Source organism: Candidatus Marivariicella sp. (genome assembly GCF_983056325.1).
Map to the genome: position 1 here is coordinate 1 of NZ_CEZOWA010000007.1, position 92,011 is coordinate 92,011.

Here is a 92,011-nt window from a genome sequence, read left to right on the forward strand (position 1 = left end):
CAGACTGTAAATCTGCTGTTTTTAACTTCGCAGGTTCGAATCCTGCTCTCCCCACAACCCTTATGTTAGTCAATGAAATAAGCGGGAGTAGCTCAGTTGGTAGAGCGTCAGCCTTCCAAGCTGAATGTCGCCGGTTCGAACCCGGTCTCCCGCTCAAACTTTTATTTAGCCGGTGTAGCTCAGGGGTAGAGCGTTTCCTTGGTAAGGAAAAGGTCACCAGTTCAATTCTGGTCATTGGCTCAACCATAACAAATTAACGCACATTTATATATATATCAAAAGTCAATGTAATTAATGAAAAAATTGCTTTTTATACTTTTTATAATTAATATTTCTTGCTCTAAAAACTCTAACGAAAGTTTAGATTTATTTAAGGAGAGGTACCAAGGAAAATATATAACTGAAGGTACAGTTTCATTTATTGTAGAATTTGATAAATCATTTTCAATTCAGGCTTATAGGCCCACAATAGAGTGTGACGGATGGAAAAGAAAAATAATTCTTGATCGAGAATTGGACCTCCTATTAAAACAGTGAAATAAATTTTCAATTGCCACAAAATATTTTACTTTAAATCTTGTTATTAATTAAATCCACTTAGATTATTTTATAAAAATGAATATTTATAAATTACCCAGACTTGTTATTATTATTTGCATAACAATAACATCAAATTTTTTAAAAGCTCAAAATTTAAGTTCAACATCAACAATAACTCTTAATGATGTTGTGGTTGAATCTTTAAAAATAGAGACATCAAAACAAAGGGTTCCTTACTCAGTTAGTTTTTTAGATTTTAAAAATACACAAAGAATTAATCAGCAGATTTCTTTACAGGAATACATCGAAAGTGTTCCGGGTCTATTTTCTTTAAATGCCAATAATTATGCTCAAGATTTAAGAATTTCAATTCGAGGCTTTGGGGCAAGGTCAGCTTTTGGAATAAGAGGTATAAAAATTATTGTAGATGGAATTCCTGAAACTACACCTGATGGTCAAGGGCAATTAGATAATCTTCCAATAGGATTGATTAATAAAATAGAAGTGCTAAAGGGTCCTTCGGCAAGTTTATATGGAAATGCAGCAGGGGGAGTAATATATATAAAAACCTTAGATAGTATTCCAGATAATTCATATTCATTTAGATCTTCATTTGGTAGTTACAACCTTAAATCATACCAATTAATCAGTTTTTTAAAGAACAATAAAACAAGTGCTGTAATTTATTTTAATAACACTGAGACTGACGGATATCGAGACCACAGTATGTTAAAACAAAAAGTTTTTAATGTCAAATTAAAACATAAATTTTCTTCAAAATCGACAATTAATTCACAAATTAATTTTACAAATAGTCCAGTCGCTCAAGATGCGGGAGGTTTAACTATAGAAGAGGTAAAGAGCAACAGGAGACAGGTTAGACAAAGAAATTTCGATTACAACACTTATGAAAAAATAGATCAGTTAAAAATTGGAGTTAATTGGATAAAAGAGTTTAATTCAAACTTAAATTTAAATTCATATGGTTTTATTTCAACTAGAGATTTTTACGGAAAGCTTCCTTTTGAAAATGGTGGTATTATTGATCTTGACCGAAAATACTATGGTCTAGGCACTAGATTGAATTATTCAAAAACAAATCAAAACTCATTACATCAAATTCAAATTGGAATGGAGTCGGTTTTTCAAAAAGATCAAAGAAATCGTTTTCTTAATTTAAAGGGAATTAAAGGGACGAATGTTTTTAGTCAGTTAGAGAAATTTGATAATTTTGCCTTGTATTTTTTAGATGAAATTAGAATGAAAGATTGGGTTTTCAGATCGAGTCTCCGTTTTGATAACTTATCTATCGGAACAGATAATTTGATTTTTGATAAGAAGTATAATGTTTTTAATCCCAGTTTAGGATTGAGTCGAGAAATTAAAAATGATCAATTCCTTTTTATAAACTTTTCTACTAGTTTTGAAACTCCTACTTTATCTGAGCTATCATCTGATCCTTCAGGTAATGAAGGACTTAATTTAAAATTAGAGCCGTCTAAAGCTTATAACTATGAAATGGGGTGGAAGATGTATACATCAAATTTTTTAATAGAATCCAATTTATTTTTCATTAAAAGTTCAAATGATATTTTGCCATATGAATTAGAGGATTTTCCAGGAAGATCATTTTATGATAATACTGGAGCTACGAAGCGTTTGGGTCTTGAATTATTTACTCAATTCAATTTGAAAGATATTCAAATTCAGGCTAGTTACACAAATGCTAAATATTCATTTGTCGAAGATGGAACAAAAAATCAAAATTTAAAATCTAACGATCTACCTGGAATCCCTAAAAATCAATTTTACTTTAATTTAATACATACATCCAAAAATGAATGGATCACAAAGTTTACTTTTGAAAATACAGGTAATTTTTTTGCCAACAATGCTAACACTGTATTGATAAATTCGTTTCAGAAAACTAAAATACAGACAGGGAAGTCATTCAATCATAAGTGGGGAAATATTGCTATTTTTGGCGGGATTAACAATCTTTTAAATCAGGAGTATTTTGATAACATCCGTTTAAATGCTTTTGGGTCAAGGTACTATGAGCCAGCCGCTCCAAGAAATATTTTTTATGGTTTCTCCATGAGTTTTTAAATAACTAATCTAGAGTTAAATAAAAAATCAATGAGTTTATTATAGTATAGAATAACGCTGGTAATGTCATTTTTATTGGGTCTTTTATTTTAAATCTAACAAAAACAGCCATTAACATTAGAAGCGTGAGACCTCCAGATGAAATCAATAATAATTCATCAATCATAATTCCTGCCAATAGACCTAAACCTCCAAGAAGTTGAAGTCCTCCAATTAGGTACCTATAATTTCCATAACCCCATCGGATAAATTCAGAAGACATTCTTCTAGAGTTAAAAGATCCGATTCCATATAAAATAAAAGAAATCCCACTAAAAATAACTAACAATAAATATATATCCATGAATTATACTATTCCATAATTAACTCCGGCCACAAATAGCGAGAGTGCAAGAAGAATAAATGATGGTATATATTTTATTAAGGGATTTTTTACTTTAATATGTGCTATTTGAGCACATATCATTAAAAAGGCCATAGATAAAGAAGACCCTAAAACTACTTCATTGTAAAAAATACCAACGATTAATAGTGTTGAAAGCGAAATTTTAGATGCTCCAACAATGTTTCTAATTAAATCAGAGAGTCCATATTGTTTAAATTCTTCAACAATATTATCAAAACGAAAAACCCAAACATTAATAACAGAAACGGCTATAATTATTTGAGAATAAATTGCAAAATTTTCCATAATTGCAATCTAAGAAAAATATACATTATCTTTAGTTTTAATTATATTTATTCATGAAAAATTTTTTTAATATTCCATTTTTTATTATTGGATTAACCTTAATAATTATGGGGTTTAGATGGATGATTTTTGATCAACCCTGGATGTTGGATCAGGTTGCGAATGAAGAGCGTTTGGGTATGACTTTTGACCAATTATTCAATAATGATATAAATAAAACATTACCGGATTATTTAAAACAGATATATAGATTTTTTGGTCTTTGGGTTATAATTATTGGACTTTTTATATGTGGTCTTTCTAGACCTATTATGACGTCTAGCTCTAAGATAAGGGTTTTACTTGTTATATGTATAGGTATAATGAGTTACTCCGGACTAGCCCTAGCAATTGTTTGGATTCCAAGTTCTCCATTTATTTATTTGGGATGTGTTATGCTAATTCTACATACTGTATCATTAATTGCTCATTTCAAGTATAATTAATCCTATTCTTAATGGATTTAATTATTTAAACTCTATTTTTAAATAAAATATAATTATGGAAACTTATAAGTGCAATTTTTGCGGAATGGCGGTTAATGCTAGCTGTGCTAATTGTAATGAACCTCTCGTGAATGATTCTATAACTTTAGATACTGGATCTTCAGTTCAGGTATCTAAATGTCCAAAATGTGAAGGTAAAATCAAATCACCAATGTGTTGTGGAAGCGACATGATATGTAGTGTTTAAATAATACTTGAGCAGATTTATTTTTATAATAAAAAAAATAATATCCCTATATAACTAGACTCAATATTTTGAATTGTGTATAATAATGCATTTTAGATTTGACTACTTATCTATTATTTAGTAAGATATTAAATGGTCTACTTTTGATGTCATTTTATTTAATGGAGGAGCAAATTGAGTAAGTTTAATTCCCTTGACAGAAACTTTATACTCTTCAAGCGTAGGAGTTCTTCCAAGAATTGCAGAAAGAACCACCACAGGGGTAGATCCCAAAAGTGATTCCCCTTTCTTCCGATCAGAATCTTTAACTACTCTGCCTTGGAATAGTCGAGTAGAGGTAGCCATTACAGTGTCACCTTTTTCGGCTTTCTCTTGATTACCCATACAAAGATTACAGCCAGGACGCTCGAGATATAAAATATTTTCATACTCAGTTCTAGCAGAACTTTTAGGCGATTTGTCGTCAAACTCAAAGCCGGAATATTTTTTTAAAATTCCCCAATCACCCTCATCTTTGAGTTCATCAATAATATTATATGTAGGAGCAGTAACTACTAAAGGAGCTTTAAACTCAACTTTTCCGTGAAATTCCTCTAGATTTTTTAACATTTTAGCTACAATTTTTATATCTCCTTTATGGACCATACAGGATCCTACAAAACCAAGATCAATATGTTTTTTACCACCATAAAAAGAAAGTTCACGAATGGTATCATGAGTGTAACGTTTTGAAACATCCTCATTGTGGACGTCTGGATCAGCTATCATTGGTTCATCAATTATTCCAAGATCTACTTCAAATTCAGCATAATACTTGGCATTTTCATCTGGGGTTAGCGGAGGTTTTTTTCCAGTTCTAATTTCTTTAATTCGCCTATTTGCCTTATCAATAAGACCTTGTAGAACTTCTTTTGCATTATCCATTCCTTTATCTATCATGATTTGGATTCTGCCTTTTGCAATTTCCAAGGACTCAATTAATGTATCGTCCTGAGAAATACAAATGGAGGCTTTTGCCTTCATTTCAGCGGTCCAATCGGTAAAAGTAAAGGCTTGATCTGAGGGTAAAGTTCCTATATGCACTTCAATAATTCTTCCTTGAAAAACATTTTCTCCTCCAAACTTTTTGAGCATTTGAGATTGAGTAGCGTGGACTACATCTCGGAAATCCATATGGTCTTGCATTTTTCCTTTAAAGGTAACCTTTACTGACTCTGGGATTGGCATTGATGCCTCACCCGTAGCTAAAGCAAGAGCAACAGTTCCTGAATCAGCCCCAAAAGCAACACCTTTAGACATCCTTGTATGAGAGTCTCCACCAATAATTATTGCCCAATCATCAATTGTGATATCATTTAGCACTTTATGGATTACATCAGTCATTGGATGATATTTATTTTCTGGGTGACGAGCAGTAATAAGACCAAATTCACTCATAAATTTCATTAATCTGGGGATATTTTGCTGGGATTTTAAATCCCATACAGAAGCTGTGTGACATCCCGACTGGTATCCGCCGTCAATAATAGGCGAAATTATTGTAGCTGCCATCATTTCTAACTCCTGAGAAGTCATTAATCCAGTTGTGTCTTGAGAACCAACGATATTAACCTCTACGCGAACGTAGGATCCGGCATGTAATGTTACACCTGAGGTTCCTACGGCATTTTTATTAAAAATTTTCTCAACAGCCGTAAGACCTTGCCCTTTATGAGATATTTCTTTATATGGAGCATATACTTTGGGTGTGTCAATACCGATTGTTTTTGCAGCAAATGTTTGAAGTTTTTTACCAAATACAATTGCGTAAGACCCTCCAGCTCTCATGAACTCTATTTTTTGTGGGGTGAAAGCAGAAGAAATGTCCATGAGCTCCACATTACCACTATATAACTTCTTAGTTTTTGTATTGATAGTTAAAATGGTACCTGAATTAACAGAGTATGTTTGTTTTAACTTGGGCTCTCCATCATTACCTAAAATAAGGTTTCCTTTTTTGTCATATGTTTTTACCCAATTTTTAAGATCTAAACCAATACCACCTGTTACATCAACAGTTGTTAAAAATATTGGAGAAATACCATTTGTTCCAGCTACCACTGGAGCAATATTTATAAACGGAACAAAAGGACTGGCTTTTTTACCTATCCAGAGTGCTACATTATTAACTCCAGACATTCGGGAAGAACCTACACCCATCGTACCTTTCTCGGCAATTAATATCACTCTTTTGTCAGGATGTTTTTTTTGTAAATCTAGCAAGGCTTTTTGTTGATCTTTGTTGTGTTCAAACATACATTGGCCGTGAAGTTCTCTGTCTGATCTGGAATGTGCATCACCTCCAGGGGAAAGTAAATCGGTTGAGATGTCACCTACGCCAGCTACAAATGTTACAAGTTCAATTGTTTCAGGAAGTTTAGGTAATTTGGTGAAAAATTCAGCATTAGCATAACTTTTAAGCAGATCTTTCGCGATTTCAGATCCATTTTTAAAGGCTTTTTTTAAAAGTTCCATGTCTGCCTCATAGAGAAAAACTTGTGTTTTTAAAATATTAGATGCTTTTTTGGCAATAGATATATCATTTCCAAGGGCTAGATCCAACAATACTTTAGAAGAAGGGCCACCTTTCATGTGAGATAATTGGTCAAGAGCGAAAGCTGGTGAAATTTCTTCGATTATATGTTTACCAAGAATAATCTCTTTTAGAAATATAGCTTTTACTTTTGCAGCTTTTGTGGTTCCGGGTAAAACATTATAAATAAAAAAATTAATAGATTTTAAACGATGTTTATTTTTCTTCTCTATTATTTGAGAGATAATTTCTGAAAGTAACTCAGCTTCATCAATAGGTTTTGGTTGAAGGTTTTGAGTTTTTCTTTTATCAATCTCATCAAGGTATTCAATATATCTACTCATAATAAATCTGCAATTAATATTTTTAGGGGAAAACCAAGATATCGATTGCATTTATTAAAATTTTTATCCAAATTTGTGTTACTCATAATAAAAATTTCAAATGTCATAAAATGAATTTATTTCTTGATTATTATAACGAAAATACATTATTTATTGAGCATCTTAATACCCGCTAATATAAAATTTGGTTATGGACTATTATTTTTATTTATTATAAATAATTGTTTATTGAAATTATTATTTTTAGGGGATTCATTATAATTATTTGATATCAGAAACTTTTTCATGTAAAAAAACAATAAAAATAAAGTCTAGTATAAATTTTTTTATAAATTTGCACCCTCTAAAAACACTAAAGAAAAAATCAATTATGGCTAAAGAAACTTTCGATAGGTCAAAACCTCACTTAAATATTGGTACTATCGGCCACGTAGATCATGGTAAAACAACACTTACAGCAGCTATCACAAAAGTTTTAGCAGATGCTGGATTATCTGAAGCTTCAAGCTTTGATCAGATAGACAACGCTCCTGAAGAAAAAGAGCGAGGTATTACTATTAACACATCACATGTAGAGTACCAAACAGTAAATAGGCATTATGCTCATGTAGATTGTCCCGGTCACGCTGATTATGTTAAAAACATGGTTACAGGTGCTGCTCAAATGGACGGTGCTATTCTTGTAGTTGCTGCTACTGATGGACCAATGCCTCAAACAAGAGAACATATACTCCTAGGTCGTCAGGTAGGAATTCCTCGAATCGTTGTATTTTTGAATAAGGCAGATATGGTTGATGATGAAGAATTACTTGAATTAGTTGAAATGGAAGTTCGCGAACTGCTCTCTTTTTACGATTATGATGGGGATAATTCTCCTGTAATCTTAGGTTCAGCACTAGGTGCTCTCAATGGAGAACAAAAATGGGTTGATACAGTTATGAAATTAATGGAAGAGGTTGATACTTGGATTGAATTACCCAAACGAGATGTAGAGAAAGATTTTTTAATGCCTGTTGAAGATGTATTTTCTATAACGGGACGTGGAACTGTTGCAACTGGTAGAATTGAGACAGGTGTAGCTAACACTGGTGATGAAATTGACATCATTGGAATGGGTGCCGAAAAATTAAAATCAACAATAACAGGAGTTGAAATGTTTAGAAAAATTCTAGACAGGGGAGAAGCCGGTGATAATACTGGTATTTTATTACGTGGTATTGAAAAAACTGATATCAAACGAGGAATGGTTCTATGTAAGGTTGGTTCGGTAACTCCACATGCAAAATTTAAAGCTGAAGTTTATATCCTCAAAAAAGAAGAGGGTGGACGTCACACTCCATTTCACAACAATTATCGACCCCAGTTTTATGTAAGAACAACAGACGTCACAGGTAATATCATTTTACCAAGTGGAGTTGAAATGGTAATGCCTGGAGATAATTTAACAATTGAAGTTGATTTAATTCAGCCTATTGCGCTAAGTCGAGGTCTTCGTTTTGCAATTCGTGAAGGAGGTCGAACCGTTGGTGCGGGTCAGGTAACAGAAATTTTAGACTAGAAAAAATGTTTTAAACCGACACGTAAGGTGTCACGTAATTGCGTGACGCCTTTTGTGTCAAATAAAAACGGGTTTAGCTCAGTTGGTAGAGCACTGGTCTCCAAAACCAGGTGTCGGGAGTTCGAGTCTCTCAACCCGTGCATTAAAAAAGTATAAATGATTACAATAGTTAATTACATTAAAGAATCATTTGAGGAACTTCAAAAGAATGTTTCCTGGACTCCTAGAGCCGAACTTCAACGTTTAGTTCTTGTTGTTTTAGTTTTTTCAGTGCTTTTTTCTCTTGCTATATGGGGAGCAGACACAGTGCTGTCGAGTATAGTTCAAACCTACTTTAATCTTATAAACGGATAACTTATGACTGAGGTAGCAGAGAAAAAATGGTATGTTGTAAGAGCAGTTAGTGGTCAAGAAGCTAAAATAAAGGATTATATACTTTCAGAGATTGAACGACTTGGTTACTCAAGCTTGGTAGAAGACATACTTGTTCCTACTCAGAAAATTGTTCAAATTAGAAATGGAAAAAAGATCAGCAAAGAAAAAACCTACTTTCCTGGATATATAATGATTAAAGCAGATCTTTCTGGAGAAGTACCTCACATAATTAAATCGGTAACTAATGTTATTGGTTTTTTAGGAGAAACTAAAGGTGGTGAACCTGTTCCCCTTAGATCAGCTGAAGTAAACAGAATGCTTGGAAAAGTTGATGAATTGACTCTTGCTTCAGAGCAAATAAATATTCCTTACACTAGCGGTGAAAATGTAAAAGTGATTGATGGTCCATTCAACGGTTTCACGGGTACAATTGAAAAAGTAAATGAGGATAAAAGAAAACTAGAGGTTATGGTTAAGATTTTTGGTCGTAAAACACCTTTGGAATTGAGTTACATGCAAGTTGAAAAGTTATAAATGTTACATAATAAAGATAAGGTTTAGCTTCCACTAAAATCTTACCTTAACATAATAAAAACAATGGCTAAAGAAATAGAAAAAGTTCTAAAATTACAGGTTAGAGGTGGTGCAGCTAATCCATCTCCTCCGGTTGGTCCAGCATTAGGTGCTGCAGGCGTTAACATAATGGAGTTTTGTAAACAATTTAACGCAAGAACTCAAGATAAACCTGGAAAAATTCTTCCAGTTGCAATTTCAGTTTACAAAGACAAATCTTTTGAATTTGTAATTAAAACTCCTCCAGCTGCAGTTCAATTAATGGAAGCTGCCAAGAAGAAAAAGGGATCTGGAGAACCAAATAGAGCCAAGGTTGGAAGTGTCACTTGGGATCAAGTTAGAACAATTGCCGAAGATAAAATGCCAGATTTAAATGCTTTTAACATCGACTCTGCCATGAAAATGATAGCTGGTACTGCTAGATCTATGGGTTTTACTGTGAAAGGAAATGCACCATTTAATTCATAATTTAAAATGGGAAAAATGACAAAAAATCAAAAAGAGTCTAGGTCTAAAGTAGATACTTCAACTCTGTATAATTTAGAAGATGCTTCTAAATTGGTAAAAGAAATTTCAACAACTAAATTCGATGCATCTGTTGATTTAGCCGTTCGCTTAGGGGTTGATCCAAAAAAATCTAACCAAATGGTTCGTGGCATTGTTACATTACCTCATGGTACTGGTAAAAAATTACGTGTTTTAGCTTTGGTTACCCCAGATAAAGAATCTGAAGCTAAGGAAGCTGGTGCAGATTTTATTGGCTTAGATGAGTATTTACAAAAGATAAAAGATGGATGGACAGATGTTGATGTAATAGTTACCATGCCAAGTGTTATGGGTAAACTCGGTCCCTTGGGTAGAGTTTTAGGTCCAAGAGGTTTAATGCCAAATCCAAAAACTGGTACTGTAACTATGGATATTAAAAAAGCAGTTACTGATGTTAAAGGTGGTAAGATTGATTTTAAAGTTGATAAATCAGGCATAATTCATTCCTCAATTGGTAAAGTATCTTTTAGTGCAGATAAGATTTTTGAAAATGCAGATGAACTTTTAAAAACAATAGTCAAATTAAAACCTTCAACTACAAAAGGAACTTATATAAAAAGTGTTTATATGTCAAGTACAATGAGTCCTAGTGTTCCTGTTGAAGCCAAATTTTCATAGATTTAAATATACACCAAATGAAAAAAGAAGAAAAGATAAAAGTTATTGATGATTTGACTTCAAAATTAAAAGAAACTAAAACTTTATATTTCACAGATATATCTGGATTAAATGCATCTCAAACCACAGCTTTACGCCGTGCTTGTCACAAAATAAATGTAAAGTTATCTGTAGTTAAAAACACAATGTTATCAAGAGCTATGGATGCCTCTGATAAGGATTTTGGAGAAATTAAAGACGTATTGAAAGGTAATACATCTTTGATGTTTTCAGAAACAGGTAACCTTCCAGCTAAAGTTATTAAAGATTTTAGAAAAAAATTAGATAGACCAATATTGAAAGCTGCTTTCATTGAAGAATCAATCTATATTGGGGACGATCAAATTGATTCTCTTGTGGCCATTAAATCAAAAGAGGAATTAATTGGTGAAATTATTGGATTATTACAGTCTCCAGCTAAGAATGTGATTTCTGCATTAAAGTCGGGTGGAAGTAATATATCTGGTATATTAAAAACGTTATCAGAGCGTTAAATCTGAAAATAATTGTATTTAAAATAAATAGAAACATAAATTATAAAAATTGGTAAAATGGCAGATTTAAAAGAATTCGCGGAACAATTAGTAAACTTAACTGTAAAAGAAGTAAATGAGCTTGCTAATATTTTAAAAGATGAGTATGGTATTGAACCTGCAGCAGCAGCTGTAGCAGTTGCCGGTCCGGCAGCTGGTGCTTCAGATGATGCTGAAGAGCAAACAGAATTTGATGTTATCTTGAAAGCAGCTGGTGGTTCAAAATTAGCAGTGGTAAAATTAGTTAAAGAATTAACCGGCCTAGGTCTTAAAGAGGCGAAAGGGTTAGTTGATGACGCTCCAAGTGCTATAAAAGAAGCTGTAAGTAAAGACGAAGCAGAAGGTCTTAAGAGCTCATTGGAAGAAGCAGGTGCAGAAGTAGAACTTAAGTAGTTCTTCTTTAAAGTTTAAGGTTTAGACTTTTGATGAAATCAATTGTCTAAACCACTTATAGTATATATTGATTTATAATTAACGAATAGAGTTCATCTAAAAAAACTTCAGATGCCAAGTACCTTAAAAAAAAGAGTAAATTTTGCTGCAGCTCAGCATACCCCAAACTATCCTGATTTTCTTGATATCCAAATCAAGTCCTTTCAAGATTTTTTTCAATTAGAAACTAAATCTGACGAAAGAAATGAAGAAGGTCTTTTTAACACATTTAAAGAAAATTTTCCAATAACGGATACTAGAAATCAATTTGTTCTTGAGTTTATTGATTATTTTGTTGACCCTCCAAGATATTCTATTCAGGAATGTATTGAAAGGGGTTTGACATATTCTGTTCCTTTAAAGGCAAGGTTAAAACTATATTGTACCGACATAGAACATGAAGATTTTGAAACTATTGTTCAGGATGTTTTTCTCGGAACCATTCCTTATATGACTCCAAGTGGAACGTTTTGTGTTAATGGTGCTGAGAGAATAGTAGTTTCTCAACTTCACAGATCCCCTGGTGTATTTTTTGGACAATCTTTTCATGCCAACGGTACGAAACTTTATTCAGCAAGAGTTATTCCTTTTAAAGGTTCTTGGATTGAGTTTGCAACTGATATCAATAGTGTGATGTACGCCTATATTGACAGAAAGAAAAAACTTCCTGTAACAACTCTTTTCAGAGCTATTGGATATGAAAGTGATAAGGATATACTCGAAATATTTGACTTAGCTGAAGAAATTAAAGTTTCTAAATCTGGATTAAAAAAGGTTTTAGATCGAAAATTAGCAGCTCGAGTTTTGAAAACATGGCATGAAGACTTTGTTGATGAAGATACGGGTGAAGTTATCTCGATTGAAAGAAATGAAATAATAATTGACAGAGACACTATTATAGAAAAAGACCATATTGATTCTATAATGGAATCGGGAGTTAAAACAATCTTATTACACAAGGTTGACGCTCATATGTCAGATTATGCTATTATTAATAATACTTTACAAAAAGATCCTACAAATTCAGAAAAGGAAGCTGTCGAGCATATATACCGCCAATTAAGAAATGCCGAGCCACCCGATGAAGATACAGCTAGGGGAATTATTGATAAATTATTTTTCTCAGACCAAAGGTATAATCTTGGTGAAGTTGGAAGATACAGGATGAATAAAAAACTTGGTCTTAATGTTGAAATGGATAAGTTGGTATTAACTAAATTAGATATAATTACGATTATAAAATATTTAATAGAGTTAATTAATTCAAAGGCTGAGATTGACGATATTGATCATCTTTCAAATAGGAGAGTTAGAACTGTAGGTGAACAATTATCTTCTCAATTTGGGGTTGGTTTAGCTAGAATGGCTCGAACAATTCGAGAAAGAATGAATGTTAGAGATAATGAGGTTTTTACCCCCATAGATCTTATAAATGCCAAAACACTTTCCTCAGTTATAAATACATTTTTTGGAACAAATCAGTTATCTCAGTTTATGGATCAAACAAATCCATTAGCAGAGTTAACTCACAAAAGGAGACTTTCGGCTTTAGGTCCTGGAGGTTTATCCAGAGAAAGAGCAGGTTTTGAAGTTAGAGATGTTCATTATACCCATTACGGACGACTATGTCCTATAGAAACTCCAGAAGGACCAAACATTGGGTTGATTTCTTCATTGGGTGTTTTTGCAAAAGTTAATAATCTCGGCTTTATTGAAACTCCATACAGAAAAGTAGAAAATGGTAAGATAGATTTATCTGAGACAAAATATCTAAGTGCTGAAGAAGAAGAAAACCAGTTAATCGCTCAAGCGACTGTCCCTTACGATAAAGATGGTAATATAACTTCTGAAAGAGTTATTGCAAGAGATCAAGCTGATTTTCCTGTAGTAACTCCTGATAAAATAAACTACGCCGATGTAGCCCCTAATCAGATTGCATCAATATCTGCCTCATTAATCCCTTTTTTAGAACATGATGATGCTAACCGTGCATTAATGGGATCTAATATGATGCGTCAAGCAGTTCCTCTACTCAGACCTGACTCTCCTATTGTCGGAACAGGTTTAGAACGTCAAGTAGCTTCAGATTCAAGAGTTTTAATAAACGCTGAAGGGGATGGTTTGGTTGAATATGTAGATGCTAATAAGATTACTATTAAATACGATATTTCTAAAGAAGAAGAGATGGTTCGTTTCGATAGTACTGTCAAAAACTACAATCTTATAAAATTTCGAAAGACTAATCAGGGTACATGTATAAACCTTAAGTCTATCGTTAAAAAAGGAGATCGCGTTAAAAAGGGTCAAGTTTTATCCGAAGGTTATGCTACTGAGAATGGTGAATTAGCACTTGGTCGTAATATGAAAGTCGCTTTTATGCCATGGAAAGGGTATAATTTTGAGGATGCTATCGTTATTTCTGAAAAGGTAGTTAGAGAAGATATATTTACTTCTATCCATATCGACGAATATTCACTTGATGTTAGAGATACTAAACTTGGCACAGAAGAATTAACAGATGATATTCCAAATGTAAGTGAAGAAGCGACAAAAGATTTAGATGAAAATGGAATGATTCGTATTGGTGCTGAAGTAAACCCAGGAGATATTCTAATTGGAAAAATTACTCCAAAAGGTGAGTCTGACCCAACTCCCGAAGAAAAGCTTTTAAGAGCAATTTTTGGAGATAAAGCAGGTGATGTAAAGGATGCTTCTTTAAAAGCTCCTCCATCTTTACATGGAGTAGTTGTTGATAAAAAATTATTTACAAGATCTTTAAAAGATAAAAGAAGAAGAAGCCAAGATAAACAAGAACTTGTAATTCTTGAGGAAAATTTTGAAGTCAAGTTTGAAAAATTAAAGACTATTTTAATTGAAAAACTTTTTGCAATATTAAATGGTAAAACTTGCCAAGGAGTTCAAAATGATTTAAGTGAAGAAATATTACCAAAAGGTAAAAAATATTCCCTTAAAATGTTGTCAAGTGTTGAAGATTACACACATTTAACAAAAGGTACATGGACTACTACAAAAGAAATAAACTCTATGATTGCGGATTTAATTCACAATTATAAAATCAAAGAAAATGATTTACAAGGATCTCTTCGTCGTGAAAAGTTTACAATTTCAGTTGGTGATGAATTACCTGCAGGGATATTGAAATTAGCTAAGGTTTATATAGCGAAGAAAAGAAAACTCAAGGTTGGAGATAAAATGGCTGGACGTCACGGTAACAAAGGAATTGTTGCAAGAATAGTTCGTGAGGAAGAGATGCCATTTTTAGAAGATGGAACACCGGTAGATATAGTACTTAATCCACTTGGAGTTCCCTCAAGGATGAATATTGGACAAATTTATGAAACAGTCCTTGGATGGGCAGGACAAAATCTAGGTCAAAAGTATTCTACCCCTATATTTGATGGCGCATCAATCGATCAAATTAACGACCTGACAGATGAAGCTGGTATTCCAAAATATGGCCACACATATCTGTATGACGGCGGTACGGGAGAGCAATTTGATCAACCTGCTACAGTTGGTGTAATTTACATGCTCAAACTTGGTCACATGGTTGATGATAAAATGCATTCAAGATCTATTGGACCATACTCATTAATAACTCAACAACCATTGGGTGGTAAAGCTCAATTTGGTGGGCAGCGTTTCGGTGAGATGGAAGTATGGGCTTTAGAAGCATATGGAGCATCCAGTACTTTACAAGAAATTCTTACTGTGAAATCTGATGATGTTATCGGAAGGGCTAAAACATATGAGTCAATTGTTAAAGGAGATTCACTTCCAGAACCCGGTCTTCCGGAATCTTTTAATGTCTTAATGCACGAATTGAAAGGATTAGGACTTGATATTAGATTGGAGGAGTAAAATAAATTAAGTAATATTTAGAAAGTAATTAAAAATGGCTAGAAATAACGAGGTAGTTACACAAAAAAAATTCAATAAAATTGTAATTGGTTTATCATCACCTGAAGTGATATTAAATAGCTCAAGAGGAGAGATTTTGAAGCCTGAAACAATAAACTACAGGACACATAAACCTGAAAGAGATGGTTTGTTCTGCGAGAGAATTTTTGGACCTGTTAAAGATTTTGAATGTGCATGTGGAAAATACAAAAGAATTAGATACAAAGGAATAGTTTGTGATAGGTGTGGTGTTGAAGTTACAGAAAAAAAAGTTAGAAGAGATCGAGTTGGTCACATCAATCTTGTCGTTCCTGTTGCTCACATATGGTATTTTAGATCATTACCAAATAAGATTGGGTATCTTCTTGGATTACCATCTAAGAAACTAGATATGATTATTTACTATGAAAGGTATGTTGTTATTCAGTCTGGTATTGCAATCAACTCTGAAGGTGAATCATTTCAAAAAATGGATTTTCTAACTGAGGAAGAGTATTTAAACGCATTAGAACAAATTCCAGCTGAAAATCAATATCTAGATGATTCGAATCCAGATAAATTTATTGCTAAAATGGGTGCTGAATGTTTGATTGAGTTGCTAGGACGGATTGATTTAGAGGCTCTATCATTCGAATTAAGACACAAAGCAAATAACGAAACATCTAAACAAAGAAAAACTGAAGCTTTAAAAAGACTTCAGGTTGTGGAAGCTTTCAAAGATGCTAACGCTCGCAGAGAAAATCTCCCTGAGTGGATGATCATGAAAGTAGTTCCGGTTATTCCTCCAGAATTAAGACCATTAGTTCCTCTTGATGGTGGTCGTTTTGCAACTTCTGATTTAAATGACTTGTACAGACGAGTTATAATTAGAAATAATAGGCTAAAGAGATTAGTTGAAATTAAAGCTCCAGAAGTAATTCTTAGAAATGAAAAAAGAATGCTCCAAGAATCTGTTGACTCGCTATTTGATAATACCCGAAAATCATCTGCAGTCAAAACTGATTCAAATCGTCCACTTAAATCTCTGTCTGATTCGCTCAAGGGTAAACAGGGTAGATTTCGTCAAAATCTTTTAGGAAAACGTGTTGATTACTCAGCAAGGTCAGTTATTGTAGTTGGTCCTGAACTTAAGCTTTTTGAGTGTGGTCTTCCAAAAGGAATGGCTGCCGAATTATACAAACCATTTGTAATTAGAAAATTAATTGAACGTGGTATTGTAAAAACTGTCAAGTCAGCAAAAAAAATAATTGACAGAAAAGAACCTGTAGTTTGGGATATTTTAGAAAATGTTTTAAAAGGTCATCCTGTCCTTCTAAATAGAGCTCCTACTTTACACCGTTTGGGTATTCAAGCTTTTCAACCTAAGTTAATTGAAGGAAAAGCCATACAGCTTCACCCTCTTGTTTGTACAGCATTTAATGCTGATTTTGATGGAGATCAAATGGCAGTTCATCTTCCATTGGGGCCTGAGGCAATTCTAGAGTCACAAATGTTAATGCTTGCCTCTAATAATATTTTAAATCCAGCAAATGGATCTCCAATAACTGTTCCATCTCAAGATATGGTTTTAGGTCTTTATTACATGACTAAAGCAAGAAAATCAACAAAAGAAGTTCCAGTTAAGGGAGAAGGTTTAACCTTCTATTCTGTTGAAGAAGTTCATATAGCCCACAACGAAAAAAGAGTAGATTTAAATGCAATAGTTAAAATTCGCGCAAAAAGCTTTAATGACAAAGGTGAGCTAGTATACCAAATAATTGAAACTACTGTTGGAAGAATTCTATTTAATGAAGTAGTACCTGAACAAGCTGGCTTCATTAATGAAGTTTTAACAAAGAAAAATCTTCGTGGAATAATTGGTGAGATTCTTAAAGTCACAAGTGTTCCAGAAACAGCTGAATTTTTGGATAAGATAAAAGACATGGGTTATGGGTTTGCATTCAAAGGTGGACTATCATTTAGTTTAGGGGATATAATTATCCCACCTGAAAAGCAAAAAATGATTGAAGAGGCTAACGGTCAAATTGAAGGCATTGTTGGGAATTATAATATGGGACTCATAACTAATAACGAGAGATACAATCAAGTAATTGATGTATGGACTTCTACAAATGCAACTCTTACTGAGTTAGCAATGAGTAGAATTAGCGAAGATCAACAAGGGTTTAATTCTGTTTATATGATGTTAGATTCTGGAGCGAGAGGCTCCAAGGAACAGATTAGACAATTAACAGGTATGAGAGGTCTAATGGCAAAGCCTAAAAAGTCAAATGTAGGTGGTGGAGAAATTATAGAAAATCCAATTTTATCAAATTTTAAAGAAGGATTATCGATTTTAGAGTATTTTATTTCTACCCATGGAGCAAGAAAAGGTTTAGCTGATACTGCTCTCAAAACTGCTGATGCTGGATATTTAACAAGAAGGCTGGTTGATGTTTCTCAAGATGTTATCGTTAATAATGAAGATTGCGGTACTCTAAGAGGAATCTTAGTCAAGCCATTAAAAAAGAATCAGGAAATAGTTGAAAGTTTAGGTGAAAGAATTTTAGGTCGAGTTTCTCTAAATCCGATAACTAGTCCTTCTACTGGAGAATTAATAGTTGATTCAGGTGAGCAAATTACTGATTTGATAATATCTAAAATTAATAATGCTCAAATTGAATCTGTAGAAGTTCGTTCACCATTAAGTTGTGAAGCTAAACGAGGTATATGTGTTAAATGTTATGGACGAAATTTAGCAACGGGAACAATGGTTCAAAAAGGAGAAGCTGTTGGTGTTGTTGCTGCGCAATCAATTGGTGAACCTGGAACACAACTTACCTTAAGAACTTTTCACGTAGGAGGAGTTGCTGGAAATATATCTGAAGAAAATAAGATAATAGTTAAGCAAAGTGGAGTTGCATTAATCGATGATCTCAAAATAGCAAAAGGTGTTGATACAGATGGAAATCCCTCTGATATTGTAATTTCAAGAACTGCTGAAATTAAAATAATTGATAAAAAAACAAAGAGTATATATAGTACAAATAATATTCCTTATGGTTCTTCAATTTTTATCTCAAATGGAGATAATGTATCAAAAGGAGATATTGTATGTAGTTGGGATCCTTTTAATGGTGTTATTGTTTCAGAATTTACAGGTAAAATTGAGTTTGAAAATATTGAACAGGGTGAAACTTATCAAGTTGAAATTGATGAACAAACAGGTTTCCAAGAAAAAGTAATCTCAGAAACTAGAAATAAGAAACTAATTCCTACACTACTCATCAAGGACAATAAAGGGGTTACACTACGTTCATATAACTTACCTGTTGGAGCCCATTTAATTGTTGATGATGGATCTAAAATTAAAGAGGGGAAAATATTAGTAAAAATACCAAGAAAATCAGCCAAATCTGGAGATATAACAGGAGGACTACCTCGTGTCACAGAGTTGTTTGAAGCAAGAAATCCTTCAAACCCAGCTGTCGTTTCTGAAATTGATGGTGTTGTTTCTTTTGGAAAAATTAAAAGAGGTAATAGAGAAATTATAGTTGAATCTAAATATGGAGATATAAAAAAGTATTTAGTTAAATTATCAAATCAAATTTTAGTTCAGGAAAACGACTTCGTAAAAGCAGGAATGTCTTTATCAGATGGTTCAATAACTCCAGTTGATATTTTAAATATAAAAGGCCCATCAGCTGTACAACAATATTTGGTTAATGAGGTACAAGAAGTTTATCGTCTTCAAGGAGTTAAAATTAACGATAAACATTTTGAAGTTGTTGTTAGACAGATGATGCGTAAAGTTAGGATCAATGACCCTGGAGATACGAGTTTTTTAGAAAATCAATTAGTTTTCAAAGCAGATTTCATTGAAGAAAACGATAGTTTGTTTGGTAAGAAAGTTGTAGAAAACCCAGGTGATTCAGAAAACCTTAAAGCAGGACAGATAATCTCATCACGTCAGTTGAGGGATGAAAACTCTCTTCTTATAAGACAGGACAAGACAAAGGTCGAGGCAAGAGATGCTTCTACATCCACATCAACCCCTGAACTTCAAGGTATAACAAGAGCATCACTTCAAACAAAATCCTTTATATCAGCAGCATCTTTTCAAGAAACTACCAAAGTTTTAAATGAAGCAGCTGTTAATGGTAAAGAAGATTATTTAGCTGGCTTAAAGGAAAATGTTATTGTGGGCCACAAGATACCAGCTGGAACTGGTTTGAGAGAGTATAATAATGTTATTGTAGGTTCAAAGGATGAATACAATAGTTTATTAGTTAATAAAGAGGAAGAAGAACTTTCGGATATATAATTTAAAAATGAGTACCACTAAAAAAGAACAAAAAATTAATATTGAATTAGACGAAAAAACTGCTGAAGGTATATATACTAATTTAGCTATTATTAATCACTCTATTTCTGAGTTTGTTGTTGATTTTATAAATATGATGCCTGGTTCCCCCAAAGCAAAAGTTAAGTCAAGAATTATTTTAACTCCTGAACATGCGAAGAGGTTTCAAAAAGCCTTATCTGATAACATAAAGCGATTTGAAAAATCTAATGGTGAAATAAAAACTAACGAAATCCCTCCTGTTCCAATGAACTTTGGTACTCAGGGAGAAGCATAATATTTATTTGTTTTTAAAAGGTTGCAGTGACTGTTTTAGATAAATTCTGATGTATTGAAAAATTTTATTTTTGGGTATTTTTCTTTTGTCATTTGAAGTGAAAATCTTGAATCAGCCATAAAGACTGTTTGGTTGTGTTTATCTTTAGCTAAAAATTTTTGCTTAATTCTTCTAAAATCATTGTATTCTTTGTCTTCAAAGTCTGTTTGTATCCAGCATGCTTTATAAACGTTAAGATTTTCAAAATTACAATTTGCACCATACTCATGTAATAATCTATATTGAATAACTTCAAATTGAAGAGCTCCTACAGTTCCAATAACTTTTCTATTGCTAATATTTAAAGTGAACAATTGAGCAACTCCTTCATCCATTAATTGATCTATTCCTTTTTCAAGCTGTTTAGCTTTCATTGGATCAGTATTATTAATATATCTAAAGTGCTCAGGAGAAAAATTAGGTATGCCTTTAAAATTTATTATTTCTCCAGTAGTCAATGTATCTCCTATTTTAAAATTACCTGTATCGTGAAGTCCAACAATATCTCCAGGAAAAGAAACATCTACAATTTGTTTCTTTTCAGCAAAAAAAGCATTTGGACTTGAAAATTTGAATTTTTTATTTTGTCTTACATGTAGATAAGGAGTATTTCTTTCAAATTTTCCAGAAACTATTTTAACAAAAGCAAGTCTATCTCGATGTTTTGGATCCATATTTGCGTGTATTTTAAAAACGAATCCTGTAAATTTTTCTTCCCTAGGATCTATTAAACGTATATCAGATAATTTTGGTGTAGGTTTTGGTGCAATTTCAATGAAGCAATCGAGAAGCTCTTGAACACCAAAATTATTGAGAGCAGAACCAAAAAAGACAGGTTGTAAATCACCAGACAAATATTTTTCTTTTTCAAACTCTGGATAAACTCCAGTGATCAGTTCTAGATCTTCTTTTAACTGAGTTATTGAGTCATCTCCAATTCTTAAATTTAATTTTTCATCATCAATTGATTTAAATTTTACTTTTTCACTTACTTTTTGTTTTTCATCTGGATTAAATAACTCTATGTTTTTTCCCCAAATATTGTAAATACCCTTGAAGTCGTATCCCATTCCAATTGGAAAACTTAAGGGAGTCACTTTAAGACCTAATTGACTTTCAACTTCATCCATTAAATCAAAAGCATCTTTTCCTTCCCTATCCAATTTATTAATAAAGACTAGCATCGGAATCGACCTAAGTCTGCAAACTTCAACTAGTTTTTGGGTTTGTTCTTCAACTCCTTTTGCAACATCTATAACAACAATAACTGAATCTACTGCTGTAAGTGTCCTAAATGTATCTTCTGCAAAATCTTTATGTCCAGGAGTATCTAGGATATTTATTTTCTTATTCTTATAAATAAATGCAAGAACAGAAGTTGCCACAGAAATTCCCCTTTGACGTTCAATCTCCATGAAGTCACTAGTTGCTCCTTTTTTGACCTTATTTGACTTAACTGCACCAGCCTCTTGAATAGCACCTCCATATAGTAGTAATTTTTCAGTTAAAGTTGTTTTTCCTGCATCAGGATGAGATATTATACCAAAAGTTCTTCTACGTTCAATTTCACTTAAAAACTCCATTAAACTATTGTTTTTGACAAAAGTATTCAATATTGTTAAAAGAAAATGACCTAATAGGTTTTTGTTTTTTTATTAGTTATTTTTGAGATGTAAATGAAAGAGGAAGAAGTAATTTTAGTCGATTCAAAGGATAACGTTTTAGGAACAATGCCAAAAATGGAAGCTCATCAGAAAGGTCTTCTTCATAGAGCTTTTTCAGTATTTATTTTAAATTCAAAAAACCAAGTTTTACTTCAAAAAAGAGCCTTAACAAAATATCATTCGCCAGGATTATGGACAAATACTTGTTGCAGCCATCAAAGAATCAACGAAAGTTCTATTGCTGCAGGAATAAGGAGGTTAGAAGAAGAAATGGGACTTAGTGCAAAATTAAAAGAAGTTTTTACTTTTAAATATAAAGCTCCATTGACCAATGGTTTAATAGAGCACGAACTAGATCATGTTTTAATTGGATTTATAGAAAAAAACCCGATTATTAACCATAATGAAGTTTCAGAATGGAAATGGGTTGATTTTGATTTTCTATCTAAAGATCTAATTCAAAACCATAATAACTATACAGTTTGGTTTAAGATTGTTTTTGATCAATTTTTTAATTATATAAAAACTCATGAAAGTAACGGTAAGTAGAAAAGCACATTTTAATGCAGCACACAGATTATTTCGTCCAGATTGGGATGAAAATAAAAACAAAGATATTTTTGGAAAATGTTCTAATAAAAACTTTCATGGTCATAATTATGATTTAATTGTGAGTGTCAAAGGCGAAATTGATAATGAAACTGGCTATGTTATTGATATGAAAGTTTTAAAAGATCTAATTAAATCTGAAGTCGAAGATGCTTTTGATCATAAAAACTTAAATATTGAAGTTCCTGAATTCAAAAAATTGAACCCAACTGCTGAGAATATTGTTGTGGTTATATACAATAAGTTGCGAAAACATATCTCAAAAAGTAATGAAGTAGAGATTGTTTTATACGAAACTCCTAGAAATTTCGTCAAGTATTCTGGAGACTAGGTGTTTTATTATTTAAAAAGTATTTATCTTTTTAAGACACTAATTTAGATGTATATTTGAAAAAAAAATTATGGCAAGTGTTAAGCAGCTAAAAAAAGACATTAATAACACTATTGGTTCTTTTATCGAAGATATTTATATTTGGGAGTTAACTAATCCGAAAGCTGATATTAATAAAAGTAATTTGTTAATTGACGATTCGCTTTCTCTTTTTGATCAATTAATAAAAGAAGTAAATTTATCCAAAATTAAAAATACCAAATCTCACTTCAATTCTATTCTAATTAATCTTAACTCTGGATTGGTTAAAATGAATAAAAAATTAGATAAGTTAAGTTAAATCTAATTTTGATTTACTAATTTTTTATTTCTTTCCAAAACATCATAAAATAATTTTCCATATTTTGATGTCATTATATTATCAGGCATGTTTTTAGCTATTGTATCCAAATAAGAAGGATTAGCATTATTCATTTCAGTAACTATGATATAGGGTGATATTATCTTATCAGAGTGGGTTTTAGCAAAGTTTAATGTATATAAATATCTTCTTCTATTTAGCATGTCGATTCGGTTTTGGAACGAATCAATTAAAATGATATCTTGTCTTTTTTGAGCATTTAAATAAAGTTTCAAAAGATTTAGATTACTGGAATTAAATTTTCTGGCCATTGACTTATACTCATCTAATAACTCATTGTTTTCTGATCCCTCAATGAAGGCACTGCTTTCAAATGTTTTAAGCCTTGTTTTTATTTTTATATTTCCTTTTGAACCAAAAAATACAATACGATCATTTATTGAATCTTCGTTATCTTTTTTTAAATACAAATGAAATATTTCAGGTTCATTTAACGTAGTTTTAAAATTAAAATTTCCATTACCTCTTAATTCAAATGAATCAATTGTCACTAAAACTGAATCATTATATTTTTTTAAAAACAGAGAACCCTTTCTTATATCTGAAATAACCCCGTCAATTTCCATTGTGTTATTATTTTGAGTTTTTGGTCCACATGAGGTGATTAAAACTACTAAAGAGAAAGTATGAATAAATTTTTTCATGATTAGATATTTAACCAGTATGTTAGTTTTATATTTAAACTTCTTGATCGTGGAATAAGTGAATTTGTTGTAAAATAATTATCGTTATAAACTACGTAAAGGTCGGATAGGGGCGCAAATCTCCATTGCAGCCTTGAGTTAACACCTAAGTTTTCAGATTGAGAGCTAAATTGTACATATGAGGTCCAAAATATTTTTTTTGTAAAAGTAAAATCAATTTTAGGTCTTATTAAAAAAATATTTTCCTTGGGATAACCATTCCTTAAATCAATGTGATCATAATTAAATGATAATGAAGTTAACATAAAAGGCTGAATCCTCCAATTTAAAGTATTTTCAATTGAATATTTCGTTCCAGTGTAAAATTGTCCAATTTCTGGTTGAATCCTGTAGTTAAATGTTTTTCTAACATCTGAATTATACGAAAACCTTAAACTTGTATACTTATATGTATTTTCTCCAGGAATTGGATTGTCATCATTCATACCTGTAGGATCAAAATCAGAGTAAAGATATGTAGACCTACTAAAAACTCGAAAACCCATCCTTACTCCGTTTTTATATGTAAAATTCATGGATGGGCTAATTGTTCTATCAGAATTTCTAAAATTATCATTAGGTCTATAATAACTCCACATTCCAAGTCCAATATCCCATTGTGTTAGATTTTTACCTTCAGGATAAAATTTTAATTTATATTGAGGAGTCACTTTAAATAAATCCGTTCTTCTAATAAAACCAAGATCCGATTTAAAGTCTTCCCCTAACATATTGAATCCAAGTTCAATGGTATTTCTTCTTGTATTTTTTTCAATTGAAGCTCCATAACTGCTATCGTCATCCTCTTTATTAGAGTCTGGTTTGAAAGATTTATGATAATAAAATCTACCTACATAAACATTATCTGGAGATGCCAAATTATAATCTAGTCCTACAAGTCTATTGAACTTTTCATTATCATTAACAAAATCGTAATTCTGTACATTCTCTCGATTAATCATTAGTAAACTTATGTTTGATCTTGAAAACACTTTTTTTTGAAGAGAGAAAACAGTGTTATTATTTGAAGGAATTTCATTAGCAATATCTTCCTCAGTTCTCATATGTAAAAAACCAACTCTCCAATTTTCGTCAAGTTTGCCACTCAACCTTGCACCTGCTATTATTTTATTTTCTATCGTATTACCATTTATGTCTTTTGCAACACCAATTCTTCTAGAGAAGAATGGACGTCCATCTCTTGAGTCTCCAAAGTTTGTAAATAAGTCACTGTTTTGAATAAAAAACTGTCTTTTTTCAGGTAAAGAAACTTCAAAGCGTGTTAAGTTAACAACTTGATCATCAACTTCCACTTGAGAGAAATCAGGATTAATTGTAAGATCTAGGTTTAAGCCATTACCTATTGGGATTTTGGCATCTGCCCCAAAACTAAGATTATTTAATTTTGTTTGATTTTCAAAATCATTTGATGTGATACCATTTAAATAAGGAATAAATGCTAAAGGTGCTTTTGATTTACCAAGTGGATCTTCAAAAATCATATTACCTAAAAATGCAAGACTTACTATTTGTTGATTTCTAGATCTTTGTGTCCAGGTTGTCCATTCGTTAACATTGCTATCAAACCTGTAAGCATTAAAACCCCATGATTTTGCTCCCTCAGGGAAATTTAAAAATTTTAATGGAATTTTAACCTCATTTATTATATAATCATCGAAAATCTGTGCTTCTGTTTCCCATTTTGTATCCCAACTGCTATTAGCATCTCTTCTATAATCAGTTGCACCGTTTGATAATAAGGATTCGCGCTGAACTCCTTCAGGGTTAGTTCCAAAAAAAAATGCGTTAGTTCTATCGTTATAAGTATCGAATACAAATGTAACTCCGTCAATACCCCAGCCCGTCCAATCTCTTCTTAAAGATGGAACAACATATTTTCTGTTTTTTATATCAGATTTTGCCAGTAAATAAATGTTATTTTCATCTCTCAATATTTTGATTGAGGTTTTTAATTCAGCCCTTAAACTATCAGTTGGAAAGTGTTGAAAAAAATCATCAATTTGATTAGCTTCATTCCAAGCTTCGTCGTTACCTAAACCATCGATAATTATTAATTTATTGGTAGTTTTAACAATAACCTCTCTGGATTGAGAATAAGATTTTAAATGAAAAAAAATTAAGAAAACATAATATAAAAGATATTTTTTGTACAAAATTTTAAGTTTTATTAATCAACTATTTAATTTAATGAATTGACAATTATTCATTTAAAAGGTTTAATTCTAAATGAATAATTTTCAAATTTAGCATATTTGTGTGAAGGAAAGTAAAATTATTAGCAGTATATATATTTACCTTTCATAATGCACAGAACCCAAATAACTATTTAATAAAATCTAGACTCCTTTGAAGGAACTTAGTTAGGGCTTCACCCTTTAATAAACCTAAGGAAAGTTTTGCTAGATCAAGAGATTGAATTATTAATCTTTCTCTTTTTTTAGCTGTTTTTGTGTTAAGAATTTCGTTAATAAGCTCATGATTTGTGTTTACTAGTAATGTATACATTTCAGGCATGTTACCTCCCATCATACCCCCTCCACCGCTCTGTTGCATTTCCTTCATTCTTCTCATAAATTCCGGCTGTGCTAACACAAAAGGTAGCGATTTACTATCCATAGCTTCTAGTTGAACCATATAACCACTCTCTTTAACTATTTTCTCTATCATTGGCTTTAATTTTTCTTTTTCTTTATCAGAAAGTTTAGATACTATAGCTTCATCTTTTTTGATTAGATTTTCAATAGAATCTCCATCAACTCTGGCAAAACTAATTTTCTCTTTACTTCCTTCCATTTTTTGAATGAGATGAGAAATTATCGGAGAGTCTAAAAGGAGTACCGTATAACCTTTGTCTTCGGCAGTGGATACATAGCTGTGCTGTTCCTCAGCATTACTTGTATACAGAATAACTAGCTTATCATCTTTATCTGTCTGGATAGGTTTGATTAAATCTTCTAATTCCTTATATGTTAAGAAATCTCCTTTTGTAGTTGGATATAAAGCAAATTTTTCAGCCTTTTCAAAAAACTTATCTTCACTCAACATTCCATACTCAATAACTACTTTAATATCATTCCATTTTTCTTCAAATGATTTTCTGTCTTTTTTAAATAAACTACTGAGTTTGTCGCCAACTTTTCTTGTTATATAGTTGCTTATTTTTTTCACAGCACCATCAGCTTGAAGATAACTTCTTGAAACATTTAACGGTATGTCTGGTGAATCAATTACACCTCTTAGCAAAGTAAGAAACTCAGGAACAATTCCTTCAACATTATCAGTTACAAATACTTGATTTTGATATAGTTGTATTCTATCTTTTTGAACATTAATATCATTATTAAGTTTTGGAAAATATAAGATCCCTGTTAAATTAAAAGGATAGTCTACATTTAAATGAATATTAAATAGGGGTGTTTCGAATTGATTCGGATATAATTCTCTATAGAAATTATTATAATCATCATCACTCAATTCTTTGGGAGTTTTTGTCCATGCTGGAGTAGAATTATTGATAATATCATCAACAACTTTTTTTTCTGGTTTTTGATCTTCAGCAGCCCCTTCAGGAAGAGGAAGGTCAATTTCCTTAGTTCCCAATTTAATTGGGATTGGCATAAACTTATTATACTTCATCAATAGCTCTCTAATTCGAGATTCCTCCAAAAATTCTTTTGAATCCTTAGATATGTGGAGAATAATTTCAGTTCCTCTTTCTTTTTTGTCAGATTTGACAAGGTTATATTCCGGAGACCCGTCACATGTCCAGTGAGCTCCTGGGTCTTTTTGATGAGACTTAGTTATTATTTCCACTTTGTCAGCTACCATGAAAGATGAGTAAAACCCAAGACCAAAATGTCCAATTATTCCAGAATCTTGAGCTGTATCCTTATATTTTTCTAAAAACTCTTCTGCTCCTGAAAAGGCTACTTCATTTATGTATTTGTTAACTTCACCTAGAGTCATTCCAACCCCCTGGTCAATCACATGTAAAGTTTTCTTTTTGTGATCTATTTTAATTTCAATCTTTGGGGATCCAATATTCCCTTTTATTTCTCCTAAACTACTCAAATGAGATAACTTTGTTGAAGCATCAGTTGCATTAGAAATAAGTTCTCTCAAGAAAATTTCGTGGTCACTATAAAGAAACTTCTTAATTAACGGGAAAATATTTTCTACCGCTACATTAATTTTACCTTTTGACATAATTTATATAATTTATTTATTGATAACCTATTCAAAAAAAATACCAATTGGTGCTTTAATGACATTTTGACACTATTTAAAAATCAATAATATGTTATATTTAGTATTATTTTAAATAAATTGCTAATTCAAAAATGAAGAATGTACAATTCAAAAATAGTAGGATTAGGTAAATATCTTCCAGATAATATAGTTACAAATAAGGATTTAGAAAATAAAATTGACACCAGTAATGAGTGGATAGTTGAAAGAACAGGTATAAAAGAGAGAAGGCATATCGTCAAAGGTGATGGAAATACAACTGCATCAATGGGAGCAAAGGCTGCAAAAATTGCTCTGGAAAATGCAAATATGTCAGCTGATGAAATTGACCTTATTCTATTTGCAACCTTAAGCCCTGACTATTATATGCCAGGCTCCGGTGTTTTTGTCCAAAATATTTTGAACATCCCTAAATGTCCTGCAATGGATATAAGAAACGCCTGTTCAGGATTTGTTTATGGCGTGGCCACAGCGGACCAATTTATAAAGACAGGCATGTATAAAAATATACTTGTAATAGGTTCTGAAACTCAATCAGGAGCCATTGATATGACTACAAGAGGAAGAGATATTGCCGTTATTTTTGGAGATGGGGCTGGCGCAGCAGTTGTTTCAAGAAATGAATCCAAAGAATCAGGTATACTATCTTCTCACCTTCACTCTCAAGGAGAGCATGTTGATAGTTTAGTCATGAAAGCACCAAATACAAATAAATGGGTAACTGAAATTGTTAATGAAAATAACCCAGAAGATTCATCATATTATCCCTATATGAACGGTAAAATGGTTTTTAAAAATGCAGTTTTGCGTTTTGAAGAAGTTATCAATGAAGGTTTAATTTATAATAATTTACAAACTGAAGATATAGATTTGCTAATTCCACACCAAGCTAACCTTAGAATTTCTCAATTTATTCAGAGAAAATTAAATCTAAGGGATGATCAAGTTTATAATAACATTATGAGATATGGAAATACAACTGCGGCTTCAATTCCAATTGCTTTGACCGAAGCATGGGAAGAAGGCAGATTGAGTGAGGGAAATATTTTGGTTCTGGCTGCTTTTGGAGCTGGTTTTTCATGGGGAAGTACAATTATTAAATGGTAAGTGGAAATCCTACTCTAGTTCTTGGTGCTTCATCTAACGAGTTAAGATATTCAAATAAGGCAATAAGAATGCTTGTTGATTGTGAACTTGATGTTTATGCGGTTGGGAGAAAAAAGGGGGAAGTTTATGGGGTTACAATACAAAATTTTTTTCCAAAAAATATTTTGGTTGACACTTTAAGTATTTATTTAAACATTTCTCATCAACATCAATATATTGAATCAATTATTGGTTTATCTCCAAATAGAGTTATTTTTAATCCAGGAACAGAAAACCCTAAATTATTTAATCTTCTGGTTTCCATGGGAATTAAGTGTGAAAACTCATGTACTTTGGTCTTGCTTTCCACTAATCAATATTAATCCAATAAAAGTAATCAATCCATTTATAGGAAGTAATTCATATCCGATTTCATAACCCCATAAGTTTTCACTTTTCACAAAATCCAAATAAAATAATAATTTTGGAATGCTCACCATAAATACCGATGCTAAACTAATCCATAAAACTTTTCCATCATCTATTTTATATTTAGTAAATATTCCTAAAGAAAAAATACCTAATAATGGACCATAGGTATACGAAGCAATTGATAACAGGCTATCTATTACATTTCTATCTAATATATGTTTAAAAATAATAACAACTAAAATTAACATAACACTCATCAATACGTGAACTGTCAATCTAATTGATTTTTGTTTTTTTTCTTTATATTTTTTTATGTCTAAAAAATCGATACAAAATGAGGTTGTTAATGATGTTAGAGCACTATCTGCGCTGCTGTAGGCCGCAGCTACAAGACCTAGGATAAATGTAACCCCAATTACAGGGCCTAGATTGTGATTAAGCGCTATTTCAGGAAATATTAGATCAGAACTTTTTTTACCCTCAAATAAGGGTATACTTATACCCATCTTATAAGAATATGTGTATAATAAAATACCTAGTAATAAAAATAAAAAGGTTACAAAAACTAAAACAAAACTAAAAGCAATCATGTTTTTCTGAGCAGAAATTAAATCTTTACATGTCAGGTTTTTTTGCATCATATCCTGATCTAGTCCAGTCATGCAGATTGTAATAAATGCTCCACCAATTATCGATTTTATAAAATAATTACGCTCATTAAAATCTTTAGTAACGAATAAGTGACTCATATTTTTAAATGAATCACTTTCTATGAATGTTATAAAACTTAAGTCTAATTCATTCAATATATAATTGATTGATAGAATCACAGATAATATCATTAATGTTGTCTGAATAGTGTCTGTCCATATAATTGTATTTATACCTCCTTTGTATGTATATATCCAGATTAATACAACGGAAAGGATTACAGTCACTTCAAAAGGAATACCCCAATTTTTAAAAACATATTGGTATAAAACCATGGCAACTAAAAACATTCTAAAAGAAGCTCCAAGTATTCTAGATATGAAAAAGAAAAAAGCTCCAGTTTTTTGAGTTTTTGGACCAAATCGAATATTAAGATACTCATAAATGGATGTTACATTATTTTTATAATAAACAGGAAGAAGAACAAATGCTACAATAAAATAGCCTAGTAAATATCCTATTACCACTTGAAAATAAGTAAGTTGAGAGTCTTCCACCCAGCCAGGAACTGAAATAAAAGTTACCCCTGACAAGCTTGCACCGACCATTCCAAAAGCAACAAGATACCATGGTGCTTTTTTATTTGCATTAAAAAATGTTGAGTTTGATCCTGTATTACTTGTGAATTTTGATATTGTAATTAACAATAAAAAATATCCAATTATAAGCATCAATATAATTTCAGGTGACTGCATAAATAGGTAAAAGGCAAATATAGAAAATCCTTTTTCCATATTATATTTTTGTATTTTTATACAATGGAATTTTCTTCAAAACTATTATCAGATGTTGTAGATGAAATATCTAGATTACCCGGAATTGGCAAAAGATCTGCACTTAGACTTGCTTTATATTTACTTAAACAACCCAAAGAAGACACCGTTTTATTAGCCAAAACACTTGAAAAGTTTAGAAATGAAATTGGTTATTGTTCCAAGTGTCATAATTTATCTGAAAATAATATTTGTGAAATTTGTTCAAATGAAAAACGTAACAAAAAAATACTTTGTATTGTTGAGGATATTAGGGATGTCATGGCCATAGAAAACACTAATCAGTATAATGGTTTGTATCATGTTTTAGGTGGTATTATATCCCCTATGGAAGGGGTTGGACCAGGGGATCTTAATATTGATTCTTTAGTTGAAAAAGTTAAATCTAAAGAAATTAATGAATTAATTCTGGCACTGAGTAGTACATTGGAAGCGGACACTACTAATTTTTATATTTTTAAAACTCTTTCAGAATTTGAGATTAAAATTACTGCTATTGCTAGAGGAATTTCTGTAGGAGATGAGTTAGAATATGCAGATGAGGTTACCTTAGGGAGAAGTATTTCAAGAAGAATACCTTATGAAAGTTCGATTACCGAATAATAGTCCTTTATTCATAATTTTGGTACTTTTGTTTTAATAATTTAATATGGGTAAGTACTTTTTAAAACTCCCAAAAATGGGAGAGAGTGTCGCAGAGGCTACATTAATTACATGGCTTAAAGAGGTAGGGGATACTATTGATGCTGATGAGTCTGTTGTTGAAATAGCTACCGATAAAGTTGATTCCGATGTTCCATCGGAATTTACCGGTAAACTATTAGAAAAGCGTTTTAATGTAGATGATGTTATTAAAGTAGGAGAGGTAATAGCTGTAATTGATAGTAAAGATGTTGAGAGTGAAAAAAACGAGATTAATGAAAAGAAAAATATTGTACATGAAAATAGCCAAATTATAAATGAGAACTCTAGAAATTTAATATCGGAAGACTCCATTGAACCATTAATAGATCATGAAACATCTGGGCTTATCGATAAAGCTGAATCTATAATTAATGATAGTTTTCATAAAACAGAAAAAAGATTTTACTCACCCTTAGTAAAAAGTATTGCGAAAAAAGAAAACCTATCCAATGATGATCTTGATAATATTAATGGAACAGGAAAAGACAATAGAGTTACTAAAAAAGATATTCTTAATTTTTTAAACTTAAAAAAATCAAATTCATTTGAATTAAAAAATCCAGTGACAGAAGATTCTAAATCTAAAGATCAGTTAATTGAAATGTCACGAATGGGGAAGTTGATAGCCAATCATATGGTTGAAAGCAAAAAAACATCTGCACATGTTCAATCTTTTGTTGAAGTTGATGTGACAAATTTATGGGAATGGAGAGAAAATATAAAAGAATCATTTTTCAAACAAACTCAAGAAAAACTTACGTTTACTCCTTTATTTATTTTGGCAGTAATCAAAGCTTTAAGGGACTTCCCTATATTAAATAGTTCTTTGCAAGGTGATTCAATACTTCAAAAAAGAGATATAAATATTGGAATGGCTACGTCATTGTCTGATGGTAATTTAATCGTTCCTGTTATAAAAAATGCAGATCATTTAAATTTAATTGGCTTAACAAAAGCAGTTAATAACCTCTCGTCACGAGCTAGAAATAATCAACTTTTACCTGGGGATATTAAAGGGGGAACATATACTGTAACAAATGTGGGTAATTTTGGCTCTATTATGGGGACTCCAATTATTAACCAGCCTCAAGTTGGTATTTTAGCGATTGGAGTAATAAGAAAAATGCCATCAGTAATTGAGACTTCGGAAGGAGATTATATTGGCATAAGAAAGAAATTAATTTTATCTCATAGTTATGACCATAGAATTATCAACGGAGCTATTGGAGGGCAGTTTGCTAAAAATATTGCAAATTATCTTGAACAATGGGATATAAATTTTTCTATATAAATGAAATTACAATTAGAAAGACCACTCTGCTTTTTTGATCTTGAAACAACTGGAATAAACATTACTTCAGATCGTATTGTTGAGATAGCTGTTTTGAAATTGTATCCTGACGAAAAAATAGAAAAGCAAGTTTGGTTAGTAAACCCTGAGATGTTGATTCCGGCTGAAGTTTCAGAAATTCACGGGATTACCAATGATATGGTTGCTAATTCTCCAACTTTCAAAGAAATATCTAAAACAATTTATAATTTCATAAAAAACTGTGATTTAGCTGGTTATAATTCTGATAGATTTGATATTCCACTTTTAATGGAAGAATTCCTAAGATCAGATTTAGATTTTTCAACTAAAAATTTAAAAACAATAGATGTGCAAACAATTTTTCATAAAATGGAACAAAGGAACCTTACGGCAGCTCTGAAGTTCTATTGTAATGAAAAACTTGAAAATGCCCACTCGGCAATGGTAGACACTCAAGCAACGCATGATGTTTTAATGTCACAACTCGAAAGATATAGTGAATTACAACCATCAACATCTTTTTTAAGTGAATTTACAACCCGAAGAAAGACAGCAGATTTTGCAGGATATATAGTCTTTAATAAAGATGGTCAAGAGTGTTTTTCTTTTGGAAAACATAAAGGAAAAACAGTTAAAGATGTATTAGAAAATGAACCCGGTTACTTTGGTTGGTTGTTAAAGGCAGACTTCCCTCTTTACACTAAAAAAATATTAACTAAAATCAGAATAAGTAATAGTAATCTTCAAAAATAAGTAATTTTGAAAATAATTTGTGTTGGAAGAAATTTTAGCGATCACATAAAAGAAATGGATAATGTACGGCCAGAAAACCCAGTAATTTTCATGAAGCCAGATACTGCATTAATTCAAAAAAATCAACCTTTTTTTATTCCTGCTTTTTCAAATGATATTCATCATGAAATTGAGCTTATAATTAAAATTAACAAAGTTGGTAAATATATTGAAAAGAAATTTGCAAATAAATATTATCAAGATTTTACAGTTGGTATCGATTTTACCGCAAGAGATATTCAAATCGATTTAAAGTCAAAGGGATTGCCATGGGAAAAATCTAAATCCTTTGATGGTTCTGCATTAACAGGTAAATGGTTAAATAAAAATGAATATGATTTAAATAACTTAAGTTTTCATTTGAATATTAATAATAAATTGGTTCAAAATGGGAATACAACATTTATGTTATGGAAGATTGACGAACTTATCTCCTATATTTCAAAATTTTTTACACTCAAAATTGGCGATTTAATATATACAGGAACCCCTTCTGGAGTGGGAAGATTAAATCAAGAAGATGTTTTAGAAGGTTATGTTGAGAATGCTAAATGTTTTCAAATTAAGGTAAAATAAAAATAAATGAAAGCGGAACTTATATCTATTGGTGATGAGATTTTAATTGGGCAGATTGTAAATACAAACTCCGTTTATTTATCAAAGTCACTAAACTCAATAGGAATAGCTGTGTCACAAATCACGTCAATTTCAGATAATTCAGAAGATATTATAAATACAATTGAAAGATCCAAGAAAAAATCGGATATAATTATTATTACAGGTGGACTAGGGCCTACAAGTGATGATATCACAAAACATACATTGACGTCATATTTTGAAGATAAACTTATTTGGTATCCTCAAATAAAAAATCATATTGAGGGTTTATTTAAAAAATATGTTACAACTCCAATAAGTGAAATGAATAAGGAACAGGCACTTTTACCATCAAAAGCTAAAATTTTCATAAATGAGTTCGGAACTGCATCTGGTATGTGGTTCTCATCAAAAGATATTGAAGTTATTGCATTACCCGGTGTTCCTTATGAAATGAAATCTCTAATGCAGAAATCAATTATACCTCTCCTAAAAAAGTCATTCAATAGACCTTTTATTTATCACAAAACTTTATTGACCTATGGTCTAGGAGAGAGTGCTATTGCGCTTAGAATATCAGAATTTGAAAGCAAACTTCCCAATTCAATAAATTTAGCTTATTTGCCAAGTTTAGGTAGAGTTAGGTTAAGACTTTCATCATCTGGAATGAGTGAGATAAGGGTCAGAAAAGAAGTTGATAAAAATGTTTCAATTCTAAAGTTATTGATTAGTGATATTTATGTTGGAGATGAGGATGATGGACCGATAGAAGTTTCGATAGGAAATACTCTTTTTTCTCAAAATAGATATTTGTCAATTGCTGAAAGTTGTACCGGAGGTAAAATATCGTCAGTTATAACAACACAGGCAGGGGCTTCAAAATTTTTTAAGGGGGGAGTTGTAGCATATTCAAATGAGCTAAAGACATCTATTCTAAATGTTCCAGCAAAATTGATCGAAGAAAAAGGAATTGTCAGCTCAAATGTTGCTAAAGCAATGGCTTTAGGTGTTAAAAAACGATTTAATTCAGATTATGGAATAGCCACAACTGGAAATGCTGGACCAACTTCAGGGGATAATATTTCAGAAATAGGTGAGGTACATATTGCAATATCCGGCCCCAATGGAGTTTTTAGTGAATGTTTTCAAATGGGAAACCATCGTGAAAGAGTTATTGATAAAACAACAAACAAAGCTCTTGAGATGCTCTACCAATTAATTAAAAGTGATTAATTATAAATTTTAAATAAGTTTTGTTACTACATAAAAATATGTAAATTTGCAACCTGTTAAAAAACTTTAAAATTAAGATATTATGGCTAGAGTCTGTGACATTACCGGTAAAAGAGTCATGTTTGGAAATAATCGTTCTAAAGCCATGAACAAAACTCGAAGACGCTTTGATATTAATTTGATTAAAAAACGTTTTTTCATACCTGAAGAAGATAAATGGATTACTTTAAAAGTTAAAGCATCTGTTTTAAAAACAATTAACAAGAAAGGTATTTCAAGTGTAATCAAAGAAGCTAAAGGAAAAGGTCTTTTAAAATAAAAGAAATAAAATGGCAAAAAGAGGGAATAGAGTACAAGTTATATTGGAGTGTACTGAGCATAAAACATCAGGAAAATCTGGAACATCTCGTTATATAACTACTAAAAACAAGAAAAACTCACCTGATCGTCTTGAAATAAAAAAATTCAACCCAATTTTAAAAAAAATGACGGTTCATAAAGAAATTAAGTAGTCATGGCAAAAAAATCAATAGCAACACTTCAAACGGGATCAAAACGACTGACCAAAGCTATTAATATGGTCAAAAAAGAAAAATCAGGTACATACAGTTTTGTTGAAGCCATCTTAGATCCAAAACATGTTAAAGATTGGATGCTAAATAAACCAATAAAACAAGAAGTAATTCCTGAAAAATCAAAAGAGGTAAATACAACTTCTGAAGAAAAAATTATTGAACCTATTGTAGATGAAAAAAAGTGACGGTTTAGATCCTCCATCAAGTGAAAGTCAAAATCAAAAGAAACCAAATGATGATTTATAAGTCTCTCTAATTTAAACTTATATAAAAAAGCTACTTTTAAAGTAGCTTTTTTTATTTTTATAAAATGAGAATATTCAATAAAATCACATCTATAATTAAAGGTGAAGATAAGTCGAACGAAGATCTAAAAACCAAAGCTATAGATTCAGACAACAAAGTTATATCTGAAGAATCTAAACTTAAAATAAATATTGATTCTAAAACAAAATTAGAAACAGATGAAAAGAATTTAAAAGCTCATGACTTAAAAAGAAATATTCTTGATAAAGGTTTAGAGAAAACAAAAAACTCTTTTTTTTCTAAACTAGGGAGAGTTCTTGTAGGAAAAAGTAAAGTAGACGATGAAGTATTGGATGATTTGGAAGAGGTTTTAATATCATCAGATGTTGGGGTAGAAACTACAATTAAAATAATTGATAATATTGAAAAGAGAGTTTCCAGAGATAAGTTTTTGGGATCACATGAATTAAATAAAATATTAAAAGAAGAAATTACAGGGATTCTTTTAGAACATCATAGTCAAATAGATTCGAATAATGACCCTATTGTTTCAGGTATGCCCTACGTAATAATGGTCGTTGGTGTCAACGGTGTTGGTAAAACTACTACTATTGGAAAGCTAGCTAATAAATATAAAAAACTTGGGAAAAAAGTAATGCTTGGTGCTTCGGATACTTTTCGAGCAGGCGCTATAGACCAACTCAATATTTGGGCAGAGAGAGCTGATGTTAAATTAGTAAAACAGTCGATGGGAAGTGATCCAGCATCAGTTGCTTTTGACACATTAAAATCTGCAAAAGTACAAAACATAGATATAGTCATTATAGACACTGCTGGACGACTACATAATAAGGTAAATCTAATGAATGAACTTTCGAAAATTAAACGAGTTATGGACAAAGTCATTCCTGACTCCCCTCATGAGGTTCTTCTTGTATTAGATGGATCAACTGGCCAAAATGCATTTGAGCAAGCCAAACAATTTTCATCCGCCACTGATGTTTCATCATTAGCGATAACTAAATTAGATGGAACTGCAAAAGGCGGAGTTGTTCTTGGTATTTCTCACCAATTTAAAATACCAGTCAAATATATAGGGGTAGGTGAAAAAATTGATGATCTTCAGATTTTTAATCCAAAATCTTTTGTGGATTCTTTTTTTAATAATTAGTTCATTCAATTTTTTTATAACTTCTGTTCCCTGTGAAAAAAATTGCATTTGCCATAAATAATTTTCCATTTTCCCAGAAAGCACGAAATAAGGGGTTGTCTACCATATATATTATATTTCCTTGACCTAGATTCTGATTTCCAAAAAGTAAACTATTACTTTGATTTGATGATACATTAGATCCTGTAAAACCGGAGTGAGGCTTTATATCATCTTTAAGATATGCTATATTTTGATTTTTTAAAAGTTTGTAAGCCTTACCAGATAGCTTAAGAGTATAATAATAATCTTCATACCCATAAGCCATAGGATGAGACGGGTCAACCTCTGCTTTATAAATACTTCCAGTTATTAGATTACTAATATATCTTCTTCTTCTTGAACTATTTAAAGTTAAATCTATTGATTTATCTTTTGAAGATTCTTTTGCAGATATTTCAAATAATTCAATTTTTGATAAAGCGTCTAGGGCTCTACCCATAGCAATTAAAGTCCCACCATTTCTAATCCATTTGAGTAAATTAGTTTCTGTTTTATCAAAATCATAAAATCCTGATGGTAAAATTAAAATGTCCGTCTGTAGAAGAACTTCGTTATTTAACCTTGATTCGCTTATATAATTGGCTTGATAACCTAATTGTTTTTCAAAAAAATGAATTATTTCACCAGCATTATAAGTTGAAGTATTCCCTTCTGTTAAAACACTTATTCTTGGAGGAGAGATTAGAGATAATTTATCAGAGCCTAGATCAGGTCCAGATAAAGAATATCCAGATGATAATTCAGTAATTTTACGGTTATTTATTTCTGCGATTGAAAGAATAGTATTTTTTAGATCGGAGCTTGAAAAATCAGAGTTATCCCCTCGGAGAATAAATAGTGACCCTCTTTTCCAATTAATATTTTGATTTTTTAACGGACTATTATTAAATCTAACTTTAATTTTTGATTTTAATAAATCTGCTAAAAACTTAGCATCCTCTAAACTATTCCAGTGAGAAGCCCATCCATAAGCTTTTTCATTAATTTCATTTTCAACATAAGTTTCAACTTTATAGTCTACCAATTTAATTGTTTCTTTTGTGGCAATAGCGTCAAGTCCGTATGCATAGGGAAGAGCCCAAGCGGTAATGTCATAAGTAAGTGAGTCAGACAAAAAGGTGTTTGGTTCCAGTAAAACATGGGCTATTTTTCCCTTCACCTGACTTGTTGAAATGACCAGATCATTAGATTTAAGTTTTATGGATTTATTTTTTTTTGATTTATAATCATACCCTTTAACAACTTTATTTGAGTTTGGAGAACCATATACTATTTTGTGTCTATCAAGAAGTTCTCTTAATTTATTCAAATTATCAATATTACCATTAATTATAAAGTTTTTGAATTTTGTCGATTTGTCTTTGTAGAATTCTTGATATGCAATATTGAGGTTCTTAATATTCTTTGAGGCAATTTCTACCGTAGATATACTTGTTGTATAGTGGTGGTTAATCCTGTCAATTAATGTAAGTTCAACTCCATCGTCATTTTTAAGTCCAAGTCCAGCTCTTCCGCCCCCTGCTTGTTCGTATGTCATTCCAATAGCTCCAAGAAATGAAGGATACGAATCACCATAACTAGGGTAAAGTAAATCAAACCTTTCTTTGGTATAGTAAAGCCATCCATTTTTATCAAAATATTTAGCATGATTTTTTGCAATTACATCTTGAAACGATCTTTGAAAATCTGTAATATTTTCATGGACTGGTTCTGCCGCAGGGGCAAAATAATAAGGAGAATTTACACCTTGTTCATGAAAGTCAACATGAATGTGAGGTAACCATTGGTTGTATTTTGTAAGTCTTTGTTGAGTTTCAATCTGTGTTGCCCATGCCCAATCTCTATTAAGGTCAAACGCATAGTGGTTTGTTCTTCCGTTTTGCCACGGTTCTTGATGTTCTCTTGAAAAAGAATTAGAGTTGTATGGAAGTCTTTTCTTTTGGTTATACCAATTAACATACCTGTCTCTTCCGTCAGGATTTATACAAGGATCAATAATAACAATTGTGTCTTTTAGCCAATCTTTATATTCAGTAATTAAATTATAAATTGTTTTCATGGAAGCTTCAGTACTTGAAGATTCATTACCATGAACGTTATAACTTAACCAAACTATTGATTTATCAGTATTTAACTCTCCATTTACAGATCCTGAGTTTTTAAGGTGGTTGTTTCTTATTTTATCTATGTTTTTAAGATTTTCAGGATTAGATACTATTGCTAATTTAAGTATACGTCCTTCATTAGTTTTTCCATATGATTCAATTCTTACCCAATCTGAGTTTTTATCAAGATATTTAAAATAATCTACAACTTGATGGTGCCTTGAAAAAACAGTTCCAAGCTCATACCCCAGGAAGGAATCTGGTGAAACTACAGTTTGAGAATTAGTGTTAAGACTAAAAATTAAAAGCGATGCAAGTATGTGTTTTTGAATCATAATATATTTTTGAAAGTAAAATTAATTTTTTTTAGACATTATGGATCAATAGTGTAATAAAAAATGAAATATCTTTGCTAAAATTACTTATGATGAAAGTCTCCAAAATTCCGTATAATTTAGTTAATATTTATCCAGAATTAATCAAGGACTACCAAGATGAAAATGAAGGTTTAATTTCATCAACAACATTTTTCCCAAATATCGATTCACTTGAAAAATTTTCAAAATTAAAATCAAATGAATTTACAAATGAAAACAGACAAAAACTAGTTCAAGTCTTCAACGAGCAATATTCTAAAATAGATATTTCAAAGAATGTTTCTCAAAATTTAAATTTACTATCTAATAAAAACACTTTCACAATAACAACAGGACATCAATTGAGTTTAATGACTGGTCCTTTGTACTTTATTTATAAAATTGTAAGTATCATAAAGCTTTCTAAAATCATGAATAAAAAGAAACCTGGAAATAATTATATTCCAGTTTTTTGGATGGCTTCTGAGGACCACGACTTTGAAGAAGTTAGTAGTTTTTATTTTAAAGGTAAGAAGATCTCTTGGAAAGAGTCTACTGGAGGGCCAGTGGGAGAGTTTAGCTTGAAAAACCTTGATTGTTTGAGCCTATTCATAAAAGAAAAGCTTGGGAACTCGAAGTCATCGTCAACTATTGAATCAATGATAAAAAAGTGCTATTTTAAATCTAAAAACTTATCTGAGGCTACTTTTAGAATAGTAAATAGTCTTTTTTCTGAATACGGTTTATTGGTTTTAGATCCTAATTCAAAAAAATTAAAGGAAACAATGATTCCTTTCTTCAAAGATGAATTATTTAATCAGAAATGTGTTAAATACGTTAATAATCAAATTGGAATATTAAAAAATGATTATGACAAAAACTATAACCCTCAAGTAAATCCCAGAGAAATAAATCTTTTTTATATAAATAAAGGTCAAAGAACAAGAATTTTAAAAACTAAAACAGGGTTTGAATTAAGTAACTTAAATAAAAAATTCACTAGAGATTCAATCGAAAAAGAATTAATTGAATTTCCAGAAAGATTTTCACCAAATGTTTTATTACGTCCTCTGTATCAAGAAGTAATTCTTCCAAATATTGCATATATCGGAGGAGGAGGAGAGATTTCTTATTGGCTGCAATTAAAAGCTTTTTTTATTAATCAAAAAGTCACCTTGCCTATATTAATTATTAGAGATTCAGCTATTTTAATTACTTCCAAAACTTCAAAAAAAATTAATAAGCTCAATCTTTCATATTCTGATCTATTGAATGGTCGAGATTATACAATTAACAATAAAATAAAGGAACTTTCAAGTATTGATTTAGATTTACAATTTTTGAAGACAAAACTCGAATCACAATTTAGATATTTGGAAAAAATGGTTTCTAAAACAGATTCTTCATTTGAAGGTGCAGTTAAAGCTCAAAAATCAAAACAATTTAAGGGTATTAATAATCTTGAAAAAAGATTATTAAAAGCTCAAAAAAGAAAACTTAATGATCAGGTTCAAAATATAGAATTAATTCATAAATCTTTATTTCCAAATAATAAACTTCAAGAAAGAACTGAAAATTTCTTTGAGTACTATTTATATTTCGGTCACAATTTTATTCCAGATTTGATTGATAATTTCAATCCATTAAGCAAAGAATTTATTGTTTTAGAATCTAAATAAAATTATAAAATTGTTTTATTTAAAATTTCTTGCCTAATAAATAATTGTATTTTTGATTATGCAAGATAAAGTACTTATACTTGATTTCGGATCACAATACACCCAGTTAATAGCCAGAAGAGTTAGGGAGTTATTTATTTATTGCGAGATAATACCATTCGACAATCCTCCAAAGGATTATTCCTTATTCAGTGCGATAATTTTATCTGGATCTCCGCATTCAGTGAGAAATGACGATCCGCCTCATATTGATCTTTCTTTAGTAAAAGGAAAAATACCTTTATTGGGTATATGTTACGGAGCTCAATATTTAGCATATTTTTTTGGAGGAAAGGTTAATATGTCTAGATCGAGAGAATATGGTAGAGCCAATTTAAAAAATATAGATTCAAAATCTTTACTTTTTAGAGATATTCCTGATAATAGTCAAGTTTGGATGAGTCATGGAGATACGATCAATAAACTGCCAAGTTCATCAAAACGAATTTCAAGCACCACTGATGTTATTAATGCTGCTTTTGAAATTAATGGGGAAGCAACTTATGGAATTCAATTTCATCCTGAAGTTTACCACTCTTCTCATGGTCTAAAATTACTGGAAAACTTTTTGGTAAAAATATCAAAAATTAAACAAGATTGGACACCCGATTCTTTTGTTGATATGACAATTGAAAAGCTAAAAAACAAAATTGGAAACGATAAAGTTATTTTAGGTCTCTCAGGTGGTGTAGACTCAACTGTTGCAGCGGTTTTATTGAATAAATCTATAGGTAATCAATTATTTTGTGTTTTTGTTAATAATGGTCTCTTGAGAAAGAATGAGTTTGATTCAGTTTTAAAACAATATAAGGGCATGGGTTTAAATGTTAAAGGAGTTGATTCTTCGAAATTGTTTTTAAATAATCTAAAAGGTGAACCAGACCCCGAATTGAAAAGGAAAATTATTGGTAATACTTTTATAGATGTTTTTGATGAGGAAGCAAATCAAATTAAAGGGACTGCGTGGCTAGCACAAGGAACTATATATCCTGATGTAATTGAATCTATTTCGGTTAATGGACCTTCGGTAACAATTAAATCTCATCATAACGTTGGTGGATTACCTGACTTTATGAAGTTGAGTGTCGTTGAACCTCTAAGAATGCTTTTTAAAGATGAAGTTCGTAGAGTTGGAAAAAGTTTAGGAATTGATTCAAAAATTCTTGGAAGACACCCTTTTCCAGGCCCCGGTTTAGCCATAAGAATTTTAGGCGCAATTACCCCTGAAAAAGTGGGAATATTACAAGAAGTGGATTCTATTTTCATTGAAGGCTTAAAAAAGTGGGAGCTGTATGATTCTATATGGCAAGCTGGCGCTATTCTTCTTCCGGTTAAAACAGTAGGGGTTATGGGTGACGAGAGAACCTATGAAAAGTGTGTGGCGTTGAGAGCTGTTCAGTCAACTGATGGTATGACAGCAGACTGGGTTGATTTACCTCATAATTTTCTGCAAAAGATATCAAATGAAATTATAAATAAGGTGCCAGGAGTAAATAGAGTAGTTTACGATATTAGCTCCAAGCCTCCTGCAACAATTGAATGGGAATAGCTATTATTTTTTATGAATTATAAAGTTCAAATTAAGTTAATATTTTTAATTCTATCTATTTCAACTGGATACAGTCAGGTTGATTCTATACCTCAAAAATTTATAATTCACAAAGTTCAAAAGGGAGATAACGTATATAATCTTTCGAAAAAATATAACATAAGTAAAGAACAAATTGAAAGTTATAATCCAAGAATTGCTAAAAGAGGTTTGAGACGAAGAATGCAAATAAGAATACCTGTTTATACTAGGTTTTTAATTGAAAAAAAAATATCTGAAAAAAAAATATCTGAAAAATTTAATACATATTTTGTTAAACCTAAAGATACTAAATGGAGAATTGCTTATACTTATGGAGTCACCGTTGATGAGTTAGATAAAATAAACCCAAATATAAAAGAAGGACTTAAGTTTGGACAAACTATAGTTTTACCGATTAAATTTGATCAAGAAGTAAAAATCATAGAACCAGATTTTTATTATTACAAAATTAAACCCAAAGAAGGATATTATAGGATTGAAGTTAAAACTGGAAATAATAAATTCACTATAGATTCTCTTAATCCAAATGTTATTGATGAAGGGTTAAAATCAGGTATGATTTTAAAACTACCAAAAACTTCTTCAATGAATTTAAAAGTAGACAAAAACCAGCTTCTTTCAGAAAAAACAATGCTTCAAGATTCAGTTTTTTTAAAGAAAAAAATAAATTTAGTTTACTTCCTTCCATTCAAAACATCTATAATTGAATTTAATTCCTTAAATAAAACATACAGGTATTTAAAAAGAAGAACGATATCATCAATTGCCTTGGATTTTTATGCTGGTTCAGTTTTAGCCATGGAAAAAGCAAATGACATTGGAATAGAAATCAATGCAAAAATATTTGATTCTCAAAATAAAAAAAGTGAAATACAAAAGCATATTAACGATCTTAATCCTCAAGAAATTGATGCGATAATTGGACCGATGTTATCTGAAAATTTTGATTTCTTATCTTCAAAAAACATGTTTAAAAGTGTTCCTAAAATTGCACCATTGTCATCAAAATCAGTAATTATGCGAAATGGAGTTTTTCAAAGTGTCACATCTAAATCATTTATTCGTGATGAAATGAAGAGGTATCTCAACAATACGATTAATAAAGATGATAATGTTTTAATTATCACAGACTCTATAAACAGAAATATTGAGAGAGAACTAAATTCTCTTTTTCCAAACTCTATTAATTTAAGACCTGAATTAGGAGACTTTTTATTACCAGAACTAGTTGATTCTTTAATTGTAGATACCCTTCCAAATAAAATTATTTTAGAAACTGAAAAATTTACTTTAATTTCAAGTGCATCATCACAAATACGTTCTCAGCTTAGTGATGAAAAAAAAATAAAGCTTTTTACAACATTTCATGGTTCATCATATGAAAATTCTAATCTTTCAAATAAATTATTTGGAGATCTTATGTTTACATTCATGTCCGATTATTATCCAAAAAATGTTGATGACACAATATTGATCGAGAAATTTATAAATCGTTTTGGAATTCCACCAAATAAAACTTCGATTAGAGCTTTTGATTTAGTGTTTGATTTAATTTTAAGAATTGCAACTTATAATGATTTATATTCTAGTTCTAAAATCGGTGAAACGGAATACAATAATAATAAGTTCAATTATGTTCCAGTTAACAAAGGAGCTTATATTAATCAAGGGTACTATTTACTTCAGCATAAATTATATGATGTTTCAGAAATAAATAAATAGTATTTTGAGTATAACACCATTCATATTTTGTAAATTTGAGCCCGGTATATAAAGATATATATAGTATGTCAAAAACAAAATACATTTTCGTTACCGGGGGCGTTACCTCATCTTTAGGTAAAGGTATCGTTGCTGCCTCTTTAGCAAAGCTTCTTCAGTCTCAAAAGTTTAGAGTAACTATCCAAAAGTTTGATCCATACATAAACGTGGATCCAGGCACATTAAACCCATATGAACATGGTGAATGTTATGTTACAGATGATGGTGCTGAAACTGACCTTGATTTGGGTCATTACGAGCGTTTCTTAAATGTAAAAACCTCTCAAGCTAATAACGTTACAACTGGAAGAGTATACCAGAGTGTCATAGAAAAAGAACGTAGAGGAGAGTTTTTAGGGAAAACAGTCCAAGTAGTTCCTCACATTACTAATGAAATCAAAGAAAGAATACTATTATTAGGTCAAACGGGAGATTATGATATAATTATAACAGAAATTGGTGGTACAGTAGGTGATATTGAATCTCTCCCATATATAGAGGCTGTTAGGCAACTAATTTATGAGCATGGCGAAAATAATGCAATGACGATTCATTTGACATTGATACCGTTTTTATCTGCAGCGGGGGAACTCAAAACCAAACCAACTCAACATTCAGTCAAAACATTAATGGAGAGTGGAATTAAAGCAGATGTTTTAGTTTGCAGAACTGAACATGAGTTATCAAACGATTTAAGAAAAAAATTAGCATTATTTTGCAATGTTAAATACGAAGCGGTTATTCAATCCATTGATGTTGAAACTATTTATGATGTTCCACTAAAGATGCAAGATGAAGGTCTTGATCGGGTGGTAATAGAGCGTTTGAATTTAAAACCAAAACAGTCTCCAGATCTAAAAAAATGGAAGGAGTTTTTGATCAAATACAAAAACCCTAAGGATAAAGTTAAAATTGGATTAGTAGGAAAGTATGTTGAATTACAAGACTCGTATAAATCAATATTAGAAGCATTTATTCATGCAGGAGCTGCCAACGAAGTTGAGGTTGAGGTTATTACAATTCATTCGGAATTTATATCAGAGAATAATAATATTTTGAAGCTAAATGATTTGGATGGAGTACTTGTTGCTCCAGGTTTTGGAGAAAGAGGTATTGAAGGAAAAATTAAAGCAGTTGAATTTGTTAGAATCAACAAAATTCCTTTTTTTGGCATTTGCCTTGGGATGCAAATGGCTGTAATAGAATATTCAAGAAATGTTTTAGATCTAAAAGAAGCTAACTCAACTGAAATGACTGAGAGTACTATAAATCCAGTCATAGATTTGATGGAAGATCAAAAAAATATTAAAAATAAAGGAGGGACTATGAGATTAGGTTCTTGGGAATGTTCTTTATCGAAAGGCAGTTTATCAAATAGGATTTATGATAAAACTTTAATAAAGGAACGTCATCGCCATCGTTACGAATTTAATAACAAGTATAATGATATAATGTTTTCACTGAACTTAAGAGCTACTGGTTTTAACCCTCAAACTGGTTTAATAGAAATAATTGAAAATATTAATCATCCATGGTTTATTGGAGTTCAGTTTCATCCAGAATATAAAAGCACAGTTTCTGAGCCTCACCCATTGTTTGTTTCTTTTATTGAAGCTGCACTAAAATATTCTAAATCAAAAAACTAAATGGAAGAAGAAAAATTTGATCCATACAAATTTATTGGAATTATATTAATAGCGTTGATACTAACATGGATGTTGTTCCGTAATGAAAACACAGTCATTCAAAACTCCAATATTGCAGAACAAGAATCGTATTCAGATACTGCAACATTAGAATCAAAAACTAAATCGGCTTCAGGTGTAAAAGTCACAAATAATTCGTCACAAAATGACCAATTAAATCAATCGTATGGGGTTTTTTCAAAATGGTTAGAGCCGAAAAGTACTGATGAATTGGTTTTAGAAAATAAAGATTTAAAATTTTTAATTAGTACCAAAGGAGCAAATTTGTCACTTGTAAATTTAAAAGAATTCTCAAATCATTTAGATAAGCCACTAAATCTAATTTCTGAAAATAATCATCTAATAAATACGACTCTTAAAACTCGTCTAGGTCTATTATTTGATACTAAAAATATTTATTTCGATATTGTCAAATGGGAAAAAAATAATAGTAGCCAATCTGTAATACTTAGGGCAGCTATTTCTGAGTTTAAGTTTTTAGAATTTAAATACACCCTTCCAAATAAAGGCTATAAGTTAGGTTTTGAAATCAGATCTGAAGGTCTTGAGGATATCTTTGTTTCAGATGATTTTGTTTTAAATTGGAGTACGGATTTATTTAGAAACTCAAAGAGCATAGATTATGAAAGTCGTTACACTCAATTAACCTATTTATATGAAGAAGATAAAGTTGATAATTTGTCTCTTTCAGGCGAAGATGAAGAAATAGAAAATAATATTAGATGGATTTCCTATAGACAGCATTTCTTTAGTTCAATCCTAATTCCAGATAATTTAATTAATGAGGTATCTTTTAAGTCAAAAGATCTAACTATAGACGAGAATCTTGAAAAAAGATACACAAAAAGACTAACTAGTGCTTTTAAATTACAGAGACAGAATGGGAATATATTATCAAAAATGAGTTTTTATTTTGGTCCAACTGATTATCAAATTTTAAAATCTTACGGTAGTTCACTTGAGTCTTCTGTTCCCTTAGGTTGGGGAATTTTTGGATGGATAAATAGATTTATATTTCTTCCTCTTTTTGCATGGCTAGCTGGTTTTTTCCCTTACGGAATTGCAATTATAGTTTTAACAATCATAGTTAGATTAACAATGTCTCCTGTTGTTTATAAATCTTACGTGTCTCAAATTAAAATGAAGGTTTTGAAGCCTGAAATTGAAGAGATTACTAAGAAATACAAAAATGATGCAGTTAAAAAACAACAAGAAACTATGAGTTTATATGGTAAGGCTGGTGTTAATCCCATGTCCGGTTGTATTCCTGCTTTAATTCAGCTTCCAATCTTCTATGCTTTATTTTCGTTTTTTCCAGTAGCTTTTGAATTACGTCAAAAAAGTTTTTTATGGGCTGATGATTTATCTTCATATGATTCAATTTTTGAACTTCCATTTTCAATTCCATTTTATGGTGATCATATTAGTCTTTTCCCAATATTGGCATCTGCAGCAATTTTTGTGTATACATTAATGACAACAGGTCAGCAGGCAATGCCTCAGCAAGAAGGTATGCCAAACATGAAATTTATTATTTATATGATGCCACTAATGATGTTATTGTTTTTTAATAATTATGCAAGTGGGTTAAGCTTATATTATTTCATTTCAAATACCTTAACCATTCTGTTGATGTTGGTTATTAAAAATTTCATAATTAAAGAAGATAATATTAAGGCTCAAATTGCAGAAAACAAGAAAAAACCAAGAAAAGTTGGTGGTTTTTCACAGAAGCTTCAAAAGGCTATGGAAGCAGCAGAAGCACAAAAGAAAATTAATCAACAAGGAAGAAAGTAGTTTTTAATACTCTTTGTATTTTTCTCAAGCATAATTGTAACTTTGATGTATGAAAAGTAAAAGGGTTGTTGTAGGTCTTTCGGGTGGAGTAGATTCAAGTGTTGCTGCATATTTACTAAAAAAAGAAGGCTACGATGTTATAGGTCTTTTTATGAAGAATTGGCATAACGAGGAGGTTACTATTTCTAACGAATGTCCTTGGCTTGAGGATAGTTATGATGCAATTATGGTGTCTCAAAAACTAGGTATCCCGTTTCAGACTGTAGATCTAAGTAAAGAATATAAAGAGAGAATAGTTGATTATATGTTTGATGAGTATTCAAACGGAAGAACACCTAACCCTGATATTTTGTGTAACAAGGAAATTAAATTTGATTTATTTTTGAATATTGCAATTTCATTAGGTGCTGATTTTATTGCAACTGGTCATTATTGTCAAAAACATATAAAAGAAATTAAAAATAAAACAGTTTTTCAATTAATTGAAGGTGCTGATTCTAATAAAGACCAATCTTACTTTTTATGTCAACTCAATCAATACCAACTTCAAAAATCACTTTTTCCAATAGGGCATTTAAAAAAAGATGAAGTTCGTAAAATTGCAAAAGCTCAAGGTTTAGTAACTGCTGAAAAAAAAGATTCTCAAGGATTATGTTTCGTAGGAAAAGTTAAGCTTCCCGAATTCTTAAAACAAAAATTAAGTCCAGTTCAAGGGGATATTATTCAAATACCTAATGATTCAAATAAATATACGTTTAGAAATTCAAGTAAATCAAATGAAAACATATCAATTCCTTTAAGTTATTGTAAAAATGATGGGAAAAGAGTAGGAACCCATCAGGGTGCTCATTTTTATACTATTGGTCAGCGAAAAGGCTTATTTATAGGTGGAACAAAGAAACCTCTTTTCGTTATTTCTACTGATATAAAATCAAATATAATTTATGTTGGTGAAGGTAGTTCTCACCCTGGTTTATTTAGAAAATCCTTAAGAGTTTCTTTAGATAAAGTTCATTGGATTCGTGAAGATTTAATTTTGAGTGAAGGACAATCTATTTCTGTTAGCGCCAGAATTAGATATAGACAACCTTTGTTTTCAGCAAATATTTTACAAAAAAAGGATTATTTGTATGTCTATTTTGATAAAGAGCAATCAGCTGTTACACCAGGTCAATTTATAGCATGGTATATTAATAACGAACTCGTTGGTTCGGGAGTTATATTGGGATAATAAAAAAAGTCTAATTTTTAAATATCCTTTACTTTAGAGCTTCAAGAAATTTTTCGAATAAAAATGGGTTGTTAACCTTATGAATTGAAATCTAACTCAATTTGATTATTAATAATATCACTAAACTCCTCTTTCTTTCTGATTAGGAATGCTTTATTTTTATACCATAATATTTCAGCTGGCTTTAGACGTGAGTTATAATTGTTTGACATAGTAAAGCAATATGCCCCTGAATTCTTAAATACTAAAAGATCTCCTTCTGAAATTTCGGAAATCTCTCTATTGTTGGCAAAAGTGTCTGTTTCACATATATATCCAACAACTGAATAAAATCTTTTTCTTCCTTTAGAATTAGAAATATTTATTATTTCATGATATGAATTATAAAACATAGGTCTGACGAAATGGTTAAAACCACTGTTTATCTGAGCAAAAACAGTAGAAGTTGTTTGTTTTATTGAGTTTACGGATGTGATAAAATATCCAGCTTCACTTACTAAAAATTTACCTGGTTCAAATGCTAAATCTATTTTTTTACCATATATTTTACAAAATTCATTAAACCTTATGCTTAATTTCTCTCCCAACTCTTCAATATCTGTCTCAATGTCGCCTTCTTTATAGGGAACTTTAAATCCACTACCGAAGTCAATAAATTCAAGATTTTTAAATTTTAATGCATTTTCAAATAGTATTTCTGATGCATATAAAAAGACACCAATATCTAAAATATCACTCCCAGTGTGCATATGAATTCCATTAATACACATTTTTGTATTTTCAATTATCCTCACTAAAAGGGGAATTTGATGGATTGAAATTCCAAATTTTGAATCAATATGTCCAACTGAAATATTCGAATTCCCTCCTGCATTTATATGAGGGTTTATTCTTATACAAACGGGAGTGTCAGGATTTTTTCTTCCGAATTGTTCTAAAATGGATAAGTTGTCAATGTTAATTTGAACCCCCAATTTTGAAACAGACTCAATTTCATCAATAGATACTCCATTTGGGGTGAAAATTATCTTAGATGGATCAAAGCCAGCGATTAAACCAATTTTAACCTCCTCTATTGATACTGTATCTAGACCTGACCCTAAAAATTTCATCAATTTTAATATTGAAATATTAGATAAAGCTTTGACAGCGTAATGAATTCTTAAACCCGAGACATTTGAAAATGCATTTAGAAGTCTATTGTATTGACTTTCAATTTTATTTGCATCATAGATGTATATGGGATTTCCAAATTCTTCAGATATTGATATTAGTTCCTTTTCTTTCAATTATTTTAGTTATCAAATCTATTGATAGATTATAATTATTAGTTAAAAATAAAAAATATATTATATTAATACATAATTGTTAAATTAATATCGATTAAATAACTGTTTTAACATATTGATTTTTATTTTTGTTGATATATCATATAAATTATGAATCTACACGAATATCAAGGTAAAAGTATACTAGAAAATTATGGAGTTGCAATTCAAAACGGTATTGTTGCTGATAATTCTAATGACGCTGTAAAAGGAGCAGAAAAATTAAAAGAACTTACAGGGACTGAATGGTTTGTGGTTAAAGCACAAATACATGCAGGTGGACGAGGTAAAGGAGGAGGGGTGAAATTAGTAAAATCTCTTGAAGAATTAAAACAAGTTTCGGATAGCATATTAGGAATGCAATTAATTACACCTCAAACACCACCTGAAGGAAAAAAAGTAAATAAAATTTTAGTAGCTGAGGACGTTTATTATCCAGGAAATTCTGAGCCAAAAGAATTTTATATTTCTATTTTACTTAATAGATCTTCTGGAAAAAATATGATTATGTATTCGACAGAGGGAGGTATGGATATTGAAGCGGTTGCTGAGAAAACACCACATCTTATTTTTAATGAAGAAATCGATTCAGCTCTTGGACTACTCCCTTTTCAAGCTAGAAAAATTGCTTTTAACTTAAGCTTAAAGGGAGCAGCATTTAAGTCAATGCTTAAATTTATTTCAAATTTATATAAAGCTTATGTTGGATCAGACTCTTCATTATTTGAAATTAATCCAGTTCTTAAGACTTCTGATGATAGAATTATTGCTGTAGATGCCAAAGTTAGTATAGATGATAACTCTTTATTCAGACACCCTGATTTTGCAAATCTCAGAGATTTAGATGAAGAAAATCCAATTGAAGTTGAAGCTGGCGAAGCAGGACTCAATTATGTTGATTTAGATGGAAATGTTGGATGTATGGTTAATGGAGCTGGACTGGCCATGGCTACTATGGATTTAATTAAACAATCTGGTGGATCTCCTGCAAATTTTCTTGATGTAGGCGGAACTGCTGATGCTGAAAGGGTAGAATTTGCTTTTCGATTAATTCTAAAAGATCCAAAAGTTAAAGCAATACTTGTTAATATATTTGGTGGAATTGTGAGGTGTGATAGGGTAGCTCAAGGAATTATTGATGCATATAAAAATATGGGTGATGCCATTAAAGTCCCAATAATAGTTAGGTTACAAGGAACTAACGCAAAACAAGCAAAAACTTTAATTCAAAACTCAAAATTAGATGTGATAGCAGCCACAGCTTTCGAAGAGGCAGCAAAAAAAGTTCAAGAAGTTTTGGAATAATTATAATTTTGATTTTTCGAGTTGTAAAGCTTTAATTTGGTCTCTAAGTGATGCTGCTTCAATGAAATCTAATTCTTTAGCCGCTTTTTCCATATTTTTTCTAGTATTTCGAATTGCTTTTTCGAAATCTTCCAGACTTTTAAATTTGCTAAGTGAATTTATAAGCCTTTGTTGTTCAATTTCTTTGGAATAGGTAGAAACCGAATTTTTAGCCAAAACATTGTTTAAGGATTTATTTAAAGATCTTGGCTTTTGATTGTTCTTAATATTATATTCAGTCTGTTTTTTTCTTCTATATTCAGTATCATTAATCGTTTTATTCATACTGTTAGTAACTTTATCTGCGTACATTATGGCTTTTCCATTTAAATTTCTAGCTGCTCTTCCTACAGTTTGAGTAAGAGATCTAGCGCTTCTTAAAAACCCCTCTTTATCCGCGTCAAGAATTGCTACTAATGATACTTCTGGAAGATCTAAACCCTCTCTAAGTAAATTTACTCCAACTAAAACATCAAACTTTCCTAGCCTCAGGTCTTGCATTATTTCTACTCTTTCTAGTGTGTCAACATCGCTGTGAATATATCTACATCGAATACTAACTTTAGATAGATATGCAGTAAGTTCTTCAGCCATTCTTTTTGTTAAAGTGGTTACAAGAGTTCGTTCGTCATTTTCAATTCTTTTTTGAATTTCATCTATTAAATCATCAATCTGATTTAAACTAGGTCTTACTTCAATCTCTGGATCCAACAAGCCAGTTGGCCTGATAATTTGTTCAATTACAAAACCTTCTGTCTTTTGTAGCTCATAATCTGCAGGTGTTGCACTCACATACATAATCTGATTTTGTAATCCTTCAAACTCTTCAAATTTCAGAGGTCTATTATCCATTGCCGCGGGAAGACGAAATCCATAGTTGACAAGATTCTCTTTTCGTGACCTGTCTCCTCCATACATAGCATGAACCTGTGAAATAGTAACATGACTTTCATCTATTACCATTAAATAATCATTTGGAAAATAATCAAGTAAACAAAATGGTCTGGTTCCAGGATTTCTTCCATCTAAGTATCTTGAGTAATTTTCAATACCTGAACAATACCCTAATTCACGAATCATTTCTAGATCAAATTCAGTTCTTTCTTTAAGTCTTTTTGCTTCTAAATGCTTACCAATCTCTTTGAAATATTCAACTTGCTTAACTAAATCAGTTTGTATTTGATGGATAGCATTTTGAAGAATATCTGGAGATGTTACGAACATATTTGCTGGATATATTGTAACTCTTTCTTGAGAATCAATTATTTTATTATTAATAGGGTCAAAGGATTCAATTTCATCAATTTCATCTCCAAAAAAATGAATTTTATAAGCCGTATCTGAATACCCTGGGTAAATATCAATTATGTCTCCCTGAATCCTAAAGTTACCTCTTTCAAAACTAGCAGTTGTCCTTGAATAGAGACTCTGAACTAATTTTTTAAGAAGAATTGTCCTAGATATTTTTTGGTCTTTATCTAATTTAATTATATTTTTTTGAAACTCTACAGGATTTCCAATTCCATATAAGCATGATACTGATGCCACAACTATTACATCTCTTCTTCCGGAGAGTAAAGATGAAGTTGTACTTAATCTTAATTTTTCTATTTCTTCATTTATTGAAAGATCTTTTTCAATATAAGTACCACTAACAGGCATATATGCTTCGGGTTGATAATAGTCGTAGTAAGAAACAAAGTATTCAACAGCATTGTTAGGAAAAAACTGCTTGAATTCAGAGTATAATTGTGCTGCTAAAGTTTTATTATGCGCCAAGACCAGTGTAGGCTTTTCAATTTCCTCAATCACATTAGCAACAGTAAAAGTTTTACCAGAACCAGTTACCCCTTGGAGAGTTATGTACTTTTCATTTTTCTCAAAACTTGATACTATTTCTTTGATGGCATCAGGTTGATCTCCAGTAGGAAGGAACTCAGAAACAATTTTAAATTTCATTTTTAAACTTTAGGTACAAAAGTATGTGATTTATTGTTTCTTTTGAATTTCTTTTCAAGTAGTAATTACAAAATTGAACGTTTGTTTTGATAAAGATGTTAATTTAGTGTAGATAAGTATTAAAATGAAAAAACTCATATCTAAGAAAAAACCTTTTTTCCCTATTTCAGACACTCTAATGAAATACTTAATTGATTTCAATAGGTGGATGGAAATACCAATATCGTACGAAGACTTAATGCGATTTCAAGGAAGTGTTGTCGTTTATGATGATAATGATAATGACACTCTATGGACAAGAGTTTATTATTCTGAAAGTGAAATGAATGAAATTGATTACAATTTAAAAAAAATATACACAATCCTTCATTCAGATGGAAACGAATCAATAATAACATATTTAAATATTGATGCGATTGACTTTTGCACCTTTGGAAATTCGAAACCCTTTAGAGTAAAAGTTAGAAATATATTAAATGATAATTTCACCTATTTTTATATAAAAAAGACAGATTCTTCTAGAGCATTTGGTTTGGAAATTGAACATCTGTTATCTCCATATAACATAAATTTTCTTGTAAATAAATTTACATTAATTGAGGAACATATTGCGGGTATACCTGGCGATGTATTTATAAAAGATATGCTTTCAAAATGTTCAGAGGCTGAACAAGCACAAATAGCTAAGGAGTATGTTAAATTCAATGAAAGATGTATGGTTAGATTGTTGGGAGACATGAGATCATATAATTATGTGATTATTCCAATTCATGATTTTGATCAGGTAATCTATAAAATTAGAGCCATTGATTTTGATCAACAAAGCTTTGAGGGTAAGCTTTCAGTTTACAGACCTCAATTTTTCAAAGAAAACCAACCTTTAATTCAAATGATTCAAAAAAAATTAACACACGATTCAATTGATCAATATAAAATTGAGGAAAGATCTATTGTAGCAAAAAGGATAATTGATAACGAAAAAAAAATTAGCCAGCTATTAATTTCAATGAAGGAAAGTCCAATTACAACTATTGAAAATTTAAAACAATTAAAACTTGAAATTTATAACTTTACTAATGATAAAGCGTTTAAAAACAGCAATTCAATGGGAGATATTTTAGAGGCAGCATTGTTATTTATAAAAAGGAATTACAAAAACATTAAACCAATTTCTTTCTTAAGGAACTAATAAAATTGGTCTAAATCAAAATTATTTTCATCTTCTTCTTGTTTGTCTTCTTCACTTGAATCAAATTCTTGAAAATTTTTAATTGGTGGTGTCTTCGGGACTGTACCTTCAGAAAACACTAAATTTGGATATTCAGTATTTTTTTTTGGGCTTTTAGTTTCAACTACTTCTATGAAAAAAGTCCATAAAGCTAAAAAATCGTAAACATATAAAAGACGGCTATTTTCATCACTAAAAAGATTTTTTAGTTCCTCATTATTAAAATTTTTATCTAAACCAACATCAACCAAGGGCATCTCATCTCCCTGCTGCCAGTTTTCATTTGTTCTATAAAATGAAGCCATTTCTTTTCCAAGAAATCCATATGATTTAATAATCATATTGTGTAAATCTACTAATTTAGAATTTTCTGTGATTTCTATATCACGAATTACATCGTCATTAACATCTAAAATAGTCCGTATTCTTAATATCATTGATTGTAATTTTTTAATGTTACTTGAAATATTAAGTATAGCTGGAAGCTAAATATTAAAGTTGCCATAAATAAATGAATTGGTTGAGTAGTCATTGGAAAATTAAAATAGTACATTAAAATTCCAGTAAATATTTCTAAACCAATCAAACAAACTATTATTTTGAGAGACAACGGAATAAAGTTATATTTTTTAAATTCCGACCAAAGTAAAATATGCGTTATTAAAACTAAAATTGAAAAACTTCTATGAAAATAAAATTTCAAGGGAGCAAATTTAAGCCATAATTCCTTTTGAATGGGATATTCATTTATTTGAATATCTATAAACTGTCTTATTTGAGTTCCAGAAAAAATCTGGATTATTGTCAAGCCAAAGCCTAAAAATAATATATATATTATTTTTTTATTTTTTTCAAAAATAGATGAATTATGGTTTGTTTTATATAAAATAAAAACAAGTATGCCGATAATTACTAGAGCCATTAACATATGTAATGTTATTTTTAGAGGTAAAAGGTTTGAGTCTACAACTTCTTTCCCAAGCCAAGCTTGAAAACCCATTCCCATTACCACAAGGAAAGAACCTAAAACAATTAATTTATTTTTCCTCCAATAGGACAACGAAAAAAATAACATAAAAAGAGTAGCTATCCCAGCAATTGCTCCGATTAATCTATTTAGAAACTCAATCCAGGTATGGTAAGCGTTAAAAATTGAATAGTCGTGTTTTAAATATGGGGCCCAATTATTTATGTCATATTTTTCGCTAGAAATAAAATTTAATTTAGCAACTCTTAATGATTTATTTACAATTATCACTTCGTTAGTTTTGTAATAAAAGTTAGATTTCCAGTCTAATTGATCTCTATTGGTTGGGGGAATTAAATACCCAAAACATTTTGGCCAGTCAGGACAACCCATTCCACTCCCTGTCACCCTTACAGTTGCTCCTGCCGCAACTACAAGAAATATTAAAATTATTGAAGCCTTTAAAAAAAAAATAAATTTATTTTTCATTGTATTTTTAATCCTAATTTATTACCTGTTAACTTCATTAATTCAAAAGCAGCATTTTTTTCGTTTGGAATTTTACCTTCAAGAATAGATTCTTTGATTATTTCTTTAATTTCCCCGATTTCCTTACAGGGGTTTAGATTGAAATACTTCATAATAAATTGGCCATCAATAGGGGGTTGAAAATTTCTAATTTTATCTCTTTCTTCTACTTCAATAATTTTATTGGTGACTATTTCAAAATTCTTGTGATATTTTGAAAATTTCTTTTCATTTTTTGTTGTTATGTCAGCTTTACAAAGACTAATAAGATCTTCAATATGATTTCCAGCATCAAAAACCAAACGTCTAACAGCTGCATCTGTTGCTGTTTTGTTAGCTATAACAATTGGACGAGAGCTCATTAAAACTAATTTTTGAACATATTTCATTTTATCATTCAGAGGCATTTTCATTCTCTTAAACAACTTATAAACCATTTTCGATCCAACAAATTCGTGACCATGAAATGTCCATCCAATTTCTTTAACTAACTTTTTTGTTGGGGCCTTTCCAATGTCATGAAGAAGTGCTGCCCACCTGAGCCATAAATTATCTGTTGATTTGCAGATATTATCTAAAACTTCTAATGTGTGATAAAAATTGTCTTTGTGCTTGTGACCTTCTACTTCGTCAATTCCTTTTAGGTTTTCTATCTCAGGTAGTATGTTTTTTAACAATCCGGTTTTATCTAAAATCATGAACCCAATGGACGGTTTTTGTGAAGCAATTATTTTATTTATTTCCTCGATTATTCTTTCATTAGAAATAATTTCTATTCTATCTGCGTTTTGCATAATAGAATTCAATGTTTTTTCTTCAATCTTGAAATTTAACTGACAAGCAAACCTGATTGCCCTTAACATTCTTAGGGGATCATCACTAAATGTTTTGTTAGGTTCTAAAGGTGTCTTAAGTATTCCATTTTTTAAATCATTATATCCATCAAAAGGATCAAGAATCTCTCCATAATCAGATGAGTTCATACTTATGGCTAGTGCATTAATCGTAAAATCACGCCTCTTTTGGTCATCAGATAAACTTCCACTTTCTACCTTTGGATTCCTCGTTTCTAGAGAGTAAGATTCTTTTCTTGCACCAACAAATTCAATTTCTATTTCATTCCATTTGAACATAGCTGTACCATAGTTCTTGAATACTTTTACTTTACTTGCATTTGGAAGAACTTTTTGAGTGGCTTTAGCAATTTCAATTCCATTTCCAATAACTACAATATCAATGTCTTTATATAATGGTTTTTCTAGTAAAAAATCTCTAACAAACCCCCCTATAATGTATGTTTCAATGTCTGCTTTATCAACAACTTTTTTTAAAGTTTGAAAAAGCTCTGAGTCCAGTAGTTCATGTGTATTAAGCAACTTCATTTATTTACGAATAACCTGAAGCTTTCCATTTACACCCATTTTAAATATTCTGGATGGTAAGCTACATTTTTTTTCTTTAAACAAATTTACAACATGATCAACACCTTCCAAAATTGTAGATGTTATTTCCGAATATTTAAAAGGAGTTTTGTTCAAACTAATATTAGCTGAAGTCGAAACTATTGGTTTTCCAAATTCAGATATTAATTTTTGACAAAATTCATTTTGTGGAATTCTAAAGGCTAAGGAGTTATCTTCTGCAATTAAATTATGTGCAACACCTTGAGGGTTTTGGTAAACTATGGTTGTTGGGATGGGGTCGTTGATAATTTTTTCAATTCCATCAGGTAATTTTATTACATAATCCTTTAACATATTTAAATCTCTTATAAGACATATAAGAGCTTTCTCTGATTTCCTTTTTTTGATTTTAAATACTTTTTTTACCGCAATAACATTAGTGGCATCACATCCAATTCCCCAGACAGTATCTGTGGGATAAAGAATTATTCCTCCATTTTTTAATATTTCAACTGCTTTTTTGATTTCTAAAATCATTAAAAAAAATTTTTACAAAAATACAGTTTAATAGCTTGTTAGATACAAAACATTACTTTCTATTTATATTTGTTATAATTATGAAAGCTGCATTGATAATATCTACGTATAAGGAATCAAAAGCACTCAGTATTATTATTGACGCTGTTTCAAAACAGTTCCAATTACCAAATGAAATAATAATAGCAGAGGATAGTAATGATTTAGAAACATCTAATATTGTAAACTCATGGAAAAATAAAATTTCATCAAAATTAATTCATGTTTATCAAGAAGATAGAGGCTTTAGAAAGGCTTTAATTTTAAATAAGGCTATACAATTATCAGAATCAGACTATATAATACAGATCGATGGTGACTGTGTTCCTCACAAGTATTTCATTTATGATCATATCGCAAATGCTAAAAAGGGGTGTTATTTGTATGGAACCAGAGTTCATATTAAAAAAAGATATGTTTCAAGATTCTTAAGGAGTTATTTAAATAAAAATAAAAGTGTGTTTATTTCATTTTTTAGTCCAAGTATAAAAAAAAGGTTTAGGAAAATTAGAATCCCTTCCTTAAAATATTTCTATAAACCATCAAAAAAAATTTCCTCAAAGTTTAGAGGTTGTAATACATCTTTTTGGAAAAATGATTTTGTTGAAGTAAATGGCTATGATAATAATTTTATAGGCTGGGGTAGGGAAGACTCAGACTTGATGATTAGGATGCATAACAATCAAGTGATGGGTAAGAGGTTAAAATTTGCTGGAATTGTTTATCATCTTGATCATGATCAAAAAGATGAAGAAGGATTTTTAAAAAATGATAAAATTCAAATGAGATCTGTTTTAGATAAAATCACTAAAACAACAAATGGTTTATCTGAGTCGATCCATAAAATCTGATAACTCCAGTTTGAAAAAATCAAACTCAAATCCTTCGTATAAATCTTTAATTTCTTCATTATTTAATTTAAAACTTTTAAAATTTTTATTATAATTCATTATATGAACTCCAACTTCAATATCAGATGGTCTTATCCACCCACTAGGATCAATTTGAGGAGAAAATATTGAAAAACTTGGTAATTCTAAAGATTTTGCGATATTTATTGCTCCCCCTTCATTACCAATTATAGCGTCACACAAAGAGACAAGTGATATATAATCTCTTAGACTTTCAGGTGCATTATTTAAAGCTATTGATTTTAATGTATTGTTTTCTAATGAGTTAATCATTGATAATGCTTCTTCCTTTTGAGTAGGCATATAATTCAAAATTAGCTTAACATTATATTTTTCAACTAGATAATTTAAAACTTCAATCATCTTACTTGGTGGATAGGTCTTAGACTTTGAGCTTCCTAATAAACTAATCATAATTAGAGGAGATGTTATCTTTCCTAACTTTAAAGACGCAATTTTTTTTTCATTTTTAGTAATGTATACCTCAGGTTTGGTTATAAATTCAAAATCATCTTTGATTAATTGTTTCAATAAATTGATTCTATTTATAATTGTCAATTGTAAATCTAGATTAGATCTTTTTTTCTCTCTAATAACAGATTCAGTATAAACCCATTTCGAATACCATTTATAAAAACCAATTTTTATTTTAGCAGGAGTCATCCAGGTAATTAATAAACTCTCAGTTTTACCATAAGCATCTATTATAATATCATATTTTTTCTTTTTCTGATTTAATAGAAATTTAATTAATGACAGCTTATTATATTTAAAATAATCTTCAAAAACTATTATGTTATTTATATTCGGATTGTGAAGAAGTATTGGAACAGTATGAGTGTTTGCAACAAAATCAATTTTAGATAATGGATTCCATTTTTTTAAATTATCACACAAGAGACTACTAATTAAAACATCTCCTATCATTTTTTGTTGAACAACCAATATATTCATGGGTATAAAAGTACTTTTATTTAAAATAACTAATAAAATAAAACATCCTATATTTGAATTCATGTTAAATATTTCTGTTGTAATTGTTAATTATAGATGTTGGGATAAATTGAGTGTTTGCCTTCAGAGTTTAAAAACACAATCAGTAATGATTAATAAAGTAATAGTTGTTGATAATTTTTCAGATGATGGCGAGATTGAAAGTTTTTCAAAGAAATTCAATTGGGTTCAGTTTATAAAAGAAAAAATAAATGGTGGTTTTTCGTATGGATGTAATGTAGGTTCCAAATATGCAACTACAAAATGGATTCTATTTCTTAATCCAGATACTATAATTCCTAAAACATGTTTTGAGACGCTAATACCATATTGTGATATGAATCCAGACTATAGATTAATTTCAATAAATCAATTGGGAGATGACGGAAGTATATCATATCCATTCGGAGTCTTCCCTACAGTTTTAAATGTACTTTCTTTTATTAGAATTATTGAAAGAAATATTTTAAGACCTTCGCAATCAAAGAGGTTGATTTCTCAAAATAAAATTTCTTTTCCAGATTGGATCTCAGGTTCTTTTGTTTTAATTAGAAAAGTTGATTTTTTAAAAATTGGTGGGTGGGATGATAATTTTTGGATGTATTATGAAGATATAGATCTTTGTAAAAGAGCTAAAGTTAAAAAGATGAAATGTGTTCTTTTAAATCAATGGAATTGCACCCATAGTCATGGAGGTGCTTCTAGAAAGGATATTAAAACTAGTATTAAAACTAAATCAGAAGTAATAATATCTTCACATAAGTATATAGATAAGCATTTTAGTGGTTTAGGAAAAGCTATATCTCATCTTTTAATTTTCAAATCCTCACTTATAGAATTATTAATTTTTTCTATTTTTTCAAAAGTTAAAAGAGGGATGTTGTATGTTATGATTAGATACTGGGCCTATAAAGTACTAAATATCAAGTAGTTTACGCTGAAATATTATTCACTCTTAATGCGTCATTAAGTGATGTTTTTTTATCAGTACTTTCCTTTCTTTCACCAATAATTAGCGCGCATGGAACTTGAAACTTTCCAGCTTTAAATTTTTTTTCATAACTTCCTGGAATCACAACCGACCTTCTAGGAATTAATCCTTTTGATTCAATTGGGTTTTCACCAGTAACATTAATAATTTTTGTAGATCCAGTCAAGACAACATTGGCTCCTATTACTGCCTCTTTCTCGACTCTAACTCCCTCAACAATTATAGATCTAGATCCTATAAAAGCATCATCCTCAATAATTACTGGAGATGCTTGAACTGGCTCTAGAACTCCCCCTATACCGACACCACCACTAATATGAACATTTTTACCAATTTGAGCACAACTACCAACAGTTGCCCAGGTATCTATCATTGTCCCTTGATCAATATATGCCCCTATATTAGTGTAACTTGGCATAAGTATTGATCCATTAGCTATGAACGATCCATACCTAGCAATGGCATGAGGAACTACACGAATACCCCTTTTTAAGTAATTCTTTTTTAATGGAATCTTATCATGAAATTCAAATGGCCCTAACTCTATAGATTTCATTTCTTGAATAGGGAAATATAAAATAACTGCTTTTTTTATCCATTGATGGACTTCCCATTTTCCGTTAATTTTTTCAGCAATCCTAATTCTCCCGTTATCTAACTCGTTTATTATAAATCGTATTGCATCCTTAGTTTCTTTAGATTGCAATAGTGAACGATTTTCCCAAGCTTCTTCAATTAACATTTTCATATTTATTCTTTTAAACAAAAGTAACTAAACATGTATAATAGCTAATTAATATTAATATTCAAAAAATGTATATTTGTTAAAATTTATAAATGGGTTGTTTAGTTGCACTAGATTTTGGAGAAAAGAGGACAGGTATTGCTCATACTGATCCGTTTAAAATAATTGCAAGTGGTTTAATTACTTTATCTCCTAAGGAAACATTAGACTTTTTAGAACAATATGTTTTAAAAAACGATGTTGAAGCTATTATTGTTGGTCAGCCAAAGCAAAAGGATGGAACTTTTTCGAATATAGAGTCTTCAATATTAAAATTTATTATCAAACTTCAAATCAGGATAACTAATGTTAGGATCATCAGATATGATGAGAGATTCACTTCAAAAATAGCAAGTCAGGTAATAATTGATTCTGGAATTAAAAAGAGTAAAAGAAAAAATAAGTCACTCATTGATAAAATTAGCGCAACAATTATTTTACAATCGTATTTAGAATCTAATAAAATTTTAAAATGATCTTACCAATATTAGCATACGGAAATCCTGTATTAAAAAAAAAGGCTCGGGAAATATCTAGTGATTTTGTTTATCTAAAAGAATTTATTGAAAACATGTGGGAAACAATGTATAATGCGAATGGTGTTGGTTTAGCTGCTCCTCAAGTTGGTTCATCAATTCGTATTTTTATTATTGATACTTCACCTTTTGCTGATTCTAAAAACATGAATAATGACGAATTTGAAATAGTAAATTCATTTAAAAAAGTTTTTATTAATCCTGTCATAATTAAAGAGACTGGAAAGGAATGGGATTTCAATGAAGGATGTTTAAGTATTCCAGAAGTAAGAGCAGATATAAAACGTTCAGATACAATTTTTATAAAATATTTTGATGAACAATTTAATCAATGTGAAGATTCATTCAATGGAATTATTGCTAGAGTAATTCAACATGAATATGATCACATTGAGGGTGTTTTATTTACAGACAAACTTACCGTATTAAAAAGAAAATTATTGAAAGGTAAGCTGTTAAGTGTTAGTAAAGGAAAAATAAAAACTGACTACAAAATGAAATTTTCCAAAATATTAAAAAATAGATAATATGAAATTAGATGAAATTATCGCTATTTCTTCACGTCCAGGACTATTTAAAATATTATCAAAGACACGCTCTGGTTTTATTGCTCAATCTTTATTTGATGATGTTAAAATATCAACAAAAATAAACGATCAGATTAGTATTCTAGATGAGATAAATATTTTTGGAATTAATGAAGAAAAGCCATTAAACGAAATATTTAAATTCATTTTTGAAAAAGAAAATGGTTTTCCAGTTACTAAAATGCATAAAGCTTCAAAAGAAAATTTAATGAGTTATTTTTCTTCAGTTTACGAAAATTATGATGTCCATAAAGTATATGCAAACGATGTAAAGAAAATTATTAGTTGGTATAATATTCTCCATGAAAAAGGTTTTTTTGATAATTAATTTTAAATAAATGAATTCTCGTAAAAAAAAATTAGAGTTAATAGATAGTCTATTGACAATAATGGATGAATTGAGAGAAAAATGTCCATGGGATAAAAAACAAACAATAGAATCTCTAAGGTCTCTCACAATTGAAGAAACATATGAGTTATCTGATGCAATTCTAAAAAAAGATTTTAATGAAATAAAGTCAGAATTGGGAGACTTGTTACTTCATATATTGTTTTATTCAAAAATTGCATCTGAAAACAATGACTTTGATTTTGGAGATGTTGCTAAATCTATCTCAGAAAAATTAATTTATCGTCACCCTCACATCTATGAAGAAATTAAAGTTCAAGATGATAATCAAGTGAAACGTAATTGGGAATTGCTAAAGCTTAAAAGTGGTAAAAAAAGTGTTTTTTCTGGAATTCCTTCTAGTCTCCCGGAAATAATAAAATCTCAACGTATCCAAGATAAAGCTGCTGGAGTAGGTTTTAAATGGAAAAACATTAATGAAGCATGGAATAAGTTTAAGGAAGAAGAAAAGGAACTTATTGAAGCTATAAATATTAATGATAAAGCATCTACTGAAGAAGAGTTTGGGGACCTATTTTTTTCTTTGATTAATTATGCTAGATTTCTTGATATAGATCCTGATATTGCCTTGTATAAAACAAACAAAAAATTTATTGGTAGATTTCAAAAAATGGAAAAATTAATTAAGTCAGAAAACAATTCAATTGAGTCTATGAGCTCTGAGGATTTAATTATCTTATGGAATAAATTAAAATAGAATCTCTAGGTCTTTTCTCTTTCAGTATTATTTTTTTCCAGCTCGTCTGATATGTCTTTAGAAGAATTAATTATTTTATTACGAAATGATTTTAATTTATTTATTCTTTCTTTTGAAGATAACAACTTACCAGTTAATAAATTTAATTTCTTAGTGACTTCTATGAGAAGAGGGCTCTCTGAGCTGGATTTACTAAAAAAATCAAGATTATTTTCAAGTTGAGTAATCTCTGTTTGAAGTTCATTTATTAATTTTTTATAATAATCAATTTTAACATGAAGCTCCTCTAAATTGTTTCTTAAAACAATTAATTCAATTTCAAATTTAATATTTGACTTGTCACTTGTCACTTTAGGATTAAGTGTAATTGATTCATGACCGGATTTAATAAATAAATTACTAATTTCGATTTGCAACTTATTATTTAAAGTTCCTTTATTTTCGATATCATTCCAATAATTAGATAATTTCTCAATAGTATTAAATTTAGTTTTCTTTATTTTACTTATTAACTCTTTTTTTTGATTATAAATAAGTTCCTCATCTTCATTTAATTTTAGATAACCAGATTTTAATCTTTTAAAATATAGATTTGTTTCCTTTTGAAATTCAGATCTAAATTTCTTTAATAGATTTCTTGGAACAAAACCGAGTTTATTAAAATCAGTTTGAATCGATTTCATTCTAGTTACAAATTTACTCCAATCATCTTTTTTATTAATACTCTTTACCTCATCTAAAAGACTTTTGTAATTTTTAATAGTTTCATTCTGGATATTTTTTTGATTTTTATAAAAAATATTTTTTTTCAAGTTATAAGTTCTTCCCAACTCACGATATAACTCCCAATTTTTCTTATTTTCTTCTTTTGGAGTTGCTCCAATAGATTTGAAGCTCTCTCTTAGATCATTAAATTCTATTATAGATAATTGCCATTCTTTGTGATTTGATGGCTCAGGATCGGTTAATTTATTAATTTTTGTAAGTATTGAATTTTTTCTTTCAAGATTAATTTTTTGATTTTCATCTAAATTTTTTTGAAATTTTTGTTTATTTAAATGAACTAATTTAGAAGCTGTTTGAAACCTTTTCCATAAATCTTCTCTTTTATCAGGAGATACTGGGCCAAGTTCATTTTTCCACAAATCATGGAGAATATTTAATTCTCTTCCTGCTTTAACAATATTTGTTGTTTTAACAAGCTCTTCAGCTTTTTCAATAATTTTAATCTTCTCTTTATAATTATGTTCAAAGTCTATGTTTCTAAGTTCTCTGTTTATATGAAGAAAATCGTAGAATCTTTCTACGTGATGTTTGTAATTTTCCCATAAATCATTCGAATCTATTCTTAAAGAGTACCCGATATTATGCCAGTTTTTTTGAAGAGATTTAAATTCTTTATATATGGTGTTAATAGATTTTTCCGATCCAATTAGTTCTTTTATCTGGTTAATTATATTCCTTTTTAGCGCGCTATTTATTTTTTTTTTATTTTCAATTTCTTTGAAATAAGAACGTTTTATTTTTCTATATTCAAATTTTATTTTATTGAATTCTTCTTTTTCTTTTGACACATGGTTAAAGTCGATTTCATTACCCCCTTTGGATAAGAACCTTTCTCTTTCTTTTTTTAAATCATTAATAAATTCTTTTTCTAATTCATCAACTATTTCATCAATTTCCTTTTTATAGATATTCCATTTAGGATCTCTTATCTTTTTATCTATTAAATTGATTTTATCAACCTTAGTTTTCTTTATTTTTTTATTAACTTTTATTTCTGTTTTTACAATTTTATTAGGCGAAAATTCAGGAATATTATTTTCTTTTTCCTTGACTTTATATAGTAATGAAATTAATTCTGCTTTTTTATATCTGGACACACCTGCAATACCTCTTTTTTTAGCTATTGCTTTTAGTTCAATTACGGTGATAGTTGAAATATCCATAGTATTATTTTTATTTCTTATTTATTAACTAGCTATAGAAGTTATTTTGTTTAAAATTTACAAAAAAAAAATCATATTATCGACGTTTCCCAAAGTTTCCAAGAAGCTTCTGCTTGTTGAATCAACATGAGGTATCCATTTGAAACTTTTGCCCCATTTTTAATTCCTTTTTTCATAAATTCCGTCTTTTTGGGATTATAAATCAAATCGATTAAATAATTTTTAGAACTAAGGTTTTCATAAGGAATTTTGGGATAAAATTCAATTTTTGGAAACGTCCCTAAAGGAGTACAATTAATTATTATTGGATATTCATTTATTAACTTTTCGTTTAAATCAATATATTTTATTTGATCTTTATTGGGGTTACGAGATACGACAATAAATGCTATATCACTATTTTTTAAAACAAATTGAATTGCTTTTGATGCTCCTCCTGATCCTAAAATAATTGCTTTTTTCAGTAAAGGTTTAATAAATGCTTTCATAGCATTTTCAAATCCAATAACATCAGTGTTATCTCCAATTTTTTTTTTATTTCTAAATATTATAGTGTTAACAGCTCCAATTTTACTCGCACGAGTGGTCAATTCATCTAAATAGGGTATAATCTTTTCTTTATATGGAATTGTCACGTTGAGACCTGATAAGTTATCTATTTTAAATACATTTACAACATCTGAAATATTTTCTAAATCAAAATTTTCATAGCTATAAGATTTATATTTATTATCTAAAAATTTATTTTCAAAATATCTTTTAGAAAATGAATAGCTTATGTCTTTTCCAATAAGACCAAATTTTTTAAGTTTTAAATTTCCTTCCATAATTCTCCAAGATAATTATAAAACCAGCTCCAAAAACAATATACATTAACATTATTAAATTGTTACTATTAATTTCAGATGGTAAATAATAATTAATTTTACTATTTTGAGTGAGGTATCTCCATGGCCATATGCAAATTATAGATCCCGATACAAAGCCTATTATTAAAGATATTGTTTTTGAATAAAATTTTTTTAAAAAATAACTCAGAGTATTCACAAAAAAAATTAATCCTACGATTGATCCCAGAAAAAAGACAATCATAATCTTAATTAATCTAATCCTTTCTTTGTCATTTAAAAAAGATAAATCTCCAATCATTAAATCCTTAATCGAATAAAATAAAGCATTTACAGAATCAATAAGTAATAATTCGTAGTTACCTAAAAGTAATAAAATGAAGGATCCTGATAGTCCAGGTAGCGTCATTCCTGAGACGCTAACCATTCCACAAAAAAAAACAAAATACAGATTGTCATTTCCTTTAATTGGTTCAAATATCCCAATGCTCAAACCAACTATTAAACCTATTAAATAAAACATATAAGTATCAATTTTCCATTTTTTTACTAATGGAAAAACATAATATATTGAAGCTAATACCATTCCAAAAAAACTTGACCAAACATAATTTGGATAGCTGATTATCAGTTGCTCTAAAATTAAAGCCATACTGAAAAAACTTATAATACTTCCCCCAAAAAGATATATTAAAAATTCACCATTAACATAACTATAGAAGCTTCTCAACCTTCCGGTTAACAAAAGTTTTAAAGATATAATATTGATTTTTTTAAGGGAGAAAATTAGTTCAGTATAAAACCCCGATATTAAAGCCACTATTCCACCTGACACCCCTGGAACTTTGTTCACAGCCCCCATTGCAAAACCTTTTACAAATAATAAAAATTTATCACTTTTAGTTCTTTTGCTTATCATTAATATTTTTTTTTTCAAAAAACTGAATTGTATTAATAAATAGTATACCAAAAATAAAAGAGAATATTGATAAAATCAAATGGTTTTCATCAGGATAATTCTGAGGTAAAATATTTTCTCCACCTTCTTTCCAAGGCCAAATTTTATGGATACTACCGAGCATTAGTCCAATCATGAAAACAAGTGTCACATCATAGTGCTTAACCAGTAGCCATTTGAAAAGTTTAGAAAAAATTAATAATCCAGAAATTATTCCACACCCAATTATAGTTGTTTTATAAAGTATTAGGTTAATGTTAGTGAAATCCTGTTTAATTAAGATATTTAATAGTGATTTTATGGTCGATATCACCTCAGAGTATGTTCCAAATAAAATCAACATATAGGCTCCTGATATACCGGGAAGAATCATTGCGCTTATAGCTATTAAGCATGAAAAAAACAAGTATAGCCCATTTAGTGAATCAGATTTTAAACTTGGACTTAATTGGTTAATTATGAATGAAAATAATAACCCTAAAACAAAATATAGTAATAAATTGACTTTGGGTTTTTTAACATTTTTATATATGAATATTACACTCGATAATATTATTCCTGAAAAAAACGCCCATAATGGAATTGAATGATTTTTTATAAGCCAATCAATTAGAAATGTAAATAACGAAACTCCTGTTATAATTCCTGAAAATAATTTCAAAAGGAAAATCCCATTTATCTCTTTCCAAAACGCTTTTATGCCATTATTTTTTAAAATAAATAGCGATGATATTGAGATTTTTGATAAACTAAAAATAAACTCATCATAAATCCCAAAAACAAGTGCAATTGTTCCGCCAGAAACACCTGGAACAAGGTCAGCAATACCCATAAAAACACCCTTAAATATTAAAGAAATTGATTTCATGTTTAGATATAGTATAACATTAAGTTAAAATAATTTAAAAGAATAGAATATATCTTTTAAATTATATTCCTAAACTCAGTATAAAGATCACTTTTAAATAATTCATTAATATCTGGAATGCTGATTTTGTTTAGATGCTTTTGTGCTATAATAGAGTTACCCAATTTAATTTCAATTATAGCTAATCTAAAAATGATATCTGAAGAATTTGGATATTTGATTAAAGCTTTTTTTATTATTTTTTTTGCTTGATTAAGCCTATATAATTTGATTAGACAGTCAAGAAAATTTATCCATGTCTCTTTATTACAATCTCCTAATTGAATTAGACTTTCGAAGTAAAAGGCAGCATCTGAAAAACTTTGTTTTTTAAACAAAATTTGAGATAATTTTTTTGTTATTTTAATGCTATCTCCGTTAGATTCGAGTGCCTTTATGGAATAATTAATAGCATTGCTATAATCTTTTTTAAGATCATAAAATTCTATCAATGAAATCCAACTATTTTCAAATGTTGGGTCAGTATTTATGGCTTTTTTGTGGTATTGAATTGATAAATCATAACTCCCCAAAGTATTATAGCAATTTGCAATTCTGTAAAATACAAATGCACTTTCTTCGTTAATTTCTAGAGCGATATGATAGTTTTCAATTGCTAAATTTAACTTTCCGGTTTTTTCTAAAATTTTACCTATTTCTATGTAGGCTCCTGTAAACTTATCATCGCTGATAACTGCAAATTCAAATGCAGAAATTGCTTCTTTAAACTTATTAAGACTGGTATATATTTTCCCTAGCTGATGCCAAGCAACTTCACAATATGGGTCTTTTTCTAAGATTGCATTTAAAGCATCTATTGCTCCAGGTGTATCATCCAATTGTTCAAAGGTATGAAGCAAATTATATAACGATTGATAATCTAGTGGATCTTCATCTAAGCACAATTGAAAATAATATTTTGCAGATCTAAAGTCTTCTAAAATTAAAAACTCCATTCCTAACAAACACCATATTTCGAGTTTATCTTCAGATAAACTAAGCGCTTTATTTAAAAATTTTATAGCCTCAAAATGATGTTTTGACTTTGAGGCTATTGTTGCCTTTTGTAAAAATATTTCTTCGTTTTGAGGTATTAGTTGTTCAGCGATTTCTATTATCTCTAAAGATTTCTTAAAATCTCCTTCGAATATAAAAATTTCACTTTTCAACAAAAGTAATTCACCATTCTCTGGATGTTGTTTCATTCCAATTTCAAGAGCTCTATCTGCAAGACTAAATTTTCCATCATCTATGTAGTGCTGGACAATAGTTTCAAAATCTTGTGCATCAAAAAACAAAAGTTTGTTAGTTTTGAGCATTGCTTCAAACTTATAAACAGGTGTTATAAAATCATCGTTATTTAAATTCAACATATCACAATAAAATCAAAATTCAAGTTATGTAACCTAAATGGATGTTTAATACTATGACTACTATTGTTTTTAACAAAATAGTTAACATTAAACTTTTATATAATTGTTTAAGATTTTTAAAATTATATCACAACCTAAGTTTATTTCTTTTTCACTAATATTGAGTGGAGGAGTTATCCTAACAGCTTTTTTTTCCCATAATAACCAAAATAATAATAGTCCTTCATCTAAAGATCTTAAAACTAGGGTGTTAGCGATAATTTTTTTATCAAAAATTATCGCTAGCATTAATCCTTTTCCATTAATTCTTTTTATTAGGGGGTGTATTAATCTTTTTCTAAATATCTTCTCTTTTTCACTAATTTTATCGATTAATTTTTCTTTGTAAATTGTATTTAATGTTGCTAATGCTGAAGTTGATACTACAGGATTACCTCCAAAAGTAGTAATATGTCCAAGCCTTGGTTTTTTTTCTAGTAATCTCATGATTTTTCTAGATGAACAAAAAGCACCAATCGGTAATCCACCTCCCATACCTTTGCCCATGACTAGTATATCAGGAGTTACATTAAAATGTTCAAAACCAAATAATTTACCTGTTCTCCCAAAACCAGGTTGAATTTCATCTAATATTAAAAGTGCACCAACGCTTTCACATTTTTTTTTAACTAATTTTAAATAATCGTCTTTTGGTAAAATAAATCCAGCACCGCCTTGAATGGTTTCCAATACTACAGCTGCGCTTTTTGAGGTAATGAGTTCTAAGTCTTCAACCTTATTAAACTGAATAAAACTAATGTTTGGAAGTAATGGTTCAAATCCCGCTTTTTGTTTTTCTACACCTAATAAACTCAGAGCACCATGTGTACTTCCATGATAAGAATTCTTTGCCGCAATAAACTCTTTTCTACCAGTTGCTTTTTTTGCAAGTTTTAAAGCTCCTTCAATTGCCTCAGTGCCAGAATTTGTAAGATAAATTACTTCTAAGTTATCAGGTAATTTATTAATTATCTTTTCACATAATTTAACTGCTGGTCTTTGAATATATTCTCCATAAACCATAACATGCATATATCTTCTAATTTGTTTTTCTATTTTTTTTATGACTGATGGATGCGAATGACCTAGTGGGTTGGAGGAAATGCCCGCAACAAAATCAAGATATTTTTTATTTGAATTGTCCCATATATACGAACCTTTTGCTTTCTTTATTTCCAATCCAATAGGATTAGAGGTTGTTTTAGCTTGATACTTTAAGAACTTATCTTTCATTTATTAAAATCTATTTCATAAAATAAAGCTTCAGGAACTAAAATTCCTTTGATTTTGGGAAGGGTTATATTTTTATCTTTTTCACTAAAAAGATCATTTTTATTCATAGGTTTTTCTCTATTTCTCCACACAAAACCTTTAAGTTTTCTTTCATTGTTATCAATTTCTTCCTCAGGAAAAACCTCTCCACTTGGATCAGTATGAAATGTAATATCAGAAATTTCGTTATTTACCATAACCATATCTAATGAGCTACAAATTGTTTTATCAATACCTATCAATTCATTATCTTCATCTGAATACAAATAATAAATCACCTGTGTGTTTTTTATTACTTCTATGTTATTTAATTGCCCATCAATAAAATCACCATTTAACAAACCTCCCTTTATTTGATTATACCCATCATTGCCAATGGTATCTTTTTCTATAATAAATGCATCTCCAACAATCTTAAGAGAGTCAAGTTTTTTTGAATTTAATTCAGATAAAAGAAAAATCTTATCACCAGTCATCTGACTATCACCAAACCATAATATTGGATTCCTTTTGTTCTTATCTTCCTCAGTAAATATTTGAATTTCTTTATCTGTTAATGGCCTTTTTATAAGTTCAATATCACCAGTTTGCTGATTCAAAAAAAGTGAGTCTGATCTACCTTTGATGTCAGTTTTAAAAAATCGAACATCATAATAGCCTCTTAATATTCTGTTTTCTTTTGGACCGGTTGCAACTAAAGTATCTGCATGAATAAAAAGTGAGTCATTTTCAATAATATTGAGAGCAACTGCTCTTTTTGTCATAACAGCAGAATCACTTGCTTTAAAAACTTCTCCGTAATGACCATAAATTATTGAGTTATTAATTGTATCCTTTATTGAAACTCGATTGGTTGCAGAGGCGTATTCTTTACTTTTCTCAAAGTACAAGCTGTCTCCCAAAATTTCTTTTCCATTATAATTTATCCTTCCATTTTTTTGAAAATCACCAGTCTCATTTTTCAAATCATAAAAACCCCTTTCACAATATATTGTATAGTCCTCACCAACAATATCTGTTGGACCATATAGGTATGCATTATCTAAATCAGTAAAATAATCCAGTCTTTCAGATTTAACATTATACTTTTTTGAAGTAATTTTTACATTAGAAATAAACCTGTATTTATTTTCATTCATAAACAAAAAACCTTTATTGCTTGTAAGAACGTTTGAACTATCAACTACTTTCCCAAAAGAATTATAGTAACCAATTTGTTTATTTCTATCTAAATAAAGTGTATCAGTTTCTAATGTTACATCAGGTCTTTTTAAAAAAACATTACCCCATGCTTTTGATTTTTTTAGATTTCCGTCATATTCTAAATTTGAGCAAGTCATTATTAGACTATCTCCTTGAGTAAAGATAATATTACCTTCTGCTGAAAAAAAGTTCGATTTATTATAAAAAATAGCCTTATCTGATATTATTAGTGCTCCATCATGATATAGGTTAACCCTAGAATCTTTTCCTTTTAACAATATGTTAGCTCCAGGATATAATAATTCATCTTGATTCGAACTTCCAGCTTTTCTAATTTCTATTATTTTAGAGTCTTGACCCATCATCACGACAGAGAATATAATATTAAAACAAAAAAAAAGGAATGCTCGATTCACAAGCCAGGATTAAAATATCAATTTATGAAAATAGTTTGTTTTCGGTCGGGTCCCACGGAAACAATTTTAATAGGAGTATCTAGCTCTTCTTCTAAAAACATGATGTATTCCTTAAAAGCGTCAGGAAAATATTTTTGATCAGTTATTTTTGTTAAATCCTCATCCCAACCACTTAATTCTTTATAGACTGGTTTTAAACCTTTAGCTCCAGAATCATATGGGAAAAATGATATCTTTTCACCGTCAGTCATTTCGTAAGAAATACATGCCTTAATATATTTAAAACCAGATAACACATCACCTTTCATCATCATCAATTGAGTTACTCCATTTATTTCAATAGAATATTTAAGAGCCACTAAATCAATCCAACCACATCTTCTTGCTCTTCCAGTTGTAGAGCCAAATTCTTTACCAATTTTAGCCATTTTTTTTCCACTTTCATCAAATAACTCAGTTGGAAAAGGACCACTTCCGACTCTAGTTGTATAAGCTTTGAAAATTCCAAAAACATCTTTTATTTTGTTAGGAGCTATACCAAGACCAGTGCACGCTCCTGCTGCAGTTGTATTTGAGGAAGTAACGTAAGGATATGTTCCAAAATCTATATCAAGCAATGACCCTTGTGCACCCTCAGCTAGTATTTTCTTACCTGACTTTTGGGCGCGATATATATATTCTTCACTATCAATTATTTGGCATGATTTAATAATTTCTAGAGACTCAAAAAACTCATCTTCCATTAATGTAAGGTCATAATCAATTCTACTATTGAAATAGTCTAACATTTTTATGTGTTTTTTTGAAAGTGATAAATATTTTTTTTTCCAATCTGTATGGAGAATATCACCAACTCTGATTCCGTTCCTTCCGGTTTTATCCATGTAAGTTGGACCAATTCCTTTCAGGGTTGAGCCAATTTTAGATTTACCTTTTGAAGCTTCAGAGGCTGCATCTAATAGTCTATGAGTCGGAAGTATTATGTGTGCTTTTTTAGAAATTAGGAGTTTGACACTGAAATCAATATTGTAGGGCTTTAAAGCCTCAATTTCTTTTTTAAATATAACAGGGTCTATTACTACCCCATTTCCAATAAGATTTATTGCCGTTGGGTGAAATATTCCTGATGGGATGGTGTGAAGGACATGTTTTATCCCGTTAAATTCAAGAGTATGACCGGCATTAGGGCCACCTTGAAATCGAGCAATTATGTCATAGGATTCTGTTAATACATCAACTATTTTACCTTTTCCCTCGTCTCCCCATTGAAGCCCGAGTAATAAATCAACTGCCATATTTTAATAAGTTCTTTAGATGTTTTTTTTTGTACCGTAAAAGTATAATGAATGATTATGAATTTCGATATCAAAAATCTCCTCAATTGTTTGCTTTATTTGATGGATTCTAGGGTCACAAAACTCTTTCACATCCCCTGAATCGGTAAAAATAACATGATCGTGTTGTCTATCAAAATATGATTTTTCGTATTGAGCATGTGCATTTCCAAATTGATGTTTTCTAACCAACCCGCATTCAAGTAAAAGATCAATAGTATTATATAAAGTAGCTCTGCTAACTCTGTAGTTTTTATTTTTCATTTTGATATATAGAGATTCTATATCAAAATGTTCTTTACTTGCATATATTTCAAATAAAATAGCAAAACGTTCAGGTGTTTTTCTGTGAGTCTTTCTGTTTAAGAAATTTACAAAAACCTCTTTGACAACATCCTGTTGTGACTTTACTTCTTTTTGTGATTTTATTTCTTGCATTTCATACAAATATAATCTTTTATTTATTTACTCTCGAGTAACCTTTTCAATTCCTTTCATTTTTTGTATTTTTTTTACAATTTTATTTAAAATAGTTTTATTTCCAACCCTCAAACCAACATTTCCTCTAAAAATACCATCATCAGCCTCAAAATTAATTTTAAAAATATTAACATTCATATTATTGGAAATTACTTTTGTTAATTCATTAACTAAACCTAGGTTGTCGATCCCTGTGATCTTTAATATTGCTGTAAAAATATCAGTTGACGAATTAATCCATTTAGCACTAATTATTCTGTATGCAAATTTTGATTGCATTGAAATCGCATTACTACATTCTTTTTTGTGAACCTTGATACCTTCATTGACTGTTACAAAACCAAAAACTGAATCCCCAGGAATTGGCTTACAACAAATAGAAATAATATAACTTAGAGGTTGTTGATCTTTTCCAAATACCAGTTTATCATAATTATTTTCTTGAATATCTTTCTTTTTATAAGATGATTTATAATTAAGTTTTCTTTTGAAAAAATTAAAAAATCTATTATTGTAATCTGAGGAAAATTCACGTATTTTTTTACTATCAATATTTCCAATACCTACTTGATAATATAAGTCTAAACTTGCCTTAATCTTAAAAAAACGCTGCATTAAACTTATTACTTTTTCATCAGATTTTATTTTAAGATGTTTTAGTTTTCTTCTTAAAATTTCTTTTCCGTTTTCTGCAATTTTCTTTTTTTCTTCATTTAAAGAGGCTTTTATTTTTGATCTTGCTTTTGTTGTAATTACAAAATCTAGCCAGTTAGCATTTGGTTTTGAAGCTTCTGAAGTAATTATTTCGACTTGATCTCCACTTTTTAAAACTTTACTCAATGGAACTAGTTTTTGGTTAACACGAACACCTCTGGTTTTAATTCCTATTTCTGTGTGAATATTAAATGCAAAATCTAAAGCTGATGAGTTTTTGGGGATTGATATTAAGTCTCCGTTTGGTGTAAAAACAAAAATTTCTTCAGAATAAAGACTTAATTTAAAATCGTCCACAAAATCAACTGCATTTACGCTATCATCTTTTAATAATTCCTTCAAACGATCAAGCCAGTCTTCTATTCCAATATCATTTTTATTTTTTAATTTGTATTTATGATGAGCTGCATATCCTTTTTCGGCAATTTCATGCATTCTTTCGGATCTTATCTGGACTTCAATCCATTGATTTTCCGGACCGCTAACAGTAACGTGAAGAGCTTCATATCCAGTCGATTTTGGTGCTGTGATCCAGTCTCTTAGTCTTGTAGGGTTAGGAATAAAGTGATCCGTAATAATTGAATATATTTTCCAAGCAATAAATTTTTCTTCGCCCGCTTTACCCTCATAAACTATTCTGATTGCAAATTTATCGTAAACTGATTCAAATGGAATTGATTGATTTTCCATCTTGTTAAATATTGAGAATATAGATTTACTTCGACCTGTTATTGAATATTTAAAATTTTCTTTATCTAAGGTATTTTCAACCATAGAAGAAAATTTATCTATATATAAATTTTGTTTTTCTTTACTTTTTTCAATTTTATTTTTAATCTGATTATATTTTCTTAAATCAGTATATTTAAGTCCCAGATCTTCAAGTTCAGATTTTATATTATAAAGACCAATTCTATGAGCCAATGGAGCATAAATAAATAGAGTTTCAGATGCGATTTTTTCTTGTTTGTGTTTGGCTAGACTTTTAAGCGTTTTCATATTATGAAGACGATCTGCAATTTTTATTATAATAACTCTTATATCATCATTAAGAGTTAAAAGCATTTTTCTAAAGTTTTCAGCCTGAAGAGAATCGTAGTTATCTTTTTTTAAATTTGATATTTTTGTTAGTCCAACCACAATCTTTGTAACCGTCTTTCCAAATAAATTTTCAATTTGACTAATAGTATATTTCGTGTCTTCAAGAACATCATGTAGTAGTGCTGCAGCAATTGAAGTTGAGTCTAGCCCAATTTCATCAGCTACAATTTTTGCAACGCCGATTGGGTGAAAAACGTAGGCTTCTCCTGATTTTCTTCTCTGATTTTTGTGAGCATCAACAGAAGTATCAAAAGCTAAACGAATTAATTTTTTATCACGGGCTGTAAGGCTTTGATAGCTTACTTTTAGTAATTCCTTATACTGTTTAGCAATTTCTTTGTTTTCTAAAGTATCATCTACTAACATAATTAGATGAAGTTAACTTTTTCTTTTGGTAAGACCAAAGATTTTAATTTTCTAAAGCGTGCTTCATCAGTATAGCTGCAGCTACTGACACATTCAAAGAATCTATATTGTTATTCATATTAATTTTGACAACCTCTGATGAGTTTTCAATCCAAATTTTTTCAAGTCCTTTTGATTCACTTCCAACAACAATAGCGCAAGGCTTTTTGTAATTTGCTTTGTTCATTGATATTGAATTAGTTGTTATTGCTCCTGAAATTACATTAATTTTATTTTTTGAGAAGTAAGTTATTATTTCATCTGAGTTTGAAATTATAATTGGAATATTAAAAACTCCACCTAAACTTGACCTTATAACATTAGGATGGTATATGTCAGTTTTAGGATTAGTCATTATAAAAGCGGATATACCTAAGGCTGAAGATGTTCTTAACAGTGCACCAATGTTTCCTGGTTTTTCTATTGATTCAGCGACTAATATTATCCCCTTAGAATTTAATTTAAAATCATCAAGTGCATGTTTTTTTGATATTCCAAGACCTATGTACTTTTCACTTCCAGAGCGTATAGTTATTTTGTCAAATAATTTGTTTTCAATTGTTATAAAATCTGATATATTTTCATCAAAGTCAATAAAAATATTTGATGATCCTTCGCGTATAAAAATAATTTTAAAAAAATACTTTCCAAGCAAAGCCCTTTCAATTTCTCTTTTACCTTCAACTACAAAAAGGTTTTGATTTTTTCTTTCTCTTGACTTTTTTTGTAAAGACAACAGATTCTTAATCAATGGGTTTTGTAAACTTGAAATTATTTTCAAATTAGATTATAATATTGAGTGTGAATTATTTTTCACTAAACTTTTTTGAATAACGATTCCATAGTTTAGTTTGATGTGTTTCCAAACTTATTTCTCTTCCACTGATAAAAGCGTTAGAAAGTATATTGGTCCTCATATCTAGAGCATCTCCTTTTGAAATAAATAGAGTGGCGTCTTTTCCAATTTCTAAGGTGCCTAAACGATTGTCAATTCCAAGAATTTTAGCAGCATTAATTGTTATCATTTTAATTGCCTCCTCCTTATCTAGCCCATACGCGGAAAAACTACCTGCATAAAAAGGAAGATTTCTAGTATTCATTCTTTCCATTTGACCACTTGGATCTATACTCACAATAAGTCCTTTTTCAATTAATTTATTTGCTAATTTAAATGTTAATTTAGGATCTTGATCTTCATTGTCAGGCAATCTATGAGGTCTAGAGATAATTACAGGTATATTATTTTCTTTTAAAAAATCTATTTGATTTATAGATTGTTCTCCATTAACTAATACTATGTTTTTTATTTTATGCTTTTTTAGAAAGCTTATACCGTCAACTATTTGTTTCTCATAGCTTGCATGAATATATATTGTCTTTGATCCATTAAAAATACCTTTCATAGCTGAATAGGGGAGGTGTTTAGGTTTTTGACCCGAGTAAACCTTTGAATTTTCAAAAAAGTTTTCAATTTCTAACATAGACTTAGAATATTCCTTATTTTCCTTTAGAGATGGATCTTCTCCAAGCCACCATCTTCCCCGTGAATATGGAGACGGCCAGTTTAAATGAATACCTTCATCAGGTTTAATAAGTGCATCTTCCCAGTTCCATGCGTCTAGTTGCATTACAGATGAGCTCCCTGAGATAGTTCCACCTCTTGGGACTACTTGTGCTATTAAAACTCCATTTGGTCTAACACTTTCTATTACTTTTGATTCTGCATTATATGCAATTACACTTCTTACATGAGGAAGAAAGTCTCCTAACTCATCTTCATCATCAGAAGCTCTTACTGCATCAATTTCAACTAGTCCTAAAGTTGAATTTACTGCGATGAAACCAGGATATATATGTTTTCGGTCCGCATCAATTATTCTAGTAGTTTTTTCTGATAAAAGCAATGTTGAAAGATTTTCTTTTGAAATATTATTACCAACATAATTAATTTTACCATTAGAGAATCCAAGAGTACCATTTTCAACTACAGTTCCATCGCCTATGTGAATAAAAGCGTTGGTGATTAGTATATCTTGAGTTTGATTTTTTGCAGGAGTTTGTTGTCCTAAAACAAGGTTTATAGACATAAAACATAATAAAGTGATTATTTTTTTCATAATTTTTTAATCTAAAGTTTCACAATGGAATTCTCTTTTAATAATATTTTTTGGACTTTGAGTAGGAGCTCCCTTACTAGATGCGTCAAGCATTTGGCCTATTAAAATATTTCTTTCTTTTTCTATGGATTTTATTTTTTCTGAAATCTTATCAGCAGAATAATAAGTTTTTCCCTTAATTATTGTTTTTTCAGCTTTTGCATAAATTGACATTGGATGATCAGACCACAAAACTAAATCTGCATTTTTTCCAACTTTAACACTGCCAACTTTATCCTCAATATGTAATAGTTTAGCTGGATTTAATGTGACAAATTTCCATGCATCCTCCTCTGATACTCCACCGTATTTAACTGCTTTAGCAGCCTCTTGATTTAGTCTCCGCGACATTTCAGCACTATCAGAATTATAAGCCACCAAAACTCCAGCATTATGCATTATTGAACCGTTATAAGGTATCGCATCATTAACTTCAAACTTATATGCCCACCAGTCTGAAAATGTTGATGCACCAACTCCATGCTCTTTCATTTTATCGGATACTTTATAGCCTTCAAGTATATGTGTAAAAGTATTTATTCTAAAATCAAATTGTTCGGCTACTTTCATCAGCATATTAATTTCACTTTGAACGTATGAATGACAAGAAACAAATCTATCCCCTCTCAAAATCTCCCACAAAACTTCCATTTCAACATCATAACGAGGGGAATAAGTTCTTGATTTTAATTTTAAGGATAGATTATTATATTTAGTCCAATTTTCTCCATACTCTTTGGCTCTTTGAAAATTATCAACAAATACTTGTTCGACTCCCATTCTTGTTGATGGAAAACGCGATGGACGGTTTGATCTAGATTGTTTTACGTTTTCTCCTAAGGCAAATTTTATAAATGGATCTGCATCTTCATACAACATATTATTTGCAGTCTCTCCCCATTTTAGGTTAATTATTGCAGATTGTCCACCAATTGGATTGGCTGATCCGTGAAGAATTTGAATTGTTGTAACACCACCAGCAAGATTTCTGAAAATATTTATATCGTCTGGATCAATAACATCTTCAATGCTAACTTCTGCTGACGAATTGTGCCCTCCTTCATTAATACTGGATGCGCCTATATGGGAATGTTCATCGATAATACCACTTGTCAGATGTTTACCAGTTGCGTCGATGACTTTTATACCATTGATTTCCTCAATATTTTTCCTAACAGAATTTATTTTACCATCAATAATTAAAACATCAGTATTTTTCATAATACCTTCTTTTTCATTTGTCCATACTGTAGCATTTTTAAATAAAATGTCTTCTTGTTTTGGTAAAAATGTATTTCCAAATGCATTATTTGGATAGGAGGTTGGAACAGGTTCATAAAATAATTTTTCTTTTAAAATATCTGTTTTCTTTTTTGATTCTAAAACAATCTCAACAGGTTTGGCTTCCCAAAGTATTGATTTTCCTTTAAAATCAATGCCATTACCTTTTAAAGATCCGTTATCAGGTATTTTACTATTAAATTGGGCGAATTTCCCTTGTTTTTTATCAATAATTGTCAAATCTAACCAGCCATTATTATACTTAGATTTTGTAGAAAATTTAGTGGAATCTTTTTTAACTGTTATATTTAATTTTTTGTCACTCCCCTTTATTACTAGGTCAAAAGAATCATTATCAATTAAAAGATCGTACTCACCATCGATATTAATAATATTTTCGTTCAATAAAATATGCGGTTTGCCTTGATTCCAATTCTCCGTTATAATTGTTTTGTCTTTAAATAGTTCGCCAGAAGTTACTATGAAATTAGCTAAACTATTTATTTTAAGAGCTCCTATTTTACCCTCCATTTTTAAAACCTTAGCCGGATATATTGTAAGTGCTTTTAAAGCAGTAACAGGATCTAGACCGTATTGAATTGCTTTTTTAATATTACTAAAAAATTCCTCTGACGACTTTAAATTATTAGTTGTAAAAACAAATGGTATATTATATTTAGCAACTTTTGCCGGGTTAGACGGGGCTTGACTCCAATACCTCATCAAACTCAATGGGACTTGTTTTGTTAATAAAGGATCAGATACATTTAAAGCTTTTGGGAAATTTAACGGAAGAATTAACGTAATACCATTTTGTTTTAATTCTACTAAATTTTCATATTCTTTTCCACTTCCAAGTATGGCAAAATTGTCACCCATTTCTTTACTTAATTTAATGGCTCGAATAGTATTTAATTTATCACCCCCAGCATCAAATATTTTTGGTAATTTTTTGTTTTCAATAATGGCTTCAATAGACATGTCACTAGTTAATGAATTTCCAGATTCATACCATTTAGTATCATAATTTAGTTGACGAATCAGTGCAATAGAGCCCATTATTGAACCTGGATAGTTTTGGTTTGAGCTAGTACTTTTTTTGAATGAGTAGTGTTCAGTTGATCTTTTTGATAATATTCTTTTACTATCATTTTCATGGTCGTTGAGACTCAATAATAGGCCAGTCCCTCTGTGAATTCCGTCTGCCCTGTGACTATTTACAATTCCAAAACCCATTTTTCTAATTTTAGAAGCAGAATTTTTGTCATATTTATAGTCGCTAATACTGTTATAATGACTTAATATATGATCATTCCAATAATATCCTTCTCTACTGGGGCCAAATTGGGAGCTTCTACCAAAAGATGTGGTTTTTTTAACTTTTTTAATACCAAATTCAGAATAGAGATCTATGAAAGATGGATATATGTGTTTTCCTGATTTATCATAAACTCTTGTGTTTTCTGGTATTTGTATGTTTTCACCAACATTAATAATGATTCCATTTTTTTCTAAAATTGTAGCATTATTAATTACAATTTCAGGAGAAACATGAACAGTAGCATTTGTAAATGCTTGGTAGATGTTTTTAGTTGTTTTTACTCCTGAATTATTAGGAAAATAGCTTTGAGCTGATGCAAATGATACTGTTATTATAAAAAGAAAAATATATTTTTTCATTTAATTAGTTAATTATGTTAATCAATTTCTAAAGTAATAATTTTTTTTGTTGGATAGCATTTTTTAAATCAAAAATCACAAGTGAAACCATCTCATTATAACTTAAGACTCCTAGTTTTTGATTGTTAATTTTAAGAAAGCGATCATAGAACTTTTTAAAGATAGGCTCAAAAGGATTTTGATATTTTTTCCAAAAAGTATTAATTGATTTAAAATTTTTCTTCACACCCAAATGAATATTTTTTGACAGCAATTTTGACCTTTCCTTGTTTTTTCCATATAAATCATTTAAACAATATCTTAGTGCAAAACTATATCCAGCATATTGTATATATTTATTTTTATTATTGGATGTTATTTTATAGGCCCAATAGTTTGATTCATTTTCTCTTGCAATACCATTTTGATGAGATTGCTCATGAACAATAGTTGTTAAATAACTAATCATTGGGATTTTTTCATTAACCTGTGCCTCTAATGTAAATGGATTTAAATATCCTGCATAGCCCATATAACTTATAAGTGAACTCAGCATAGAATTTTTTACAATATCATTTTTTTTATTTGTCAATAATATTCTTGCTTGCTTTTTATTAAATGGAAACTTAACAGGTGTAGAGTCGTTTATTGAAAGTTCGGAGTGTAAATCATTTGTTTTTCTTATTAAATATAAAACAACCTTTTCTAATTCCTCATCGCTATATTGGGTGTCTATATTTAATTTAGATTCCAGTGATTCAGAATGATAATTTAATCCCCATGATATTTGAAAAAAAATATGAACAACACTTAAAAATAAAAACACATCTTTTAAAAAATAAAATTTATAATTTAAGTAGAAAAACCTATTTTTAAAAAAATAAGTAATTGTTAAGATTACAACTAATAGATATATTAAATCGCCGACAGAAAATGAAAATATAGAAAAAAAACTTTTTCTTAACTCTGAGAGGTGCTTAAAATTATTAATATATAAAGTGATGAAATACGAGTTTTTAAAATCATCATTTTGAATAATAATAAATTGAAACGGAAGTGATAATATCAAAAGCCATTTAACAAAAGTTATTGTGTACGGCTCCCTTAACTTACTCACTATTTAGTCAACTGATTTAATACTCAACAACTCTAATTCAAAAATCAATGTTGCATTAGGAGGTATTACTCCTCCAGCTCCTTCGCTTCCATATGCTAGATTACTTGGGATAACAAGTTTTGCAGAAGCACCTTCGCTTAGAAGGCTAATACCCTCATCCCATCCCGGAATAACTCTTCCGGTTCCTAACAGAAACTCTATTGGCTGTTCTCTCTTGTAGGAGGAATCGAAAACAGTTCCATCTAAAAGCATTCCTTTGTAATGAACAGATACCATATCTCCTGTGTTGGGTTTTTTATCATTACCATCTTTAATTATTTTATAATATAATCCTGAAGATGTTTTTCCCATATCCTTAGTTTGCTCTTCAAGCTGAATTTTTAATTCTTTAATTGCTATTTTTTCTAATTCAATCTTTTCATTTAATATTTTTTTAAAAACTTTTGGAGCATTAAATTTTTTGGCTTTTTTACCTTTTCTAATAATCGATAGTTTTAAAATAGTGTCGTTTTGAATTATACTATCAACTACTTCTTGACCTTTAATCACTTTGCCAAAAACTGTATGTTTTCCGTCAAGCCAAGGAGTCGCCTTGTGAGTTATAAAGAATTGACTTCCATTAGTTGCAGGCCCAGCGTTAGCCATAGATAGTATACCTGGTCCAGAGTGAGTTAGATCTGTAAATTCATCTCCAAATCTGAATCCAGGACCACCTTGTCCGGTTGCAGTTGGATCACCTCCCTGTATCATAAAATCTTCAATTACTCTGTGGAAAAGTAGTCCATTGTAATATTTTTCTCCCTTAAAACTCGATGTTAAATCTTCACTTGGATGGTTACCTTCAGCTAGGGCAACAAAATTAGAAACAGTGAGTGGAGTTTTTTCATACTCTAACAAAAGTCTAATTTCACCTTTGTTAGTAATCATATCAGCATATAATCCAGGTTCTAGATTTGCATTTTGATCATCACAAGAGTTCAAAAAAATAGGCAAAGAAAATAAAATTGAAAGTAAATATTTATTCATTTTTAATGGTTTTAATTATATGATAATGATACTAATTTTATCGTAAATCTCAAAGGTTGGTTGGGACCTATTTTTTCAAAATCTCCTTGATAACCGTAACAAAAGTGAGATGGAAATAAAAAAACACCTGTTTCTCCTTCAGATAAAAATTTAACCCCTTCTCTTAGAGCAGGTATAACTTCTTCTTTATCTACAATAAATTTAAATAATCGTATTTCATCTTCACTATATAAAAGATTCCGATATAAGTCTTCAATTTTATATTGAATCTCAACAGTATCGCCCCTCTTTGCCAAAACTCTTTTACTTTTCTTGTTTTCGATAGAAAATAAAAAGCCCAAGTTTGAAACTGAGTATGAATTAATAGTATCTAATTTTCTGGCTTTATTGATAAGGTTTTGCTCAGCTTTGACTCTCGATTTGTTTCTTTCAGCAGAATTTTTTAAAAAAACGGACATGCTACTATTTATGGGTTTTCTAGGCTGAATATCTTGGCAACTTAGACCAAGTAGACAAAAAAAAATTAATAATATTAGTCTGATTTTCAATTGAAAGATTTTAAATGAGTAATAAGTTTATTTTTTGTTTTAGTCATATTTTCTCTTGAAACTCCTCCTGCTGCATTATGGTGTCCACCTCCATTAAAATGTTTTTCAGCAAAAATATTAACCGGAAAATCTCCTTTGGATCTAAACGACATTTTGATTATACCTTCTTCTCTACTTTCTATTAAAATAACTGATAAATCAACTCCTTTTATACTTAACCCGTAATTGACAAATCCTTCGGTATCTCCTTTACTGAAGGAACACTCATCAAGTTCTTCTTGATTCAATGTAATTATAACATAAGGAACACCGTCTATTTTCAAAATGTTTTTTAATGCAATTCCAAGTAGTCTTAACCTATTATATGAGTAGGTGTCGTATATATTTTGATGAATCTCAGAGTTATTAGCTCCTTTTTCAATTAATTCTGCAATAATTCTATGCGTATTGGATGTGGTTGAAGGAAATCTAAACGAACCTGTATCAGTCATAATTCCAGTGTATAAACAGGAAGCTATTTCAGAATTAATTCCGTTAGGATCTATATAATCTATTAAATTATAAATCATCTCACATGTAGAGCCTATTTTAGGATCAGATAGTTTTAAATCAGAATATTCTTTTGGTTTTTCATGATGATCAATCATTATGATTTTTCCTTTTGACTTTTTAATAACCCCCGACATATCTCCAGATCTTAAAAGATCGTTAAAATCTAGTGTGAAAACCAAATCTGCACTTTCAATTTTTTGGCTTGCTTCTTCAGTGTTATTTTCAAAATTCAAAATGGTATGTTCTTCCGGCATCCATTTTAAGAAGTCTGGATAATTGTTAGGAGAAATAACAACAGATTTTATTTTTTTATTTTTTAAAAAAATATTCAAAGCCAGGCAACTACCTAAAGCATCTCCGTCGGGATTTTTGTGAGGAATAACGACACAATTTTGAGATTTCTCGATAAGGGTTTTAATCTTAAATTCTAAATTATTATTTTTCATATAGATTAGATATACAAAGATAACTATACTTTTTTAATGTTAATATTTTTGAGATTGATTCAAATGATTAACTTTGTTTCAAATAATATAACATGTCAAAAAGTATCACTTTTTCCATGATTAAACCTGATGGTGTTGAAAATGGTCATATTGGTTCAATTTTAGAAAAAATTAATAAAGCAGGGTTTAAAATTTTAGCACTAAAATTGACTCATTTAACAATTAATGATGCTCAGAAGTTCTATTCTGTTCATAAAGAAAGACCCTTCTATAATGAATTGGTAACCTTTATCACAAGAGGTCCAATTGTTGCAATAATTTTAGAAAAAGAAAATGCTGTAGATGATTTTAGAACTTTAATAGGGTCAACAAATCCTAAAGAGGCCGCCGAGGGAACAATTAGAAAGTTATTCGCAAGTTCCGTTGGTGAAAATGCTATACATGGATCTGATTCTAATGATAATGCTTCGATTGAAAGCGGCTTTCATTTTTCAAACAGAGAAATTTTTCAATAAAAAATAATCTTTTTTATTTCTTCGCTTTCCATTTTTTGATTTAATAGTTTTTTAATTTTCAACTCTCCAAATCTAAGTTCTATCTTAAGAGTAGGGCTTTTAATTTTAATATACAATACGGACTTTTCTAGTTTTACTTTTTCTGTGTAAGCACTAATGTTTGGTCCCATTATTTCTCCCCACAAAGTATTAATCTTTATATGATTAAGTCCTTTTGCAATGGGTTTCTGATTTGCAATCTGACTTAACACCTCCGAAAGCTTTTGAGCTTCGAATTTTCTTTTACTCATAATTTATGGACTAAATTTTTTATAGTGGTATTTTTTATCTTTAATTTTTAAAATTAGTGAAACACTATCAACTTTAACAATCATTTCATTCCAATTATGCCATTTAGTTTTAAAAAACAAAAATGAGTTTTTATCGTTACTTTTAATTTTAAAAAAAGTGGTGTCGTTCGATGTTTCAAAAATATCATTAATAGAGGGGGCAACTTTTTTTCTCCATCCGAAATTCCCATCTGTATAATAATAATCTAACAAAAAAGATCCTCCTTTAAGTCTGAATATTTCATTTTGTTTAGAAACAAAATCAATTTTCCAATACCCATTCAAATCAACTATATTTATTTTTTTAGAAACATCACAATTCGTTAATAATAAAAGAAGCAGTATTTGAAAAAAAAAATTTAACTTTTGTAGCATCCCGTTTTTAAATTAGTTTATTTAATTACTAAATGTTATAAATTTTAAATTCAGATTTGATTGATTTTAAGGCCATCAGAGTTCTGTCTTCATGTGTGTCAGTTAAAAAAATTTGACCAAACTCTTCATCAATCATTAACTTCAACAAGTTGGTAACTCTATTTTGATCAAGTTTGTCAAAAATATCATCCAATAGTATGATAGGTGATATCCCTTTTTTACTTCTTAAATAATCAAACTGGGCAATTTTCAAAGCTATTAGAAATGTTTTTTTTTGGCCCTGACTTCCAAATTTTTTAATTGGTTTTTCATAAATTAAAAAATCTAAATCATCTTTATGTATTCCTTGAGTTGTATGCTGAAAACTCCTATCTTTTTTTATAGAACCTTCAAGTATCTCCAATAGGGTATTATCATCTAGGGAACTTGTATAATTTAATTGCACTTTCTCATTTCCGTTGTTTATAGTCTCATATCTTTTTGCAAACAATGGAGAGAAAACTTTCATAAACTCCTTTCTTTTTTTATGAATTGGCTGACTTAGAGTATGCAATTGTTCGTTATATATATCAATTGCTTTTTGATCAAAAATATGATTTAAAGCAAAGTACTTCAGTAGTGAATTTCTTTGGGCTAAAATCTTACTATAATTAATAAGATTTATGAGATATTCAGATTCAACTTGCCCCAAAATACCATCTACAAATTTTCTTCTTAAACTACTCCCTTCATTTATTAAATCAATATCATCTGGCGATATCATCACCAGAGGTATTAATCCAATATGTTCAGAAATTTTTTTATATATTTTATTATTTCTTTTTAAAATTTTTTTTTGTCCTTTTTTAAAACTGCAATTGACTTTTTCATTTCTTGATTTTATGTTAAAATCACCTTCAATAAAAAAAAAGGTTTTATCAAATTGAATATTTTGAACCGATGTTGGATTGAAATAACTTTTCCCATAAGCTAGGTGGTAAATTGAATCAAGAATATTTGATTTTCCCACCCCGTTGTTTCCAACAAAACAATTTATAGGAGATTTAAAAACAAAAGATTCTGAACTTAAGTTTTTATAGTTTGTAAGTTTAAGCTTGTTAAGTAGCATGTAAGCAAATATAATAGTCTATTTCATAATATCTTAAATTTTACAACTATTGTTAAATACATTTTAAAACTAATAAAAAAAGGCTATTTTTGAATGTTAAAATTTAAATAATGGCTACATATCAAAAAAGAGGACAAAAACGATCTAGTAAGGCTCAGATAGATCAAAATTCAAATGACAAAAGTGCAACTGCTGAAGTTTTTGAAACTCTTGATTCTACTGCTGGTAGGACGGAGACGATAGTTGCTAGATACCAGAATCATATATTGATTGTTGTTGGCTCAATCGTATTAATTACATTAAGTTATTTAGGATATGATAAATTCATTTTGGAACCAAGGAATAGTGAAGCTGTTAGTGAGTTAAATAAAGCTCAATATTATTTTGAAATCGCTTTAAATAGTTCAAATTCTGATTCGCTATATCAAAGAGCATTAAACGGAGGTGAAGGTAGATACGGTTTTTTAGATATTATTGAAAATTATCCTGGAACATCTGCCTCCAAGCTTGCCACTTACAGTGCAGGGATGTCTTATTTAAACATCAAGGATTATGAAAATGCTATAAAGTATTTGGATAAATTTGATTCAGATGATATAATGTTAAGTGCACTTGCAAAAGGGGCTATTGGTGATGCTTTTGCACAACTGGGACAGAATCAAGAAGCTTATGAATACTATGTTAAAGCATTTAATGCAAGTAGTAATAGCTACAGTACCCCAAAGTATCTCTATCAAGCTGGAATGTTAGGTTCAGAATTAGGAAAAAAATCTTCCTCAATAGAGTTTTTTAAGCGTATTAAACAAGAATTTCCAGGAGTTTCAGAAGCTCAGTTGGTTGATGTCCAAATTGGTCGTCTTGAAAATATAAAATAATGTCTTCTCTACTAAATAATTTATCAAATTATAATTCTGTTTCAATACCAGATGGAGAAGGGTTAAAAATTGTGATAATTGTTTCTGAATGGAATTCTCAAATAACAGAACAGCTTTATGATGGAGCAGAGTCTACTTTGCTTCAAAATAATGTTCTAAAATCCGATATCTTAAGATGTAATGTACCTGGAAGTTTTGAGCTAGTGTATGCTGCTAAATATTTCCAGGATAAAAAATTTAATGCTGTTATTGTAATTGGTAGTGTTATCAGGGGAGAAACAAAACATTTTGATTTTATCTGCCAGGCTGTTTCCAACGGTATAGCTAACTTAAATTCATATGGAATTTGTCCTATAATTTTTTGTGTATTAACAGATAATAATATTAATCAAGCTAAAGATAGAAGCGGAGGGAAGCATGGAAATAAAGGTGTTGAAGCAGCAGTTAGTGCCCTCAAAATGTCAAAATTAGTCTAAATACTTATCTTATTTAAAACTATATTTAATCTTGTAAAGAATATACAAACTTGAAATCCAATCTTTTTAAATTAAACAAAAATAAACGGTACAATTATACTCCCAGGTATTATAAAGGAAAAGATACAGGAAATATATATAATTTTGATTCTAAGTTTTCTAAGTATAGGGATATTCCAAATAAAAATGATTTTGGGAGTTCTTGGCAAGATGTTAGAATTAAAATGAGGTCCAATACTAACAGGTCAATATCACCAACTTTAGTTTTAATTATCGTTATCCTTTTTTTATTTTTCCTATATATTATTGACTTTGATTTATCCATCTTTTCTAAAAATTAATGACAAAAAGTATAGCATTATTACCGGAACATGTTGCTAATCAAATAGCAGCAGGAGAAGTTATTCAGCGACCATCGTCAATTGTTAAAGAGTTGATGGAAAATGCTATTGATGCAGGTGCTACAAATATTAACCTAATCATTAAAGATTCGGGTAAAACTTTAATAAAGGTAATAGATGATGGATGTGGGATCTCAAACACTGACCTTTCATTAGCATTTCAAAGGCATGCCACATCTAAAATTTCAAATGCTAAAGACTTATTTAGTTTAAAAACTAAAGGCTTTAGAGGAGAGGCACTTGCATCTATTTGTGCAATTTCTCATGTTTACACTGTATCACGAACTCCAGAGGACAGTACTGCAAAATTTATAAAGATAGCTGGGAGCAAAATTGAAAATGAGGACTTTACAGTAGCAAATATTGGAACTTCATTTTCTGTAAAAAATTTATTTTATAACATTCCTGCACGTCGAAATTTTCTCAAATCTGATTCGGTTGAACTCCGACACATAATTGATGAATTTCATAGAGTTGTTCTTGCCCATCCAGATATTAATTTTTCTTTTTCACAAAATGGAAAAGAAATTTTTGAGTTAAAAAAAACTAATTTTAGAAAAAGAATATCTTCCGTTTTTGGATTGAAAGTTGCTAACCTTTTGGTTCCTATAAGCGAAGACACTCCTGTTGTTAAAATAAGTGGCTTTGTTATTAAACCCTTAGGATCAAGAAAGTCGAGAGGTCAGCAATTCTTCTTTGTGAATAATAGATTTATTAAAAGTCCATTCCTAAATCATTCTGTAAATTCTGCATTTGAAGGTTTATCTCAT

82 protein-coding genes, 3 tRNA genes and 1 pseudogene are annotated in these 92,011 nt (G+C 29.9%); 49 read left to right on the forward strand and 37 right to left on the reverse strand.

The features are described from left to right. The first annotated feature begins 81 nt into the window (after positions 1 to 81). The 4 genes from AC3ATN_RS03265 to AC3ATN_RS03280 all read left to right on the forward strand — a co-directional run bounded on the left by AC3ATN_RS03265 (position 82) and on the right by AC3ATN_RS03280 (position 2,649). Positions 82 to 154, forward strand: a tRNA-Gly gene (locus tag AC3ATN_RS03265). Between the two features lie 14 nt (positions 155 to 168). After that, a tRNA-Thr gene (locus tag AC3ATN_RS03270) sits at positions 169 to 240 on the forward strand. A gap of 54 nt (positions 241 to 294) precedes the next feature. Continuing rightward, positions 295 to 537 (forward strand): hypothetical protein, encoded by a 243-nt coding sequence (locus AC3ATN_RS03275; RefSeq protein WP_487531805.1) that lies wholly within the window; start codon positions 295 to 297, stop codon positions 535 to 537. A gap of 78 nt (positions 538 to 615) precedes the next feature. Continuing rightward, positions 616 to 2,649 carry a TonB-dependent receptor family protein gene (locus tag AC3ATN_RS03280; RefSeq protein WP_487531806.1) on the forward strand — a complete coding sequence of 678 codons (2,034 nt, stop codon included), beginning with the start codon at positions 616 to 618 and terminating at the stop codon, positions 2,647 to 2,649. Positions 2,650 to 2,653: 4 nt separating this feature from the next. Here AC3ATN_RS03280 and AC3ATN_RS03285 read toward each other — a convergent pair whose 3' ends face one another. Both AC3ATN_RS03285 and AC3ATN_RS03290 read right to left on the reverse strand, forming a co-directional pair. Then, positions 2,654 to 2,992: a DoxX family protein gene (locus AC3ATN_RS03285; protein WP_487531807.1), complete on the reverse strand. Its 339-nt coding sequence runs from the start codon at positions 2,990 to 2,992 to the stop codon at positions 2,654 to 2,656. Positions 2,993 to 2,995: 3 nt separating this feature from the next. Next, complete coding sequence (locus AC3ATN_RS03290) at positions 2,996 to 3,340, reverse strand: DoxX family protein (protein ID WP_487531808.1); 345 nt, start codon at positions 3,338 to 3,340, stop codon at positions 2,996 to 2,998. 53 nt (positions 3,341 to 3,393) lie between these two features. Between AC3ATN_RS03290 and AC3ATN_RS03295 the strand changes: the two genes are divergently transcribed. Both AC3ATN_RS03295 and AC3ATN_RS03300 read left to right on the forward strand, forming a co-directional pair. Beyond that, positions 3,394 to 3,825, forward strand: coding sequence for a hypothetical protein (locus AC3ATN_RS03295; protein WP_487531809.1), 432 nt, complete (start codon positions 3,394 to 3,396; stop codon positions 3,823 to 3,825). An 85-nt stretch (positions 3,826 to 3,910) separates the two neighbouring features. Then, positions 3,911 to 4,072 (forward strand): hypothetical protein, encoded by a 162-nt coding sequence (locus AC3ATN_RS03300; protein ID WP_487531810.1) that lies wholly within the window; start codon positions 3,911 to 3,913, stop codon positions 4,070 to 4,072. A gap of 117 nt (positions 4,073 to 4,189) precedes the next feature. On the opposite strand, the gene AC3ATN_RS03305 is transcribed toward AC3ATN_RS03300, so the two are convergent. Beyond that, entirely contained in the window at positions 4,190 to 6,988 is a 2,799-nt protein-coding gene (locus tag AC3ATN_RS03305) for a bifunctional aconitate hydratase 2/2-methylisocitrate dehydratase (RefSeq protein WP_487531811.1), read from the reverse strand. 370 nt (positions 6,989 to 7,358) lie between these two features. On the opposite strand from AC3ATN_RS03305, the gene tuf reads away from it, so the two are divergent. The 11 genes from tuf (at position 7,359) to AC3ATN_RS03360 (ending at position 20,202) form a co-directional block, all read left to right on the forward strand. Then, positions 7,359 to 8,546: an elongation factor Tu gene (tuf, locus tag AC3ATN_RS03310; RefSeq protein WP_487531812.1), complete on the forward strand. Its 1,188-nt coding sequence runs from the start codon at positions 7,359 to 7,361 to the stop codon at positions 8,544 to 8,546. Positions 8,547 to 8,613: 67 nt separating this feature from the next. Then, positions 8,614 to 8,686 (forward strand) — tRNA-Trp (locus AC3ATN_RS03315). Positions 8,687 to 8,702: 16 nt separating this feature from the next. After that, positions 8,703 to 8,900, forward strand: a complete 198-nt coding sequence (gene secE / locus AC3ATN_RS03320) for a preprotein translocase subunit SecE (RefSeq protein ID WP_487531813.1) — start codon at positions 8,703 to 8,705, stop codon at positions 8,898 to 8,900. 3 nt (positions 8,901 to 8,903) lie between these two features. Continuing rightward, positions 8,904 to 9,455, forward strand: a complete 552-nt coding sequence (gene nusG, locus AC3ATN_RS03325; RefSeq protein WP_487531814.1) for a transcription termination/antitermination protein NusG — start codon at positions 8,904 to 8,906, stop codon at positions 9,453 to 9,455. A gap of 63 nt (positions 9,456 to 9,518) precedes the next feature. Further along, entirely contained in the window at positions 9,519 to 9,962 is a 444-nt protein-coding gene (gene rplK, locus AC3ATN_RS03330) for a 50S ribosomal protein L11 (protein WP_487531815.1), read from the forward strand. A gap of 6 nt (positions 9,963 to 9,968) precedes the next feature. Next, entirely contained in the window at positions 9,969 to 10,658 is a 690-nt protein-coding gene (gene rplA / locus AC3ATN_RS03335) for a 50S ribosomal protein L1 (RefSeq protein ID WP_487531816.1), read from the forward strand. Positions 10,659 to 10,675: 17 nt separating this feature from the next. Further along, complete coding sequence (gene rplJ / locus AC3ATN_RS03340) at positions 10,676 to 11,191, forward strand: 50S ribosomal protein L10 (protein WP_487531817.1); 516 nt, start codon at positions 10,676 to 10,678, stop codon at positions 11,189 to 11,191. 57 nt (positions 11,192 to 11,248) lie between these two features. After that, positions 11,249 to 11,623 carry a 50S ribosomal protein L7/L12 gene (rplL, locus tag AC3ATN_RS03345; RefSeq protein ID WP_487531818.1) on the forward strand — a complete coding sequence of 125 codons (375 nt, stop codon included), beginning with the start codon at positions 11,249 to 11,251 and terminating at the stop codon, positions 11,621 to 11,623. A 111-nt stretch (positions 11,624 to 11,734) separates the two neighbouring features. Further along, positions 11,735 to 15,544 carry a DNA-directed RNA polymerase subunit beta gene (gene rpoB, locus AC3ATN_RS03350; RefSeq protein ID WP_487531819.1) on the forward strand — a complete coding sequence of 1,270 codons (3,810 nt, stop codon included), beginning with the start codon at positions 11,735 to 11,737 and terminating at the stop codon, positions 15,542 to 15,544. 34 nt (positions 15,545 to 15,578) lie between these two features. Beyond that, complete coding sequence (gene rpoC, locus AC3ATN_RS03355; protein WP_487531820.1) at positions 15,579 to 19,886, forward strand: DNA-directed RNA polymerase subunit beta'; 4,308 nt, start codon at positions 15,579 to 15,581, stop codon at positions 19,884 to 19,886. Between the two features lie 7 nt (positions 19,887 to 19,893). Further along, the gene (locus AC3ATN_RS03360) at positions 19,894 to 20,202 is read left to right on the forward strand and encodes a DUF3467 domain-containing protein (protein WP_487531821.1); all 309 of its coding nucleotides are present in this window, start codon (positions 19,894 to 19,896) and stop codon (positions 20,200 to 20,202) included. A gap of 35 nt (positions 20,203 to 20,237) precedes the next feature. On the opposite strand, the gene AC3ATN_RS03365 is transcribed toward AC3ATN_RS03360, so the two are convergent. After that, the gene (locus AC3ATN_RS03365; RefSeq protein ID WP_487531822.1) at positions 20,238 to 21,824 is read right to left on the reverse strand and encodes a peptide chain release factor 3; all 1,587 of its coding nucleotides are present in this window, start codon (positions 21,822 to 21,824) and stop codon (positions 20,238 to 20,240) included. A 93-nt stretch (positions 21,825 to 21,917) separates the two neighbouring features. On the opposite strand from AC3ATN_RS03365, the gene idi reads away from it, so the two are divergent. From idi to AC3ATN_RS03380, 3 genes are all read left to right on the forward strand, one after another. Next, complete coding sequence (idi, locus tag AC3ATN_RS03370; RefSeq protein WP_487531823.1) at positions 21,918 to 22,454, forward strand: isopentenyl-diphosphate Delta-isomerase; 537 nt, start codon at positions 21,918 to 21,920, stop codon at positions 22,452 to 22,454. Further along, on the forward strand, positions 22,435 to 22,845 hold the full coding sequence (locus AC3ATN_RS03375) for a 6-pyruvoyl trahydropterin synthase family protein (RefSeq protein ID WP_487531824.1): 411 nt from the start codon (positions 22,435 to 22,437) through the stop codon (positions 22,843 to 22,845). Before idi ends, AC3ATN_RS03375 begins: the two co-directional genes overlap by 20 nt. A gap of 70 nt (positions 22,846 to 22,915) precedes the next feature. Then, a complete protein-coding gene (locus tag AC3ATN_RS03380) occupies positions 22,916 to 23,185 on the forward strand; it encodes a hypothetical protein (protein WP_487531825.1) in 270 nt (89 codons plus the stop codon). A 2-nt stretch (positions 23,186 to 23,187) separates the two neighbouring features. On the opposite strand, the gene AC3ATN_RS03385 is transcribed toward AC3ATN_RS03380, so the two are convergent. The 3 genes from AC3ATN_RS03385 to htpG all read right to left on the reverse strand — a co-directional run bounded on the left by AC3ATN_RS03385 (position 23,188) and on the right by htpG (position 28,176). Next, complete coding sequence (locus AC3ATN_RS03385) at positions 23,188 to 23,910, reverse strand: DUF4369 domain-containing protein (protein WP_487531826.1); 723 nt, start codon at positions 23,908 to 23,910, stop codon at positions 23,188 to 23,190. A gap of 2 nt (positions 23,911 to 23,912) precedes the next feature. Then, positions 23,913 to 26,123, reverse strand: coding sequence for a DUF5916 domain-containing protein (locus AC3ATN_RS03390; protein ID WP_487531827.1), 2,211 nt, complete (start codon positions 26,121 to 26,123; stop codon positions 23,913 to 23,915). A 169-nt stretch (positions 26,124 to 26,292) separates the two neighbouring features. Continuing rightward, a complete protein-coding gene (htpG, locus tag AC3ATN_RS03395; RefSeq protein ID WP_487531828.1) occupies positions 26,293 to 28,176 on the reverse strand; it encodes a molecular chaperone HtpG in 1,884 nt (627 codons plus the stop codon). 141 nt (positions 28,177 to 28,317) lie between these two features. Between htpG and AC3ATN_RS03400 the strand changes: the two genes are divergently transcribed. Beyond that, positions 28,318 to 29,325 (forward strand): beta-ketoacyl-ACP synthase III, encoded by a 1,008-nt coding sequence (locus AC3ATN_RS03400; RefSeq protein WP_487531829.1) that lies wholly within the window; start codon positions 28,318 to 28,320, stop codon positions 29,323 to 29,325. After that, positions 29,319 to 29,687: a CoA-binding protein gene (locus tag AC3ATN_RS03405; protein ID WP_487531830.1), complete on the forward strand. Its 369-nt coding sequence runs from the start codon at positions 29,319 to 29,321 to the stop codon at positions 29,685 to 29,687. The genes AC3ATN_RS03400 and AC3ATN_RS03405 overlap by 7 nt, the downstream gene beginning before the upstream one ends. Here the strand turns inward: AC3ATN_RS03405 and AC3ATN_RS03410 are convergent. Then, positions 29,649 to 31,181 (reverse strand): sodium:solute symporter, encoded by a 1,533-nt coding sequence (locus AC3ATN_RS03410; RefSeq protein WP_487531831.1) that lies wholly within the window; start codon positions 31,179 to 31,181, stop codon positions 29,649 to 29,651. The genes AC3ATN_RS03405 and AC3ATN_RS03410 overlap by 39 nt on opposite strands. A 24-nt stretch (positions 31,182 to 31,205) precedes the next feature. Here AC3ATN_RS03410 and recR point away from each other — a divergent pair, with 24 nt between their 5' ends. From recR to ftsY, 9 genes and pseudogenes are all read left to right on the forward strand, one after another. After that, on the forward strand, positions 31,206 to 31,823 hold the full coding sequence (recR, locus tag AC3ATN_RS03415; RefSeq protein ID WP_487531832.1) for a recombination mediator RecR: 618 nt from the start codon (positions 31,206 to 31,208) through the stop codon (positions 31,821 to 31,823). Positions 31,824 to 31,869: 46 nt separating this feature from the next. Then, a complete protein-coding gene (locus AC3ATN_RS03420; protein ID WP_487531833.1) occupies positions 31,870 to 33,195 on the forward strand; it encodes a dihydrolipoamide acetyltransferase family protein in 1,326 nt (441 codons plus the stop codon). Next, positions 33,196 to 33,969: an exonuclease domain-containing protein gene (locus tag AC3ATN_RS03425; protein WP_487531834.1), complete on the forward strand. Its 774-nt coding sequence runs from the start codon at positions 33,196 to 33,198 to the stop codon at positions 33,967 to 33,969. It begins immediately after the preceding gene. A 6-nt stretch (positions 33,970 to 33,975) separates the two neighbouring features. Continuing rightward, positions 33,976 to 34,584, forward strand: coding sequence for a fumarylacetoacetate hydrolase family protein (locus AC3ATN_RS03430; protein ID WP_487531835.1), 609 nt, complete (start codon positions 33,976 to 33,978; stop codon positions 34,582 to 34,584). 6 nt (positions 34,585 to 34,590) lie between these two features. Continuing rightward, positions 34,591 to 35,838, forward strand: a complete 1,248-nt coding sequence (locus AC3ATN_RS03435; RefSeq protein WP_487531836.1) for a CinA family nicotinamide mononucleotide deamidase-related protein — start codon at positions 34,591 to 34,593, stop codon at positions 35,836 to 35,838. Between the two features lie 82 nt (positions 35,839 to 35,920). Continuing rightward, positions 35,921 to 36,157: a 50S ribosomal protein L28 gene (gene rpmB / locus AC3ATN_RS03440; RefSeq protein ID WP_487531837.1), complete on the forward strand. Its 237-nt coding sequence runs from the start codon at positions 35,921 to 35,923 to the stop codon at positions 36,155 to 36,157. A 10-nt stretch (positions 36,158 to 36,167) separates the two neighbouring features. After that, entirely contained in the window at positions 36,168 to 36,350 is a 183-nt protein-coding gene (gene rpmG / locus AC3ATN_RS03445) for a 50S ribosomal protein L33 (protein ID WP_487531838.1), read from the forward strand. A 2-nt stretch (positions 36,351 to 36,352) separates the two neighbouring features. Further along, positions 36,353 to 36,502, forward strand: a pseudogene (locus AC3ATN_RS03450) (DUF4295 family protein); the annotation flags it as partial. Positions 36,503 to 36,723: 221 nt separating this feature from the next. Continuing rightward, positions 36,724 to 37,830 (forward strand): signal recognition particle-docking protein FtsY, encoded by a 1,107-nt coding sequence (gene ftsY, locus AC3ATN_RS03455; protein ID WP_487531839.1) that lies wholly within the window; start codon positions 36,724 to 36,726, stop codon positions 37,828 to 37,830. 1 nt (position 37,831) lies between these two features. Here ftsY and AC3ATN_RS03460 read toward each other — a convergent pair whose 3' ends face one another. Beyond that, positions 37,832 to 40,312: a M14 family metallopeptidase gene (locus AC3ATN_RS03460; protein WP_487531840.1), complete on the reverse strand. Its 2,481-nt coding sequence runs from the start codon at positions 40,310 to 40,312 to the stop codon at positions 37,832 to 37,834. Positions 40,313 to 40,404: 92 nt separating this feature from the next. Here AC3ATN_RS03460 and bshC point away from each other — a divergent pair, with 92 nt between their 5' ends. From bshC to mnmA, 6 genes are all read left to right on the forward strand, one after another. Then, positions 40,405 to 42,012: a bacillithiol biosynthesis cysteine-adding enzyme BshC gene (gene bshC, locus AC3ATN_RS03465; protein ID WP_487531841.1), complete on the forward strand. Its 1,608-nt coding sequence runs from the start codon at positions 40,405 to 40,407 to the stop codon at positions 42,010 to 42,012. 58 nt (positions 42,013 to 42,070) lie between these two features. Next, the gene (guaA, locus tag AC3ATN_RS03470) at positions 42,071 to 43,600 is read left to right on the forward strand and encodes a glutamine-hydrolyzing GMP synthase (protein ID WP_487531842.1); all 1,530 of its coding nucleotides are present in this window, start codon (positions 42,071 to 42,073) and stop codon (positions 43,598 to 43,600) included. 12 nt (positions 43,601 to 43,612) lie between these two features. After that, positions 43,613 to 45,364 (forward strand): LysM peptidoglycan-binding domain-containing protein, encoded by a 1,752-nt coding sequence (locus AC3ATN_RS03475; protein WP_487531843.1) that lies wholly within the window; start codon positions 43,613 to 43,615, stop codon positions 45,362 to 45,364. Positions 45,365 to 45,429: 65 nt separating this feature from the next. Continuing rightward, complete coding sequence (gene pyrG / locus AC3ATN_RS03480) at positions 45,430 to 47,049, forward strand: CTP synthase (RefSeq protein ID WP_487531844.1); 1,620 nt, start codon at positions 45,430 to 45,432, stop codon at positions 47,047 to 47,049. Continuing rightward, the gene (yidC, locus tag AC3ATN_RS03485) at positions 47,050 to 48,906 is read left to right on the forward strand and encodes a membrane protein insertase YidC (protein ID WP_487531845.1); all 1,857 of its coding nucleotides are present in this window, start codon (positions 47,050 to 47,052) and stop codon (positions 48,904 to 48,906) included. It begins immediately after the preceding gene. 49 nt (positions 48,907 to 48,955) lie between these two features. After that, the gene (gene mnmA / locus AC3ATN_RS03490) at positions 48,956 to 50,137 is read left to right on the forward strand and encodes a tRNA 2-thiouridine(34) synthase MnmA (RefSeq protein ID WP_487531846.1); all 1,182 of its coding nucleotides are present in this window, start codon (positions 48,956 to 48,958) and stop codon (positions 50,135 to 50,137) included. A 77-nt stretch (positions 50,138 to 50,214) separates the two neighbouring features. Here the strand turns inward: mnmA and lysA are convergent, their stop codons facing one another. After that, positions 50,215 to 51,426 (reverse strand): diaminopimelate decarboxylase, encoded by a 1,212-nt coding sequence (lysA, locus tag AC3ATN_RS03495; RefSeq protein ID WP_487531847.1) that lies wholly within the window; start codon positions 51,424 to 51,426, stop codon positions 50,215 to 50,217. A gap of 150 nt (positions 51,427 to 51,576) precedes the next feature. Here lysA and sucC point away from each other — a divergent pair, with 150 nt between their 5' ends. Further along, positions 51,577 to 52,770 (forward strand): ADP-forming succinate--CoA ligase subunit beta, encoded by a 1,194-nt coding sequence (gene sucC, locus AC3ATN_RS03500; RefSeq protein WP_487531848.1) that lies wholly within the window; start codon positions 51,577 to 51,579, stop codon positions 52,768 to 52,770. On the opposite strand, the gene uvrB is transcribed toward sucC, so the two are convergent. Next, positions 52,771 to 54,768, reverse strand: coding sequence for an excinuclease ABC subunit UvrB (gene uvrB, locus AC3ATN_RS03505; protein ID WP_487531849.1), 1,998 nt, complete (start codon positions 54,766 to 54,768; stop codon positions 52,771 to 52,773). Between the two features lie 118 nt (positions 54,769 to 54,886). Here uvrB and AC3ATN_RS03510 point away from each other — a divergent pair, with 118 nt between their 5' ends. Next, positions 54,887 to 55,957, forward strand: coding sequence for a hypothetical protein (locus AC3ATN_RS03510; protein WP_487531896.1), 1,071 nt, complete (start codon positions 54,887 to 54,889; stop codon positions 55,955 to 55,957). Here the strand turns inward: AC3ATN_RS03510 and AC3ATN_RS03515 are convergent. The 4 genes from AC3ATN_RS03515 to AC3ATN_RS03530 are packed head-to-tail and all read right to left on the reverse strand — an operon-like array spanning position 55,954 to position 59,431. Further along, entirely contained in the window at positions 55,954 to 56,433 is a 480-nt protein-coding gene (locus AC3ATN_RS03515) for an IS1096 element passenger TnpR family protein (RefSeq protein ID WP_487531850.1), read from the reverse strand. The genes AC3ATN_RS03510 and AC3ATN_RS03515 overlap by 4 nt on opposite strands. After that, positions 56,430 to 57,452, reverse strand: a complete 1,023-nt coding sequence (locus AC3ATN_RS03520) for a COX15/CtaA family protein (RefSeq protein ID WP_487531851.1) — start codon at positions 57,450 to 57,452, stop codon at positions 56,430 to 56,432. The genes AC3ATN_RS03515 and AC3ATN_RS03520 overlap by 4 nt, the downstream gene beginning before the upstream one ends. Continuing rightward, on the reverse strand, positions 57,449 to 58,873 hold the full coding sequence (locus AC3ATN_RS03525; protein WP_487531852.1) for a CCA tRNA nucleotidyltransferase: 1,425 nt from the start codon (positions 58,871 to 58,873) through the stop codon (positions 57,449 to 57,451). Before AC3ATN_RS03525 ends, AC3ATN_RS03520 begins: the two co-directional genes overlap by 4 nt. Then, complete coding sequence (locus AC3ATN_RS03530; protein ID WP_487531853.1) at positions 58,874 to 59,431, reverse strand: L-threonylcarbamoyladenylate synthase; 558 nt, start codon at positions 59,429 to 59,431, stop codon at positions 58,874 to 58,876. Between the two features lie 80 nt (positions 59,432 to 59,511). Between AC3ATN_RS03530 and AC3ATN_RS03535 the strand changes: the two genes are divergently transcribed. After that, positions 59,512 to 60,321, forward strand: a complete 810-nt coding sequence (locus AC3ATN_RS03535; protein ID WP_487531854.1) for a glycosyltransferase family 2 protein — start codon at positions 59,512 to 59,514, stop codon at positions 60,319 to 60,321. Here AC3ATN_RS03535 and AC3ATN_RS03540 read toward each other — a convergent pair. Beyond that, positions 60,295 to 61,398: a glycosyltransferase family 9 protein gene (locus AC3ATN_RS03540; protein ID WP_487531855.1), complete on the reverse strand. Its 1,104-nt coding sequence runs from the start codon at positions 61,396 to 61,398 to the stop codon at positions 60,295 to 60,297. The genes AC3ATN_RS03535 and AC3ATN_RS03540 overlap by 27 nt on opposite strands. Here AC3ATN_RS03540 and AC3ATN_RS03545 point away from each other — a divergent pair. Further along, positions 61,397 to 62,305, forward strand: coding sequence for a glycosyltransferase family 2 protein (locus tag AC3ATN_RS03545; protein WP_487531856.1), 909 nt, complete (start codon positions 61,397 to 61,399; stop codon positions 62,303 to 62,305). The genes AC3ATN_RS03540 and AC3ATN_RS03545 overlap by 2 nt on opposite strands. A 1-nt stretch (position 62,306) precedes the next feature. Here AC3ATN_RS03545 and AC3ATN_RS03550 read toward each other — a convergent pair whose 3' ends face one another. Beyond that, complete coding sequence (locus tag AC3ATN_RS03550) at positions 62,307 to 63,113, reverse strand: 2,3,4,5-tetrahydropyridine-2,6-dicarboxylate N-succinyltransferase (protein WP_487531857.1); 807 nt, start codon at positions 63,111 to 63,113, stop codon at positions 62,307 to 62,309. 89 nt (positions 63,114 to 63,202) lie between these two features. Between AC3ATN_RS03550 and ruvX the strand changes: the two genes are divergently transcribed. The 4 genes from ruvX to mazG are packed head-to-tail and all read left to right on the forward strand — an operon-like array spanning position 63,203 to position 65,378. Next, complete coding sequence (gene ruvX, locus AC3ATN_RS03555) at positions 63,203 to 63,625, forward strand: Holliday junction resolvase RuvX (RefSeq protein WP_487531858.1); 423 nt, start codon at positions 63,203 to 63,205, stop codon at positions 63,623 to 63,625. After that, the gene (def, locus tag AC3ATN_RS03560) at positions 63,622 to 64,212 is read left to right on the forward strand and encodes a peptide deformylase (RefSeq protein ID WP_487531859.1); all 591 of its coding nucleotides are present in this window, start codon (positions 63,622 to 63,624) and stop codon (positions 64,210 to 64,212) included. Before ruvX ends, def begins: the two co-directional genes overlap by 4 nt. A gap of 1 nt (position 64,213) precedes the next feature. Then, positions 64,214 to 64,600: a DUF5606 family protein gene (locus tag AC3ATN_RS03565; protein ID WP_487531860.1), complete on the forward strand. Its 387-nt coding sequence runs from the start codon at positions 64,214 to 64,216 to the stop codon at positions 64,598 to 64,600. A gap of 10 nt (positions 64,601 to 64,610) precedes the next feature. Further along, complete coding sequence (gene mazG / locus AC3ATN_RS03570) at positions 64,611 to 65,378, forward strand: nucleoside triphosphate pyrophosphohydrolase (RefSeq protein ID WP_487531861.1); 768 nt, start codon at positions 64,611 to 64,613, stop codon at positions 65,376 to 65,378. A 5-nt stretch (positions 65,379 to 65,383) separates the two neighbouring features. On the opposite strand, the gene AC3ATN_RS03575 is transcribed toward mazG, so the two are convergent. The 17 genes from AC3ATN_RS03575 to AC3ATN_RS03655 form a co-directional block, all read right to left on the reverse strand. Then, a complete protein-coding gene (locus tag AC3ATN_RS03575; protein WP_487531862.1) occupies positions 65,384 to 67,327 on the reverse strand; it encodes a DUF349 domain-containing protein in 1,944 nt (647 codons plus the stop codon). A gap of 71 nt (positions 67,328 to 67,398) precedes the next feature. After that, a complete protein-coding gene (locus AC3ATN_RS03580; RefSeq protein ID WP_487531863.1) occupies positions 67,399 to 68,154 on the reverse strand; it encodes a shikimate dehydrogenase family protein in 756 nt (251 codons plus the stop codon). Beyond that, entirely contained in the window at positions 68,132 to 69,094 is a 963-nt protein-coding gene (locus tag AC3ATN_RS03585; RefSeq protein ID WP_487531864.1) for a DUF368 domain-containing protein, read from the reverse strand. Before AC3ATN_RS03585 ends, AC3ATN_RS03580 begins: the two co-directional genes overlap by 23 nt. After that, entirely contained in the window at positions 69,075 to 70,001 is a 927-nt protein-coding gene (locus tag AC3ATN_RS03590; RefSeq protein WP_487531865.1) for a DUF368 domain-containing protein, read from the reverse strand. The genes AC3ATN_RS03585 and AC3ATN_RS03590 overlap by 20 nt, the downstream gene beginning before the upstream one ends. 56 nt (positions 70,002 to 70,057) lie before the next feature. Beyond that, positions 70,058 to 71,413 (reverse strand): tetratricopeptide repeat protein, encoded by a 1,356-nt coding sequence (locus tag AC3ATN_RS03595; protein WP_487531866.1) that lies wholly within the window; start codon positions 71,411 to 71,413, stop codon positions 70,058 to 70,060. Positions 71,414 to 71,500: 87 nt separating this feature from the next. Continuing rightward, positions 71,501 to 72,685, reverse strand: a complete 1,185-nt coding sequence (locus AC3ATN_RS03600; protein WP_487531867.1) for an aspartate aminotransferase family protein — start codon at positions 72,683 to 72,685, stop codon at positions 71,501 to 71,503. Then, positions 72,682 to 74,343: an OstA-like protein gene (locus AC3ATN_RS03605; protein ID WP_487531868.1), complete on the reverse strand. Its 1,662-nt coding sequence runs from the start codon at positions 74,341 to 74,343 to the stop codon at positions 72,682 to 72,684. The genes AC3ATN_RS03600 and AC3ATN_RS03605 overlap by 4 nt, the downstream gene beginning before the upstream one ends. A gap of 17 nt (positions 74,344 to 74,360) precedes the next feature. Next, positions 74,361 to 75,638: an adenylosuccinate synthase gene (locus tag AC3ATN_RS03610; protein WP_487531869.1), complete on the reverse strand. Its 1,278-nt coding sequence runs from the start codon at positions 75,636 to 75,638 to the stop codon at positions 74,361 to 74,363. 15 nt (positions 75,639 to 75,653) lie between these two features. After that, positions 75,654 to 76,115 (reverse strand): Fur family transcriptional regulator, encoded by a 462-nt coding sequence (locus AC3ATN_RS03615; protein ID WP_487531870.1) that lies wholly within the window; start codon positions 76,113 to 76,115, stop codon positions 75,654 to 75,656. A gap of 27 nt (positions 76,116 to 76,142) precedes the next feature. Next, on the reverse strand, positions 76,143 to 78,338 hold the full coding sequence (locus AC3ATN_RS03620) for a RelA/SpoT family protein (protein WP_487531871.1): 2,196 nt from the start codon (positions 78,336 to 78,338) through the stop codon (positions 76,143 to 76,145). A gap of 43 nt (positions 78,339 to 78,381) precedes the next feature. Further along, positions 78,382 to 79,158 (reverse strand): TrmH family RNA methyltransferase, encoded by a 777-nt coding sequence (locus AC3ATN_RS03625; RefSeq protein ID WP_487531872.1) that lies wholly within the window; start codon positions 79,156 to 79,158, stop codon positions 78,382 to 78,384. 25 nt (positions 79,159 to 79,183) lie between these two features. After that, entirely contained in the window at positions 79,184 to 80,494 is a 1,311-nt protein-coding gene (locus AC3ATN_RS03630) for an amidohydrolase family protein (protein ID WP_487531873.1), read from the reverse strand. Positions 80,495 to 80,500: 6 nt separating this feature from the next. Beyond that, the gene (locus AC3ATN_RS03635) at positions 80,501 to 83,494 is read right to left on the reverse strand and encodes an amidohydrolase family protein (protein WP_487531874.1); all 2,994 of its coding nucleotides are present in this window, start codon (positions 83,492 to 83,494) and stop codon (positions 80,501 to 80,503) included. A gap of 28 nt (positions 83,495 to 83,522) precedes the next feature. Beyond that, entirely contained in the window at positions 83,523 to 84,590 is a 1,068-nt protein-coding gene (locus AC3ATN_RS03640; RefSeq protein ID WP_487531875.1) for a DUF3810 domain-containing protein, read from the reverse strand. A 3-nt stretch (positions 84,591 to 84,593) separates the two neighbouring features. After that, a complete protein-coding gene (locus AC3ATN_RS03645) occupies positions 84,594 to 85,517 on the reverse strand; it encodes a peptidylprolyl isomerase (RefSeq protein WP_487531897.1) in 924 nt (307 codons plus the stop codon). A 110-nt stretch (positions 85,518 to 85,627) separates the two neighbouring features. Next, the gene (locus tag AC3ATN_RS03650) at positions 85,628 to 86,164 is read right to left on the reverse strand and encodes an FKBP-type peptidyl-prolyl cis-trans isomerase (protein ID WP_487531876.1); all 537 of its coding nucleotides are present in this window, start codon (positions 86,162 to 86,164) and stop codon (positions 85,628 to 85,630) included. Next, positions 86,161 to 87,162: a DHH family phosphoesterase gene (locus tag AC3ATN_RS03655; protein ID WP_487531877.1), complete on the reverse strand. Its 1,002-nt coding sequence runs from the start codon at positions 87,160 to 87,162 to the stop codon at positions 86,161 to 86,163. The genes AC3ATN_RS03650 and AC3ATN_RS03655 overlap by 4 nt, the downstream gene beginning before the upstream one ends. 92 nt (positions 87,163 to 87,254) lie before the next feature. On the opposite strand from AC3ATN_RS03655, the gene AC3ATN_RS03660 reads away from it, so the two are divergent. After that, complete coding sequence (locus AC3ATN_RS03660; RefSeq protein WP_487531878.1) at positions 87,255 to 87,677, forward strand: nucleoside-diphosphate kinase; 423 nt, start codon at positions 87,255 to 87,257, stop codon at positions 87,675 to 87,677. Here AC3ATN_RS03660 and AC3ATN_RS03665 read toward each other — a convergent pair. Genes AC3ATN_RS03665 through recF form a run of 3 tightly spaced genes read right to left on the reverse strand, consistent with a single transcriptional unit; the run spans position 87,671 to position 89,489 of the window. Beyond that, positions 87,671 to 87,967 carry a DciA family protein gene (locus AC3ATN_RS03665; protein ID WP_487531879.1) on the reverse strand — a complete coding sequence of 99 codons (297 nt, stop codon included), beginning with the start codon at positions 87,965 to 87,967 and terminating at the stop codon, positions 87,671 to 87,673. The two genes, AC3ATN_RS03660 and AC3ATN_RS03665, sit on opposite strands and share 7 nt — an antisense overlap. A gap of 3 nt (positions 87,968 to 87,970) precedes the next feature. Then, on the reverse strand, positions 87,971 to 88,381 hold the full coding sequence (locus tag AC3ATN_RS03670; protein ID WP_487531880.1) for a hypothetical protein: 411 nt from the start codon (positions 88,379 to 88,381) through the stop codon (positions 87,971 to 87,973). A gap of 28 nt (positions 88,382 to 88,409) precedes the next feature. Then, positions 88,410 to 89,489 carry a DNA replication/repair protein RecF gene (gene recF / locus AC3ATN_RS03675; protein WP_487531881.1) on the reverse strand — a complete coding sequence of 360 codons (1,080 nt, stop codon included), beginning with the start codon at positions 89,487 to 89,489 and terminating at the stop codon, positions 88,410 to 88,412. A gap of 110 nt (positions 89,490 to 89,599) precedes the next feature. Here recF and AC3ATN_RS03680 point away from each other — a divergent pair, with 110 nt between their 5' ends. The 3 genes from AC3ATN_RS03680 to mutL all read left to right on the forward strand — a co-directional run. Beyond that, a complete protein-coding gene (locus AC3ATN_RS03680) occupies positions 89,600 to 90,364 on the forward strand; it encodes a tetratricopeptide repeat protein (RefSeq protein ID WP_487531882.1) in 765 nt (254 codons plus the stop codon). Further along, positions 90,364 to 90,840, forward strand: coding sequence for a 6,7-dimethyl-8-ribityllumazine synthase (gene ribH / locus AC3ATN_RS03685; protein WP_487531883.1), 477 nt, complete (start codon positions 90,364 to 90,366; stop codon positions 90,838 to 90,840). Before AC3ATN_RS03680 ends, ribH begins: the two co-directional genes overlap by 1 nt. 340 nt (positions 90,841 to 91,180) lie before the next feature. Then, positions 91,181 to 92,011 (forward strand): DNA mismatch repair endonuclease MutL (gene mutL, locus AC3ATN_RS03690; RefSeq protein ID WP_487531884.1); only part of this gene is annotated, 831 nt, incomplete at its 3' end.

Bases quoted from the DNA above. Each gene is read 5' to 3' on its own strand.
- AC3ATN_RS03275 (WP_487531805.1), top strand. From the start codon at position 295: ATGAAAAAATTGCTTTTTATACTTTTTATAATTAATATTTCTTGCTCT.
- AC3ATN_RS03280 (WP_487531806.1), top strand. From the start codon at position 616: ATGAATATTTATAAATTACCCAGACTTGTTATTATTATTTGCATAACA.
- AC3ATN_RS03285 (WP_487531807.1), bottom strand. From the start codon at position 2,992: ATGGATATATATTTATTGTTAGTTATTTTTAGTGGGATTTCTTTTATT.
- AC3ATN_RS03290 (WP_487531808.1), bottom strand. From the start codon at position 3,340: ATGGAAAATTTTGCAATTTATTCTCAAATAATTATAGCCGTTTCTGTT.
- AC3ATN_RS03295 (WP_487531809.1), top strand. From the start codon at position 3,394: ATGAAAAATTTTTTTAATATTCCATTTTTTATTATTGGATTAACCTTA.
- AC3ATN_RS03300 (WP_487531810.1), top strand. From the start codon at position 3,911: ATGGCGGTTAATGCTAGCTGTGCTAATTGTAATGAACCTCTCGTGAAT.
- AC3ATN_RS03305 (WP_487531811.1), bottom strand. From the start codon at position 6,988: ATGAGTAGATATATTGAATACCTTGATGAGATTGATAAAAGAAAAACT.
- tuf (WP_487531812.1), top strand. From the start codon at position 7,359: ATGGCTAAAGAAACTTTCGATAGGTCAAAACCTCACTTAAATATTGGT.
- secE (WP_487531813.1), top strand. From the start codon at position 8,703: ATGATTACAATAGTTAATTACATTAAAGAATCATTTGAGGAACTTCAA.
- nusG (WP_487531814.1), top strand. From the start codon at position 8,904: ATGACTGAGGTAGCAGAGAAAAAATGGTATGTTGTAAGAGCAGTTAGT.
- rplK (WP_487531815.1), top strand. From the start codon at position 9,519: ATGGCTAAAGAAATAGAAAAAGTTCTAAAATTACAGGTTAGAGGTGGT.
- rplA (WP_487531816.1), top strand. From the start codon at position 9,969: ATGGGAAAAATGACAAAAAATCAAAAAGAGTCTAGGTCTAAAGTAGAT.
- rplJ (WP_487531817.1), top strand. From the start codon at position 10,676: ATGAAAAAAGAAGAAAAGATAAAAGTTATTGATGATTTGACTTCAAAA.
- rplL (WP_487531818.1), top strand. From the start codon at position 11,249: ATGGCAGATTTAAAAGAATTCGCGGAACAATTAGTAAACTTAACTGTA.
- rpoB (WP_487531819.1), top strand. From the start codon at position 11,735: ATGCCAAGTACCTTAAAAAAAAGAGTAAATTTTGCTGCAGCTCAGCAT.
- rpoC (WP_487531820.1), top strand. From the start codon at position 15,579: ATGGCTAGAAATAACGAGGTAGTTACACAAAAAAAATTCAATAAAATT.
- AC3ATN_RS03360 (WP_487531821.1), top strand. From the start codon at position 19,894: ATGAGTACCACTAAAAAAGAACAAAAAATTAATATTGAATTAGACGAA.
- AC3ATN_RS03365 (WP_487531822.1), bottom strand. From the start codon at position 21,824: ATGGAGTTTTTAAGTGAAATTGAACGTAGAAGAACTTTTGGTATAATA.
- idi (WP_487531823.1), top strand. From the start codon at position 21,918: ATGAAAGAGGAAGAAGTAATTTTAGTCGATTCAAAGGATAACGTTTTA.
- AC3ATN_RS03375 (WP_487531824.1), top strand. From the start codon at position 22,435: ATGAAAGTAACGGTAAGTAGAAAAGCACATTTTAATGCAGCACACAGA.
- AC3ATN_RS03380 (WP_487531825.1), top strand. From the start codon at position 22,916: ATGGCAAGTGTTAAGCAGCTAAAAAAAGACATTAATAACACTATTGGT.
- AC3ATN_RS03385 (WP_487531826.1), bottom strand. From the start codon at position 23,910: ATGAAAAAATTTATTCATACTTTCTCTTTAGTAGTTTTAATCACCTCA.
- htpG (WP_487531828.1), bottom strand. From the start codon at position 28,176: ATGTCAAAAGGTAAAATTAATGTAGCGGTAGAAAATATTTTCCCGTTA.
- AC3ATN_RS03400 (WP_487531829.1), top strand. From the start codon at position 28,318: ATGTACAATTCAAAAATAGTAGGATTAGGTAAATATCTTCCAGATAAT.
- AC3ATN_RS03405 (WP_487531830.1), top strand. From the start codon at position 29,319: ATGGTAAGTGGAAATCCTACTCTAGTTCTTGGTGCTTCATCTAACGAG.
- AC3ATN_RS03410 (WP_487531831.1), bottom strand. From the start codon at position 31,181: ATGGAAAAAGGATTTTCTATATTTGCCTTTTACCTATTTATGCAGTCA.
- recR (WP_487531832.1), top strand. From the start codon at position 31,206: ATGGAATTTTCTTCAAAACTATTATCAGATGTTGTAGATGAAATATCT.
- AC3ATN_RS03420 (WP_487531833.1), top strand. From the start codon at position 31,870: ATGGGTAAGTACTTTTTAAAACTCCCAAAAATGGGAGAGAGTGTCGCA.
- AC3ATN_RS03425 (WP_487531834.1), top strand. From the start codon at position 33,196: ATGAAATTACAATTAGAAAGACCACTCTGCTTTTTTGATCTTGAAACA.
- AC3ATN_RS03435 (WP_487531836.1), top strand. From the start codon at position 34,591: ATGAAAGCGGAACTTATATCTATTGGTGATGAGATTTTAATTGGGCAG.
- rpmB (WP_487531837.1), top strand. From the start codon at position 35,921: ATGGCTAGAGTCTGTGACATTACCGGTAAAAGAGTCATGTTTGGAAAT.
- rpmG (WP_487531838.1), top strand. From the start codon at position 36,168: ATGGCAAAAAGAGGGAATAGAGTACAAGTTATATTGGAGTGTACTGAG.
- ftsY (WP_487531839.1), top strand. From the start codon at position 36,724: ATGAGAATATTCAATAAAATCACATCTATAATTAAAGGTGAAGATAAG.
- AC3ATN_RS03460 (WP_487531840.1), bottom strand. From the start codon at position 40,312: ATGATTCAAAAACACATACTTGCATCGCTTTTAATTTTTAGTCTTAAC.
- bshC (WP_487531841.1), top strand. From the start codon at position 40,405: ATGAAAGTCTCCAAAATTCCGTATAATTTAGTTAATATTTATCCAGAA.
- guaA (WP_487531842.1), top strand. From the start codon at position 42,071: ATGCAAGATAAAGTACTTATACTTGATTTCGGATCACAATACACCCAG.
- AC3ATN_RS03475 (WP_487531843.1), top strand. From the start codon at position 43,613: ATGAATTATAAAGTTCAAATTAAGTTAATATTTTTAATTCTATCTATT.
- pyrG (WP_487531844.1), top strand. From the start codon at position 45,430: ATGTCAAAAACAAAATACATTTTCGTTACCGGGGGCGTTACCTCATCT.
- yidC (WP_487531845.1), top strand. From the start codon at position 47,050: ATGGAAGAAGAAAAATTTGATCCATACAAATTTATTGGAATTATATTA.
- mnmA (WP_487531846.1), top strand. From the start codon at position 48,956: ATGAAAAGTAAAAGGGTTGTTGTAGGTCTTTCGGGTGGAGTAGATTCA.
- sucC (WP_487531848.1), top strand. From the start codon at position 51,577: ATGAATCTACACGAATATCAAGGTAAAAGTATACTAGAAAATTATGGA.
- uvrB (WP_487531849.1), bottom strand. From the start codon at position 54,768: ATGAAATTTAAAATTGTTTCTGAGTTCCTTCCTACTGGAGATCAACCT.
- AC3ATN_RS03515 (WP_487531850.1), bottom strand. From the start codon at position 56,433: ATGATATTAAGAATACGGACTATTTTAGATGTTAATGACGATGTAATT.
- AC3ATN_RS03520 (WP_487531851.1), bottom strand. From the start codon at position 57,452: ATGAAAAATAAATTTATTTTTTTTTTAAAGGCTTCAATAATTTTAATA.
- AC3ATN_RS03525 (WP_487531852.1), bottom strand. From the start codon at position 58,873: ATGAAGTTGCTTAATACACATGAACTACTGGACTCAGAGCTTTTTCAA.
- AC3ATN_RS03530 (WP_487531853.1), bottom strand. From the start codon at position 59,431: ATGATTTTAGAAATCAAAAAAGCAGTTGAAATATTAAAAAATGGAGGA.
- AC3ATN_RS03535 (WP_487531854.1), top strand. From the start codon at position 59,512: ATGAAAGCTGCATTGATAATATCTACGTATAAGGAATCAAAAGCACTC.
- AC3ATN_RS03545 (WP_487531856.1), top strand. From the start codon at position 61,397: ATGTTAAATATTTCTGTTGTAATTGTTAATTATAGATGTTGGGATAAA.
- AC3ATN_RS03540 (WP_487531855.1), bottom strand. From the start codon at position 61,398: ATGAATTCAAATATAGGATGTTTTATTTTATTAGTTATTTTAAATAAA.
- AC3ATN_RS03550 (WP_487531857.1), bottom strand. From the start codon at position 63,113: ATGAAAATGTTAATTGAAGAAGCTTGGGAAAATCGTTCACTATTGCAA.
- ruvX (WP_487531858.1), top strand. From the start codon at position 63,203: ATGGGTTGTTTAGTTGCACTAGATTTTGGAGAAAAGAGGACAGGTATT.
- def (WP_487531859.1), top strand. From the start codon at position 63,622: ATGATCTTACCAATATTAGCATACGGAAATCCTGTATTAAAAAAAAAG.
- AC3ATN_RS03565 (WP_487531860.1), top strand. From the start codon at position 64,214: ATGAAATTAGATGAAATTATCGCTATTTCTTCACGTCCAGGACTATTT.
- mazG (WP_487531861.1), top strand. From the start codon at position 64,611: ATGAATTCTCGTAAAAAAAAATTAGAGTTAATAGATAGTCTATTGACA.
- AC3ATN_RS03575 (WP_487531862.1), bottom strand. From the start codon at position 67,327: ATGGATATTTCAACTATCACCGTAATTGAACTAAAAGCAATAGCTAAA.
- AC3ATN_RS03580 (WP_487531863.1), bottom strand. From the start codon at position 68,154: ATGGAAGGAAATTTAAAACTTAAAAAATTTGGTCTTATTGGAAAAGAC.
- AC3ATN_RS03585 (WP_487531864.1), bottom strand. From the start codon at position 69,094: ATGATAAGCAAAAGAACTAAAAGTGATAAATTTTTATTATTTGTAAAA.
- AC3ATN_RS03590 (WP_487531865.1), bottom strand. From the start codon at position 70,001: ATGAAATCAATTTCTTTAATATTTAAGGGTGTTTTTATGGGTATTGCT.
- AC3ATN_RS03595 (WP_487531866.1), bottom strand. From the start codon at position 71,413: ATGTTGAATTTAAATAACGATGATTTTATAACACCTGTTTATAAGTTT.
- AC3ATN_RS03600 (WP_487531867.1), bottom strand. From the start codon at position 72,685: ATGAAAGATAAGTTCTTAAAGTATCAAGCTAAAACAACCTCTAATCCT.
- AC3ATN_RS03610 (WP_487531869.1), bottom strand. From the start codon at position 75,638: ATGGCAGTTGATTTATTACTCGGGCTTCAATGGGGAGACGAGGGAAAA.
- AC3ATN_RS03615 (WP_487531870.1), bottom strand. From the start codon at position 76,115: ATGCAAGAAATAAAATCACAAAAAGAAGTAAAGTCACAACAGGATGTT.
- AC3ATN_RS03620 (WP_487531871.1), bottom strand. From the start codon at position 78,338: ATGTTAGTAGATGATACTTTAGAAAACAAAGAAATTGCTAAACAGTAT.
- AC3ATN_RS03630 (WP_487531873.1), bottom strand. From the start codon at position 80,494: ATGAAAAAAATAATCACTTTATTATGTTTTATGTCTATAAACCTTGTT.
- AC3ATN_RS03635 (WP_487531874.1), bottom strand. From the start codon at position 83,494: ATGAAAAAATATATTTTTCTTTTTATAATAACAGTATCATTTGCATCA.
- AC3ATN_RS03645 (WP_487531897.1), bottom strand. From the start codon at position 85,517: ATGATTACTAACAAAGGTGAAATTAGACTTTTGTTAGAGTATGAAAAA.
- AC3ATN_RS03655 (WP_487531877.1), bottom strand. From the start codon at position 87,162: ATGAAAAATAATAATTTAGAATTTAAGATTAAAACCCTTATCGAGAAA.
- AC3ATN_RS03660 (WP_487531878.1), top strand. From the start codon at position 87,255: ATGTCAAAAAGTATCACTTTTTCCATGATTAAACCTGATGGTGTTGAA.
- AC3ATN_RS03665 (WP_487531879.1), bottom strand. From the start codon at position 87,967: ATGAGTAAAAGAAAATTCGAAGCTCAAAAGCTTTCGGAGGTGTTAAGT.
- AC3ATN_RS03670 (WP_487531880.1), bottom strand. From the start codon at position 88,381: ATGCTACAAAAGTTAAATTTTTTTTTTCAAATACTGCTTCTTTTATTA.
- recF (WP_487531881.1), bottom strand. From the start codon at position 89,489: ATGCTACTTAACAAGCTTAAACTTACAAACTATAAAAACTTAAGTTCA.
- AC3ATN_RS03680 (WP_487531882.1), top strand. From the start codon at position 89,600: ATGGCTACATATCAAAAAAGAGGACAAAAACGATCTAGTAAGGCTCAG.
- ribH (WP_487531883.1), top strand. From the start codon at position 90,364: ATGTCTTCTCTACTAAATAATTTATCAAATTATAATTCTGTTTCAATA.